This window comes from Chryseobacterium sp. OSA05B (assembly GCF_019970065.1).
In the GTDB taxonomy this organism is placed as follows: Bacteria; Bacteroidota; Bacteroidia; order Flavobacteriales; family Weeksellaceae; genus Chryseobacterium.
Map to the genome: position 1 here is coordinate 1 of NZ_JAHXYH010000002.1, position 115343 is coordinate 115343.

General features: G+C 37.9%; 111 protein-coding genes and 3 tRNA genes (1 of these 114 running past the window's edge). 48 read left to right on the top strand and 66 right to left on the bottom strand.

Features of this window, described 5'->3' with window-relative positions:
• Window positions 1–370 precede the first annotated feature (370 nt).
• From LC419_RS07310 to LC419_RS07320, 3 genes are all read right to left on the bottom strand, one after another.
• On the bottom strand, window positions 371–3364 hold the full coding sequence (locus LC419_RS07310) for a zinc-dependent metalloprotease (protein ID WP_223606739.1): 2994 nt from the start codon (window positions 3362–3364) through the stop codon (window positions 371–373).
• Window positions 3365–3491: 127 nt separating this feature from the next.
• A complete protein-coding gene (locus tag LC419_RS07315) occupies window positions 3492–5120 on the bottom strand; it encodes an acyl-CoA carboxylase subunit beta (protein ID WP_223606740.1) in 1629 nt (542 codons plus the stop codon).
• 304 nt (window positions 5121–5424) lie between these two features.
• Window positions 5425–5952: a GNAT family N-acetyltransferase gene (locus LC419_RS07320; protein ID WP_223607583.1), complete on the bottom strand. Its 528-nt coding sequence runs from the start codon at window positions 5950–5952 to the stop codon at window positions 5425–5427.
• Window positions 5953–6206: 254 nt separating this feature from the next.
• On the opposite strand from LC419_RS07320, the gene LC419_RS07325 reads away from it, so the two are divergent.
• From LC419_RS07325 to LC419_RS07335, 3 genes are read left to right on the top strand one after another with little or no spacing between them, the layout of a single operon-like run.
• Complete coding sequence (locus tag LC419_RS07325) at window positions 6207–7094, top strand: DMT family transporter (RefSeq protein WP_223606741.1); 888 nt, start codon at window positions 6207–6209, stop codon at window positions 7092–7094.
• A gap of 12 nt (window positions 7095–7106) precedes the next feature.
• Window positions 7107–8189 (top strand): PorV/PorQ family protein, encoded by a 1083-nt coding sequence (locus LC419_RS07330; protein ID WP_223606742.1) that lies wholly within the window; start codon window positions 7107–7109, stop codon window positions 8187–8189.
• Between the two features lie 23 nt (window positions 8190–8212).
• Entirely contained in the window at window positions 8213–8965 is a 753-nt protein-coding gene (locus tag LC419_RS07335; protein ID WP_223606743.1) for a hypothetical protein, read from the top strand.
• 52 nt (window positions 8966–9017) lie between these two features.
• On the opposite strand, the gene uvrC is transcribed toward LC419_RS07335, so the two are convergent.
• Window positions 9018–10817 (bottom strand): excinuclease ABC subunit UvrC, encoded by a 1800-nt coding sequence (uvrC, locus tag LC419_RS07340; RefSeq protein WP_223606744.1) that lies wholly within the window; start codon window positions 10815–10817, stop codon window positions 9018–9020.
• A 261-nt stretch (window positions 10818–11078) separates the two neighbouring features.
• The gene (locus tag LC419_RS07345) at window positions 11079–11840 is read right to left on the bottom strand and encodes a hypothetical protein (RefSeq protein WP_223606745.1); all 762 of its coding nucleotides are present in this window, start codon (window positions 11838–11840) and stop codon (window positions 11079–11081) included.
• Between the two features lie 138 nt (window positions 11841–11978).
• Between LC419_RS07345 and hutH the strand changes: the two genes are divergently transcribed.
• The 4 genes from hutH to LC419_RS07365 all read left to right on the top strand — a co-directional run bounded on the left by hutH (window position 11979) and on the right by LC419_RS07365 (window position 16097).
• Window positions 11979–13469, top strand: coding sequence for a histidine ammonia-lyase (hutH, locus tag LC419_RS07350; protein ID WP_223606746.1), 1491 nt, complete (start codon window positions 11979–11981; stop codon window positions 13467–13469).
• Window positions 13470–13481: 12 nt separating this feature from the next.
• Window positions 13482–13943 carry a DUF2059 domain-containing protein gene (locus tag LC419_RS07355; protein ID WP_223606747.1) on the top strand — a complete coding sequence of 154 codons (462 nt, stop codon included), beginning with the start codon at window positions 13482–13484 and terminating at the stop codon, window positions 13941–13943.
• A gap of 96 nt (window positions 13944–14039) precedes the next feature.
• Window positions 14040–14486: a GNAT family N-acetyltransferase gene (locus LC419_RS07360; protein WP_223606748.1), complete on the top strand. Its 447-nt coding sequence runs from the start codon at window positions 14040–14042 to the stop codon at window positions 14484–14486.
• Window positions 14487–14603: 117 nt separating this feature from the next.
• On the top strand, window positions 14604–16097 hold the full coding sequence (locus LC419_RS07365; protein ID WP_223606749.1) for a S8 family serine peptidase: 1494 nt from the start codon (window positions 14604–14606) through the stop codon (window positions 16095–16097).
• Between the two features lie 91 nt (window positions 16098–16188).
• On the opposite strand, the gene LC419_RS07370 is transcribed toward LC419_RS07365, so the two are convergent.
• The 3 genes from LC419_RS07370 to LC419_RS07380 form a co-directional block, all read right to left on the bottom strand.
• Window positions 16189–17358, bottom strand: a complete 1170-nt coding sequence (locus tag LC419_RS07370; protein WP_223606750.1) for a carboxypeptidase-like regulatory domain-containing protein — start codon at window positions 17356–17358, stop codon at window positions 16189–16191.
• A 52-nt stretch (window positions 17359–17410) separates the two neighbouring features.
• Window positions 17411–18238, bottom strand: a complete 828-nt coding sequence (ygiD, locus tag LC419_RS07375) for a 4,5-DOPA dioxygenase extradiol (protein WP_223606751.1) — start codon at window positions 18236–18238, stop codon at window positions 17411–17413.
• 162 nt (window positions 18239–18400) lie between these two features.
• Window positions 18401–18913, bottom strand: coding sequence for a YceI family protein (locus LC419_RS07380; protein ID WP_223606752.1), 513 nt, complete (start codon window positions 18911–18913; stop codon window positions 18401–18403).
• 511 nt (window positions 18914–19424) lie between these two features.
• Here LC419_RS07380 and LC419_RS07385 point away from each other — a divergent pair.
• Entirely contained in the window at window positions 19425–21566 is a 2142-nt protein-coding gene (locus LC419_RS07385; RefSeq protein WP_223606753.1) for a S9 family peptidase, read from the top strand.
• A 77-nt stretch (window positions 21567–21643) separates the two neighbouring features.
• Here the strand turns inward: LC419_RS07385 and LC419_RS07390 are convergent, their stop codons facing one another.
• On the bottom strand, window positions 21644–22450 hold the full coding sequence (locus tag LC419_RS07390; RefSeq protein ID WP_223606754.1) for a hypothetical protein: 807 nt from the start codon (window positions 22448–22450) through the stop codon (window positions 21644–21646).
• 107 nt (window positions 22451–22557) lie between these two features.
• Between LC419_RS07390 and LC419_RS07395 the strand changes: the two genes are divergently transcribed.
• A complete protein-coding gene (locus LC419_RS07395) occupies window positions 22558–23583 on the top strand; it encodes an LLM class flavin-dependent oxidoreductase (RefSeq protein ID WP_223606755.1) in 1026 nt (341 codons plus the stop codon).
• A 51-nt stretch (window positions 23584–23634) separates the two neighbouring features.
• On the opposite strand, the gene LC419_RS07400 is transcribed toward LC419_RS07395, so the two are convergent.
• The 3 genes from LC419_RS07400 to LC419_RS07410 form a co-directional block, all read right to left on the bottom strand.
• Window positions 23635–26670, bottom strand: coding sequence for an AAA family ATPase (locus LC419_RS07400; RefSeq protein ID WP_223606756.1), 3036 nt, complete (start codon window positions 26668–26670; stop codon window positions 23635–23637).
• A 3-nt stretch (window positions 26671–26673) separates the two neighbouring features.
• Window positions 26674–27879 (bottom strand): exonuclease subunit SbcD, encoded by a 1206-nt coding sequence (locus LC419_RS07405; RefSeq protein ID WP_223606757.1) that lies wholly within the window; start codon window positions 27877–27879, stop codon window positions 26674–26676.
• Window positions 27880–28078: 199 nt separating this feature from the next.
• Window positions 28079–28231, bottom strand: coding sequence for a hypothetical protein (locus LC419_RS07410; protein ID WP_223606758.1), 153 nt, complete (start codon window positions 28229–28231; stop codon window positions 28079–28081).
• Window positions 28232–28350: 119 nt separating this feature from the next.
• Between LC419_RS07410 and LC419_RS07415 the strand changes: the two genes are divergently transcribed.
• A complete protein-coding gene (locus LC419_RS07415) occupies window positions 28351–28602 on the top strand; it encodes a VF530 family DNA-binding protein (protein WP_223606759.1) in 252 nt (83 codons plus the stop codon).
• 115 nt (window positions 28603–28717) lie between these two features.
• On the top strand, window positions 28718–29218 hold the full coding sequence (locus tag LC419_RS07420) for a peptidylprolyl isomerase (RefSeq protein ID WP_072925123.1): 501 nt from the start codon (window positions 28718–28720) through the stop codon (window positions 29216–29218).
• A 42-nt stretch (window positions 29219–29260) separates the two neighbouring features.
• Here LC419_RS07420 and LC419_RS07425 read toward each other — a convergent pair whose 3' ends face one another.
• Both LC419_RS07425 and LC419_RS07430 read right to left on the bottom strand, forming a co-directional pair.
• Window positions 29261–29638 (bottom strand): YchJ family protein, encoded by a 378-nt coding sequence (locus LC419_RS07425; RefSeq protein ID WP_223606760.1) that lies wholly within the window; start codon window positions 29636–29638, stop codon window positions 29261–29263.
• A gap of 212 nt (window positions 29639–29850) precedes the next feature.
• Window positions 29851–31992, bottom strand: a complete 2142-nt coding sequence (locus LC419_RS07430) for a M3 family metallopeptidase (RefSeq protein WP_223606761.1) — start codon at window positions 31990–31992, stop codon at window positions 29851–29853.
• Window positions 31993–32051: 59 nt separating this feature from the next.
• Here LC419_RS07430 and LC419_RS07435 point away from each other — a divergent pair, with 59 nt between their 5' ends.
• Window positions 32052–32879, top strand: coding sequence for a head GIN domain-containing protein (locus LC419_RS07435; RefSeq protein WP_223606762.1), 828 nt, complete (start codon window positions 32052–32054; stop codon window positions 32877–32879).
• A 1-nt stretch (window position 32880) separates the two neighbouring features.
• Here LC419_RS07435 and LC419_RS07440 read toward each other — a convergent pair whose 3' ends face one another.
• The 5 genes from LC419_RS07440 to LC419_RS07460 all read right to left on the bottom strand — a co-directional run bounded on the left by LC419_RS07440 (window position 32881) and on the right by LC419_RS07460 (window position 37318).
• The gene (locus LC419_RS07440) at window positions 32881–34767 is read right to left on the bottom strand and encodes a monovalent cation:proton antiporter-2 (CPA2) family protein (RefSeq protein ID WP_223606763.1); all 1887 of its coding nucleotides are present in this window, start codon (window positions 34765–34767) and stop codon (window positions 32881–32883) included.
• A gap of 3 nt (window positions 34768–34770) precedes the next feature.
• Complete coding sequence (locus LC419_RS07445; protein WP_223606764.1) at window positions 34771–35292, bottom strand: NAD(P)H-dependent oxidoreductase; 522 nt, start codon at window positions 35290–35292, stop codon at window positions 34771–34773.
• A 193-nt stretch (window positions 35293–35485) separates the two neighbouring features.
• Entirely contained in the window at window positions 35486–36304 is an 819-nt protein-coding gene (locus LC419_RS07450; RefSeq protein WP_223606765.1) for a YgcG family protein, read from the bottom strand.
• Window positions 36285–36713 (bottom strand): TPM domain-containing protein, encoded by a 429-nt coding sequence (locus tag LC419_RS07455; protein WP_175548923.1) that lies wholly within the window; start codon window positions 36711–36713, stop codon window positions 36285–36287. Before LC419_RS07455 ends, LC419_RS07450 begins: the two co-directional genes overlap by 20 nt.
• A complete protein-coding gene (locus LC419_RS07460; protein ID WP_223606766.1) occupies window positions 36713–37318 on the bottom strand; it encodes a LemA family protein in 606 nt (201 codons plus the stop codon). The genes LC419_RS07455 and LC419_RS07460 overlap by 1 nt, the downstream gene beginning before the upstream one ends.
• A gap of 73 nt (window positions 37319–37391) precedes the next feature.
• Here LC419_RS07460 and LC419_RS07465 point away from each other — a divergent pair, with 73 nt between their 5' ends.
• Window positions 37392–37886, top strand: a complete 495-nt coding sequence (locus tag LC419_RS07465; RefSeq protein WP_223606767.1) for a dihydrofolate reductase — start codon at window positions 37392–37394, stop codon at window positions 37884–37886.
• Window positions 37887–37961: 75 nt separating this feature from the next.
• Window positions 37962–38531, top strand: a complete 570-nt coding sequence (locus LC419_RS07470; protein ID WP_090027270.1) for a hypothetical protein — start codon at window positions 37962–37964, stop codon at window positions 38529–38531.
• A 67-nt stretch (window positions 38532–38598) separates the two neighbouring features.
• Here LC419_RS07470 and LC419_RS07475 read toward each other — a convergent pair whose 3' ends face one another.
• From LC419_RS07475 to LC419_RS07490, 4 genes are all read right to left on the bottom strand, one after another.
• Window positions 38599–39231, bottom strand: coding sequence for a trimeric intracellular cation channel family protein (locus tag LC419_RS07475; RefSeq protein WP_223606768.1), 633 nt, complete (start codon window positions 39229–39231; stop codon window positions 38599–38601).
• A gap of 50 nt (window positions 39232–39281) precedes the next feature.
• A complete protein-coding gene (locus LC419_RS07480; protein ID WP_223607584.1) occupies window positions 39282–39536 on the bottom strand; it encodes a four helix bundle protein in 255 nt (84 codons plus the stop codon).
• 134 nt (window positions 39537–39670) lie between these two features.
• Window positions 39671–40135: a pantetheine-phosphate adenylyltransferase gene (coaD, locus tag LC419_RS07485; RefSeq protein ID WP_223606769.1), complete on the bottom strand. Its 465-nt coding sequence runs from the start codon at window positions 40133–40135 to the stop codon at window positions 39671–39673.
• Window positions 40136–40270: 135 nt separating this feature from the next.
• A complete protein-coding gene (locus tag LC419_RS07490) occupies window positions 40271–41254 on the bottom strand; it encodes a D-alanine--D-alanine ligase (RefSeq protein ID WP_223606770.1) in 984 nt (327 codons plus the stop codon).
• Between the two features lie 155 nt (window positions 41255–41409).
• Here LC419_RS07490 and LC419_RS07495 point away from each other — a divergent pair, with 155 nt between their 5' ends.
• The 5 genes from LC419_RS07495 to murI all read left to right on the top strand — a co-directional run bounded on the left by LC419_RS07495 (window position 41410) and on the right by murI (window position 46876).
• Window positions 41410–42504: a PASTA domain-containing protein gene (locus LC419_RS07495; protein WP_223606771.1), complete on the top strand. Its 1095-nt coding sequence runs from the start codon at window positions 41410–41412 to the stop codon at window positions 42502–42504.
• Window positions 42505–42577: 73 nt separating this feature from the next.
• Window positions 42578–43651, top strand: coding sequence for an RluA family pseudouridine synthase (locus LC419_RS07500; protein WP_223606772.1), 1074 nt, complete (start codon window positions 42578–42580; stop codon window positions 43649–43651).
• A 51-nt stretch (window positions 43652–43702) separates the two neighbouring features.
• Window positions 43703–44653, top strand: a complete 951-nt coding sequence (locus LC419_RS07505) for a PorP/SprF family type IX secretion system membrane protein (RefSeq protein ID WP_223606773.1) — start codon at window positions 43703–43705, stop codon at window positions 44651–44653.
• A 51-nt stretch (window positions 44654–44704) separates the two neighbouring features.
• Window positions 44705–45829, top strand: coding sequence for a radical SAM family heme chaperone HemW (gene hemW, locus LC419_RS07510; RefSeq protein ID WP_223606774.1), 1125 nt, complete (start codon window positions 44705–44707; stop codon window positions 45827–45829).
• 216 nt (window positions 45830–46045) lie between these two features.
• Complete coding sequence (murI, locus tag LC419_RS07515; protein ID WP_047454678.1) at window positions 46046–46876, top strand: glutamate racemase; 831 nt, start codon at window positions 46046–46048, stop codon at window positions 46874–46876.
• A gap of 58 nt (window positions 46877–46934) precedes the next feature.
• Here murI and LC419_RS07520 read toward each other — a convergent pair whose 3' ends face one another.
• Window positions 46935–47534 (bottom strand): nitroreductase family protein, encoded by a 600-nt coding sequence (locus LC419_RS07520; protein WP_223606775.1) that lies wholly within the window; start codon window positions 47532–47534, stop codon window positions 46935–46937.
• Window positions 47535–47620: 86 nt separating this feature from the next.
• On the opposite strand from LC419_RS07520, the gene LC419_RS07525 reads away from it, so the two are divergent.
• Window positions 47621–47971, top strand: coding sequence for a helix-turn-helix domain-containing protein (locus LC419_RS07525; RefSeq protein WP_223606776.1), 351 nt, complete (start codon window positions 47621–47623; stop codon window positions 47969–47971).
• Here LC419_RS07525 and LC419_RS07530 read toward each other — a convergent pair.
• Complete coding sequence (locus LC419_RS07530) at window positions 47968–48540, bottom strand: RsmD family RNA methyltransferase (RefSeq protein WP_223606777.1); 573 nt, start codon at window positions 48538–48540, stop codon at window positions 47968–47970. The genes LC419_RS07525 and LC419_RS07530 overlap by 4 nt on opposite strands.
• 118 nt (window positions 48541–48658) lie before the next feature.
• Between LC419_RS07530 and LC419_RS07535 the strand changes: the two genes are divergently transcribed.
• Window positions 48659–49897, top strand: a complete 1239-nt coding sequence (locus LC419_RS07535; RefSeq protein WP_223606778.1) for an outer membrane beta-barrel protein — start codon at window positions 48659–48661, stop codon at window positions 49895–49897.
• 56 nt (window positions 49898–49953) lie between these two features.
• Here the strand turns inward: LC419_RS07535 and LC419_RS07540 are convergent, their stop codons facing one another.
• Genes LC419_RS07540 through LC419_RS07550 form a run of 3 tightly spaced genes read right to left on the bottom strand, consistent with a single transcriptional unit; the run spans window position 49954 to window position 51713 of the window.
• On the bottom strand, window positions 49954–50670 hold the full coding sequence (locus LC419_RS07540) for a DUF3822 family protein (protein ID WP_223606779.1): 717 nt from the start codon (window positions 50668–50670) through the stop codon (window positions 49954–49956).
• Window positions 50671–50688: 18 nt separating this feature from the next.
• Entirely contained in the window at window positions 50689–51183 is a 495-nt protein-coding gene (locus LC419_RS07545; RefSeq protein ID WP_223607585.1) for a Smr/MutS family protein, read from the bottom strand.
• A gap of 32 nt (window positions 51184–51215) precedes the next feature.
• Window positions 51216–51713: a metallophosphoesterase gene (locus tag LC419_RS07550; protein ID WP_223606780.1), complete on the bottom strand. Its 498-nt coding sequence runs from the start codon at window positions 51711–51713 to the stop codon at window positions 51216–51218.
• Window positions 51714–51848: 135 nt separating this feature from the next.
• Here LC419_RS07550 and LC419_RS07555 point away from each other — a divergent pair, with 135 nt between their 5' ends.
• On the top strand, window positions 51849–53390 hold the full coding sequence (locus tag LC419_RS07555) for a serine hydrolase (RefSeq protein ID WP_223606781.1): 1542 nt from the start codon (window positions 51849–51851) through the stop codon (window positions 53388–53390).
• Between the two features lie 261 nt (window positions 53391–53651).
• On the opposite strand, the gene LC419_RS07560 is transcribed toward LC419_RS07555, so the two are convergent.
• From LC419_RS07560 to LC419_RS07575, 3 genes are all read right to left on the bottom strand, one after another.
• Complete coding sequence (locus LC419_RS07560) at window positions 53652–54704, bottom strand: T9SS type A sorting domain-containing protein (RefSeq protein WP_223606782.1); 1053 nt, start codon at window positions 54702–54704, stop codon at window positions 53652–53654.
• A 295-nt stretch (window positions 54705–54999) separates the two neighbouring features.
• Complete coding sequence (locus tag LC419_RS24125; protein ID WP_262901700.1) at window positions 55000–55881, bottom strand: archaemetzincin; 882 nt, start codon at window positions 55879–55881, stop codon at window positions 55000–55002.
• A complete protein-coding gene (locus LC419_RS07575; protein WP_223606783.1) occupies window positions 55862–56338 on the bottom strand; it encodes a histidine phosphatase family protein in 477 nt (158 codons plus the stop codon). The genes LC419_RS24125 and LC419_RS07575 overlap by 20 nt, the downstream gene beginning before the upstream one ends.
• A 115-nt stretch (window positions 56339–56453) precedes the next feature.
• On the opposite strand from LC419_RS07575, the gene ruvX reads away from it, so the two are divergent.
• The 6 genes from ruvX to LC419_RS07605 all read left to right on the top strand — a co-directional run bounded on the left by ruvX (window position 56454) and on the right by LC419_RS07605 (window position 60938).
• The gene (gene ruvX, locus LC419_RS07580) at window positions 56454–56870 is read left to right on the top strand and encodes a Holliday junction resolvase RuvX (RefSeq protein ID WP_223606784.1); all 417 of its coding nucleotides are present in this window, start codon (window positions 56454–56456) and stop codon (window positions 56868–56870) included.
• On the top strand, window positions 56867–57439 hold the full coding sequence (def, locus tag LC419_RS07585) for a peptide deformylase (protein WP_223606785.1): 573 nt from the start codon (window positions 56867–56869) through the stop codon (window positions 57437–57439). The genes ruvX and def overlap by 4 nt, the downstream gene beginning before the upstream one ends.
• 79 nt (window positions 57440–57518) lie before the next feature.
• Window positions 57519–58076, top strand: coding sequence for a DUF5606 domain-containing protein (locus LC419_RS07590; RefSeq protein ID WP_223606786.1), 558 nt, complete (start codon window positions 57519–57521; stop codon window positions 58074–58076).
• Between the two features lie 123 nt (window positions 58077–58199).
• The gene (gene mazG / locus LC419_RS07595) at window positions 58200–58967 is read left to right on the top strand and encodes a nucleoside triphosphate pyrophosphohydrolase (protein ID WP_223606787.1); all 768 of its coding nucleotides are present in this window, start codon (window positions 58200–58202) and stop codon (window positions 58965–58967) included.
• A gap of 1 nt (window position 58968) precedes the next feature.
• Entirely contained in the window at window positions 58969–60051 is a 1083-nt protein-coding gene (locus LC419_RS07600; protein WP_223606788.1) for an FUSC family protein, read from the top strand.
• A 2-nt stretch (window positions 60052–60053) separates the two neighbouring features.
• Window positions 60054–60938, top strand: coding sequence for a hypothetical protein (locus LC419_RS07605; protein WP_223606789.1), 885 nt, complete (start codon window positions 60054–60056; stop codon window positions 60936–60938).
• A gap of 28 nt (window positions 60939–60966) precedes the next feature.
• Here the strand turns inward: LC419_RS07605 and LC419_RS07610 are convergent, their stop codons facing one another.
• Together LC419_RS07610 and LC419_RS07615 are read right to left on the bottom strand one after the other, a co-directional pair.
• Entirely contained in the window at window positions 60967–61686 is a 720-nt protein-coding gene (locus LC419_RS07610; RefSeq protein WP_223606790.1) for a hypothetical protein, read from the bottom strand.
• Window positions 61687–61968: 282 nt separating this feature from the next.
• Window positions 61969–65682: a BamA/TamA family outer membrane protein gene (locus LC419_RS07615; RefSeq protein WP_223606791.1), complete on the bottom strand. Its 3714-nt coding sequence runs from the start codon at window positions 65680–65682 to the stop codon at window positions 61969–61971.
• Between the two features lie 26 nt (window positions 65683–65708).
• Here LC419_RS07615 and LC419_RS07620 point away from each other — a divergent pair, with 26 nt between their 5' ends.
• Both LC419_RS07620 and LC419_RS07625 read left to right on the top strand, forming a co-directional pair.
• On the top strand, window positions 65709–66896 hold the full coding sequence (locus tag LC419_RS07620) for a Pycsar system effector family protein (protein WP_223606792.1): 1188 nt from the start codon (window positions 65709–65711) through the stop codon (window positions 66894–66896).
• Between the two features lie 18 nt (window positions 66897–66914).
• A complete protein-coding gene (locus LC419_RS07625; RefSeq protein ID WP_223606793.1) occupies window positions 66915–67838 on the top strand; it encodes a bestrophin family protein in 924 nt (307 codons plus the stop codon).
• Window positions 67839–67924: 86 nt separating this feature from the next.
• Here LC419_RS07625 and LC419_RS07630 read toward each other — a convergent pair whose 3' ends face one another.
• The 19 genes from LC419_RS07630 to LC419_RS07720 form a co-directional block, all read right to left on the bottom strand.
• Window positions 67925–70189 (bottom strand): GAF domain-containing protein, encoded by a 2265-nt coding sequence (locus tag LC419_RS07630; RefSeq protein ID WP_223606794.1) that lies wholly within the window; start codon window positions 70187–70189, stop codon window positions 67925–67927.
• Window positions 70190–70382: 193 nt separating this feature from the next.
• Window positions 70383–70634: a hypothetical protein gene (locus tag LC419_RS07635; RefSeq protein WP_223606795.1), complete on the bottom strand. Its 252-nt coding sequence runs from the start codon at window positions 70632–70634 to the stop codon at window positions 70383–70385.
• Between the two features lie 172 nt (window positions 70635–70806).
• Window positions 70807–72192: an NADH-quinone oxidoreductase subunit N gene (locus tag LC419_RS07640; protein ID WP_223606796.1), complete on the bottom strand. Its 1386-nt coding sequence runs from the start codon at window positions 72190–72192 to the stop codon at window positions 70807–70809.
• A 99-nt stretch (window positions 72193–72291) separates the two neighbouring features.
• Window positions 72292–73785 carry a NuoM family protein gene (locus LC419_RS07645; protein WP_223606797.1) on the bottom strand — a complete coding sequence of 498 codons (1494 nt, stop codon included), beginning with the start codon at window positions 73783–73785 and terminating at the stop codon, window positions 72292–72294.
• Window positions 73785–75698, bottom strand: coding sequence for an NADH-quinone oxidoreductase subunit L (gene nuoL / locus LC419_RS07650; protein WP_223606798.1), 1914 nt, complete (start codon window positions 75696–75698; stop codon window positions 73785–73787). The genes LC419_RS07645 and nuoL overlap by 1 nt, the downstream gene beginning before the upstream one ends.
• Before the next feature lie 3 nt (window positions 75699–75701).
• Window positions 75702–76031, bottom strand: a complete 330-nt coding sequence (nuoK, locus tag LC419_RS07655; RefSeq protein ID WP_034730724.1) for an NADH-quinone oxidoreductase subunit NuoK — start codon at window positions 76029–76031, stop codon at window positions 75702–75704.
• 4 nt (window positions 76032–76035) lie between these two features.
• Entirely contained in the window at window positions 76036–76533 is a 498-nt protein-coding gene (locus LC419_RS07660) for an NADH-quinone oxidoreductase subunit J (protein ID WP_034703568.1), read from the bottom strand.
• Window positions 76533–77090: an NADH-quinone oxidoreductase subunit I gene (locus tag LC419_RS07665; protein ID WP_034703566.1), complete on the bottom strand. Its 558-nt coding sequence runs from the start codon at window positions 77088–77090 to the stop codon at window positions 76533–76535. The genes LC419_RS07660 and LC419_RS07665 overlap by 1 nt, the downstream gene beginning before the upstream one ends.
• 110 nt (window positions 77091–77200) lie before the next feature.
• On the bottom strand, window positions 77201–78265 hold the full coding sequence (gene nuoH / locus LC419_RS07670) for an NADH-quinone oxidoreductase subunit NuoH (RefSeq protein WP_223606799.1): 1065 nt from the start codon (window positions 78263–78265) through the stop codon (window positions 77201–77203).
• Window positions 78266–78357: 92 nt separating this feature from the next.
• Window positions 78358–79356: a 2Fe-2S iron-sulfur cluster-binding protein gene (locus tag LC419_RS07675; protein WP_034730719.1), complete on the bottom strand. Its 999-nt coding sequence runs from the start codon at window positions 79354–79356 to the stop codon at window positions 78358–78360.
• Between the two features lie 43 nt (window positions 79357–79399).
• Complete coding sequence (locus LC419_RS07680; protein ID WP_223606800.1) at window positions 79400–80281, bottom strand: hypothetical protein; 882 nt, start codon at window positions 80279–80281, stop codon at window positions 79400–79402.
• A 5-nt stretch (window positions 80282–80286) separates the two neighbouring features.
• Window positions 80287–81645, bottom strand: a complete 1359-nt coding sequence (nuoF, locus tag LC419_RS07685) for an NADH-quinone oxidoreductase subunit NuoF (protein WP_223606801.1) — start codon at window positions 81643–81645, stop codon at window positions 80287–80289.
• Window positions 81646–81749: 104 nt separating this feature from the next.
• Window positions 81750–82259: an NAD(P)H-dependent oxidoreductase subunit E gene (nuoE, locus tag LC419_RS07690; protein ID WP_034703555.1), complete on the bottom strand. Its 510-nt coding sequence runs from the start codon at window positions 82257–82259 to the stop codon at window positions 81750–81752.
• Window positions 82260–82388: 129 nt separating this feature from the next.
• Window positions 82389–83612, bottom strand: a complete 1224-nt coding sequence (nuoD, locus tag LC419_RS07695; protein WP_223606802.1) for an NADH dehydrogenase (quinone) subunit D — start codon at window positions 83610–83612, stop codon at window positions 82389–82391.
• Between the two features lie 60 nt (window positions 83613–83672).
• Entirely contained in the window at window positions 83673–84167 is a 495-nt protein-coding gene (locus tag LC419_RS07700; RefSeq protein ID WP_223606803.1) for an NADH-quinone oxidoreductase subunit C, read from the bottom strand.
• 5 nt (window positions 84168–84172) lie between these two features.
• Window positions 84173–84733, bottom strand: coding sequence for an NADH-quinone oxidoreductase subunit B (locus tag LC419_RS07705; RefSeq protein WP_047454729.1), 561 nt, complete (start codon window positions 84731–84733; stop codon window positions 84173–84175).
• Between the two features lie 95 nt (window positions 84734–84828).
• A complete protein-coding gene (locus LC419_RS07710) occupies window positions 84829–85200 on the bottom strand; it encodes an NADH-quinone oxidoreductase subunit A (RefSeq protein WP_034730696.1) in 372 nt (123 codons plus the stop codon).
• Window positions 85201–85321: 121 nt separating this feature from the next.
• Complete coding sequence (locus LC419_RS07715) at window positions 85322–85498, bottom strand: hypothetical protein (protein ID WP_223606804.1); 177 nt, start codon at window positions 85496–85498, stop codon at window positions 85322–85324.
• A gap of 132 nt (window positions 85499–85630) precedes the next feature.
• Complete coding sequence (locus LC419_RS07720) at window positions 85631–86764, bottom strand: GNAT family N-acetyltransferase (RefSeq protein ID WP_223606805.1); 1134 nt, start codon at window positions 86762–86764, stop codon at window positions 85631–85633.
• A 104-nt stretch (window positions 86765–86868) separates the two neighbouring features.
• Here LC419_RS07720 and LC419_RS07725 point away from each other — a divergent pair, with 104 nt between their 5' ends.
• Window positions 86869–87579 carry a zinc metallopeptidase gene (locus tag LC419_RS07725; protein WP_047454732.1) on the top strand — a complete coding sequence of 237 codons (711 nt, stop codon included), beginning with the start codon at window positions 86869–86871 and terminating at the stop codon, window positions 87577–87579.
• Here LC419_RS07725 and LC419_RS07730 read toward each other — a convergent pair.
• The 8 genes from LC419_RS07730 to rbfA form a co-directional block, all read right to left on the bottom strand.
• Complete coding sequence (locus LC419_RS07730; protein WP_223606806.1) at window positions 87576–88178, bottom strand: YigZ family protein; 603 nt, start codon at window positions 88176–88178, stop codon at window positions 87576–87578. The two genes, LC419_RS07725 and LC419_RS07730, sit on opposite strands and share 4 nt — an antisense overlap.
• A 483-nt stretch (window positions 88179–88661) precedes the next feature.
• Complete coding sequence (locus LC419_RS07735) at window positions 88662–88850, bottom strand: hypothetical protein (RefSeq protein WP_223606807.1); 189 nt, start codon at window positions 88848–88850, stop codon at window positions 88662–88664.
• Between the two features lie 166 nt (window positions 88851–89016).
• On the bottom strand, window positions 89017–90045 hold the full coding sequence (ribD, locus tag LC419_RS07740) for a bifunctional diaminohydroxyphosphoribosylaminopyrimidine deaminase/5-amino-6-(5-phosphoribosylamino)uracil reductase RibD (RefSeq protein WP_223606808.1): 1029 nt from the start codon (window positions 90043–90045) through the stop codon (window positions 89017–89019).
• 63 nt (window positions 90046–90108) lie between these two features.
• Window positions 90109–91914: a DUF349 domain-containing protein gene (locus LC419_RS07745; RefSeq protein WP_223606809.1), complete on the bottom strand. Its 1806-nt coding sequence runs from the start codon at window positions 91912–91914 to the stop codon at window positions 90109–90111.
• A gap of 76 nt (window positions 91915–91990) precedes the next feature.
• Window positions 91991–92728, bottom strand: a complete 738-nt coding sequence (locus LC419_RS07750; RefSeq protein ID WP_223606810.1) for a shikimate dehydrogenase — start codon at window positions 92726–92728, stop codon at window positions 91991–91993.
• Window positions 92729–92789: 61 nt separating this feature from the next.
• Window positions 92790–94580, bottom strand: coding sequence for an endonuclease (locus tag LC419_RS07755; RefSeq protein ID WP_223606811.1), 1791 nt, complete (start codon window positions 94578–94580; stop codon window positions 92790–92792).
• Window positions 94581–94650: 70 nt separating this feature from the next.
• Entirely contained in the window at window positions 94651–95856 is a 1206-nt protein-coding gene (locus LC419_RS07760) for an ABC transporter permease (RefSeq protein ID WP_223606812.1), read from the bottom strand.
• A 4-nt stretch (window positions 95857–95860) separates the two neighbouring features.
• On the bottom strand, window positions 95861–96220 hold the full coding sequence (gene rbfA, locus LC419_RS07765) for a 30S ribosome-binding factor RbfA (protein WP_111960081.1): 360 nt from the start codon (window positions 96218–96220) through the stop codon (window positions 95861–95863).
• 95 nt (window positions 96221–96315) lie between these two features.
• Between rbfA and mce the strand changes: the two genes are divergently transcribed.
• Window positions 96316–96714 carry a methylmalonyl-CoA epimerase gene (gene mce, locus LC419_RS07770; RefSeq protein WP_223606813.1) on the top strand — a complete coding sequence of 133 codons (399 nt, stop codon included), beginning with the start codon at window positions 96316–96318 and terminating at the stop codon, window positions 96712–96714.
• A 62-nt stretch (window positions 96715–96776) separates the two neighbouring features.
• A tRNA-Ile gene (locus LC419_RS07775) sits at window positions 96777–96850 on the top strand.
• Window positions 96851–96922: 72 nt separating this feature from the next.
• Here LC419_RS07775 and LC419_RS07780 read toward each other — a convergent pair.
• Window positions 96923–97204, bottom strand: a complete 282-nt coding sequence (locus LC419_RS07780; protein ID WP_223606814.1) for a hypothetical protein — start codon at window positions 97202–97204, stop codon at window positions 96923–96925.
• A gap of 49 nt (window positions 97205–97253) precedes the next feature.
• On the opposite strand from LC419_RS07780, the gene LC419_RS07785 reads away from it, so the two are divergent.
• The 5 genes from LC419_RS07785 to LC419_RS07805 all read left to right on the top strand — a co-directional run bounded on the left by LC419_RS07785 (window position 97254) and on the right by LC419_RS07805 (window position 102051).
• Window positions 97254–97568: a hypothetical protein gene (locus LC419_RS07785; protein WP_223606815.1), complete on the top strand. Its 315-nt coding sequence runs from the start codon at window positions 97254–97256 to the stop codon at window positions 97566–97568.
• 210 nt (window positions 97569–97778) lie between these two features.
• Entirely contained in the window at window positions 97779–99227 is a 1449-nt protein-coding gene (locus tag LC419_RS07790; protein ID WP_223606816.1) for a hypothetical protein, read from the top strand.
• Between the two features lie 34 nt (window positions 99228–99261).
• Window positions 99262–100461, top strand: coding sequence for a JAB-like toxin 1 domain-containing protein (locus tag LC419_RS07795; RefSeq protein WP_223606817.1), 1200 nt, complete (start codon window positions 99262–99264; stop codon window positions 100459–100461).
• A gap of 1 nt (window position 100462) precedes the next feature.
• A complete protein-coding gene (locus tag LC419_RS07800; protein ID WP_223606818.1) occupies window positions 100463–100990 on the top strand; it encodes a hypothetical protein in 528 nt (175 codons plus the stop codon).
• Window positions 100990–102051: a hypothetical protein gene (locus tag LC419_RS07805; protein ID WP_223606819.1), complete on the top strand. Its 1062-nt coding sequence runs from the start codon at window positions 100990–100992 to the stop codon at window positions 102049–102051. The genes LC419_RS07800 and LC419_RS07805 overlap by 1 nt, the downstream gene beginning before the upstream one ends.
• Window positions 102052–102438: 387 nt before the next feature.
• Here the strand turns inward: LC419_RS07805 and LC419_RS07810 are convergent, their stop codons facing one another.
• The 4 genes from LC419_RS07810 to LC419_RS07825 all read right to left on the bottom strand — a co-directional run bounded on the left by LC419_RS07810 (window position 102439) and on the right by LC419_RS07825 (window position 106947).
• Entirely contained in the window at window positions 102439–102765 is a 327-nt protein-coding gene (locus tag LC419_RS07810; RefSeq protein WP_223606820.1) for a hypothetical protein, read from the bottom strand.
• A 38-nt stretch (window positions 102766–102803) separates the two neighbouring features.
• The gene (locus LC419_RS07815) at window positions 102804–104270 is read right to left on the bottom strand and encodes a T9SS type A sorting domain-containing protein (protein WP_223606821.1); all 1467 of its coding nucleotides are present in this window, start codon (window positions 104268–104270) and stop codon (window positions 102804–102806) included.
• Between the two features lie 107 nt (window positions 104271–104377).
• Window positions 104378–104524, bottom strand: coding sequence for a hypothetical protein (locus LC419_RS07820; RefSeq protein WP_223606822.1), 147 nt, complete (start codon window positions 104522–104524; stop codon window positions 104378–104380).
• Window positions 104525–104805: 281 nt separating this feature from the next.
• Window positions 104806–106947 carry an outer membrane beta-barrel protein gene (locus LC419_RS07825; protein ID WP_223606823.1) on the bottom strand — a complete coding sequence of 714 codons (2142 nt, stop codon included), beginning with the start codon at window positions 106945–106947 and terminating at the stop codon, window positions 104806–104808.
• 268 nt (window positions 106948–107215) lie between these two features.
• On the opposite strand from LC419_RS07825, the gene LC419_RS07830 reads away from it, so the two are divergent.
• The gene (locus LC419_RS07830) at window positions 107216–108262 is read left to right on the top strand and encodes an MBL fold metallo-hydrolase (RefSeq protein WP_223606824.1); all 1047 of its coding nucleotides are present in this window, start codon (window positions 107216–107218) and stop codon (window positions 108260–108262) included.
• Between the two features lie 116 nt (window positions 108263–108378).
• Here LC419_RS07830 and LC419_RS07835 read toward each other — a convergent pair whose 3' ends face one another.
• On the bottom strand, window positions 108379–109230 hold the full coding sequence (locus LC419_RS07835; protein WP_223606825.1) for a DUF4822 domain-containing protein: 852 nt from the start codon (window positions 109228–109230) through the stop codon (window positions 108379–108381).
• 178 nt (window positions 109231–109408) lie between these two features.
• Between LC419_RS07835 and LC419_RS07840 the strand changes: the two genes are divergently transcribed.
• The 9 genes from LC419_RS07840 to LC419_RS07880 form a co-directional block, all read left to right on the top strand.
• Entirely contained in the window at window positions 109409–110122 is a 714-nt protein-coding gene (locus tag LC419_RS07840; RefSeq protein WP_223606826.1) for a DUF434 domain-containing protein, read from the top strand.
• 2 nt (window positions 110123–110124) lie between these two features.
• Window positions 110125–110775 carry a hypothetical protein gene (locus LC419_RS07845; RefSeq protein ID WP_223606827.1) on the top strand — a complete coding sequence of 217 codons (651 nt, stop codon included), beginning with the start codon at window positions 110125–110127 and terminating at the stop codon, window positions 110773–110775.
• A gap of 69 nt (window positions 110776–110844) precedes the next feature.
• The gene (locus LC419_RS07850) at window positions 110845–112209 is read left to right on the top strand and encodes an SDR family NAD(P)-dependent oxidoreductase (protein WP_223606828.1); all 1365 of its coding nucleotides are present in this window, start codon (window positions 110845–110847) and stop codon (window positions 112207–112209) included.
• A gap of 5 nt (window positions 112210–112214) precedes the next feature.
• Window positions 112215–112284: transfer RNA gene (locus tag LC419_RS07855), tRNA-Ala, on the top strand.
• Window positions 112285–112398: 114 nt separating this feature from the next.
• Window positions 112399–112824 carry a hypothetical protein gene (locus LC419_RS07860; RefSeq protein ID WP_223606829.1) on the top strand — a complete coding sequence of 142 codons (426 nt, stop codon included), beginning with the start codon at window positions 112399–112401 and terminating at the stop codon, window positions 112822–112824.
• The gene (locus LC419_RS07865) at window positions 112811–114727 is read left to right on the top strand and encodes a hypothetical protein (RefSeq protein WP_223606830.1); all 1917 of its coding nucleotides are present in this window, start codon (window positions 112811–112813) and stop codon (window positions 114725–114727) included. Before LC419_RS07860 ends, LC419_RS07865 begins: the two co-directional genes overlap by 14 nt.
• A 131-nt stretch (window positions 114728–114858) precedes the next feature.
• Window positions 114859–114927: transfer RNA gene (locus LC419_RS07870), tRNA-Ser, on the top strand.
• A 20-nt stretch (window positions 114928–114947) separates the two neighbouring features.
• Entirely contained in the window at window positions 114948–115280 is a 333-nt protein-coding gene (locus tag LC419_RS07875) for a hypothetical protein (RefSeq protein ID WP_223606831.1), read from the top strand.
• Window positions 115264–115343, top strand: partial view of a TatD family hydrolase gene (locus tag LC419_RS07880; RefSeq protein WP_223606832.1) — the 5' end (the start) only. 706 nt of this gene lie beyond the right edge of the window; only the first 80 of its 786 coding nucleotides appear in the window; its start codon is at window positions 115264–115266; its stop codon lies off the right edge, out of view. Before LC419_RS07875 ends, LC419_RS07880 begins: the two co-directional genes overlap by 17 nt.

Genomic DNA, 115343 nt, shown 5'->3' on the forward strand with positions numbered 1-115343 from the left:
TGATAAAAGATCAATGATGGCTTATCAATCATCAATCATCAATTATAAATCATGATTGATCAGTAATGAGTAATGTGGATCAAGACCTTCCAGTCAATACATCAGCGATCAATCATCTTTTATCAATCATCATCTATCTTTAAATAAGCCATAAGCAGAGTAAATAATACTATTCTCATATCTGATCTTCTATATATTTAATAGGAGAGTGCTTTAAGGTTTTAGCCAAACTTATGTTATTATAAGGAACCAAAGATTTTAAACTGTAAAGATCGTTAACTATTGTCCACTCTTATCCATCACAATTTAATATACAGAACAAAAAAGATGGCCTTTCGACCATCTTTTGTTATTGTATTTAGAAATAATATTATTTTTTAATAACAGGTGTTGTAAAAATCAAACCTTCCTTATCGAAAAGTCTCAGTACATAAGAACCTGCCGAATATTCGGAGAAATTGATATTTCCAGAATATTTTTTTCTTCCGGTCATATTTCTTCCCGACATATCATAGAGTTCATAATGGGTAACCTGTCTGTCTGTAATCACTGAAAGGATATCTCTCACCGGATTAGGGACGATTTTAATATCACTAATATTCTGATATTCTTTTGTACCTAAACTTGAAGTAAGTGTTAATACTCTAGAATTTTTACTTTCATTTAAGCAGATATTTAAAGCAATAAGCTCACTGACACTTTTTCCGACGAAACTTGATACATTAGCCGCACTGTTATAAGAAATACCTTTTACGGTATATGTGCCTGCCGGAAGAGAAGTAAAGTTGGCTGTAGGGCTCACGGCCTGAATTTTACCTGTCGAATTGTTGATCGCTACAAATGTATAACTGTACCCAGCCGGTGTTGCAGAAGTTTCATATAGACTTCCAGGACCGGAAGCCGTAAGGGTATAGCTGGTTGCATTGGCAGGATTTGAAAAGTTTGAAATCACAAAGTAATAATCAACTCCTTCATTTAATACCACAGCTTTAGCAGTTCCGGTAGATGTATAATTTGTACCGTTATAATACGCATTTGATGTTAAGAAATTAGCCAATGTTGCAGGACTTCCTGAATGTACGGAAGTAATCAGAAATCCTGATGATTTGGAGAAAACATAAGAACCGCTTTCTGTAACTCTGAATTTAAAGGTATTGGTTACAGAATTGCTGCTTGCAGAAACAGGGGCTGTCATTCCGGAATTGCTGTAAACAATAACGTTATTTGTACTGGTCCCTACATTATATACGAAGGTTTTAGAAGTATAGGCTGCCTCTGCCACTGGAGGAGCAGTCATATTAAGATTGGCTGCAGGGCTGCCGGAAACCGCTGTAGCTGCAGCCTGTGGTGTAATATAGGTAGAATAAGCCGCACAGTCTGATGTTATGGTGAAATTATTATCAGAGACATCAAAGAATTCTGCATAAGGATTGATAACTCCTACTACTTTCACTCTTGCTTTATCTGTAGAAGGGATATATGGAATAGTAGCTGTATAACTGCCATTATTCAGAACATTGGATGCTAGAGTATAAGGGAATGAGATTCCACCGTCGATAGATAGTAAAATATCAACATTACTCTTAATTGTATTGGTATTATTCACATCCCAGGTAACATTCACATTAGTATTGGCAGCTACCGAAATACTAGTAGCATTCGGATATGAAACCGTTAACGGTCCATTGTTACTCACAGTTACAACGATTTCATCAGAATCCAGCCCTCCGTTTGTCACATTATTATCTCTTACGGTAAAACGGAATTTCATATTTCTGGCTACCAGAGGTAAAGCTTCAGCATCATTGGTAGGTGGATTGTTTTGATTATTAAGGACAAACTGCATCTTAGGAAAATATCTTTCTGTAGTTGAGATGCTTTGTTCAGAACGGAACAAAGGTGCAGTCGTACTGTTTACAGCAGTATAACCTCCTGTTCCGGTAATGGTGGATCCGAATGCTCCTTTATCATTAGCTGTGGCTATATCAGCCTGTTCCCAGGTATATGAAAGATTGCTGTCATTCGGGTCAGTAGCAATTCCTTTTAGCTTGAATGGGGTGTTTTTTGGAATGGTAATATCTACTCCTGCATTGGTAGAAGGAGCCTGGTTGGCACTGGCTACAATGGTGTAGCAGTTGGCCGGTGATTGCAGATAAGCAAGCATTTGATCTAAACTTCTTGCATTAAAATAATTTAAATTATTATTACCTGTATTGGTCTGATTATTTGGAGTTGAACAGTTGGTAGAATATCCCATAATCGTTGATCCGCCACCGGGTTCAATGGCGGCACCTGCATTCCAACCGCTTGTACAAAATGTAGGACTACTGGCACTTCCTCCAACCGCATTATAGGTATGTCCTGCGGAGAACTGATGACCCATTTCATGCGCAATTAATCCTGCAACAACACCTTTAGGCATGGTGAGTGCCCATTGGCTCCAAGCTCTTGATTTTGAAGTATTGTTACATGGCTGTGGGCCAGCCTGGCCCTGTGCTCCGCCACTGCTTAAAATATTGAATGTATGCCCTATATCATATTTATTATAAACCAACGTCGTGTTGGTATTTAAAGTGTTAAAACCTGTTTGAGAATTAGCTGCACTGGCAAAAGAAGGATCCACAGTGAATGGATCAGTGGCAGGATCAGTAAATATCAGGGTTTTATTAGTAGTATCAGCGATAAGACCAAACGTTACGGAAACTTCTGATTCATAAATCTTATTGATCAGGTTCACCATATTGACCGCTTCAGCCAATGCATCATCCGTATTTCCGGCAAAAGCCTGCGTAAATTCACCGGTAGTAGCTACGGCCAGCCTGAATTTTCTGATCTGGTTTCCAAATGGAAAGTTGGCCGCTGATTTTGAGGTTAAGGATTGTTTAACGATCGCTAACTCCTTAATTATATCATTTTCTTCCACTCCGCAGGTAAATCTTTCGTCAAACTTTGAGAAAGCATTGTAAATCCTGTACTGGCCGGGAGATGTTTTGTAGCGCTCTACAATAAAATAGCCTTCATCATTTTTAATAATGGCATTAAAGTGATCTTTAAAAACAGACAGTTTCAAAGATGAACCCCGATCTTCACTCACACCATCAAAAGTAAGAATTGAATTAAGTCTCTCTTCTGTAAGGCTGTTCTCGCTTAAATTAAATTTAATACTTTTTCCGTTTTCCGAAGGAATGGTGATCCAGACCTTTGAAATTTTTTCTTTTTTTAACCGGCTTTCTCTAAACTGGCTTTCGAATTTTTGAAAATCGAAAGGGAATTCACTACCTGGTAATGAGGCTTCTTTTGAAATATTTTGTCCCCAGAAAAAAGTATAAATGATTAATAAAATAAAAGTTAATTTATATCTCATAATAAAGTGATTTTATTTATAAAGTTAATAAATAAAAAGAAACGACAATATGAATTATTTATCATATTGCCGCTTTATTGATGTTTATCAAAAAAATAAACTTAATTTTAATATATCGTGAATATTTTTATACTTGAATAACTCCTAGGTTAAATTTTTCCGTAATTGGGGAGTGGTTTGCGGCTTCAATACCCATGGAAATCCATTTTCTTGTATCAGTAGGGTTAATAATAGCATCCGTCCAAAGCCTTGCTGCGGCATAAGTAGCTTCAGTCTGCTTTTGGTATCTTTTGGTGATGGTATCTAGAATTTCATTATGTTCTTCTTCAGTGATCATCTTACCTTGCTTCTTTAAAGTAGATTCCTGAATCTGTACCAAAACTTTGGCTGCCTGAGATCCTCCCATTACAGCCAGATCAGCCCAAGGCCACGCCACGATCAGTCTCGGATCGTAAGCTTTACCACACATGGCATAATTTCCTGCTCCGTAAGAATTTCCTGTAATGATCGTGAATTTTGGAACTACCGAATTGGAAACGGCATTCACCATTTTAGCACCATCTTTAATAATACCTCCATGCTCAGATTTCGAACCTACCATAAATCCTGTAACATCCTGAAGGAAAACCAAAGGAATCTTTCTCTGATTACAGTTAGCGATAAACCTTGTTGATTTATCAGCAGAGTCTGAATAAATGACACCTCCAAACTGCATTTCACCTTTTCCGCTTTTAACAAGTTTTCTCTGATTCGCTACGATTCCTACGGACCAGCCATCAATTCTAGCTGTAGCACAAATGATGCTTTTCCCGTAATCAGGTTTGTATTCTTCGTATTCTGAATTATCCACTAAACATTTAATGATCTCGTAAGTGTCATACTGTTCCGCTCTTGAAACTGGAACGATGCCGAAAATATTATCGGGATTTTCTTTTGGAGGAAAGCTTTCTATTCTGTCGAATCCGGCCTTTTCAGTACTTCCAAGAGATTTCATGATATTTTTGATTCGGTCTAAAGCATCTTTGTCATCTTTAGCCTTATAATCCGTCACTCCTGAAATAGAGCAGTGCGTGGTAGCTCCACCCAAAGTTTCATTATCAATACTTTCACCGATGGCTGCTTTTACAAGGTAACTTCCGGCAAGGAAAATAGAACCCGTTTTATCCACAATCATCGCTTCATCACTCATAATAGGAAGATAAGCTCCTCCCGCTACACAGCTTCCCATCACTGCAGAGATCTGAATGATTCCCATCGAACTCATTTTGGCATTATTTCTGAAAATTCGTCCGAAATGCTCTTTATCAGGGAAGATTTCATCCTGCATAGGAAGGTACACTCCTGCAGAGTCTACAAGATAGATAATTGGAAGTTTGTTTTCCATCGCGATTTCCTGTGCTCTCAGGTTTTTCTTTCCGGTAATCGGGAACCATGCACCTGCTTTTACAGAAGCATCATTCGCTACCACCAGACATTGTCTACCCGAAACATATCCCATCACGACTACAACTCCTCCGCTAGGACATCCGCCATGCTCTTTATACATTTCATAGCCAGCAAATGCACCGATTTCTATGGAATCCGAACCTTTGTCGAGAAGATATTCAACTCTTTCTCTTGCTGTCATTTTTCCTTCGTCACGAAGCTTTTGAAGCCTCTTTTCACCGCCTCCTTTTTTTATTTCAGCGAGCAATTGATTAAGATCGGATAATTTTAATCGGTTTTGATCTTCCCGTTTGTTGAATTCAAGGTCCATAAAATTTCAATTTTTTACGCCTAAAGATACTATTTTTATAACGAATACACACCGAAGTAAAACAAGTGTTTAATATATTGGTTCTCAGAAATTTGTGAAATTTTTAACAAAAATTTATTTTTAAATTACTTATATTTTCTATAACTTTACTTCAGAGTTAAGGGGATAATATTCCCTGCTAAATACTCTAAGTTCCTAGTTTATTTTTTTAATAGTTTATTATTTGAAGGCCCTGAACGTTGAACAAATTTTCAGGGTTTTTTTATGCTCATACAATTAATAATCGAAAAGCGATATCGGAACATTAAATTGAATAATATTTTCTGTATTCTACAATATCGAGAAATGAGGATTGGCCTTTATTTTTCCGGTATTTTTTATAAGGTATAAAACCTAATTTTTCCGGTATTTTTCTACTGGCTATATTTCCCTTATCAACCGGATAGCGTATATATTTAAAAGTAAAGTTATTTTCTAAAAATTCAATCAGGCTCATTATTATTTCAGTTCCCAGCCCAATACCCTGCACGCTTTTTTTCAGCCATAACCCCAATTCCACAGATTCTGATGTTATATGATGGATACCACAGCAACCTATAAAATTATTTTCAGAGTCAATTGCAACCATTACCAAGTCGGTATTGTCTGACAGTGTTTTTTTTGATTCTTCCACGAAGCTTAGAATATCATTTCTATCACCTTCAGGGTTGAAAGGCATATATCTAGTAATTTCTGCAGTGAAGTGGGTGTTGATATCGTCAACATATGATTCTTCTACTGGTTTTAACAGTAGTCGATCTGTTTTAATTCTAATATCCCTATTTAATATCATTTTCAAATTTATAATTCTTTTATTGAGTGCAGGAAATCATGTGCATTGTCCTGTGAAACAACAGTTGCTTTTGTTTGATATGAAATTTTAATTTCAATATTTTATATTTTTAGGTGATTATGATCGATTGTTTAGGAAAAATAAGGTGAATATGCATTAATTATTTTTTTATTAAAGTAAAATTTATATTTTTTATGAGATTTGTAAAAGCCTATTTGTAAATTTGCCTGTTAAAAATTTACAGAAGTTAGGATATGCAAAAATTAGCACTTTTCAGGTTGCATTTGATTGTTTTTTTGTGGGGGTTTACTGCAATTTTAGGAAAACTGATTCATGCCAATGCTCAGATCCTCGTATTTTACAGGATGCTTTTTGCTGCTATATTCCTTTTTATATTTATTAGAATTTACAAAAAAGAGAGCATAAAAGTATCGAAGAAGATCTTTTTTCAGCTAGCCGGTATTGGCTGTGCTATGGCTCTCCATTGGTATTGTTTTTTTTATTCCATTAAAGTATCGAATGTTTCCATTGCATTGAGCTGCCTGTCACTTTCTACTTTATTTGCTTCCATATTAGAACCCATTATTTTTAAAAGAAAGATCGATATTTCGGAAGTTGTCATGGGCGTAGTGATTGTTGCCTGTATTTTACTGATCTTTAAAACAGAGTTTCATTTTAAGGAAGGAATCATCTATGGGGTTCTCTGTGCGATATTCGGAACTATTTTCTCTGTTTTTAACGGGAAGATGTTTGGAAAAACGAGTTCCGGAAATATTATATTTTATGAAATCTTCTGCGGATGGTTGGTTCTTGCTCTATTTTATATGGCGACAGGACAGATTTTTCAGATGAATGAAATAAACTACAGAGATCTGGCGTTAATATGCTTGTTAGCCAGTGTTTTTACAGCTTTTCCAATGCTGGAATCTGTAAACCTGATGAAATATATTTCACCGTTTACCTTAATTTTAACAGTTAATTTAGAACCAGTTTACGGAATTATACTAGCTTTTTTTATCTTTGGGGAATCAGAAGAAATGAGCCCTGTATTTTATGGAGCTTCAGGCGTTATGATACTGGCAATCATTGTCAATGGATTGATGAAATCCAGGAAAACAAAAAAACAAAAAAACTTTAACTAGCATCAAATTTATATGATGAAGAAATATTTTTTACTTGCATTTTCACTGCTGTTTGGGCTCTCTCAATCTCAGATCATAAGAAAATACTCCAATGAATTTTTAAATATCGGAGCTGGAGCAAGAGGACTGGCCATGGGTGGAGCTGTAATTTCCAATCAGGACGATGTATATGCCCCGATGTGGAACCCCGCAGGTTTAATGGCTATCGAAAGAGACTGGCAGGGCGCAGCAATGCACGCAGAATATTTCGAATCTATTGCCAAATATGATTATCTGGCTTACGCAAAAGTACTGGAAGAAGGTGTATTCGGGGTTTCTATAGTAAGATTGGGGGTAGACAATATCCTGAACACTACACAAATGATCGATGCAGAAGGGAATATTGACTATGACAAGATCACCAAATTTTCCCAGTCTGACTACGCAGCTATTCTTTCCTATGCTTTTCATCCTGCCGGAAATCCTAAACTGGATGTAGGGGTGAATGCCAAAATTGTTTACAGAAATGTAGGAAAATTTGCCAGCGGTTATGGTTTCGGTTTTGACGTGGGGGCTATTTATAAAGCAGATAATGGTTGGAAATTTGGAGGGATGTTGCGTGATGCAACGACTACTGTCAACTTCTGGAGCATCAACCAGGGGGAACTTTCTACTATTGTAAATGGTGAAGAATTTAACCCGGCTCCAAAAGATAAAATGGAGCTTACCATGCCTAAACTGAATGTGGGGGCAAGTAAAGTATTCAATATCAACAGCAGTCTGTATGTATTACCGGAAGCAGGGATCAATGTCGATTTCGCGAAAACGGCAGCGCTGGTTTCTACAGATTTTGCCAGCCTTACGCCTTATGCGGGTGCTGAACTTGGCTATCAGAAAATGATTTTCGTAAGACTTGGGGTAAACAGATTCCAGTCTATTACAGATATTGAGGACCTAAAGAGAAAAGTTTCTTTCCAGCCGAGCGCAGGTATCGGGATAAAATACAGAGGGCTTACACTGGATTATGCCATCACCAATTCAGGTATAGGAGGATCTAATTTCTATTCTAATTTTTTCTCTCTTAAACTGGATATGGGGCAGTTTAGAAATGATTAACTTTGACATGTAATTTAAAAGCAATGAAAAAAATATCAGTAATAGCGTCTTTTTTTTTAGTAACTGCTGTTTTTGGACAGAAAGTTTCTGATTATAAATATATTTCCGTTCCGGAAAAACTCAAAGATTTCGATAAAGATTCCTATGGACTTGAAACCTCTCTGGCAAAAGGATTGACGGGTAAAAAATATACAGTGGTACAAGGAATAAAGGAATGGCCGTCCGATGCCAGAGAAAATCCTTGTCATGTTTTATATGCCAATCTTTTAGACAACAGTAACTTTTTAAAAAACAGGGTACTGATTGAAGTGAAAGACTGTAATGAGAAAACTGTTTTTTCTTCCAAAGGATCTTCCAATATTAAAGATTTTAAGGAGGGATTTCAGGATGCTCTTAAACAGGCTCTTATAGCAGTTCCTGTTTCTTATCCTACAGAAAAAGTTCAGACTGTAAAAGCAGAACCTGCAGTTACTGAAGCGATCAGTAAAAATGATGCACCTTCTTCTTCACCTATTTCAGAAAATAAATCCGGAAAATATTCAAACGGGAAGTGGAACCTTCAGAAAATTCAGGTAGACAATAATCAGTTTATCCTGGCAGACAGTGGAAGTTCTGTGCCATTTGCTGTTTTCAAAGCTTCTTCAAAGAAAGATGTCTTCAGAGTAAAGCTTGCAGACGGAACTTATACCATCGGATATGTTGAAAATGGTAATATCATCATTGATATGCCACAATCTAACGGTGAGTTTTCTAAAGAAGTATTTTCGTCAAAATAAGAATACGCTATCAATAATATACAATCCTTAATTCCACGAATTAGGGATTTTTTTATTGGTCAGCACTATTGAAATACTCCCAGATCACCTTCGCCTTACTTTTCCCCAGAATCTCCTCCAACGTTTCCATACTCGATTCCCGGATGCGTTTAACAGATTTTAATTTAGAAAGCAGCAATTCAATAGTTTTTTCACCCACACCAGGAATCTCTTCCAGTTCAGATTTTATCGTAGAATTTTTTCTTCTCGTTCTGTGGTGCTTTACTCCGAAACGGTGAGCTTCATCCCTTACGCGCTGAAGAATTTTCAATGTTTCCGATTTTTTATCCAGATACAACGGAATAGAATCTTCAGGAAAGAAAATTTCTTCAAGTCTTTTCGCGATACCCACAATCGTAATTTTGCCGTAGAGTCCTAATAGTCTCAAACTTTTTACAGCAGAGGAAAGTTGTCCTTTTCCACCATCTATAAGGATCAGCTGCGGAAGGTCTTCCCCTTCATCCAGCAGTCTTTTGTAGCGGCGGTAAATCACTTCTTCCATGGTAGCAAAGTCATTGGCTCCTTCTACCGTTTTCGGATGGAAAATTCTGTAATCAGCTTTGCTTGGCTTTCCGTCTTTAAATACGACACACGCAGAAACAGGATTTGTTCCCTGAATATTGGAGTTGTCAAAACCTTCAATATGTCTCGGTTCTACCGGCATTCTCAGCAGTTTTTGCATTTCAGCCATAATCCTGTTGGTATGTCTTTCCGGATCTACGATCTGTACCTGCTTCAGTTTTTCCAAACGGTATTCCTTAGCATTTTTCTCGGAAAGTTCCACAATCCTTTTTTTATCGCCTACTTTAGGAACAATCAGTTTCACATTCGGGATCTCCACAGAAAGATGGAATGGCAACAGGACCTCCTTAGAATCGGAACTGAACTTCTGGCGGATCTCGATCAGGGCTTCTTCCATAATATCTTCATCCGTTTCCTCAAGGATTTTTTTGATTTCTGTGGTAAAACTCTGGATGATATTTCCGTTCCGGATTTTAAAGAAATTCACATAAGCAGCCGTTTCATCGCTGGTCATTCCAAAAACATCCACATCATCAATATTAGGATTTACAACCGTATTTTTAGCCTGATAATCTTCTAAAATATCCAACCTTTCTTTGATGATCTGTGCCTCTTCAAACTTCAGATTTTCTGCATGTTTCATCATCTGATTGATCAGATATTCCCTGGCTTTCCGGAAATCTCCTTTGATAATTCCCCGGATAGCATCGATCTTTTCATCATAATCCTCTTTACTTTCCAGATCTTCGCAAGGGCCTTCACAGTTTTTGATATGATATTCCAGACAGACTTTATATTTTCCTTCGTTTATTTTAGCGGGTGAAAGATTCAGATTACAGGTCCTGAGCTTATAAATATGCTTGATGGTATCCAGCAGAATCTTTGCAGGACGCACTTTCGCGTAAGGACCATAATATTCGGATCCGTCTTTGATCACATTTCTGGTCAGGAAAATCCTTGGAAAGTTCTCGTTTTTAATACAGATCCATGGATAGGTTTTGTCATCCTTCAACAAGACATTGTAAAAAGGACGGTGTTCCTTGATCAGATTGTTTTCCAGTAATAGAGCGTCATATTCGCTGTTAACGATGGTGGTTTCCAAGCGTACTATCTTTCCTACCATTATTTTGATACGGTAGCCAGGAAGATTTTTGTTGAAGTAGGAGAGAACCCTTTTCTTTAAGTGTTTGGCCTTTCCTACATACAGCAATTGGTCGTTTTTATCATAATAACGATAAACGCCTGGTTCTGATGGTAAAGTTTTAAGCTGTAATTCTAAAGAAGGATTCATATAACAAAATTACGGAATCCATCCGGGATTTAAAAGAACAAAAAAACTGCAGAATGTTCTGCAGTTTTATGATGTATGTTAAAATCAGGTTTGGGTTTGAGGATCAGAGCGTTTTAGTATTGGGCCTTCTGATATATGCAGTCTCACATATGCACAAAAGATTCACCACTCACTTGCGAAGCAAAATTCACTATTCACTCTACCTTGGCACTTTGTTCTCTGCTTTTGATGCTTATCCCAAATTCGGATTAAAATTAAATTCTATGTATGGCTCATATCCGTATATTGATAGACTAAGAAGCTGAAATAATCCCACTCTACAGAGTTTTTAGGATATTTTTTCATAAATTCAGGATTGTCTCCGAACAGGAAATCATAGTTGTCTTCAAAATCATCTTTGTGAAGCCACATTACTTTATCCCCTTTCTTCACATAATAAGATTTGATCACACCACCACCAAATGCCGGAGCTCCTGCAAAACCGGTTGTAGCGGTAGTACTTGCGAACGGATCGTAATAAACAGAAATAATCTCATTAAATTCAGGATTGATGACCTGCATTAAAAAAGCTTTGCTTTCTTTTTTGTTTTTTAACGAAACAGTCTGATTTTCAAAACGGATCGCTTCGTCCGTAGTAGATTTACTGTACTTTTTAGTGCTGTAATTTCTCATATTCGAAATGAAACTGGCCGCCTTCATCGATTTTTCAGTCTCAGTGGCGTACAAATACATTTCGGCGATGTCTGCAGCAGCAAACTTCACAGGTTTTTTGGTATCCACATCCTCGATCGTGATAGAAAGGATCTGGCCTCTTTGTTTTTCCCAGGACTTACTGTAGCCCTGATGTTCAGTGTTATCCTTTAATATGATAGTGGAAACTTTTTTGTCTGATGCCGTATTGAAACCTTCGTTAAATAAATACCGATTCATTTCTTTTCTCTCTTCTTTGGAATATTTTACCTTCTGTGCGAAAGTTGAAGTACCTGCTAAACATAAAGTAAGCAGTAAAGTGGTAAGTTTCATAAGTTATTGGTAATTGTTTTTTTATTTTGGCGGTAAAAATAACAAATTAAATGACGTATCGGTAGAAAAAATATAAGACCGTAAAATTTAGCTTTTACAATTATCGCTAAATGCGTAATTTTAAGGAAATTTTTAGAAATGATATACGGTGTAGATGTTTTCACTTTCCATGATGTTCTGGAAATCTGTAAAAAACCAAATAAAGCTAAGCTTAATAAAGTAGCCAAAGAACAGATCCTAAAATCTCAGAAAAACGTTCAGAAAATAGTAGAATCCGATAGATGTGTCTATGGGATCAATACAGGCTTTGGGCCCCTTTGCGATACTAAAATATCTGCTGACGAAACTGCTCAGCTGCAGTACAACCTTATTATTTCCCATGCAGTAGGTGTAGGAAAGCCTATCAATAAGGAATTTTCCAAAATTATGATCATTGCAAAAGTTCATGCATTGTCTAAAGGTTTTTCGGGAGTTTCTCTTGAAGTGATCGAAAGACTGATCCTGATGCTTGAAAAAGATATTATCCCGGTGGTGCCTGAGCAGGGCTCTGTAGGGGCATCCGGAGATTTAGCACCTCTGGCTCACCTTGTACTTCCATTGCTTGGATTAGGACAGGTTTGGGAAGGAGATGAGATTTTCGAAACCATGGAAGTTTTAGAAAGGCATGATCTTGAACCATTGGTATTAGGCCCGAAAGAAGGTTTGGGACTGATCAACGGAACCCAGTTTATTCTGGCTCATGCTATTAAAGGTTTGGAGAAATTTGAATATCTACTGAACCTGGCTGATATGACTGCGGCTATGAGTATTGAAGCATACAGAGGTTCTGAAAGTCCGTTCAAAAAAGAACTTCACGAGATCAGACCTTTCGAGGGAAGCAAAAAAGTGGCGGCAAGAATGGTGAAGTTTTTAAAAGGTTCTGAAAACATGAAAGCGCATGAGGAATGCGAAAGAGTTCAGGATCCTTATTCCATGAGATGTGTTCCTCAGGTGCACGGTGCCAGCAGAAATGCTTTTGAACATCTTAAACTAATGGCTGAAACAGAACTGAATTCGGTAACAGACAACCCTATCGTTCTAAGTGCTGAAGAATCTATTTCCGGAGGAAACTTCCACGGACAGCTGATGGCACTTCCTTTAGATTATGCTACACTGGCTGCTGCTGAATTAGGAAATATTTCAGACAGAAGAAGCTATTTATTACTAGAAGGAAAATACGGACTTCCAAGATTATTGACAGAAAGCTCAGGACTGAATTCAGGATTTATGATCCCTCAGTATACTTCTGCAGCTTTGGTGACGGAAAATAAAACGTTATGTTTCCCGGCATCAGCTGATTCTATTCCTACAAGCTTAGGTCAGGAAGACCACGTTTCTATGGGAAGTATTTCCGGTAGAAAATTCAATCAGGTTTTAGGAAATCTGGTGAATATCTTATCTGTGGAATTGATGTTTGCAGCCCAGGGATTAGAATTCAGAAGACCTTCCAAATGTTCGAAGATCATCGAAGAAAACTTTACCATCATCCGTTCTAAAGTAAAGAAACTGGAAGATGACAGACTGATAGGAAAAGATATGCTGGCTATTGCAGAGCTGATCAACGAAAGAAAATTTAAGGTTGAAGTTTAACAGTAAGCAGAAATGAAAAAACTAATCACCATTGTAAGCCTTTTTTCAGGTACATTTGCTTTTTCCCAGGCTTCAGAAGCTAAAGTTAGGGAACTTATTAAAGTGATGGGTGCAGATAAAATGGCCATCTCCGGAATGCAGCACCAAGTGCAGGAGATTAAAAAAAGCTCTCCCGATATTTCCGATGAGTTTTTTAATGAATTTATGGCAGAAGTAACAACAGAAAGAATAACTGAATTGTATATTCCGATATATTCTAAATATTATTCAGAATCAGAAGTCGATGATCTGATCAGATTCTATAAGTCACCCGTTGGGCAAAAGACTATTTCTGTTTTACCGGCCATTATGAAAGAAAGCATAGAAGCAGGACAAAAAATGGGAAGAGAAATAGGGCTCAAAGTGAAAGAAAAACTTGATAAAAAAGCAGGGTATCAAAATCCGCCACCACCGATGCCTAAAAAAAATAAGTAAAACAAATAAATCCCAAGCTTCCTCTCACCGGGGAAGCTTTTGTATTATACCCCATTTTTAAATCCTTAAATCAATTAAATTTTTAAATCAAGAAAAATGACCATCACCAGAACAGATTCTTCCCACAAAGATTTTCAAAATTTAGTCCAACTTCTCGATGCCGATCTGGCCATCCGTAACGGAGATGATCATCCATTCTATGATCAGTTCAATAAAATTGACAGCATCAAAAACTGTATTGTCATCTACATTGATGAAAAACCTGCCGCGTGTGGAGCTTTCAAGAAATTTTCTGAAGACACCGTTGAGATCAAAAGAATGTATACCCATCCGGATTTTAGAAAAAGAGGTCTGGCCACAGCTATTGTGGAGGAACTGGAATCCTGGGCTAAAGAATCAGGCTACGCAAAAGCAGTTTTAGAGAGTTCCCTTGAGCAGAATGAAGCCCTTTCTGTTTACGAGAAAAGTGGATATTGCAGAATTCCTAACTACGGACAGTATATAGGTATTGATAAAAGCGTTTGTTATGAGAAAATATTGTAAAATTTTCAAAGGGTATTGATAAGGATTCATATTCTTGTAATAGTAAATTCATTTTTTCTGAGCTTTTAATTCTCATCAAAGTGTTATATTGTGGTTCCAAACCATACAATTAAAACTATGAGAAAAAGTGTATTTTACCTACTGGCACTGTTTTTTGTCATGAATTCATGTACCCGTGACGAACTTCAAAACGAAAATCCTAAAATTGAAAACATTCAGAAAGATCCTTTAACGGGAAAGCAGATCAACGCTGAAATTAACAGCTCGATCAAAAATACCGGGACATTCAACTGGAAAAATGCTTCAGATCATTTGCTTTGGAGTGCCATTTTCAGGGGAAACAGAATGGTGTCCATCGGATTCGGATCTTCAAAGGATGATTTTGACAGAAGCCTTTCCACAGACAGCAAAACTATGGAAGCTGAAGTTTTAGACGTGATCAAAAAGTACGAAAATGTTTCACAGGAGAGATTTCTGCTTGCTTCAGATCAATATCTTAACCAAATAGATGTGATCGTAGAAAAAGAGGAAACCATTACAGCTCTGAGAAAAATGAAAACCATACGGTATGTAGAACCGGGAGACTATCATTATTTTGAGATCGAAAATGGTCTTAATCCCAATGCAAAATCCAGTGGCTCCTCATCAGGATGCGGCTTTGAATCTACTGCTTTAAGTGCTGCAGATTATACGACTACAACTCCAAATGCTAAAGTTCCGTGGGCTTTTACACAGCACAATATTCCTAACGCATGGAGCTACAGTACAGGAGCAGGAGTTACCATAGGACTTATCGATACAGGAGTTTCACCGGAACAGACGTTGTTGGGAAGCAGTTTTAATACGGGAGCTTCTTCCGGTAGAACGATCAACAAGTTCGGATCCTATGTGAACGGATCTACTACAGACGGGCCGACTGACCAATGCGGTCACGGAACAAAAATGGCTTCCGTAATGGCAGCCCCGAAAAATAATGTAGGACTTCCTGTAGGTGTGGCGTATAATGCCAATCTGATCACTTACCGCGCTGCTTCCAATGTGGTATTGGAAACTTCCAGCGAGCAGAACGGAGTGAAAACAGCATTTACGGATCTTGCCAATAATACCAGCGTGAAGATTATTTCAATGTCAATGGGACATATTTTCTCTGTCGGAAAAATTGAAGACGGAGTGAAATACGCATATTCCAAAGGAAAACTGATCTTCTGCGCAGGAGGAACTTCTACCAGCTTTACTAATTTTGTTGGGGTTATTTTCCCGGCAAGTATGTCCGAAACACAGGCGGTAACCGGTGTAAAAGAAGGAACTTCCAACCAGAAATGCGATGTCTGCCATTCCGGAAGTCAGATCGATTTTACTTTCCAGATGGAAAGAGCGAATGGAAATACCGTTCCTGTTTTAAGTTATTATAACAATCAGTCTGATTATGTTGGCGGTTCATCAGTGGCAACAGCAGCTACGGCAGGCATTGCAGCTCTTGTGTGGTCTAAAAATCCATCATGGACCAGAGATCAGGTGCTGAATAAAATGAGACAGTCCGCTACCTATTATCCTACCGTGAATTCAAGCTACGGCTATGGAAATATCAATGTTCTGAAAGCGGTACAATAAAGTATGAATTATAAGTTATGAGTTATGAGTTATGAGATTTATGCCTTAAACATCCAGGCTATCTCTTAATAAAAATATCAAAGGGAATATCTCAGTCTCCCAGCTGATAATCTAACGGAAGCAGGTTTTCAATTTTATTTTTTGTAAAATCGCCTTCGTTGATAAGCAGGTCCGGATTGGTGATATTCCCTTCTTTTGTAACCTCAAATATTTCACCTTCAGGATGCAGATAGGAGGAGAGTGTCTTGGGTAATTTGCTTTTCACAAATTCCTTTCCCTTAATTTCGTAGAGGTACTTTTTATAATTCACCTGAAGCATATCCTTAAAACTGAACAGAACTTTCCCTTCTTTTCTTGCGACGTAGGCAGAATCAGGGATGAGCGTTTTTACAATAGCCAATGCATACGGTCTCTGGGTGTTTTTTCTTTGGGAAATTTCGCTGATATTTTCAGGGATCTTGACTAATTCAGTGTTTTTTGCCATTGTTCTGAAGTCTTCCAATGCCTGTAATTCTTCTTTTGTAGGGTATTGCGGATTGGGAACTTTTACAACATGATTCACAATGAACTTTTCTTCAGAGATCTTATTGTCGTAGATGCTTCTGAAAAAATGAAGCAGACTTCCGTCGTAAGCATTCATCCGGTTAAGTTTGATTTTACCCGTGCTTTTTGTTTCCTTGAAAAAGCTTGTTCCTGAATAATTGACCGTGCGGGTATTAAAGTCTGAGGAATAGTTGATAAGATTGTACTGGATCTCGTAGCCCAGATTTTTATTTTCAATGATTAATGTATTCGGAGCTTTTACTTTCAGGAATTTATTCTTCTTATCGTAGGAAAATTTCAGGGATTTTTGGTTCTTGATCGTTACATGCTCACGGTCACTGCCGATGAAAGTTTCCAGAAAATAATTGATATAACTTCTGTAAGCCTCGGAAGTATAAGGAACCAGCCTGATTTCCTCAATAGCGTTGGTTTTAGTCAAAACTACTTTCAGATTTTTATTGATAACTTCTGATACAGCTGTGGTAAAGGTTTCAAAATCGTCTTTCTGAAAAACAACATTTCCCAAATTCGCGGAAGAGATACTGAGGCTGAATGTGCCGTCTTCTTTCGAAACCGTTCCTGTTTTGGTTCCGTCAATATAAATATTGACACCGGGGATGAGATTACCGGTATCACTGACTACCCGGCCTTTAATGACCTGACCGTTTACAAAATACAAAGGGAGTATCAATAAAAATAGGAATATCGTTTTTTTCATGGGAAACAATATTACTAAATTTCTAGTGATAAAAAAAGACTCTTAAAGCAGTTTATCCTATCCTCATACTCGTCATGCTTAAAGACCCACCAATGAGTTCATCATTAAATAAAGACAGGTCTTCAGATGTATCTTTTAAACCTAATGAATAGATTAACGGAAGGTAATGATCAGGTGTAGGAACTGCATACTGAAGGAATGTTCCCTGTTTCTGATAGTCTATGATATTCTGAAAATTTCCGTCCAGAAGCCAGTTATTGGTCTTTTCTCTTGCTTCTACAGCCCAATCCCAGCCGGCACCTACTGTATCAATGTTTTTCCAGTCGATCAGACGAAGGTTGTGAACAATATTTCCGCTTCCGATGATCAGAATCCCTTTTTCCCGAAGCTTATTCAGCTTTTGGGCCAGATCAAAATGATATTGCGGAGGTTTTGTATAATCGATGCTCAGCTGGATCACCGGAATATCAGCATTGGGGTACATATGTTTAATCACCGACCATGCGCCGTGATCAAGTCCCCAGTTGTGATCTTCCTCCACCAAAGCCGGAGCTAAAAGTTCAACTGTTTCTTTTGCCAGTTCCGGGCTTCCCGGAGCAGGATACTGCACATCAAACAAAGCTTTCGGAAAACCGCCGAAATCGTGGATGGTTCTTGGCATATCCATCGCAGTAACATATGTTCCCTGCGTATACCAGTGGGCAGAAATACACAGAATAGCATTAGGTTTTGGAATCTCCTGTGCCGCTTTTCTGAATCCCCGGACAAACTGGTTGTCTTCAATAGCGTTCATCGGCGAACCGTGCCCGAGAAATAATACGGGCATTCTTTGGGTATTTCCAAAATGGTCGCTGATGTTCTGCAGATCGTTGAGGTTCATAATAAGGTTGTAATTAGAAAAAGGCTCAAGGCTTTTAGAAAAATCCCTGAACCTTTTTATGTTATAAATTGGATAATTTTTATTTAAATAAGATTGCATCCTATTTTGGGCTAAGTCGCCACTTCGTGGCTCCCTATTTTAAACTAAAAATCCGTTTTTTTGTTATGCTTGTTTTACAAACTGTAATTCTCCGGCGATTTTTACTTCTTCACTTACCATTACGCCGCCTGCTTCAAGAGCTGCGTTCCAGTTCAGTCCAAAATCTTTTCTGTTGATCTTTCCTTCAAAAGAAAAACCAGCTTTTGTATTTCCCCAAGGGTCAACATTGATTCCGCCGAAGTCTACGTCTAAAGTGATGGGTTTTGTAACACCGTTTACGGTAAGGTTTCCAGTTATTTTATCATTTAAAGCCTGAGATTCAAATGTGATAGACGGATATTCTTCCGCATTGAAAAACTCAGCAGATTTTAAGTGATTATCTCTGTCTGTATTATTGGTGAATACAGAATCAGTTTGGATGGTAGCTGTTGTTTTAGCGTTGGTGAATGTATCATCGTCAGCTTCAATCTCTGCATTGAACGTTCTGAAGTTTCCTTTGATGTTAGAAATCATCATGTGTTTTACTTTGAAAGTAATTTCACTATGCGTTGGGTCTAGGTTCCATTTTGTTGCCATTGTATTGTATTTTTTGTTTGTTATTGATACTGCAAATGTAGGACAGAGAACGTATACGGGTCATTGATTTAGGATAAGAAATAAGAGTAGTGCTATTTTTGAGTGTGAAATGTCAATTTTGCTTCGCAAGTCAGTGGTCAATTTTGAGGCGGATAAATTCACAATTGACAATTCACCTTTGACTCAATATTTCTTGTGAAGTGTCAATTTTGCTTCGCAAGTCAGTGGTCAATTTTGAGGCGGATAAATTCACAATTGACAATTCACCTTTGACTCAATATTTCTTGTGAAGTGTCAATTTTGCTTTGCAAGTCAATAGTGAATTATGGATGCTGGTAAAATTCACAATTCACCATTGACAATTCACATTAATTTCACCCTAATTCTTCCTCCCATTAAGTTAAGAATTTATTTTTATCAATACATTAATCCTGTTTTATGAATGTTTTAATTTAACATTTATTAACGGATGACTTTTATTTCTTATTTTTGAGGGATTCAATTTTATACAATGAAATTACATAAATTTTCTTTATTGATGCTGGTTTTGGGTAGTTCTGCATTAGCTCAGACCCAAAAATTCACCATGGCGGAGGCAGTAAACGGATTGAGAACGAATCTTGCCGTGAAAAATATCTCTCAGTTTTCATGGGCTGCAGATGGTAAATCTTACATTCACGCTGTAAAAGGCGGCTATCTGATCACCGATCTTAAGACGAATAAGCAGGATACTTTAGTATCTCTGACTCAACTCAACAAATCGTTCTCTGATGCTAAACTGAAAGCGGTTCCGCAAATTAAATTTACAAACGGTTCAAACGGTTATTTCAGTGCCAATGACAAAATGGTCTGGATCGAAAAATCTGGAAACGATTGGAAAGTGAAAACATCAGCTGCCGTTGAAGGAAATGCTTCCAATGTAAAAATGTTTGGAGATAATCAGACTTTTGCTTTTACAGTAAAGAACAATTTATTTGTCAACAAAAACGGAAAAACAATTGCTGTTACCAACGATTCTGATGAAAATATCATCAACGGTGGGGCAACAGTTCACAGAAATGAATTCGGAATCGACACAGGAATTTTCCCGGCTCCCAATTCTGAAGCGGTAGCATTCTACAGAATGGATCAGACAATGGTGGCAGATTATCCGATCATCGATTGGTCTGTAACACCAGCCGTTAACCATAACATTAAATATCCGATGGCAGGGCAGAAGTCTCACGAAGTCACTTTGGGTGTTTATAATATCAAGAATCAATCAACGACTTTCCTTAAAATCGAAGGGGAAAAAGATCAGTACCTGACAGCCGTTACCTGGAGCCCGGATTCAAAATACATTTTTGTAGGCGTTCTGAACCGCGGACAGAATCATGTAAAAATGAACCAGTACGATGCTGCTACAGGAAATTTTATAAAAACTTTATTTGAAGAAACCAGCGACAAATATGTTGAGCCTCAGCACGCGCTTACGTTCTTCCCGAATTCCAATACAGACTTCATCTGGCAGAGTCAGAGAACCGGATACAATCACCTGTTCCACTACAGCCTTGAAAAAGGACTGGTTTCGCAAATTACAAAAGGAGATTGGCTGGTTACTGATATTTTAGGTTTTAACGAAAAGAAAAAGGAGATCTATTTCACTTCTACGAAGGAAACTCCTACAGAGAAACATCTATATAAGATCAACTGGACCAACTTCAAAATGCAGCGTCTGGATGATGCAGCCGGTGTACACACAGGAGTTTTAAGCAGTGACGGAAATTATCTGTATGACACTTACAGTAATGCAGGTACCCCAAGATCTATAAATATTATCAATACCAGTACGGCAAAATCTACGAATATCCTTACGGCAGAAAATACATTGAAAAATTATCAGCGACCTGAAATTAAAAATATAGAATTGAAAGCTGATGACGGAACACCGCTTTATGGAAAGATCATTCTTCCAACAGATTTTGATGCCAGCAAAAAATATCCGGTGATTGTTTATCTGTACAACGGACCACACCTTCAGCTGGTGACCAATACGTTCCCCGCATCCGGAAACCTTTGGTACGAATATATGGCTCAAAACGGATACATTATTTTCACCATGGACGGAAGAGGTTCTGCCAACCGTGGAATGAAGTTTGAGCAGGCTGTGTTCAGAAACCTGGGAACCACAGAAATGAATGACCAGATGAAAGGAGTGGACTATCTAAAATCTCTTCCTTATGTAGATGCTCAGAAAATGGGAATCCATGGATGGAGCTTTGGTGGCTTTATGACGACAAGTTTCATGCTTCGCAAGCCGGATGTATTTAAAGTAGGTGTTGCTGGAGGACCGGTAATCGACTGGAAAATGTACGAAATCATGTACGGAGAAAGATATATGGATACGCCACAGGAAAATCCTCAGGGATATGCAGCAGCGAATCTTCTGGATAAAGTTCAGAACCTGAAAGGAAAATTACTGATGATCCACGGTGCTCAGGATGATGTGGTGGTATGGCAGCATTCCATTAAATTTATCAAATCTGCAGTAGACAATGGAGTTCAGCTGGATTACTTTACCTATCCGGGACATCCGCACAATGTGATTGGAAAAGACAGGGTTCACCTGATGCAGAAAGTGACGGATTACTTTGATCAGTATCTGAAGAAATAATAGAAAAATCCAGCCGAAAGGCTGGGTTTTTTATTTTGATAGTACATTGAATTTTGATTTCTCGCAGATGCGACGGATTAATCATAAAATTCTTTTGTCACATAAGTGCCATTATTGATTCTTTTCAGTTCTTTTAATATATAATACCGATGTAGGAAACCTGTAAGCACAACGATCTTTTTACCAGGATGGGTTGCTGCAATTTTGGAAATGTTTTTAGCCATCGTCTGGTTTCGGAGGTCCCAGAATCCGGACATTAATTTAAAACCGTCTCTGTAGCTGATCTTTTCACCGTTTGGTTTTACAACGAATCTTTTCGTAAATTCAGATCTTGCTTCAATGATCTTTAAAAGCTCGGAATACTGGGCATTCTGTCTTTTTCCTGAGATCTCGTCGGTACTGGCATTATTAAAATTTTCCGGGGATAATTCTGCAATCTTCATCAGATCTTTTGTGAGATTGGTGAAGTTTTCATAGATCTTCATTTCGGAAGAGGTCAGTTTTTTTGCTTTATAAAGACTGTCAATCAGCATCACCGATAAATTATCCGTAGGAACCATTCCTCTGTCTTTTCTGTACTGATTCCTTCCTTCAAAATCAAAAGGGAATCTTAATGTTTTAGGGTATTTTTTCAGATAAGCATTACTTGCTTTGATCTCGTTTTCTGTAATCTTAATGCCGTTTTCGTAGTCTTTCATTCCCTGGGTGTCCACTTCATGAAGGATGATATCCGGTTTTACTTTATCAAGGATGTCGAAGAGTATTTTAGGATGATAATTGGGTACACTGTCATGAATGTTGCCGATGACATAGATTTCAGTCTTGCTTTGTGAAAAAAAGAAGCCGGTAAGGAGAAGTAAGAAGGCTGTTAACGTGTGTTTCATTTTTATCATGATAGAAAGGGCTAAATATAGGTAAAATCCGTTCTTAACAAACATCAATGTTTTTGCCCTTTTTCATCCGTAATTTTGTGTATCTAAAATCTAAAAATATGGAATTAGGAATAGGAATGTTTGGGGATCTGGCTTTTGATCAGGCTACCGGAAAATATAGAAATGCAGGCGTGAAGATCCGTGAAATACTGGATCAGGTTAAATTAATGGATGAGGTGGGGATTGATGTTTTTGCGATGGGAGAGCATCACCGTCCGGATTATGCAGTTTCGTCACCGGAAATGGTACTGGCTGCCGCAGCGAGTATCACCAAAAATATAAAGCTGGCAAGCGGGGTTACGGTTTTAAGTTCTTCAGAGCCTGTGAAAGTATATGAAGATTTCTCAACTTTAGATCTGATCTCAGACGGAAGAGCTGAAATATTTGTCGGAAGAGGAAGTTTTATTGAGTCGTTTCCGTTGTATGGTTATTCACTCAATGATTATGAAGAACTTTTTGACGAAAAATTAGAATTGCTTTTAAAAATCAACTCAGAAGAAAATGTAACCTGGTCAGGAAAACTTCGTGCACCGATGCAGAATCAAACGGTGTATCCGAGAGCGAAAAACGACGGAAAACTTTCGATCTGGAGAGCAGTAGGCGGAACTCCGCAATCTGTTTTAAGTGCAGCAAAATTAGGAATGCCATTGGTAGTCGCCATCATCGGAGGAATGCCGGTGCAGTTTAAAAATCTGGTTGAATTTTACAAGCAGGAATATCAGAAAGCGGGACATGACGTCTCCAAAATGCAAATCGCGATTCATTCACATACGTTCGTAAGTAATGATCAGGCTGTAGTGGACGGATATTTCAATACCTATAAATCTCAGATGGACAGAATCGGGGCCACCAGAGGCTGGGCTCCTTATACGAAAATGCAGTATGACGGCGGAAGAGCAAAAGAAGGCGCTCTGTTCATCGGAAGTCCTGCACAGGTAGCGGATAAAATTACCTACATGAAAGAGATTTTCGGAATCACCAGATTCATCGGGCATATGGATATCGGTGATCCTGCTCACGATATCATGATGAAATCTATTGAACTGTTCGGGGATGAAGTAAAACCGGCTGTTCAGGATCTATAAAATGAAACCTCTGCTATAAGTCAGCAGAGGTTTTTTATTGTCGTTTAAAATTTATACAATTTCAATCAGGCTTCCCCTTTCTTCATCCTTCACGATATTGAGAGCGGTTGGAATCTTTTCTTTAAGCTCTTCCACATGGGAGATAATTCCTACAATTCTGTTTTCTTTCATCAGATTCGTGAGAGTTTCAAAAACTATATTGACGGATTCCGTATCCTGCGTTCCGAAACCTTCATCTATAAAAAAGAAATTTTTGTCAGCCTTCGCATGGGACTGAACACTTTCCGCCAAAGCTAGAGCCAGACTCAATGAAACCTGAAATGCCTGTCCCCCGGAAAGAGTTTTTACGCTTCTGCTTCTGCCTTCATTCAGATAATCGATGATTTCAAAATCATTGCTGTCATTCAATTGAAGACTCAGCTGATTTCTTGTCATTCTGTGGAAACGGATATTCGCATGATCACACAATTGTCTTAGATAAATAGAGGAAACATACTGTACAAAACCGGCTCCTTTGAACAGGTTCATCATCAGTTTTAAATTTTCAGAGCGCTTCTGAAGGCTCGTGAGATTCTTCAACAGATCTTCTTTCTTCCGGAATTCCTTTTCCAGTCTTTCAATTTCGGCCCTGATTTTTACAACAGCATCATTCATCTGTTTCAAATCAGTCTGAGCTTCAGTGAACTGTTTTTCAGCCAGAGAAAACTGCTCATCATTGAAGGAAAGGTCTTTCAGTTTTAATTCCAGACCTTCAATGACTTTCTTTAAAGTTTCATAATCGATTTTAAATTTTTGAATTTGAGCTCTGGCTTCCTGGATATTGATTTCCTGACGTAAAATATGCTCTGCTTCTTTAAAATCTGCAAAATTCTGTTCCGCTAGTGCTAAAATGATTGCTTCCTTATTTTCCGATATTTCTTTTTCAAGCTCCGTTATCTGTTTTTCAAATTGAGTGACGATCGTTTTTTGTTCTGCCAGTTTAGGAGCAAGTATTTTTTCCTGTTGCGATGCTTTCTGGTAATTTTGTTCTGTCTCAGTATTGAACTGTAATAGCTTGCGATAAGCATTTTCAACCTCTGCTACGGATTTTTGTTCATAGCTTTTCCAATCCAGTGTCTTCAAATTGGAACGGCTGATATTGATCTGTTCCTGTTTCGCAGCTTCTTCCAGTCTGAAAGTTTCCAGAGCGTTTCTGTATTTATCCAGGGTCTTAGTTTCTCTTTCCAGAGTTTCCCTTTCCAAAGCAATTTGCTGGGCGTTTTCCTCCATCTTCTTTTCGATGGCAAAAGAATCTAACCGTTTTTTTTCAAATTCATCTTCATGATCCGGACTGAATGATGTCCAGACGAAATGTTGAAGATGTAGGTCAATATCTTTCTGAATTTCAAGCAATGCTTTCTGCTCATTGGCCAGCTGCTCTTCAAATATTTTTTTTCGGGCTAATATTTTTTCAATTTCAGTTTCCTGTGTCTGATTCTTTAAGATCTCCTGTTCTGCAGAATGAATATTCTCCTGGATTTCCTGCAGTTCAGTATGTACATCTTGAATTTCTACAATATGCGGATGTTCCGAAGAACCACAAAGCGGGCAGGCTTCACCGTCATGAAGTTCGCTGGCAAAACGCGACAGCTCCTTTTGGATTTTTAAGTGATCCTGTTTTTGTGAAAGCTCCTTTTTCTTTTTTTCCAACACTTCCTTTTTACTTCTGAAATCTTCCTTAAAATTTTCATGGTAAGAAAAATGCTTGAGTTCCTCAGAAATTTCTCTGATCTGTTTCTGCTGGTTTTCAATTTTACCGATCTGCTCCTGCCTGGATTTTTTGAAGTTTTTCTGCTGAACAAACCAGTTTCCAACAGCTGAAAGTACAGCCGAATCCAGTTTCTGTTCCTTCAGAATTTCTGCATCTTTGGAAAGGGAATCGATCTTTTTCTGAATACTGTTTCTGTTTTCTTCTACTTCTTTTACTTTTTCGGATCCTTTTTGTGTTCTGTCTTTAAGTGCTTTGATTTCATTGGAAAAGGTCAGAATTTTTACAATCAGATTCAGGTCGTTTTCCTGAGCTCTAGACTGTTCCAATGCTTTAAACTGCGGTTCAAGCACATTGAGTTGTTCTGTAATTGCTTTAAAATCCTTCTCAATTTCCTGTAAAGTTTTTACCTGAAGCTCTCTTTCAGTCTGTTTGGCTTCCACTTCTTTGGAAAGCTTATTTTTTTCATTAATTAAAGGATTGAATATCCGGAACACGCGGTCATAAAGCTCTGTTTTCACCTCCAAAGCATCCATTTGGGGTTTGCGTTCGGATAGCTTATTAAAGTTTTCTCTGTTTTGTTTTAAACTTTCAAAATCTGTTTTTAAATTTTTCAGCTGTTGATAGGCTGTTGAAATCTCTTCAAACTTTTTATTGGATTCTTCGAACTTTTTCTGTTCCTCTACCAGAAGCTCTTTCTGAAGCTGAATGTTTTCTTCGTTGATTTCTTCAAAACCTTTTAACTGACCTTCCAGCTGATCCAGTTCAGACCTGTTTTTCCCGTATAGAGCAGATGCATTATTCTGAAGATCATAGCGCTGAAGGTTAAAAATATCCTTCATCATATTGGTTCGTTCTGCAGCACCCAATTCCAGAAACTCTTTGAACTGGCCCTGCGGAATAATGATGGTCCGTTTGAAATACGAATAACTCAGGCCAATAATAGCTTCCGCATTAGAATGATCCAGAGGAATCCATTTACCACCAATATGCTCATAAAATGTAACCGAATAAGGTTTTACATCTTCAAATTTTTTCGAATTTCGTCTGAAATCTCGGGTTGCCCGGAACAGTTTATTCTCATAATTGATAAAATCAAACTCGATATAAGAACTGTTTGACTTTAAATTCATCATGTTATATGCCCTTTTATCGCGCATATTCAGACGCTCCGTCTCACCATAAAGAGCAAACGAAATAGCCTCAAGCACCGATGATTTCCCTGAACCTACAGCCCCGAAAATACCAAATAACCCTGCATCGGTAAGGTTTTTAAAATCTATGGTCTGGCGTTCCTGATAAGAATATAAACCTTCGATCGTTAATTGAACAGGTATCATGGCTTAGGTATTTAAAATTTCGTTAAACAAATTCATCAGTTCTTCATTGGCTTGCTGGCCACCATTTTTAGATTTAAAATAATCTCTGAACAAAGGCTCTATATCCTGATTCAGATTAATTTCCATATTTTCCTGTTCGGTAAGTCCTTTGCTTTTAACTTTTGGAATCAGGTGAACGATGCCGTTGTGGGATTGATGGATCATTCTCCGTTCATCAGCGGTTAAAAAGGTTTCACTTTCCAGGGTCAGCTCAATGAATGTATAAGGATTTTCAGCCAGCCACTGAACGGTATCTTCAACGGAAGTAAAGGTCTTTCTGACCAATTTTCTTCCACTTTTAAGAGGTTTCTTTATGAATGATACAGGTTGCCCCGGTTCCGCTTCAATGATTGAAACATATTTCGTCTGTCCGGCTTCACTAAAACTGTAGCAGAGTGGCGAAGATGAATAGACAACAGGCTTTTCCTGAGTTCCGATATTTTGAAAGGCGTGTAAATGACCCAATGCCGTATATTGAATCTGATCCGGAATACTATCCGAAAAGATGAGGTCTGCATTTCCTATCTTAATAGGTTTCTCACCTTCCGGTTCTTCTAATATTTCAGCTCCTCTTTTGTTCATGTACAAATGAGCGGTCAGAAGGTTGACTCCGGAAATATCGCAAAACTGATCTGCCAGTTCTTTCCAGGTTTCGGATAGGACCTTATTAATTTCTTCTTCCTTATTCTCCCCGAAATATTCTTTCAAACGGACTTCATTGGCATAAGGCGTATGTAAAATCCGCACCGGAAAATCTATGTTTACAAGGGCAAGTTCTATAAAGCCCTCTTTTGAATTGATGATTTTGAAATATTCAGTCCCAAAAGGAAGAATTTCTGCTTTAGGATGACCAATTAAAATAATTCCGCATTCCCGTGCCAGAGGATCCGGCGCATTGATCAGATTGGGAGAATCGTGATTTCCTGAAATAGCAATAACAGGGCGTTTTCCATTTTGAGATAAACGCTTCAGTGTTTTATAAAACAGTTCAGCAGCCTCTACACCAGGCGTAAAATTATCAAATAGATCGCCGGCAACGAGAATAAGATCAACGTCTTCTTCATCAGCAGTAGTGATGATCTCTTCCATTGCTGAAATCTGTTCTTCCAGACGGGAAAACCGGTCCAGTCGTTTTCCCAGATGCCAATCGGCGGTGTGGAGGATTTTCATGAAAATTCTATTATGTTTTTAAAGTAAATATGAAATGTAATTTTAAAGATAGGGATTACCTGATTGATCAAAACAAGTTTTGTTGGTAATTCACGACCAATTACATTTAGGAAAAATAACCTTGTATGTAGCAAAAGACAATTGGCAGCTTCTGACCTAACGGATTTCAAAATCGTCAGGTTTTAAATAGTAATGATTATTAAAGTTTGCTATCGGCTTCTCTTGCTTTAAAATCTTCTCGAATCTGTTTTAATCGTGCTTTTCTTTCTACTTCAGCATTTTGTATTTTACGTTTTTTCTGATCAATTTTCTTTTTATGTTTTTGACGGTTTGCCTCGTTATTTTTGCTCATATTTATTTTCGGAATGAATCGTTTTTAGGTAAAAATACACTCATCAAAAATACTAAAGATTGGGAGTTTAAACAATTTTAGTCGCTAAGTCGGATAAAATATTTTAATTTTACTGCGTTATGGAAGAAAAATCAAAAGATCCTTTGCACGGAAAAAGACTCGATGCCATTCTTGAAGAACTGGTAGAATACTATGAAGGATTCGAGAAACTTGGCGAGCAGATCAATATCAAGTGCTTTACAGATAATCCGAGCATCAACTCTTCTCTGAAATTTTTAAGAAAAACAGATTGGGCGAGGACGAAAGTAGAAAGTCTGTACCTCTTTGTTTTGAGACAGAAAAAACGAAACGAAACGAAAAACGGAAAGTAAAAAAAGAGGCTGTTTTGAGATTTTTGTTTTAACAGGTTTTAAATAGTCAATCATTTCAAAAATAGTATATTTGTGCCGTTAATCGTGAAAAACATCACGAAAAAAAAGATAAAATATGACAATTGAAACCAACCATGTTGTAGCAGTAAGCTACATACTTCACACGATCGAAGAAGATGGAAGTAAAATTCTTGTAGAAGAAACAACAGCAGAAAATCCACTTACATTTTTATATGGTGTAGGAATGATGATTCCAAAATTTGAACAAAATATTCTTGGCCTTAAAGCAGGAGATAAAGCAGCTTTCGTTATTCAGCCGGAAGAAGCTTACGGAGAACAGGATCCGAACTCTATCACGCAGTTGCCCATCGATATGTTTCAGGAATCAGGAGTTCCTCCAATAGGAGCTATCTTACCTTTATCTGATGGTCAGGGAAATAATTTCCAGGCATTTGTAGTAGAGGTGACACCTGAAGCAGTAATTGCTGACCTTAACCATCCAATGGCTGGGAAAGTTTTAGATTTCCAGGTGGAAATTGTAAACACACGTCCTGCAACAGAAGAAGAATTGACGCACGGTCACGCTCATGGAATTGACGGAACTGACGCTCACTAAACTATAAGAAATGTCCGGAAAAAATTTCGGACATTTTTTTCTCTATTCTAAAAATTCTCCACTCACATAAAACCATCGGTTTTGAATCATTTTGAATTTTGATAATTCGTGATGGAGTTGCTTCTTTCCTTCCTCATCCGTATAGAAAGCTTTAAATTCAACTTTACTGATAGAAGGCTTATCTATAATTTCCAGTTTTGTCCACTCATTAATTTCTCCCCATTCCTGCAGATCTTCTGTATTGTGGTATTTCCTTTTTGCAGGATAGGTAGTTTCCATCAGGTATTTTCCGTTCGGAATCGCGAATGCAGAAAAACGGGAACGCATCAGGGCTTCCGCAGTAGGTGCATTCTTTTCTCCGGTGTGGTACGGCTTGCAGCATTCTTCATAAGATTTTCCTGAACAGCAGGGACAGTCCATATTCTAATTTTTTTTGAACCACAAAAATATAAATTTTAACAATAGGAACGGGCTTTAGCCCGTGGCATAAGGAACCTCTCAAAAAGCTCAAGCCATTATATTCAATAGGAATGGGTTTTAACCCATTTAACGGAAACATTCAACCATTTCCATGGCTTTAGCCAAAACGTATAAAAAAAAGAAGCACCCAATCGGATGCTTCTCTGTAAAATTTATTTTATAAAACCTCTGTTTCTCAATAAAGGTTTGATATCCGGATCATGTCCCGTAAAATCTCTGAAAGCCTGATTCAGGTCTACAGAATTTCCTACAGAAAGAATATATTTTCTGAAACGGTCACCGTTTTCTCTGGTCAGACCGCCATTGCTTTTAATCCATTCCCATGCATCGTTGTCAAGGGTTTCAGACCATAAATAAGCATAATAGCCCGCTGAATATCCACCGCCCCAGATGTGCGCAAAATAAGGCGTGTGATATCTTGGAGGTACGGTAGCTAGAGTAAATCCGTGGCTTGCCAATGACTGTTTTTCAAAATCAAGAACAGGAATGAGCTGGCTTTCATTTGTAACGGTATGCCAATCCATATCAAGAGCTGCTGCAGAAACAAGTTCTGTCGTCATATACCCTTGGTTGAATGTCGCTGCCTTTTTAATTTTCTCAACTAAAGTCTGAGGAATCGGCTGCTTTGTTTCGTAGTGAATCGCATAATTTTTAAGAACCACAGGATCTAAAGCCCAGTGCTCATTGATCTGCGAAGGGAATTCCACAAAGTCTCTCGGAACACTCGTTCCTGAAAGAGATGGATATTTCTGGCTGGCAAACATTCCGTGGATGGAGTGTCCAAATTCATGGAACATTGTAGAAACGTCATCATAGCTGATCAGAGAAGGTTTTCCCGGAGCCGGTTTCTGATAATTATAGCAGTTGACAATCACAGGTTTTGTTCCTAAAAGATAAGACTGCTCAACAAAATTACTCATCCATGCACCACCGTTTTTAGAATCTCTGGTATAGAAATCAAGATAATAGATCGCGATAGATTTTCCATCATGGTCAAAAACCTCGTACGTTACTACATCTGGGTGATAAACCGGAAGATCGGTTCTCTTTTTGAAAGTAAGTCCGTAGAACTTTTCAGCGGCATAGAAAACACCTTTTTCCAGAACAGTAGTCACTTCAAAGTAAGGTTTGATCTGGTTTTCATCAAGGTCATATTTTGCTTTTCTTACCTGCTCTGCGTAGAAGTTCCAGTCCCATGGTTCCACTTTGAAGCCACCTTTCTGCTGATCGATAAGGTCTTGAATATCTTTTGCTTCACGTCTTGCCGTTTCCACAGCAGGAGTCGCGATCTGGTTCATTAACTTGGTGGCTGCCTCAGGCGTTTTAGCCATCTGGTCCTGAAGTTTCCATTCAGCGAAACTTTTCTTTCCAAGGATCTGAGCTTTTTTAAGTCTTAATTTAGCCAGCTTTTCAATGGTTTCACGGGTATCATTTCCGTCGCCTTTTTCAGCTCTTAACCATGAAGCTTTGAATAATTTTTCTCTGGTAGCCCTGTTTTTCAGATTCTGAAGAAGTGGCTGCTGGGTCGTATTTTGAAGAGCAAGAAGATATTTTCCCGGTTGTCCTGCAGTTTTAGCATCCGTTGCTGCTGCTTCGATCTCATCAGCTGAAAGTCCGTCAAGTTCTTTGGCATCAGAGAAAAACACACCTCCCTGTTTTCTGGCTTCCAATAATTTATTGGCATATTGTGTAGAAAGTGATGCCAGTTCCTGATTGATCTGCTTTAATTTTTCTTTATCCGCTGCAGAAAGATTCGCTCCTGCAATCTCAAAATTTTGTTTGTAAAACTGTACAAGTCTTTTTCCTTCGGAGTCTAAACCGTCTTCTTTAATGGACTTGATTCTTTTATATAAATTTTCATTCAGGTACATTTTATCGGAATGTGCTGCAAAAATAGGAGCAAATTCTTCATCTAAAGCCTGAAGGGTAGGGTTGGTATTCGCGCTTGTAAGATTGGAAAATACAATAGTGGCTCTTTTTAAAACTTCACCGCTTTTTTCAAGGGCTACAATGGTGTTTTCAAAAGTAGGAGCTTCCGGATTGTTGGCGATTTTAAGGATCTCAGCATCGTGCTGTTTCAGTCCAAAATCGAAAGCAGGTTTGAAATGTTCATTTTTAATTTTATCGAATTCCGGAGCTTCATACTGAAGCTTGCTTTTCTTCATAAAAGGGTTTGAAGATAAGGATGGATCGGTAACAGGAATCTCCTGTTGAGTATCGGTTTTCTTCATTGTAGTACAAGATTGGTTAAATGCCAGCGCAGAAATTAACAATACCGATGAAATATTTTTCATAAATTAGTTGTTATTAAAGTATAAAGATATTAAAAACTTAATTTATAAACGCAGTAAACATGAAATCAACAACTCTTTTTATGCTGTCAGCCTTCGCGCTGATGACCTCTTGCAATGAAAATCATAATAAAAGAAACAATGATAATGACAATAATGGTAACGGGTGGGTAGACAAAGTAATCGACAAGGACAACGGCCCGGTTAAAGAAAAAACATTCAACGGAGACTTTGACGAAATAGAAGTTTCCCAGGCGATCGATGCTGAAGTGATCAAGGCTGATGCAGAGAAAGTGGTTATTTCCGCACCCGAAAATATCATCAACGAAATTCTTGTGGACAACGATGGCGGAAAGCTTCATATCCATTATAAAAAAGGAATCAGAGTGATGAACAGCCACAATGTAAAGGCTAAGATTTACACAAAAGATTTCTCAAAACTTACAGCCAATTCTGCAGCAAGTATAAGCATCAAAGATAAATTTACACAAGATAAAGTAAGCATTGACATCTCCAGTGCAGCCAGCGTTTCCGGAGATCTTGAAGCCAATGATTTCGATATCTCAGCAGGAAGCAGCAGCAGTTATAAAGGAAAAGTATGGGCGGTGGATCTTGATATTGAAGCATCTTCAGCGGCAAGTCTTGATATTTCCGGGAAAAGTAAAAATGCGGACATCACTTCTTCATCAGGAAGCAGTATTTCAGCCAAGGATCTTATTGCAGATAATGTAAAAGCAGATGCATCCAGTGGAGCGAGCCTTCAGATAAGTGCTGTGAATTCAGTGAATGCCGAAGCTTCTTCAGGAGGAAGCGTAGATGTCTCTAAAAAAGGAGAACTTAAAAATGTAACCAAACAGGAAAGCAGTGGCGGAAGCGTCAGTATTCAATAAATCAATTGGGAGTTTCCTCGTCATTATCATCATCTACTGACGAGGAACCTTCCCAGTTTCTATTATCAAAATTAAGATTGTCATAAGCTAATAATTCCTCCTCACGCTGGAGGATTTCTTTTGTGGTGAATGATAGGATTTCATCATCGTCCTTTGCCTTGGACAGTCTCCGGATGGATGCCTTGTCTATAGCCATAAATCTTTGTCCCAGACGTCTTGCAGCATATTTCCTCATCCCGGTTTCATGAAGAAGGTCTACCGCCATATCCACGGCGGTTCCCAATGTTTCACGATAAATGTTTTCAATGCCGTTATTCAAATAGTCATACGCATCGATCCTGTTTTTGGCTCTCACAAAAATTTTAACCTTCGGATAATGTTCACGTACAAGATCAGCAATGAATTTATTGTCATCCCGGTCATCAAGACACAAAACTAAAATTTCCGCATCTTCAATGCCGGCAGCCCTTAAAGTGGGAATTCTTGTGGCGTCTCCATAATATACTTTAAAACCGTGGCTTCTCAGAAGTTTCACCCGGTCAGAATCCCTGTCCAGAACGGTTGCTGATATTTTATTTGCCTTTAAAAGACGGCCTACCGTACTGCCAAAGTGCCCGAAACCGACAATAATAATCTTCTTCTGGCTTACATCATTGTCCAGGATATTGAAATCGTTCTCTTCATCAGGAATCTCTTTGATGAATTTAGGCGTAATGAATTTATCGTTAATAATCAGAAGGATAGGGGTGATGCACATAGTGATTGCTGTAACGGCCATCATTTGCGCATTGAGTTCAGGGCTTAGCAGATAAAGATCCGAGGCGTAATTGATCAGTACAAAAGCAAATTCCCCTACCTGAGAAAGAGCAAAGGCGTAAAATAAGCTCTGCGGTGTATCGATTTTAAAAAACTTCCCAATCGCATAAAGAACCAAAAATTTTACAGTCAATACCGCAAAAACAGTAGAGAAAATAAAAACAGGATCCTGCTGAATAATATTAAAATTGATGGTAGACCCAACGCTCACAAAGAATACTGCCAAAAGCAGCCCTTTAAAAGGATTGATCTGCGCTTCCAGCTCATGCCGGAATTCACTGTTGGCAAGCATGACACCGGCAAGGAAAGCTCCCAATGCCGGAGAAAGCCCAATCGCAGCCATAAGCTCTGAAACCCCGATCACGAGGAATAGGGAGGAAGCGGTAAGCAATTCCGTCATTCCAGACTTTGAAACATATCGTAAGAAAGGAACGAATACATATCTCCCCAGAAGAATCAAAATAGCAACCCCCAGAATTACGGTTCCGGCCTGCAGCCATTCCGGAAGTTTCTGGATGATGATTTGGATTTCGTTATCGTGATGACTTGCTTTATAATTAGCAATAAGCGGGAGGATAGCCAGGATAGGGATCACCGCAATATCCTGAAACAGAAGGGTAGAGAATGAGGCTTCTCCAGCCATTGTTTTAAAATTATTTTTTTCCTGGAGGGTCTGCAGTACGATTGCGGTAGAAGAAAGCGCAAAACACATTGCAATGGCAATAGCTTTGTCTATCCTCCATCCCGCACTGATGAAAACGAGAAACAGCAGTGAAATAGAAAGCAGCATCTGCGTAAGCCCAAGACCCATTATTTTTTTACGCATTTCCCAGAATTTCCGGGGTTCCAGTTCCAGTCCCACTAAAAAAAGCAGCATAATCACTCCAAATTCACTGGCGTGCATGATATCATTGACATCTTTTCCGGTAAGACGCAGAACATAAGGGCCGATAATGATTCCTCCCAAAATATACCCGATCACTGAGCTTAACCCAAATTTTCTCGCCAGCGGAACCATAATAATGGCTACGCCTAAGAAAAGTAATGTATTCATTGCTAAGCTCGACTCCATATGCTATTGATTGAGAAGTTCTGTAAATTCTTTTTTATGTAAAATAATGTCTTTTTTGCTCAGTTTATTGGCCTCGTAAACGATCTTGATATGTTTGATATCTGCTTTGAAAACCTTTAAGGATACGATCAGTCCACTGATGAGCTCTTCTACCATGTATTGGTATGTTCCTGTTTTAGTGAACGATCTCTCTTTTCCGCCGGTGGTGATCAGAATGTAGATCTCTTTCCCTTCCAGAGGATTGGTTTCGCCTTCCCTGAGCCAGTCTCTGTCGAAAACTTCATCAATCCATAATCTCAATAAAGGAGGCATTCCAAACCAGATCAGCGGAAACTGAAAAATAAAACGGTCATAATTTCTTAACCTTTTTCTCTCCCTGAATGCCGCGATATGAAAATCCGGATATTCTTCGTAAAGATCTCTGAGGGTAAAATGCTGGTGACGAACATAGAAATTAAAAAGCTCTACGTTCGAATTGGAGTGCTCTAAATAGGGATGTGCAAAAACTACCAGCGTCTTCTTCATAAACCTGTTTTCAGTAAATATAATGAAAAAAAAATAGTTAAAAGACGGTTTTTAAGTGGTTTTGTTAATTTTTTAATATGTAAAGTTGAATTTAGTATTAAAATAAGATAAATAAATGGTGGTATTTTAGCATATTAAATAAAAAATCGGGCCATGAGCCCGATTATATTGAATTTAGTTGAGTTATTTTCGATTACCATCCGCCCGAAGCACCACCACCTCCGAAGCTTCCTCCGCCGCCAAAGCCGCCGAATCCACCTCCGCCGCCACCGGAACTTCCACCACCAAAGCCTCCGCCTCCTCCGAAGCTGCCAGGGAACGGGAAGAATCCGCCTGGATAATTTCTGCGTCCTCTTCTTGTGATGATCACATCGTCGTCGTCATTATTGCCGCCACCACGTCCTCCGCCTCTCCCTCCGAAGAGAAAGGCCAGAATGATAAAGATGACAAATGCGATCAGAATGATTTTAAAAGCACTTCCATTGCCTGAAGGCGCTGAAGTTTCCGTAGGTTTGAATTTCCCTTGAACGGCCTCCATAATGGCTGAGGTACCGCGGTTGATACCTTCGTACCATTGTCCCTGCCTAAAATTGGGAGTGACAATATAATCAAGAATTTGTCCCGCCACAGAAGCGGTAAGGTACTGTTCTACGGCTCGTCCTTGCTGGATAGACATAGTTCTGTCTTCTGTTGCAATAAGGAAAACGACCCCATTATCCACCCCTTTTTTTCCGATTTTCCATTGCTCACCGAACATGGTCGCAAGAAAATTGACGTCTTCTCCTTTGGTAGAACGAATAATGATCACTTCAATTTCCGTAGAAGTAGAATCTGCAAACTTGATCAGTTTGTTGTTCAGCTCATCTTTTTGCTGCTGCGTCAACAGTCCTGCTTCGTCAAACACAGGATACAGGACCGCAGGTTTTTGCGGAATCGTGTATTGTGCTGATACAAAAGTGTAAAAGCAGAAGAGTAGAAATGAAAATACAGGTTTAAGAGAACGTAATTTCATTAGAGAGCTGATTGGGATTTTTTCCCTGAACAGGAAAATATTTTTTTAATTCAAGACCGGTCTCCAGGATGCCGCTTTTTAAAGCTTTATAATAATTTCCTTTAGCAAATTCAGCAGTAATATAGTCGTGGAGATGATCCCAATACGACTGGTGTACTTTATCATGGATTCCGATATCACCGATGATGGTCAGATATTTCTGTTCGAAATTCACATGAAAAAGCACAGCATTTCTGTCGGCAGTTTTATTCATACAGAGTTCTTTGAAAACTTCAAATGCAGTCTGTGCATTTTGGGTTTCGGTGTTCGAGTCAATATGGATACGGATCTCGCCTGTAGAATGTTCTTCTGCAGATTGTATGGCCTCCACAAGGGAAGTAATTTGCTGATTTGTCAGAAAGCGGCTCATTATTTAAATACTTCAGGCGCTTTTTGTGCACCGGCTTCAGCCTTGAAGAATGGTTTTTCTTTAAAGTTGGTAAAGTTCGCCAGAATATTGTTCGGGAACGTTTTGATCGTTGTATTGTAATCTTTGGCAGCGTCATTATAATAAACCGTTTCGGTTCTGATGCTGTTTTCTATCGCTGTAAACTCTCTCTGGAAGTTGATGTACTGCTGATCCGCTTTTAAGTTCGGATAAGATTCCACCACAGCCATTAATCTGCTTAATGCTCCGGAAAGTTCTCCCTGTGCAGCCTGGAATTTCGCCAGATCAGCTTCTGTCATATTAGAAGGGTCGATTTGAATGGAAGTCGCTTTAGAACGTGCTTCAACCACTTTCGTTAATGTTTCCTGTTCAAATTTTGAATACGATTTAACGGTTCTTTCCAGGTTCGGAATAAGGTTAGCCCTTTTCTGATATACCGTTTCGATATTAGACCATTTGGAATTTACGTTCTGTTCTTTCGAAACAAAATTATTATAACCGTTTTTCCCCCAGAAGAATAATACTCCTACAATGATTAGCAGAGCAATACCGATAGTTCCTGCACTCAGGCAGCCTTTATTTTTCATAGTTTATTTTTTTTAATTTTTTGTGCTAATCAAATATACAAATTATGTGCTAATTTTGTAAAAAATTATTAGAATGACAACAATAGTGGTGGCTATGGGTGAGAAGAACGAGATCGGTTTTGAAAACAAACTGCTGTGGCATCTTCCGAAAGACCTGAAACACTTTAAAGATATAACTTCCGGGCATCCTATTATTATGGGAAGAAAGACCTATGAAAGTATAGGAAAACCTTTGCCGAACCGTACGAATATTGTGATTTCCAGAAAGAAAAACTGGTTTGAAGAAGGGATTCTGATCGTGGGAAGTATTAAAGAAGCCGTAAAGTTTGCTAAGAAAATCGATGAAAATGTATTCATCATTGGTGGCGGAAATATCTATGAACAGACCATGGAGATTGTGGATAAGCTGGAAGTGACTTTAGTGAAAGCTGATCTTGAAGCAGATACATTCTTTCCAAAAATCAATCCGAAAGTCTGGAAAAAAACTGAAGAAGTTTTTCATGAAAAAGACGAAAAGAATGAATATGATTTCTTCTTTCAGACGTATGAGCGAATCAAGACAGAATAGTTATGAAAATTCTAACTTGTAACTTCTAGCTTCTAACCTCTAAATTTTCTATCTTTGCACTCTTAAAATTGAATAATGAATAAGTACATAAAAATTGTAATTGCAGCAGTTCTTATCCTTTTAGGACTTTATATGATGATTTTCACAAGAAGTCTGGGCTGGGGGATTGTCGTATTCCTTCTTGCAGCACTGCCTATTATACTTTTCATCAAAAATGAATATATCCTTTTGGCCTTCTGGCAGCTGAGAAAACAGAATATGGAAAAAGCGGCACAGTGGTTAAACGGAATCACCAACTACAAGGCACAGCTTCATAAATCCCAGTATGGATATTTCCACTATTTACAGGGATTGACCCAAGCTCAGGAACATCCTGCGAAAGTGGAACCGTTGATGAAAAAAGCTTTGGAATACGGTCTGAATATGAAGCACGACAGAGCAATGGCAACATTGAATCTTGCGGCAGCAGCCATTTCTAAAGGAAGAAAACAGGAAGGGCAGAAGCTTCTGGATGAAGCTAAGAGATTAGACACGGCAGGAATGATGACCGATCAGATCAAAATGATGAAAGATCAGCTGAAAATGCCTTCTATGCAGAAACATATGCACAACCCGAATATGAGACAGAGAGGAAAATTCTTCTAAGAACACTATACAAAACGAAAAAGCACCTGATTCAGGTGCTTTTTTTATTTTAAATGAAATGTAGTCATCACATTTCTGAATTATGATCATATCCATAAAATTTAGGCATCTGCCAGTGGTATTTCACAGCAAGCGTTCTGATAGCTACAATCAGCAAGATGGTGAAGATCTGTATAAGTGTATAAGAAAGCGGAATAAACTTGGTCATCAGAAGAAACGCAGATCCTCCGACGATACATGCCGTAGCATAAATTTCTTTCCTGAAGATCAATGGAATTCTGTTCAGAAGGATGTCCCGGATAATTCCTCCGAAACAGCCGGTGATAGTTCCCAGTGCGATGCATATCAATGGATGAATTTCCGCATTGAGCCCTTTCTGAACTCCGATAATGGTAAATAGTCCCAATCCGAAGCTGTCAAAAATAAATAAGGTTACTTTGAAATTCTTTTCAATGGACTTGAAGATCATGGCAAAAATGCTGGTACACAGAATCAGTGCACAGGTTAAAAGGTCATGCATCCAGAACACAGGAATGTCCAGCAGGAGATCTCTTACAGTTCCTCCGCCTACAGAAGTGACGAATGCAATAATCAGTACCCCGAACGGATCAAGGCGCTTCTGCATCGCTGCAAAACTCCCCGACATCGCAAAGGAAATGGTTCCGAGTACCTCTATGGCAAAATTGAACTGTTCATGCATATATTGATGAGTAATAGGTAATGGGCAATGAGTAATAAAAATTATGCCATTTAAAGCTGGGATAATCTGAATTTATATTTAGTCATCACCTTTACAAGTTCTTCGCATTCTGATTTTAAAAGTATCATTTTTTCAGGACTTAGATATTCCAATTCTTCAATGATTTCAAGCCAAAGTTGAGTTTCATCAATTTCTTCCACAACAATGCAGAGTTTAGCAAATTTTTCTTTTTCAGATCTTGCTCTTGAAACAGCTCTGTAATTTGCAGCCACTGAAGAGGAAGATCTTATAATTTGCTTTCTTATGACCGAAACATCATCCGAATAAGGTAATTATGAGAGGGATTTGATCACAAGAATGGAAAAGTTTTTAGTTCTTTCCCGAAAAACCTGATTGTAATCCATATTTCCCAAATTACTCATTACCTATTACTCATTACTCATTTTTTTACCCTCACCGAGTCCGGTACCAGTAATTCATATTCTCCATCATGGTTGATGATCTCTCTTACAATGCTGCTGCTGATGAAAGATTTTCCGGATGAGGTTAACAGGAATACAGTTTCCAGTTTTTTGTGAGCCAGCGTTCTGTTGGTGTGGGCGATTGCTTTTTCAAATTCAAAGTCGGCAGGGTTTCTTAAGCCTCTGAGAATGTATTGTGCATCCTTTTCAAAGCAGTAATCTACCGTTAATCCTTCAAAAAAATCGACTTCCACGTTAGGAAATTCTGAGACGGAATTCTGAATAAACTCCATTCTTTTTTCCAGGGGAAACATATATTTTTTCTGGGAATTCTGCCCGATCGCAATAATCAGTTTGTCAAAAAGCGGAGCCGCTCTTTCAATAATATCATAATGTCCCAGGGTAATAGGATCAAATGATCCGGGGAAAACAGCAATTTTCATGTTTTACGTGTTATGATGAGTTACGGGGTACGAGTTAAGGGTTGGGTGGTGGGTTTCAGGTTGAGGTGGTTACCTATTTCTCCTGTTTTTAAAACCTCCATCCACTAACATCTAACCTCTGATTTCTAACTTCTATTATTTATTCAATGCTTTTTCTACTTCGTTCCCACAAAGATCCATGATGGAGATTCCATAATGTCTTGCCTGCTGGGGTAAGATGCTGGCAGGGGAAAATCCAGGATTGGTATTCATTTCCAGCATATAAGGAATGCCGTCCATAAGGATGAATTCACTTCTTGAAAAACCACTCATACCCAGGGAATTGTAAGCTCTTTTTGAAATTTCTTCTACTCTGATTCTGGTGGCATCATCAATTCTTGCAGGGGTAATTTCTTCTGAAGCACCTTCATATTTAGCTTCATAGTCAAAGAATTCGTTGGTAGGGACAATTTCTGTGATCCCCAAAACAAGGGTTTCACCTTTGTAGTCTATAACGCCTACAGAAACTTCCATCCCATCAAGGAAACTTTCGATCAGGATTTCATCGTCTTCTTTAAAAGCGATTTCCGTAGCTGCAATTAATTCTGATTTCTCCTTTACTTTTGAAATTCCTAAAGAAGATCCGGACTGATTCGGCTTAACGAAAACCGGAAGCCCAAGACTTTCAATGATTTCGTCTGTATTGATTTCTTCTCCTTTTCTTAAATAAATGCTCTTAGCAGAGGGAATCCCGTATTTTGACAGGACAGCCAATGTATCTTTTTTATTGAAGGTCAAAGCACTTTGGTAGAAATCACAGCCGGTATACTTCTGTCCGATAGCATCCCAATAGGCCTGAAGGATTCCGTTTTCACCCGGAGTTCCGTGGATAATGTTGAAACAGGCATCGAATTTCAGTTGTTCATTATTGTCTAATGTCACTGAAAAATCCCCTCGGTTGATTTCATATTTTTTATCGTTTTCCCCTAAAAAATACCATTCATCTTTTAGAATGACTACTTTATATACATCATATAGATTTCTGTCCAGAGAATCGTAGATCAACTGACCGCTTTTTAAGGAAACCACATATTCGTCTGAATAGCCTCCCATGACAACGGCAACACTTTTTTTGCTCATAACCATTATAGTATCAATTAAGGCAAATTTAATCATTTTATGTAATGCAATAAGGGAAATTCAGAAATTTTAAAATTGAAAATGAATTGTGTTAAATAAAAGCACATTTAAAATTATTAGCTATATTTGCCGTTATAATTAAAGTATTTTTAAGTATGCTTAAATCACTTTTCAATTGGAAAGTTTTACTGAATTTAGTAGTCGCCATCGGTGTTTTTGTGGGGTTGGTGTGGCTTACTTTCCGCTGGTTGGAATATCATACCAAGCACGGTCAGGAAATTCCTGTGCCTAATGTTATTAATAAATCGGTATACGATGCCGTAAAAATATTGGAGGATACCGGGCTTGAATATGAAGTAGACAGTGCAGAATATAACCCTAAATATAAACCTTTTCAGGTTTTAAAGATGCATCCTATATCCAGTTCCCGTGTAAAACCGGGATCGCTGGTAAGAATCGTTGTTAATCCAAGAACCTGGGCTCCTATTACAGTTCCGGATGTGATCAATAAGTATTCAGGACTTGCTTTCCAGAGATTGGATCAGGTAGGTCTGAAGATTGGCGATACCATCTACGAACCGAGTATTCAGAAAGATGCTCTTTTAAGAGTATTATATAAAGGTAACGCTGTGAATCCTGGATCACGTCTTCCTAGATTCTCCGTCATCGACGTTGTAGTGGGATCAGGACCTATGAGAAACATTTCTATTCCTAGCGTAGTGGGGCTTTCTGTAAAAGAGGCCAGAGCTGTGATTTTGAAAAGTATGTTTGAGATCGGTCTGGTAGAGCATGAAGATGGAAGCAAAGATGAATCTGATATTATCTATTATCAGGATCCGGCTTCAGGAGATGTAAGAGACCAGGGAATGCAGATCGACCTTTGGGCGAGTAAGAGAACACCTGCTGAGCTCCGAGCTAAAGTAGAACAGCTGAATGCTATTTACCGTATGAAGGTAGATACTTCACTGCCACCGGTGCATTATGACGAAGTTCCGAACCATCCGGAACCAAGCTATGATCCGCCTGCTGCAGTGCCTGTACCTAGAAAAGAAGTTCCTAAAGTTGAACCTGCTAAAACTGAACCTGCCAAAACCAGTGCAGCAACAGGAGCTAAACCAGCAGGAACCACGGCCGAAAAACCTAAGTCTACTGCAACCAGCAGTCAGGGTTCAGGAAATAAACCGGCTACCACCGGAGCTACCCAGCAACCGGCTCAAAAGCCAAAGGCTAAAAAAGTAGTAGTAGAATAATAACTAATTATTATATAAAATATAGGCTTCAACTGCAAAATGTTGGGGCCTTTTGCGTAAAAAAGATAAAATAATGGCAGAAGATAACGAAGACTTTTTAGATGAAGAATTATTAGAGTCCGACAGTCTCGAGAATATCGATATTGACGAGGAAAATAAAGGATTGTATGAGCATCTTAATATCAAAGTCGATAAAAACCAGGAGCCGTTAAGGATTGATAAGTTCTTATTAATATACAGACAAAACTCCTCAAGGAATAAAATTTCCCAGACCTGCAGAGCCGGAAATGTGGTTGTAAACGGAGCTCCGGTAAAACAAAACTACCGTGTGAAACCCGGTGACCAGGTTTCGGTGCTTCTTGCCCATCCGCCGAGAGAAAATGTGATTATTCCTCAGGATATCCCTGTGAATATCATCTACGAAGACGATGATTTGGTCGTGGTGGATAAAGAACCGGGAATGGTGGTACATCCGGGTCACGGAAACTGGGATAAGACTTTGGTGAATGCACTGGCCTTCCATTTTGAAAAGAAAGGGGAGAAATCCGATCTGGATCGGGTAGGACTTGTCCACAGAATTGATAAAGATACTTCCGGACTGCTGGTGATTGCAAAAAATGAATATGCGCTGAGCTTTTTAGCGAAACAGTTTTTTAACAGAACTACAAAAAGATTATACTGGGCTTTTGTCTGGGGAAATCCTCAGGAAGATGAAGGCACTATTAAGGGGCATATAGGCAGGCATCCTAAGAACAGAATGCAGATGTCCGTTTATGAAGACGGAAGCCATGGCAAGCATGCGGTGACACATTACAAGGTGTTGGAACGTTTCAGATATATGACCTGGGTAGAATGTAAGCTTGAAACAGGAAGAACGCACCAAATCCGTGCTCATTTCAAACATATCGGCCATACGCTGTTTAATGACGAAAGATATGAAGGTCATACGCCTCTCAGAGGATTGAATCTGCCTAAGTATAAGCAGTTTATAAAAAATGTTTTCGAAATTCTTCCAAGGCATGCACTCCATGCCCATACTTTAGGGTTTATACACCCAACTACGAAAAAGGAATTATATTTTGAGAGCCCAATGCCTAAAGATATGGCGGATGCTGTAAAAAAATGGAGAAATTATTTAGAAAACTAAAAATATATTGAGAATTTTTTTATATTTGTTGAATTGAAATCAAGATTTGTTATGAGAAAACTATATGCTATCGTATGTTTAGCTCTTTTGTCAAATGCATACAAAGCACAGGAATCACTACCATACTATCAGCAATATCTTTTGGATGGTGATTTTCTGTTCAACCCAGCTCAGTACGGAAAGACCGATTACGTACAGCTCAATGCTAATTACCACAAACAATTTGACAAGTTTAGCGATTCTCCAAATACGCAGTCTATAGGAATCAACGGGAACATCTTCGACAGAGTGGGAGCAGGGCTTTCTATTTTCAGAGACAGTAATGGACCTATTTCTGCAGGCGGTATTACAGCGGGAGCTTCATACTTTATTCCACTAAGCAGTGAAGGAGAAAGAAAAGACCAATTCTCTTTCGGTACTAGTGTTTCATTTTATAATATGAACTTTGACTATACTTCAGTGAATGTTGAAGATGGTTACGATCCATTGTTGATCGGAAAAGAAGGGAATATTTTTATGGCTTATGCCAACTTCGGTGCAGCAGCAACGTATAAAAATATCTTTGCAGGAGTTTCTGTAAATGATATCGCGTTAAGCAATGACAAGGCGATCGTAAACGGAATCGAGCCTTCACCAATTAAATTCTTCTTAAACTTAGGATATAACTGGCATTTTGCTGACAATATCTATGTAACGCCATCAGCGTTGATCAACCTGAATACGAATTCAACAAGAATGATCGACTATAACTTAATGGCGACTTTCTTTAATGACATCAATTCATTCTCTGCCGGTGTAAGCTACAGAACGGTACAGAACAGATTTGACAGCCAGCAATTACAGGTGGCACCGGTTGTTAAAGTAAGAATTAATAAATTAATGATTGGAGCAACTTACAACATCGGAATGTCTGATATCCAGACTTATGGTGGAAACAGCTTTATGCTGAGCTTAGGTTATAACTTCGATAACTTTATTAATCATAGAGGATATAGATATTAATCTGATTTAATTTAAATAAATTTGAGCTCTGAAATTTTCAGAGCTTTTTTTATGATATACATTCACATCCCGTTTTGCAGACAGAAATGCAGCTACTGTAATTTTCACTTTTCTACATCTTTGAACTTTAAGGATGAAATGATCAGTGCCATGAAGACCGAAATCAGGCTCAGAAAAGACGAACTGCAGAACAAAAACTTAAAGTCATTGTACTTTGGTGGCGGCACACCGTCTATTCTTTCAGCAGATGAGATCAGCTCAATGATCGATGAAGTACTGAAATATTTCAGTTTTGATCGTGATATTGAAATTACTTTAGAAGCCAATCCCGATGATCTGGATAAAAATTTTCTTCAACAGCTGGCAAAATCTCCGGTAAACAGGCTTTCTATTGGTACACAAAGTTTCTTTGATGAAGATTTGAGACTCATGAACCGCGCCCATAATGCTTCCGAAGCAGAAGGTTCTATCAAAAGAGCACAGGATTTTGGCTTTGAAAATCTAAGCATCGATCTGATTTATGGCTCACCAACCTCCAATCTGGAAATCTGGAAAGAGAATTTAAACAAAACGATAGCCCTTGAAGTTCCTCATATTTCATCTTATGCCCTGACAGTTGAACCGAAAACAGCTTTGGAAAACTGGATAGCAAAAGGAAAAATAGCCAGTCCGAAGGAAGAAGAACAGAATAGAGAGTTCTATTATCTGTCGGATTTCTTAAAAGACAACGGATTTGAGCATTATGAAGTTTCTAATTTCGCGAAACCTGGCTTCTACTCAAGACATAATTCTTCGTATTGGAAGTATAAAGAGTATCTTGGAATTGGTCCTTCCGCACATTCTTACAACGGATTTGATGTCAGAAGCTGGAATGTAGCCAATAACCAACAGTATATAAAAAAGCTTGATGGTGGAATTCTTGCCAAAGAAGAGGAAATACTTTCCCAAAATGACCAATTTAATGAAATGATCATGATCGGGCTAAGAACTATCTGGGGTGTAGATATTGAAAGCCTGAACAGTAAATTCAGCGAACAGACTCTTGAACATTTCCGACGTGAAATACAATCTAAAATAGAAGAAGGTATTCTGATTACAGAAAACAAACATCTTAAAATCCCGGAAAAACATTGGTTTATGGCGGATGGAATTGCTTCCGATCTGTTTATGGTGTAAGTAAATGATTCATAAAGATGCTTTTGGAACTCCATTTTTAAATGTTGATTTCAGAATAATAAGTATTGGTAATGTCATGCTGAGCGAAGTCGAAGCATAGTATCTTAAAGCAATATTGACTTAATGGTAATAAAATGACACCGTACAAATAAAGTCCGGAATCAGGAATACAGAAATCTAAAAATCTTCGTATTTTTGTGTAAAATTTCAGCTCACTTGAAAACTAAAAAACAAGATTATTCACATCTTTCACCAAGCCAGCCTATCGGTATTTTCGATAGTGGGGTGGGAGGACTTACCGTAGCCAAAGAAATCAAAAGACTTCTTCCTCATGAAGACCTGATTTATTTCGGAGATACCAAGCATCTTCCGTACGGTGAAAAATCCAAAGACGCCATCATTGAATATTCTACCAAGATCACCAATTTCCTTCTTCAGCAGAACTGTAAAGCTATTGTTATTGCCTGCAACACAGCTACTGCGAATGCTTTGAATGAAGTAATGCAATCGGTGAATGGTAAAGTTCCTGTAATTGATGTTATTAATCCGGTTGCTGAAAAAGTAGCCTATGAGATTCATAATAATGTAGGAGTAATTGCAACGAAAGCAACGGTGAATTCAGGGCTGTACAAGAAAAGCATCAGAAAGCAGAATAAATGGATTAAAGTAGATGAACTCGCTACACCTTTGCTGGTTCCTGCCATTGAAGAAGGATTCAAGAATCATCCGATCACACATGCAATCATCTATAATTATCTGAGCAATAAAAAGCTGAAAAATATTGAAACATTAATTCTTGGCTGTACCCATTATCCATTATTGATCGATGAAATCAAACAATATTACGGAAACAGAGTCCGCGTGATTGATTCTCCGAATATTGTCGCCAATCATCTGAAGATCATTCTGGATAAATATCATCTTCTGAATGATAATAATCCAAAACCGAACTATCATTTCTATCTTTCGGATCTGACGAAAAACTTTGAGAAGATCTCTAAAAAATTCTTCGGAAAGACCATAGATCTGGAATTGAAAGTACTATAATACAAAAAGCTGTTTCAGAAGAAACAGCTTTTATTTTTTTGTGGAAATATCAGAAATATTAAGATTCTAAAATCACCATTTCACGCTTCAGTCTTCTTTTCGGAGTTGTTGCCGGATGATTGCTGTCACTGTCCGCTCTTTCACCGATTGCAACGGCGAAAAGTGTTTCGTAAGAATCATTTTTCAGGATGGCATCATATTTTTCAGGCTCAATTCCTTCCATTGGAGTAGAATCAATTCCCATCGTTGCACATGCGGAAAGAAATACACCCAGAGATAGATAAACCTGATGTCCAAACCATGATCTGATGGCCTCTTCACCGTTGGGTTTTACCATGGTTCTGTAGTAATTCACGGAACCTTCAGGAAGATTTTCTTCGATCTGTTTTTCAAATTCTTCCGGATTTTTCATCATTTGGAATACAATTACATGACTGCTTTCCAATACTTTTTCTTTGTTAAAATAAGATGCTTTGGCCAGCTGTTCTTTCAATTCGGGCTTGTTCACGAAAATGAAATTCCAAGGCTGGCTGTTGATCGAAGATGGACTTAAATTAAGAATCTCTTTCAATTCTGCAATTTGTTCCGCACTTATTTTTCCCTGAGGATTATACTTTTTCACCGTATACCTCTTTTTCATTTGTTCTAAAAAATTCATAAATTATTGTACTATCATTTTTATAGTTACAAAAGTAATTTAAGTTTATTATCTTTGCAATAACGGTAAAAAATGATAGTATAAAAATGTATACGATAGATAACAAAGAATATCCTTGCTGCACCAGCGTTACGATGAAGTTTATAGGAGGAAAATGGAAAGCTGTAATTTTATTTCACCTGACGGACGGTGCCAAAAGATATAATGAATTAAGAAAATTAATTCCGACCATAACAGAAAGGACTTTAAGTCTGCAGCTGAAACAGCTTGAGGAAGATCATATAGTCAACAGAAAAGTATATACGAAAAAGCCACCTTTGATGGTAGAGTATACGTTGACGGATTTCGGGAAGACTTTGCTCCCGGTGATTGAAGCGATTACCCAATGGGGAATTGCTGCACCGGATCTTTCCGTAAAAAAAATAATCAGGAATTAAATTTCCTGATTATCTTCTTTATTTGCTTCGAAAAAACTGAAACTTACATTTCCGTATTTTCGGGTATCTACTAAATTGGGGTGCTCGAGTTTCATCCTACTCTGATGTTCTATGATCAGAACACCGTTCTCCTTCACATATTTATTGTTCAGAACTAAAGATAAAAGCTCGTAATATTTCTTCTCCTCCATTTCAAAAGGAGCGTCGGAAAATACGATCTCGAAACTTTTTTTATTTCTGAATTTTTTAAGCCAGTCGAAAACATCACCTCTCTGAACATTCACCTGCTGAGACATATCCAGCTCTGAAGCTGTAGAATTGATAAAACTTGTATGCTTCGGATTCAGTTCCACTGAAATGACATCCTGACATCCTCTGGAAGCAAATTCAAAGGTGATAGAACCAATGCCTGCAAAAAGATCAAGCACGGAGATAGACTGCATATCATACTTGTTTTCCAGGATGCTGAATAGCGCTTCCTTAGCAAAATCTGTTGTAGGTCTTACGTCAAAATTTTTAGGAGCGGCTATTTTTTTGGCTTTCCACTTGCCTGAGATTATTCTGTACATACTGAAAAATTATTAGGCAACGAAATTACTAAATGTTGGCTAATAAAAAGAATTTAGTCATAAAATATTCTGTAGTCGGATGATAATGGTTATTTTCGCGGTTGAAAAAATAATGATTATGAACAAACATTTATTGACATTCTTATTCGGTGTCATTTTATGCGTACAGTTATCAGCGCAAAACAACTTTGAAAAAGGATATGTTATTAATAATGATGGCAGCAAGGTTGAAGGACTGATAAAAAATATGGACTGGAACAGGTCTCCTTCTCAAATAGAATTTAAGCAGGATAACAGTGCATCTTCAAAACTATTAAGTGTTGATGTTATCAAGGAGTTTGAAGTAGAAGGAAAGGCAAAATATGTAAGATCTGAAGTGGATATTGATATGTCCAGTGATGATATCAATTCTTTGGACGATGATGAAAAGCCGTCATTTACTAAAAAGACCGCTTTTCTTAAGGTTATTGTTGAAGGAGAATATACCCTATACGGATACAGTAATGAAAATGTAAAACGTTTTTTCTATCAGCAAGAAGGTAAAACAGAACCGTTGGTTTTTAAACGCTATATGATCTCCGGGTCTAATGTTGCCAAAAACAATACATATATGAGGCAGCTGCAGGCTTTATCCAACTGTGAAAATATTAAAGCATCACAAATCTCCGGTCTTGAATACAGAGAAAGTGACCTTAAAGATATTTTTATCAAATTCAATACCTGTAAAAATGGGGACTATAAGAGTTTCGAGAAAAAAACTTCGAATAGCTTTTTTCATGTATCAGTAAGACCAGGGGTGAACTTTTCATCTTTAGACCTGACGAATGGAAAAGGAGCAGATATTTTCGGTTCTGATTTCGGAAGTCAGACGAATTTCAGAATTGGAGTAGAGCTTGAATATGTAATGCCATTTAACAACAACAAATGGGCAATCATATTAGAACCGACTTATCAGTACTTCAAAAAAACAGAAAAAGACGTTCCTACAACTACTATCTTAGGTGAAACTGTAGCTAACAGAGCCAGCATAAAATATTCTTCAATTGAAGTTCCGATCGGGGTGAGATACTATGCATTTTTAAATGAGAAATCGAAGTTTTTCTTCAATGCTTCATTTATTTTTGATGTGCCGGTAGGAGAATCTGAAGCGGTATTCGAAAGATATCAGTTTGCTGCTGAAAAAATAAAGATAGGATCATCCACCAATTTTGGATTTGGAGTAGGTTATAAATACAATGACAGATTCAGTGTAGAATTGAATATGCATACGAAGAGAAACTTGTTTGGAAGCGACAGCAGTGTCCGCACGGCAGATTACAAAAACTTCTCAGTTATATTAGGATATACACTATTCTAAGTAATATGAAATAATATAAAAAAGGTACTGTCTCAGACAGTACCTTTTTTATTTCGTTAGTTCAGTATAAAATTCTTGTTGGGAACATTGTCAAAAACAATTCTCATATTCTTGACGAACTTCTGAAGTTCGGAGATAAAGGTTTCATTTTCTGTAGTTTCACCATACGCGTAAAAGTTGGTTTCATTGATACCAAAGCCTATTTTACTCAGGGTAAACATCACGAAATAGAGAAAGTCTACTTCAGAATTCACATCCAGGTTATTGTATAAAATCACCTTCTTGTTATCGATGGCAAAAAACTCACACTGGTTGTGGTATAAATTGATATGAATCTCTTTATTGTTTTTATTATTGATGGAATTTAAAAACTTCTCTCCTGAAAAATTAAAATGAACCGGAACCGCCAGTTCTTTTATTTTCTTATAAAAGTTTTTTGGGAACGTATAATAAAACTGTACGCCGAATCTTTTGTTCACAGAAAGCATTAATTCTTCTTTTTCCTTATCTGCAGGAGCATTGAAGGCGATCAGTTCGAATCCTGCCTCATGCTCTGAAAATCCTTCCGGCATCAGTGTAAAATGATTCAGTGCAGAGATCACGTGGATCTCTTCAAACCTTTGCTTAAGAAGAATTTCATCAAGTTTATCCTCGATGAGATTTTCCGGTGTTTCTTCGGTAACGAAATAAGACTTTTCCTCCACAATGCTTTTGTTCTTTGCAATCTGGCAGATTAATCCGTCTTTGGTAAAAAGTAAATTAAGTGCGTTCATATTTCAATTGATGCAAATTTAGTGAAATTCTATCATAACGGCACCTGATTGATGGTGAAGTATTTCCTTATTATAAAAATCAATATCCGACTGGCTTTCCAAAACATCCATAACCATTCTCTGCAGGGTTCCGTCACCAATACCATGAACGATCTCTAACCTTTTCAGATTATGTTTTCTGCAGAAATTAAGAACTTCCATCAGTTTTGCCTTTTGAATGAAGAGCCTTTCGAAACTATCATAATCACTGGGGTTTTTAACCAGATGATGAAAGTGAAGATCCAGGACCATATGATTTTTCTGGTGTTTTTTGGAAACTACTTTCTTCGGTTCCGCTTTTTTGATGATCCGGATGTTTTCATAAAGGTCGGCGTTTTTTGGAACCAGCTTTTCTTTTGGATATTGATAGGTAAATCCATACTCATCTTTAAAAACAACAATATTGCCTTTTACGGAAGTGATTACCCCGCTTAAATCTTCATCTACTACAGAAACTTTGTCCCCGATTTTCATGTATTGTTCCTCTTCTTTTATTGTTTTCAAAATTAATTCTTCGGTCCCAGCTCAATGATCTCAAGATCCTTTATTTCTTGTCCTTCCACTACAAAACGCATCATCGTTCTCACCTTATGCCATCCCTGTTTTCCACAGGCTCCAGGATTCAGATGAAGAAGATTATTTTTTTTGTCAAACATAGCCTTCAAAATATGAGAATGTCCTGAAATAAATAATTTCGGGGCCTTCTCAGAGATTTCTTTGTTGGTCAGTGGTGTATATTTCCCGGGATAACCTCCGATATGGATCATCAGAACTTCAAGATCTTCACAGAAAAAACGGTTTACTTCAGGAAACTCAGCCCTGATCTTCGCGTTGTCTATATTTCCGTAAACTCCTTTTAAAGGCTTTATTTTTTCCAGTTCCTCGATAACCTCTATGCTTCCAAAATCTCCGCAATGCCAGATTTCATCGGCCTGAGACGCATATTCTAAGATACGGTCATCTATATAGGAATGAGAATCGGAAAGAAGGAGGATTTTTGTCATGAAGTTCTGAGATTTGTGCAAAGTTAGGAAAGATTTATTTTTTATTAAGATTTAGATTCCTTTTAAATAGACAAAGTTTTATAACGGAAGCCTGTATGACCTAATATTTACTAAATTTGAGAAAATTAAAAAAAAATGAAGCAGAAATTTTCTTTTTTACTTTTTCTCGCAGCGGTAGGGCTCTTCAATGCTCAGGTTGAAGAAAAAAAATTGGATGAACTGATCCAGAATACTTTGAAAACTTTCGACGTTCCGGGAATGTCTGTAGGGATTATAAAAGATGGAAAAGTAATCTATTCCAAAGGTTTCGGACAGCGTTCCTTAACCACCAAACAACCGATGGATGATAATACATTGGTTGGAATCGCTTCTAACTCAAAAGGTTTTACCTGTACTGCCCTGGCTATTTTAGCAGACGAAGGAAAACTGAACTGGGACGATAAAGTATCAAAATACATCCCTGAATTTCAGATGTACGATCCGTACGTTTCCCAAAATGTAACTATAAAAGATCTTATTACCCACAGAGCGGGCTTAGGTTTGGGACAGGGCGATCTGATGTTTTTTCCGGAAGGCGGAAATATGACCGTTAATGATATTATTCACAACGTCAGATATCTGAAGCCTGAAAATCCGTTCAGAACTAAGTTGGACTATAATAATGTCATGTTCATCGTCGCCGGAGAAGTCATTCACAGGATTTCCGGACTGAGCTGGGCAGAATTTATTGAGCAGAGAATTATGAAACCGGTAGGTATGACTTCAAGTTTTGGAAGCTACAACAGAGCCAAAGCAGTAGCCAATAAGATCGATGCACACGCCCCTGTAGATGGAAAAGCCATTGCCGTTCCTCACGACTGGAATGAAACCGGTAATGCTGCGGGTGGAATTATGAGTAACATCAAAGATATGACCACATGGGCAGATTGCCTTTTAAATAATTTTACAACAAAAGACGGTAAAAAGCTCGTTTCCGATAAAAATGTGCAGCAGTTATGGAGCTTACAGATCCCGGACAGAGTCGCTATGAAAAATCCTTATGACACCAGCTTTTATGGGTATGGATTGGGATGGTTCTTAAGTGATGTTAAAGGGCATAAACAGATTCAGCATACAGGAGGTCTTATCGGAACGGTTACCCAGTTTACTTTAATCCCCGATCTGAAATTAGGAATCGTAGTACTTACCAACCAACAGTCAGGAGCAGCGTTCAACTCTATTACGAATACGGTGAAAGATTCTTATCTTGGAGTGGCAGACAGAAACTGGCTGAAAACTTACGGGGAAAGAATGACGAAAGTCAATGCTGAGTATGATAAGCAGAAAAAAGAAGCCTTTGCTAAATCAGATGCCTTCAAAAAAGAAAAAAATATTCAGCCTAAAGCAGAGCAGTTCGTAGGAAAATACAATGACCAATGGTTTGGAGAGGTAGAAATTTCGCAACAAGGAAATACATACAGAATTTCATGTAAAAATTCTCCGCGTCTGAAAGGAGAATTACTTCCTTATTCCAATAATTCATTCATCATTAAATGGGATGACAGAAGCTATGATGCCGATGCCTATATTATTTTTGATTATGATGAAACCGGAAAAGCAGAATCCGCCAGATTAAAACCAATTTCAGATGTTACTGATTTCAGCTTCGACTTTGATGATTTGGATCTGAGAAGATAAATAAGATACACAGTTAATTATATAACTTAAAATATTCAATAGAAACGGGCTTTAGTCCGTTTTTTTATTAAACATTTGCAAATGGGCTTTAGCCAAATCAAAAAAGAGCTCCAACGAATATTGGAGCTCTTCTCTTCTGATTTATAGATGATCGGTTATTAGAAGGTCGAAGAGAGAAGTTATTAAGAGTCTAAATAATGACTATAAAAAATATTAAGTCTAATAGTAACTTCAAACCTCCCTCTTCTTGCTTCCAGCCCCTTAATCTTTAATAAACTTCTTAATAACATCCCCGATTTGAATGATATAAGCACCTTTGATTAACTTACTCACATCAATAGAATCCCGCTCTAATTTTCCTGAAAGCACAAGGTTTCCAACCATCCCATAGATTTTATAATCCTGTGACGGAGCATTCATAACCTTTAATGTTTCCTTAGCCGGATTCGGATAAATTAATGTTGTATGTTCACGGCTTTTATGATCTGAAACTGATAATGCAGCCAGATCTGCTTTTAACACAGAACCTGCAAAAAAGTCGGTTACATAGATCATATTGTCTTTGACAGCTAATCCGGAAGGATAATCAAATCCAGTGGACACAAGACCTGTGGACACGACAGGATTGGACTGAGTGACATTAATTTTGGAAACTTTAGAAGCACCTGCCTCACAGATAAACAGATCTTTTCCATGAAAAGCAAGACCTGACGGATAGCTTAATCCCTGTGCTATTGTGGTGGGACCGATTGATGTAGTCATATCGAATTTTGAAAGCTTTCCTTCAAACCGCTCTGTAAAATAAATGACATTATTAATAATTTCAATTTCAAAAGGAGATTTTGCAGGGATCACGTCGATCAACTGAGGATTAGCTTGGCTTACGTCTATTTTAGCAATTTTATTATCCCCTTCAAGAGCCATATAAAGTTCATTTCCTACGAATTCAAGACCAAGCGGACTGCTTATTCCCCCTAATATGACTTGTGGAGTTGGGTTAGCAGCAGTCAGATCAACTTTAGAAAGTCTACCCGCTCCGAATTCTGAAACGTATAGGATATTATCTTTTAAAGCAAGGCCATAAGGACGGTTCACTCCCGTTACCACGTCAATCGGCGCAGCGCTGGGATCATCAATATTTACCTTAACGACCTTATCCAGATAATAAATACCGATATACATCGTATTACCATTAATAACCATCGGATTGGGAGTTCCAAGATTCTCGATGAAGACATTGGCAGCAGCTTGTGAATACATTTTGTTTCCCGCTAAAAGCAGAACTAAAACTAAGAAATAAAGTTGTCTTTTCATTTTATTTTTATTTAGAATAATTAAATTTTAAACAAAAATACTTTATTAAAAATAAAATCCCCACGGGTCTGACAAATATCATGAACAAAGGATAATAAATCTTCCCGCAATAAAATGTAGAATTATAAAAGAAATTTTGCCTCTTATTTTAGATATAAAATATGTAATTTTTGAATGATTTTTAACAGAAAACCTTATCATTCAATAGGAACGGGCTTTAGCCCGTTTACACGTAAACAGATTGTAGAATCCGGCTTTAGCCAAAACCTATTAATGATATTTGTACGGAAAAAAATTATTTTAAAAGTTGAAGATCATGCTCCGCACGGGAAAGTTCAGGATTTAAATGCTGTTTTTCAAAGAAATGCTTTAGATCCGGAAGCCGTTTCTTAGGATCATACGGAATGCTTGAATTTAATTTTTGCTGACAGAGTGAGCATGCTCTTGCAAAGTGGAAATCAGTTTCCGTGAGCGAGTTGGTTCCGTTCATCACACAGTTCGCATTCAGACAATGGCTAAGTCCGAACATATGTCCGATTTCGTGAGAACTTATTTTGATCAACCTCTCAAGACTTTCATTAAAATTAGAATCCGTCAGGCCTCCGTTGGCAAATCTGTACATAGAAGTTACCCCCACACCGTCCTGATAAGATGCGATACCGAAAACATAATTCCATTCAGGTCTTGGAAAAAGGTCTTTTTCTGTGATTCCCATGAAGACCACAGCATCTTTAGGTTTTCGTTTGATAAGGATGCTGTCCAGAACGTAACCTGCCAGAATTTGCTCCTGACCGTCTTTAAAAATTCTTCTCGCTGTTTTTGGAAAAATGGTATTGGATAAAACGGGAAGAACTTTTGTTTGCAGCTGAAAATAGATACTTAAATACTCACGGGTAAGTTTTATTTCCTTTTTCTGTAATTCATTGAATTCTCCGATGGGTTGCAGATAAACTGTATTTTTCCCCGGTTCCGGTTTTATTTTCTTTAGCTTTTGAAAATCCTCAAAAGTCTGAAATTCTTCATCTCTTGAGTATCTCCAGTCTCCGGGTTTTGCTTTTGGCAGCTTAACATCATTGATAGTGATGGTTTCACTATAAGTCTTCTCCTTTTTGTGACATGAAAAAAAGAGGAGCGTAAGCAGATAAAAACAGATAAAATTATATTTTCCCGGGCTCATAAAAGAACAGGAGTCTCTTTTTGGCACCGTCAAATTCAGACCATGAATTGCAGTCTATTTCAAAACCGGCTACTCCGCAGGTCGGGAAGTGAAAAATATCTTCAGAGATGGAATTTGCAAAATTGGATATTCCGTTGTTATGAGAAAAAAGAGCTACAGAACTCACATTGTCATCCAGGTCGTAGATTACAGATTCGAAATTTCTTTCCGATGGATTGTAAAGTTGATCTTCAGTATCAACCTTAAGCTGATAGGTTTGATTAAAGATCTTACACGTATTCAGTGCGCGCACCGCCGGGCTCGAAACAAAATGATCAATAGAAATATTATTGCTTTTCATGAATCTGGACATGTTCATCGCATCTTTCAATCCTTTGTCTGCCAAAGGTCTGTCGAAGTCCTCCGTTTCTTCCGGCCAGTCGCTTTTTGCATGTCTTACGAGGATGAGTTTCTTCATATTATCGTTTTTTGGAAGATTAAAATTATAAAAAAAATAATGGAATAAAACATGATTTTTATAAAAAAGCTGCGTTATGAATAAAATCATTAAATTTTACTAAATTTGCACACTTATGGGACAGATCCTTGCAATAGACTACGGAAAGGCACGCTGCGGTATCGCTGCAACAGACGATATGCAGATTATTGCAAGCGGCCTGGATACTGTGGAAACACGGGTTTTGATGGAATTTTTGAAGAAATATTTCATCGAAAACAAAGTGGATGAAGTAGTAGTAGGACTTCCTACAGATTTAAAAGGGAATGTTTCCGAAGTGGAAACGGATATCTTAAAATTCATTGAAGGATTTCAGAAAGAATTTTCCGGTATCACGGTCCACCGTTTAGATGAACGATTTACCTCTAAAATGGCTTCTTTTTTTATTTCCCAAAGCGGAAAAAGCAAAAAAAAGAGACAGGAGAAGGGGTTAATAGATAAAGTAAGTGCAACTATCATACTGCAGAATTTTTTAGAACAAAGAATAAGATGATTTTACCGATAAGAGCTTTTGGGGATCCTGTTTTGAGAAAAGTAGGGAAAGATATAGACAAAGATTATCCCGGTTTACAGGAACTTATAGATAATATGTTTGAAACGATGTACAGTGCAAACGGCATAGGCCTTGCTGCACCGCAGATTGGGCTGGACTTACGCCTGTTCGTGATTGATGTGACTCCTCTTGCAGACGACGAAGATTACGAGGATATCAAAGATGAACTGGCTGATTTTAAGAAGGTTTTCATTAATGCAACGATTCTTGAGGAATCCGGTGAAGAATGGAAATTCAATGAAGGATGTCTTTCTATTCCGGATGTAAGAGAAGATGTAAAGAGAAAAGAAACGATCGTTATTGAATATTATGACGAAAATTTTGTGAAACATACAGAAACTTTTTCCGATATTAGAGCCCGCGTAATTCAGCATGAATATGATCACATTGAAGGCGTGCTGTTTACAGACCATTTGAGTGTATTGAAGAAAAAACTCGTAAAAGGTAAACTGACGAAAATCTCCCAGGGTGAGGTGAGTATCAGTTACAAAATGAGATTTCCAAAGTAATTTAAACAAGGATTAAAAAACAAAATAATAAAAAGCAAAAAGCCCCGCGCAGATTGCAGAATTTACAAAAAATAAAATTATGCTGTTAGAAAAAATAATTTCAATTTCCGGAAAGCCAGGACTTTTCAAATTAGTTTCTCAATTAAGAAACGGTTTCATCATTGAAGATGTTACTTCCAAGAAAAAAGTAAGCATTGGAAACTCAAGTCAGGTGAGTTTATTGGATAATATTGCGATGTTTACATTTGATAAAGAAGTTCCTTTGTTCGAAGTTTTTGAAAATATTGCTAAAAATTATGATTACAAAGAAACCATTAATCACAAATCTTCTGACGAAGTTCTGAAAGATTTCATGGCGGCATCTCTTCCTAATTATGATACAGAAAGAGTATATGCTTCAGATATCAAGAAATTGGCTCAGTGGTACAATCTTCTTCAGAAAGCAGGATACATTACTCCGGAAAGCTTCGTAAAAGCAGAACCTGAAACATTGGATGGGGTACAGGAAGAAATAAGCATTGACAAAGATGCTCCTAAAAAAGCAGCTCCAAAAGCTGAAAAACCTGCCGCTCCAAAAGTAAAAGCTACTTCGGCAGCAAAAGCAGCTCCAAAAAGTACACACACTAAAAAAGGATAATCTATCCCGAATTTAAAATATCAATCCCTGTCAGAAATTTCTGACAGGGATTTTTTATCACCAATTTAAAACGGCTTACTTAAAGATTTACCCTAAATTTGCATCACTTTGAATTCTCAATTTATGAATACCAGACAAGAAAAACTAGAAGCTTTCGGAAGATTATTAGATATCATGGATGATTTGCGTGAAAAATGTCCGTGGGATCAGAAGCAGACGCTGCAGTCGCTTCGTCATCTGACGCTGGAAGAAACTTATGAACTTTCGGATGCTATTTTGCAGGAAGATCTACAGGAAATCAAAAAAGAGTTGGGAGATGTTTTGCTGCATCTTGTTTTTTATTCTAAAATAGGATCAGAGAAAGAAAGCTTTGATATTGCAGATGTCATCAATTCTTTAAATGAAAAACTGATCTTCCGTCATCCTCATATTTATGGTGATACAGAAGTGAAAGACGAAGAAGAAGTGAAGCAGAACTGGGAAAAACTGAAACTTAAAGAAGGAAACAAGTCTATTTTGGGCGGTGTTCCAAAGAGTCTTCCAAGTTTGGTAAAAGCCTACAGGATTCAGGATAAAGTAAAAGGAATCGGTTTTGAGTTTCATGATGCGGAAGATGCCTGGAAAAAAGTGGATGAAGAGATCAAGGAATTTCACGAAGAAACTGATCCGGATAAAAAAGAGCTGGAGTTAGGAGATGTATTTTTCTCCCTGATCAATTATGCCAGAATATCAGGATTGAACCCGGATTCTGCACTGGAAAGAACCAATTTAAAATTCATCTCAAGGTTCCAGAAAATGGAAGTACTGGCAGAAGAATCTGATCTTAAGCTTTCCGACCTCTCTCTGGAGGAAATGGATGTGCTGTGGGAGAAAGCGAAACTGATGTCATAAAATGAAGGTACAGCGTCGCGTACACCACAGGTTCCAGTATTTGCTGGAGTTCAAAAAAACAGAAAGGAAATGGCACTTTCCGTTCCTCGCAGCACTTTGTATAGGAAGTTGCCTTTTCATCGGTTATTTTTTGGGAAAACCTAACTACGGCAGTTTGTCCAGTTTGGGCGCTCTGACGATTTTATATTTCACTTCAGCGCCCATTACACAAAGGATGGTGCATCTGGCGGTCTGTGCATTCGGGATGGTTTTTTCCTTTACGATCAGTCTGTTTTTCAGCTTTAATGCGTATGCAGCAGGTTTGTCTTTGGGAATTGTATCTTTTCTTGCGCACTTTATTACCTCGTATTTTAAAATTCCTCCACCCGGAAATTTTTTCTTTATTATGCTGGCAGCCATGGCCAGTACCTATCAGTTTGACCTTGAAATGATCCCCACACGGGTTGGGCTTGTAGCTATGGGAGCAATCTTATCCTGTACGCTGGCGTTTCTGTACTCTGTTTTTATCGAAAAAGGGGATGTTTTATCGATCCCTAGAAGGAGAAGGTTTAATAAAAGAAGATATACTAAATTTGTAGAAAGCAGTATTATCGGCTTCTTTATGATGTTAACCCTGATTGTGGGACATCTTCTGAAATTTGAAAACACCTACTGGATCTCCATTGCGGCGGTAGCCATTATTCAGGGCAGGAATTTTGAACATGTGCGTCAAAGAAATATGCACAGGATCCTGGGAACCTTTATTGGAATAGGTTTTGCATGGCTCATCCTGCTGTTTAATCCCGCAAAAATAGAAATGATTATCATTATTGCGATACTGCAGTTTATTATTGAATTGCTTATTGTAAGAAACTACGGTTTTGCTGTAATATTTATAACACCATTAACGATTCTTCTGACGGAAACCGGTAGCCTTGTTCATCATAATGTAGAAAACCTGATGCATGCAAGACTTCTGGATACTATTATCGGAAGTTTAATCGGGCTGACGGCTGGTTTTTTTCTTTACCATCAGCAGATTATTAATAACTTAGAGAAAAATATACGGTACTCGTATGTTCAGTTTAAAAAATTAAAAAAATAGCTATGTTGCGTATTCTTACCCTATCCGCTTTTTTATTGTGGAGTTGTAACCCTAAAGCTCAGGATACCCCTAAAACTGATGAATTGACAGTGGAATTTGCTCTGCCTAAAAAACTGAAAGAAGTTTCAGGAATTGTTTTGTCCCAAGATAAAAATACCATTTGGGCTATAGAAGACCAGGGTAATAAAAATGTCGTGTACGGTTTGGATAAACAGGGCAAGCTGGTAACGGATGTTCTGGTAGAAAATGCTGAAAACAATGACTGGGAAGATATTACAAAAGATGCTCAGGGAAATATTTACCTTGGAGATTTTGGAAATAATGACAATAACAGAAAGAATCTGGCTATTTTAAAGCTGGATTTGAAAGATGCCACCGAAAAAGCAACACAGGCCGTTCAGACCACAAAATTTCATTATGAAGGACAGACTGAATTTCCTCCCAAGAAGTCAAACCTGCTGTATGACTGCGAAGCTTTCGTAGAAATGAATGGAAACTTCTATCTTTTCACCAAGAACAGAAGCAAAGGTTTTGACGGAACTTTCCTGGTTTTCCAGGTTCCTAATAAAGAAGGGGATTTTGAAGCAAAATTAGTAGGGAAATTAAAGCTTGATGGGAAATACAGCGATGCTGCCATTACTTCGGCGGCCCTGAACAGTACTCAGGATAAAATCGTTCTGCTTACCCATAAAAATATTCATGTTCTTTCAGGATTTACGGCAGACAATTTCAATACGTCCAAAATTGAAAAAATATCTTTAAACCACAACTCCCAAAAAGAAGCAGTTGTTTTTCTTGATGATAAAACCTTGCTGATCGCTGATGAAAAGGATAAAGAGACGGGCGGAAATGTATATAGATTTGAACTTAACCCTCAAGCCAAATAGCGGCAAAAGGGTTAAACTCAAAAATGTCTTATGGAGTAAGATAAGAAATGTGAATATTCCCGGCAGATAATCTGAAATTTTGGGTATACACACAACGGACTCTGAAGGTATCATCCTTATTAAAATACGTAATAGACGACAGGTTATGATTCACCGCAAGGGTACGTTCGCCATGTCCTGTAGATATCGATGCCAGTGTTTCCGTTGCCGGAGAAACCTTCTGGATGGAAGATTTTGCTGTTCCGGCTGTATATCCGTTACCGTTTAAGCTCAGGTCATACGTAATATATGGCACAATGTTGTAATATCCCGGCTTTACAACGGTGAATACTCCTGTAGTGGAGTTGTACTTCAGGTAGGTATTATCCACTTTATTACTCACATTATAAACATAGCTTTTTGCATAGCTTTCATGCGTGCTTACGGGGTTGCTTCCCGTTCCTGTATAACTTCCGGAACTCGGGTTGGTGTCAGTCTTGTTGCCGACAAATACTACTTTTAAAAAATTCTGAGATTCAATAGTGCCCCAGGTAGGTGCGGTTCCGGCTCCGTTTGACATTAAAACTTCACCGCGGTTTCCCGAGTTTCCTCTGGTCTTGGCATTGCCCCCTACATTAAGGTCTTTGACCACCTGAAGGCTTCCGTTGACATGTAAAGTACTTTGTGGTGTTGGTGTTTCTATACCCACTTGTGCGTGTGCATTTAAAGACATGACAAATAATGCCATGTATAATAGCGTTTTTTTCATCCAATAGTTGTTTTTGTTGAAATAATTTAAAACAAATATAGATTCTTTTTAAATCATTGAATTTTTAAAAGATGTACAAACATATTGGGCTATGGGTGTAATGGTTTGAAGTCGTGGATGATATGAATTGGCTTTCCTAATCGTATTTACTTTATTCGTAATGATTTACAAATGAAAACAACGAATTTTTAAATTTAAATTAAATTAGAGTTAATAAATAAAATTCATCGTTCTGCATCATGAGACGCAGAATTTGTATTGAAAAATAGAAATCAGATTATTTTAAAAAGTCATCCCTACACCCGCAGAAATTCGGCCTCCATCCGAGCCGTGAAAATAATTCAATCTCGCGGAGAACATGTCTACAACGCTCATCCAGAAACCAGCTCCTACAGACTGATGCCACTTCGTAGAATCCTCATTGTCATTCCATACACGGCCGATATCATAGCCGATAAGAACCCCCATATTGGCAGGAATAATATTGTTTCTTACCCTTCCGAAATCCCAGCGGATCTCAGAATTGTTGGTAAAATAAGACTTTCCTGAGAACCTGTCATTTCTGAAAGCCCTCATTCCATTATTCCCACCGATGCTAGCTGCCTGGTAGAATTCAAAATTGTTATTGCTGATCCACATTGCATTACTGGAGTTCGCAAAAACAAAATTTCCTCTTTTGTCAAGTCGGTGATCTATGGTCAGTGTTCCATTCAGGGTAAAGAAATTCTTTTCGGTGTTGGCGAGATTGGTTTTCCAGTCTGCATTCACTAAGAATTCCAGGCCTAAAGTAGGAAAGGCATTATTATCTAAATTTTTAAAGCTGAATGTATAATTGGCTCCTGCAAATTGCTGGCTCTTGAAAACCTCAGGTCTTACGTCTGGAGACTGGTCTACAAAACGGTTTCCTTTCTGCTGAACCTTATTATCCTCAAAGGTCAGCTGGAACTGATGTTGAAGATTCATCCAGCTTTTTTTAGAGACAGACGGAGCAAAATTAAACTTGGAGATTCTCGCTCTGTTGTATTCCCTTTCCGTATTTTCTTTGTCGTATTTACTTTCATTAGACAGTCCGAAGAAGTTTTCAGCAAATCTCGGTGTCGTGTATGCGGCATCAAGATTGAAATCCCAACCCGATATGGCTTTTTTGAAGATTCCTTTATAAGCCACGTTGAATCCACCGGTTGCAGTATAAAAATTAGCCCTCAGACTATGTTTTTGGGTGTAAGGATCCCGGATGAAATTATTAACCGTATAATTAGCCAGAACACCTATGATCACCCCATCATCCGGGTTGTAATCCAAATTCGGATAACCGGCAAAGAAATTGTATTTCGGATGCTTGTAATTGTAGGTGTTGATATCGTAATCATCAGAAATGTTTTTCGTTCCGGAACCGTTGTACGTGTTTTTCTGAGATTTAAAGTCATAAATTTTCACGCTTTTTCCATCAGCGATATTGTATACATCGTGGTTATAGCCACCGACAAGTCTGATATTCATCTTTGGTCTTCCATCTCCTGAAACATCATAAATATCATCATCTTCCAGACCGTAGATCCAAAGTTCCTTCGTTTTCGAGTCATCATAGGTCTTCTCAAAAACCAATTCAGGATTTTCTTTATTCTTGTCTAATTTATACTGTTTTACCGTAACGGAATGACGGTCTTTGGTAATAACGAATTGGTCAGGATTCACCGTTCCTGCCAGAGAAACTTTTTCCTGCAGCACATCATAATACTGAGCCGCATAATCCTGCAGTTTTGTTTTTCTTATTTTTAATTTTCTCTGAATATCAGCAATAGTTTCATCCTTTACTTCTTTCGGAAGATTGGTGAAGGCATCGTCAATATCTACATCCGTAAGATGCTCCTGAATATACTTAGCCTGTGCGGTCCATTCCTCCTGAGTGGCGCCTTTTAAGAAGATAAGATCCATCGGATACGGCTCCATATTCATCCACTTCACATTTTTGATCTCTTCTTTAAAAGTTTTCATGTGACGGATGGCAGGAACATTCATAATAAGTTTGAAAGCAGCACCGTCATACTTACTGAAGGCCTGATCTCTGTCTTTCGGGATCGGTTTGTAAACCACTTTGTCACCGTCCTGATATTCTGCCCATTTCCACTGATCAGAATGTCTGTCCCAGTCGCCGATCAGCATATCAAAAAGTCTTGCTCTGATATACGATTCGCGGTCTACAGAATATTTATAATTTTTAGTGAAATTTTTCAGAACATCGTCTGTGGAAACAATGTTTTTGGCATTATCCAGTGAGGCTAACGTTTTAGGATCAGAAGAAAAACGTTCTTCGATCATGTACATTTCATCCCCGTAATTTTCATTGTATTCTCTTAAAGCATATTGCTTCGGAATGTAATATAATTTGGGGTTGCTGTGGAAAATATTCAGTTTATCCGCCATATTTCCTACTGAAAAAGGCGTAAACGGATGATTGGTTGTATAAAAATCAAGCAGGAACTTTTCAGGAAACGTATTGTTCAGCTCATTCCCGAAAGTGCTTTTTTTGAAAGCCATATTATTCAGGAAACGCACGGCACTCTTTTTTACACCACGCATTACAAATTCCTGTCCGTCCGCAGCCTTCAGTCTTAAACTGTTCGACTGGTTTCCGCCACCTTCTCTGAAAGGGGTAAATCCACCATTCAGGACAGCAAGATCTGCGGTAGGGGCGTCCACCGGAATTCCGTAATATTTTCTGTAATGTTCTCCCCAAAGCCAACGATAAACGCCTCCTTTTTGGGTAAGTTTTACAGGATAAACACTGGACTGAACTGTTCCCGGAAATGATGTTGGATAATTATTGACAAATACATCCGGTTTTGAAATCACCGAAATATGGGTAAGCTTTTTAAGATGATTATCTTTTGTAGAGAAATACTCTACGTCTGTGCTTTGATCTTTTCGGATATTAAGAACGGCAAAACCGCTGCCTCCGTAAGAAAAATCGGTCTTCTCAGCAATGGTGGAAGGATCTGTTTTAGAACCGGCACCGCTCACGATCTGTCTGATGTTTCTTTCTTCATGATACTGCAGGTTGTGATCGTGTCCGGAAACGAATATGATATTTTCTTTATCTTGAACGATACTTTTCAACCGGTTGGCCAGATCTGCATAATGCTGATTGTTGATATCTTCAAGACTTGCTCCCGAAGAACTTCTCAAAACGTTGATCACGCTGGCAACTACCGGAACCGGAATCTTGCTTTTCAAAGGATAAAGATGTGATTTCGCAGAATTGAATCCTGCGTGGGTACCACTGCTGATCACCGGGTGATGAAGGGCCACAATGATTCTTTTATCCTGATTTTTAGTCACCAGATCTTTAAACTCTGTGAAGAAGTCTTCACGGGTTTTGATGGTGCAGTTTTTATTGACGCCCGGATACTGATCCCAGTTGACCAATGCCCATTCGGTGTCTATAACGATAAGTTTAATGTCTTTTGACAAGTTGATATCATCGATACCACAGGAATTTTTAGGAAGGAACGCTTTTTTATCATTGAAGTAGGCTTTCACCAAGTCTTCCTGAGCTTTTAATCCGTCCAGGCCACTGTTCCAGTCATGATTTCCAGGAATAACGAGTGTTTTCCCTTTGAAATTTTTGGTGATGGCAAGCTGGTTTTCCAGTTTCTGTTTGGCCAGTGCATAGTCTTTGTCAGATTCCTTCGGTATTCCGTTGGGATAGATATTATCGCCAAGAAAGATCAGCATAGAGTTGCTGTCCGCAGAATCCAGTTTGTTTTTGAGTAAATTGAGGGTGTTTTGAGCCTGAGTATCGTCTGAGTTTCCGGCATCTCCAATCAGAAAAACTTTAAAATCAGTCTCAGATTTTATATCAGAATTTTTAACTTCAAATAAGTTTTTACCCTTTTTTACGTTATATGTTGCGCAGGAATACAGAACTCCTGCAGACAATACAGCTCGAAAGGCAATAGAAGTATTTTTTAAATGACTTTTAAAGGATAAATTCATAAATTTACATTAACAAAAATTCAGGAATGAGCATTTTACACAAAGCTAAAGATTATGTCGAAATCTTATTCAAAGATAGGTTATCTTCTGTATACTTTTACCATAATTTTATTCACACGACCTATACTGTCAATAAGGCCGAGGAGATCTTGCGAAATACGCCTGTATCCAAAGAAGACCAGGAAAAGGTTCTGCTGGCGCTGTGGTTCCATGATACCGGTTATATAGAATGTGCCCAGAATCATGAGGAAAGAGGAGTACAGATCCTTACCGATTTTCTGAAGCAGGAAAATTATCCTGAAACCTATATTGAAGATGTTTCTCAATTGATTCTGGCAACAAAGATCACTTATGAGCCACAGAATCTTTTGGAAAAAATTGTAAAAGATGCAGACTGCAGCCACTTTGCCAGCCACGATTACAATGATATTTCCGATGCACTGAGAAAAGAGTGGGAGCTTACCAATGTAAGATGCTTCTCCAATGAAGAATGGAATGCCGGAAATCTTGATATGCTGAAAAACAAGCATCATTATTACACCGAATACGCAAAGGAAAATTGGAATCCTCTGAAAAATAAAAATATCAAAAAGATCGAAAAGAAACTAGAAAAGGAGGAGGATAAGAAAGAGGACAAAGACAAAAAAGACAATTCGGAAAGTAAAAAAGAACCTAAGGAAGCAAAATCTGACCGCAGTGTAGATACGCTGTTCCGGGTAACTTTGAATAACCACACAAGACTGAGTGATATTGCAGACAGCAAGGCGAATATTCTTCTTTCCGTCAATGCCATCATTATTTCGGTTTGTCTATCTGTGTTGGTTCCCAAGCTGGATACGCCGAAGAATGCGCACTTGATCATTCCAAGTTTTGTCCTGTTACTTTCAAGTGTGTTGACGATCATTTTTGCGATCTTATCTACAAAACCGAATGTTACGAAAACCAGTTTTACAGCTCAGGATATCACGGAAAGGAAAGTGAATCTTCTGTTCTTCGGAAACTTTCACCAGATGATGTTCAACGACTATCACAATGCAATGAAAGACCTGATCAAAGACAGAGATTATATCTACGATTCTATGGTAAAAGACCTTTATTTCCTGGGAAAAGTTCTTGACAGAAAATACAAACTTTTATCGGTAACGTATAAGATATTTATGGCCGGAATTATTATTTCCGTGCTATCTTTCGGATATGCCTTTCTTTCTCTTTAATTAAAAAAATAAATACAGATGATTGTCAGACAGCGTGCCAATTGGCTGAAAATGTTGTTTATATGGAGAGGTTCCGTGTTGAAGAAAATAATAATTCAACTCAGTATTATTTTGCTGTTTTCGCTTTCTGTCTATTATTTAAAAGGGAAAGTTTTTGATTATAAAGTACATCTTAATCCTACCATTTTTACCCTGCTTGGCCTTGCACTGGCTATTTTCATGGGTTTCTGTAATTCCGCTAGCTATGACCGTTTCTGGGAAGGGCGTAAACTCTGGGGTTCACTTGTGATAGAAACGAGATCTTTTACAAGACAGATCCTTTCACTGGTGAATGATCCGTCTGTTACTGCGAAAGAAGAGAAAGAAAAAATCATCAAATTAATATCAGCATTCTGCTGGTCCTTAAATTATCAGTTAAGAGAGAAATCAGGGACAGAACATCTGACAAGGCTTCTTTCTCCCGAACAGGCAGAACAGCTGAAAGACAAAAAGTTTATTCCAAGCATTATTATCGGCTTTATTGCAGACTGGCTGAATGAGCAGCAACGGAAGGGAAATATAGACACCATCGTGATGACTTCCATGGACCATCAGCTGAATCAGTTTTCCAATATTTCAGGAGGATGTGAGAGAATTTTCAATACACCGCTGCCTTTTGCTTACAGTGTATTGCTTCACCGCACGGTTTATCTGTACTGTTTCTGGCTGCCTTTCGGGCTGGTGGATTCATTGGGTTGGATGATGCCGCTGATCGTTCTGCTGATCAGTTATACCTTCATTGCATTGGATGCCATTATCCAGGAGATTGGGGAGCCATTTGGAGAAGAGGAAAATGACCTGGCCCTGAACAGCATGTGCAGAACCATTGAATATTCTATTTTCGAGCAGGCCGGAATACCTCAGGGGGAGCTTAAAAAGCCTGATTCTTATTTTATAGATTGATGATTGATGAATGATGATTGAAGAATTGAAGATGGAGGCTTGAAAAGGGAGGTTCTGGAGGTTGAAAAACAAATTTAAGCCGGTTTTTATTGATTCTTTTCAATGCTTACTGATGAATTATCCAGAGAAATTCTCAGCGCCAGTAATCCCGTAATGCCCTGAAGATCTTCCACCTTCAGGAACTCCACGTCATTCTGAAGAATTCCTTTTTTCTGAAGTTTACTGATGTAGTCCAGATATTCTTTCTGGTTTTCCATACCGAAATATACGATGGTGATTTTTCCCGGACAGGTAATTCTTTCCGATGAATCTTTTACATGAGCTTTGTCCAGACGTTTTTTTACAATTTCATAATAAGAATTGTAGGCACCATCTACATCAAAACGCTTTTCATCCATTCTGAAGCGGATGTCTATTTTTTCATTGTAAACAAAAATAAGTGATGCAATATCCAGCTGGATCGGAAGATCTCTCTTGAAGTTGTGAAATTCACGCTCCATATTACAGATGGTCTTCAGCTGCCAGTACCTTAATTTATGAACTTCTTTTGAGGTATAAGTGAGTTCCGGAGCAATATTGTGTCCGATGTACAGATTGTGCTCCACACCGTCAGATTTAAACCTTTCAAAATAATGCGGGAAGATCTGCTGGGCCTTTACCTGACCTTCATCCAGCATATCAGCAAGTTTTCTGTTCACCAGTGTGATAGAATCATCCAGACTTTTTCTGTTGGCATAAAACAGGTCGGTTTGTGTAAAAACCTGCACAAAATAATCCTTGATCTTATTCTTAATTTGGGCATCCGTTTTCAGCTCCAGTTTTCCCTGAAGATAAGGATGGATTTCTTCTCTTAGGAATCTTTGAAAGCGCTGTTCCGTATCTGCTTTGATTTCGTTGTTCAGCTCATTCTCGAAAACATCCAGTGCCAAAAGATATTTCTCCGAATCCGAATTGATTATCGTGAAAATATCATGAAGACTTTCCAATTGCTGGTTGAGGTCTTCCAGCATCAGATTGAAACGTTTTTCAGAAGAAGAACGGATATCAGAAAAACCAAATAATGGCGTCAGGTTTTTAAAAGAAATCTGCTTCAGTGTATACATTTTCTTTCCGAGTGAAGCATTGAAATATTTCTCCGCTTCATTCCTGAATTTCCATACCACACTGTCGTGGATGGATGTATATTCACGCTGGATAATCGCTTCTATCTGGTAGTTTTTCTCAAAACTGAATCTGTTCAGGGAGAACAGAATCATATCGGTGAAAAACTCCATTTTTTTCAGCTTTAATCCGTTAAAACTATTGGCTTGCGGAGAGGTGAATTCCATGATGGCCAACAATTCATTATCCTTCATGATGGGAATCACCATAAAGCTGTTGATATTGTTATCCCTTAAAATACTGAAAGAGGGAAGTGATTTGATATCGTCATCCAGATTGCTGACATTGGAAATGACAATCGGTCTGGAGTTGTGGTTTAAATTTGTGAATGTATTCTTTCGGGTTTCCTCATCAAATGCATTGATCCAGAAATCCAGAACGTGATGGGTGAACACATTTTCGTAAATCGGCAATCTGCCCAGTTTCTGATCTTTTTTATCGAACAGCATCAATCCGAAATTGAGTTCCGGGACATCAAAATAAGACTTGAAAATTTCCACGAGGTTTTCGTCGGGACTTAAATCTTCCGGATCGATTTCTATCATACTCGATTTAAGATCTGATAAAGCTACCTCTGATGTACAATCTACCAGAGAAATGATGGTGAAACCTTTCAGAACCCATGATTTTGACGGGAAATATTTTTTCCACAGCTTGAAATCATCCAGATTTTCGAGCAGCATATCCAGTACATCATCCGTCGGAATTTTTGCCTCTTCGGTAGGGTAAATTTCTGTGAAATCTGAATTGACCGTAATCTTATAATGTTTCATGATTCCCAGCCTGTTGGGGATATCATAATAAAGAGGCATGGTACTTTTTATATCTCTTTTGAAATAACTCTGAAGAATGAGACAGCAGCAGAAGACGTAAAATTCATCGTCGCCGATATTTCTCAGCTCTATTTCAAAGTCCTTTCCGGCGTCTTTAAGGATATCTTTAAATCTTTCGGTATAGTTGAAAGTAGTTTTGGAAAGCGGAAAACTGGCCGCCTTAATTTCATTGCGTGTAAGACCGGTAGGGAAGAGATCTGCAAGCAGCTGCCTGATGAGGTCTTCATGTTTTTCGAGAAGTGCTTCATCCAGGAATCCGTCTCTGAGCTCAGGAAATTTTTTTGTCCTTTCAATTAAAGATTCAGCATAATTGACCCTGTACTCGAAACGGTCGTTGTACCGTATATGTTCAAGCACATCCAAATATTTTTTGAATGATATAAGAACCTGAAATGGAGCGTCTTTTTTGTAAAGATTGGCCAAGAGCTGAAATTTAAAGTAAAGTTATGAAAAAAACACCACTTGCAAATGGGCTTTGGATTGGTGAAAATGATCTTTTGGAACCGCTTTGTTTATTTTTCTTAAACAATAGGCAGAAATAGATAGAACATTATCTGTTGCCGCTTTTCTTTTTGAAAAATTCTGCAGTTTTATGAAAAAGATTAGGATAAAATTCTGATGTTCCGATCTTTAATTCTTTAGTGACCGGAAATAGAAATTTCATTAAAGGAACAGAAAATATGAGCGCAAAAGGGAGAACGAACATTCTGTAATTCGCAGTGTCCTTTTGGTCTTTATTGACGAAAAATACAAGGGCTGCGATGAGCAGGGCAGTAAGTAGGGTGATAAGGATTTTTTTCATGGTGATTAATAGGTACTCAAATTTAAGTGTTTTCAGGGAGATTTAAAATAATAATTCTGCATTTCATAATCATGTTATGTTGATAAAGTTTATTTCTAAGTTCTTTCCATTGTCTTTCACAAAAAAAAGCACAACTGAAAAGTTGTGCTTTGTATATTTTTACAGGAGAATCTTACAATCCGAACTGTCTTGCGAACAGATCCGGGAAAACTCCCAATGCGATAATAGATGCTATTACAAATACCGCTACGATATTGTAGGTAAGGGTTACTTTTTCTGAAGATTTGAATGTGGAATCTTTAAAGAAGAACATTGAAATAATCAGTCTCAGATAATAAGCAATAGATACTGCAGAACCCAGTACGGCTACCAATACCAAGAAAACACCATGCTTAGAATTCATTGCCTGGGAGAATAAAGCAAATTTCCCCATAAATCCAGCTGTAAGTGGAACCCCTGCCATTGAAAGCATAGAGATAGCCGCTACTGTAGCCAATAAAGGTTCTGATTTTGCCAATCCTTTGAATGCTCCGAAAGACGTTTCTCTCTTTAATTTCTCTACATAAATCAGGCACATGAAAACGCCTACTGTAGATAACGCGTAAGCGAATAGATAAAATGCCAGGTTATACGTAGAAAGGCTTGTCATTCCGAAGAATACCAATCCGATGTATCCAGCGTGAGATACAGAAGAGTAAGCCAGCATTCTTTTGGCATTCGTCTGGGCAAGACCCATTACGTTGGCTAAAAGCAATGTGATAATTAAGAATACTCCAAAAACATTAATCCATTGTTCCGTTACTCCTCCAAATCCGATGGTCATTAATCTGAATAAAGCAAAGAATCCTGAGATCTTTACCACACTCGCCATGAATGCCGTAATCAGTGAAGGAGAGCCTGCATATACATCAGGACTCCACATGTGGAAAGGGGCTAATGCTACCTTGAATGCCAAAGCACAAAGAATAAGCAGAACACCTAAAATGAACATAACGTCCTTCGGATTTTTAACTCCAAAATCCTGTATTTTATACAAGTCAAAGCTTCCGGTACTTCCGTAGATAAATGCGATCCCGAACAGTAAGAAACCTGTGGCGAACGCACCCATTAGGAAATATTTGATCGAAGCTTCGTTTGATCTTAAATCAGTTTTGTTGGCACCGGCCATTACATATAAAGGGATGGAAAGAATTTCTACTCCCAAGAAAAGAGTAACCAAATTCTGGAATCCGAAAAGGACGATCCCTCCGCATAATGCAAAAAGCATCAGTGCATATAATTCTGACTGGTGGCTTCTGTGATTGCTGAACGCAAAACCTCCCAGGAAGAATAACAATAAGGTTGTTACAATAGAAATTTTGGTGAATAACGCCGTATTTGCAGTGTACTCATACATATGTCTGTACTTTTCGAAGAAAGCACATTCAGGTAAGAAGCTTACATATAATGCGATGATCAATCCTAAAATCCCAATGTATCTTGCGAATTTTCCTTGTTCAAAAACTCCCGAAAATAACGCAATAACTGCCGTTAGGAAAACAATAATTAAAACACTCATAATATAGATTTGAGATGTGAGACATGAGAGCTGAGATACAATTTCTGATTTCTCATTTCCTAATCTCTTAATTTTTTAATTTTTAAATCTTTTAATCTTCTAATTAGCCATTGCTGTGTAAATAAACTTCAGCGAACTGCTCACCATATCGATCACCGGCTGTGGGAAAATCCCCAACAGGATCACGAAAACCGCTAAACTTGCCAATACAGAAAATTCAACAGCTGATAAATCTTTAGCTGTACTTAGAACGGCTTCGTCTCCTTCTCCGAACATTGCTTTTCCGTAGAATCTCAACAGGTAAACCGCACAAAGAATTACAGTAAGACCTGCAATCACTGCCGCCAGTCCGTTGAAATCATATACTGATTTCAGCAAGATAAATTCTCCGATGAATCCATTGGTTAATGGAACTCCCATTGAACCTAATATAATAATCAGGAACAACACGGCAAACTTAGGAGCCACTTTCGCTAAACCTCCCATTTGTCTGATGTCTCTTGATTTAAATCTCTTGTATAAAATATCACAACAGTAGAATAGTCCCACTACGTTGATACCGTGAGCAAATGTCTGTACCAATGCGCCTTCAGCTCCTTCAATATTGAATGTTCCTCTTAACGTGATCACTGCAGAAGAGAAAATCCCTGCCACCATTAATCCTACGTGAGAGAAAGAAGAATACGCGATGATTCTCTTCATATCGGTCTGGATGATCGCGATGAGAGCACCGTGAACAATTCCTACGATAGCCAAGATAATTACGATCTGTCCTGAAATTCCTGCAATAGGAAGCGGAGTGATCGGAAGCAAATAACGGATAACCCCATACACCGCCATCTTCAGCATGATCCCTGATAAAAGCATGGATCCCTGAGTAGGAGAGTAGGTATACGTATCAGGCTGCCACGTATGGAAAGGGAATACCGGTAATTTCACTGCAAATGCAAAGAAAATAAACCAGAATACCACCGTCTGCTGTACCTCATTAAGCTGAGCATTATATAAATCTGTTAAAGCGAATGATGCAGAGTGGTTGTACACATAGATCAATCCGGCTAACATGAATAACGACCCAACGAATGTATAAACGAAGAATTTCGTAGTGAATTCAAATCTTTTATTTTCCTGGCCCCAAAGTCCGGCGATAAACCAGATCGGAATCAGGGTTACTTCCCAGAAAATGTAGAACAACAGTCCGTCTAAAGAAGTGAACACCCCAACAAGACCGAACTGCATCAGCAGAATCAGGCCGTAGAATGTATTTCTGTAGCTTACATTTTCGTTAAACGAAGATAAAATAATGATGGGTGTTAAGATATTGGTCAACAGTAAAAGCAGCAGACTCATTCCGTCAATCCCGAAATGAAGCGAGCTTTTAATAAATTGTGACCAAGGGTAGTTGATCTCGTGCTGCAATACACTGTCTACCGTTGGATTAAAATCAAAATCCGCTACGATATAAAATGTAATAAGCATTTGGATCAAAGCTATTCCTAGCGCCAAATATTTGCTGGATTTATTTTTCCATGCAAAAACTAATCCCGAACCTACTAGAGGTAATAGTAATAATGTTAATAATAAACCAGACATTATTGTAATATAAAGTTAACAATCAGTATAATTCCCACTGCTAAAGACATGATAAGAATATAAGTCTCTACATTTCCGTTCTGGATACGCTTCATCGCTTTTCCGCTGTCTTCAGCGCCTTCGCCTACGAAGTCTACAAAACGGTCTAAGATCCCTTTATCAAACATCTTTCCTCCGCGTCCTAATCCTTCAACAGTTTTTACAATCAATGCATTGTAAAGTTCGTCTACATATAATTTCTTAGCAGAAAGTTTCTCCCATCCGGTATAGCTTTCTTCTGCCAGAGCCATTTTTTTCTTTTTCACGTAGGTATTTTTTACGATAAACCATACGGAGAAGAACATCAGCACTGTAGCGCCTAATAAGATCATTTCAGTCCCAAAAGGAACTCCCGAAAGAGTTGCTTCCATTTGTTTGTAGCTCTGCTCGGTAAGAACAGGCTTCAGCCATTCCATTAGTTTCGCATAATGACCGTGTCCGATGAAGTGAGGAAGGTTAATGAAACCTCCAAGCACAGAAAGGATAGCCAGCACGATTAACGGAAGGGTCATATTAGACGGGCTTTCGTGTAAGTGATGTTTCTGATCTTCCGTACCTCTGAATTCTCCGTGGAATGTCAGGTAGTACAGTCTGAACATATAGGTGGCAGTCATAGCCGCTAAAACAAATAAGATCACCCAGTACATTGGGTTTTTAGCGAATGCTGCTACTAAAATTTCGTCTTTTGAGATCATCCCTGATAATAAAGGGAAACCTGAGATCGCCAATGTTCCGATAAGGAAAGTAGCGTGGGTAATAGGAATGTATTTTTTCAGACCTCCCATGAAACGCATATCCTGCTCGTTGCTCATCGCGTGGATCACAGAACCTGCTCCCAGGAATAATAGTGCTTTGAAGAATGCGTGTGTCATTACGTGGAACATCGCTGTAGTATAAGCTCCCAATCCTAAAGCAATGAACATAAATCCAAGCTGTGAAACGGTAGAGTAGGCCAATACTTTTTTGATGTCGTTCTGACGAAGTGCATAGAATCCAGCCAAAGCAGCTGTTAAGAATCCGATGAATAAAATTCCTCCCTGAACCGTAGGTGCCAAAGTAAATAAGAAGTTTGATCTTACCACTAAATAGATACCTGCCGTTACCATCGTTGCCGCGTGGATCAACGCTGATACTGGAGTAGGACCGGCCATCGCATCCGGTAGCCATGTATATAAAGGAACCTGAGCAGATTTACCGGTAGCTCCGATAAATAAACTGGCCGTAATAAAGATAATTACTGTTCCGTCTAATTCAAATTTTGAAGAGTTTTGTGCTACGGTAAGGAAATCCACTGCATTGGTCTGAGCCGCGATCATGAAGATCCCGATCAGTAACGCAAGGTCACCAATTCTGTTCATGATGAAAGCTTTTCTTGCCGCTTTACCATATTCTTCGTTGGTATACCAGAATCCGATCAACAGGTAAGAACAAAGACCTACACCTTCCCATCCGATGAACAGGATCAGGTAGTTGCTTCCCATTACTAAAAGCAGCATCGAGAAGATGAAAAGATTCAGATAAGTAAAGAACTTATAGAAACCTTTGTCGTGGCTCATATATCCGATAGAATATAAATGGATCAGGGATCCGATACCTGTGATGATCATCACCATCATTAATGAAAGCTGATCAATCTGGAATCCGAAATTGATCTGAACCCCGTTTACTGTAAACCACTCGAAAGCTTTTACGATGACAGGCTGACTTTCAGAATCAAATTTCATGAAAAGACTTACCGCGATACAGAATGATCCGAAAACCATTGCTGTAGCCAGAGAGCCTACAAATATTTTTGGAAGATTTTTCCCGAATAAACCGTTAATAAGAAACCCTAATAGTGGTAAAAGTACTATTGCATACACTAAATTTTCCATTCCTTATCCTCTTAATTTATTAAATATACTTACATCCACAGAACGGGTATTTCTATATAGCATAGCAATAATTGCCAGACCTACCGCAACTTCAGCGGCGGCTACCACCATAATGAAGAAAACTAAAAGCTGTCCGTCTCCGTTTCCTTTATACGCTGAAAAAGCAGCCAATAAAAGGTTTACAGAATTCAGCATAAGCTCTACACAGCCCAAAATAACAATAGCGTTTTTTCTCAACAATACTCCCAATACTCCCAGACAGAACAATACTGATGAAAGCATGATGAAATAGTTAAGAGGGACGCTTTGTATAAATGTATTTACTTCTCCCATAATTTTATAAATCTTTTTTACCGATTAATACCGCACCTACAATACCTGCCAAAATAAGGATGGATGCAAGCTCAAACGGTAAAACATATTGATTAAACAAAAGTCTGCCCAGATTTTTCGTAAGACCTACACCCTTGTCTACATTTTCAACAACAATGTGATTGTCCTGAACGCCTCTGAATACGCCTAAAACTCCAATTAATAAAAGACCGGCCGTAAAAACTCCAACAAATTTTAAAGTATTGTTCTTCTTACTTTCGTCTTGTTTATTAAGGTTAAGCATCATCAGGATATAAAGGAATAATACCATGATGGCTCCTGCGTACACTATGATCTGAATGATTGCAAGGAACTGGGCATTCAGAAGAATGTACATTCCCGCAATTGAAAACATCGTAACAATTAATGACAAAATAGCATAGAGCGGATTTCTTGCAAATACAAAATACACTGCACTAGCTACTGCTAAAAACGCCACCAAGAAAAATAAAAACTGATCCATTATTTTACCGCATTTTTTTGTTTCTCGGATTGTCTTGTTGTAATGTCAATCCTTTCATTTATTTTTTCAACCAATTTGTCTTTTCCATAGATGAAAGATCCTCTGTTGGTTTCTACATCCACCAATCTGTCTGTAAGATAGATCGCAGATTTAGGACAGGCTTCTTCACACATCCCGCAGAAAATACATCTCAGCATATTGATTTCGTATACTGATGCATATTTTTCTTCTCTGTAAAGACCTTTTTCCTCCTTCGTTCTCTCTGAAGCCGTCATGGTGATGGCTTCTGCAGGACAGGCTACGGCACAAAGTCCACAGGCTGTACATCTTTCTCTGCCTTCTTCGTCTCTTTTCAGAACGTGCTGACCTCTCCAGATCGTGGTTCTGGGTTTCTGTACTTCCGGATATGAATATACTGCCGGAGCACCTTTTATCACGGTTCTTACAGCATGCTTAAAGGTAATCCCCATCCCTGTAAAAATAGCAGGAAGGTAGATTTTTTCAGCAAGGGTCATTTCTTTGTTGGAAACAACTTTTGATCTGTTTGTAAGTTTCATTTAATTATAGATGTTAGATGTTAGACGTTAGATGTTAAAAGATGGAAGTAGGTTTATTTGCCGCATCACCATATTATCACATCATCACATCATCTCATTTTCAAATTATTCTAGTTGGCAAATGCTAAAATTACAGCACCTGTAATCAATAGGTTTACTAATGCCATTGGGATAAGCGTTTTCCATCCTAAGTGCATCAATTGGTCATATCTAAATCTTGGAAGCGTCCATCTGATCCACATAAAGATCAGAATTCCGATTACCGTTTTCGTTAAAAATGCTACGATGCTCAGGATTCCGGCAGCGTTTTCACCCCAGTTCTGAGTAACCCATTCAATTCCAGGATAGTTGTAACCACCGAAGAAAAGAACGACCATGAAAGCATTGGAGATAAACATGTTCACATATTCACCGAACATATACAGTCCTAATTTCATTGAAGAATATTCCGTAGAATATCCTGTTACCAATTCAGATTCACACTCCGGTAAATCGAAAGGGTGCCTGTTCGTCTCTGCCAAAGCAGCTACAAAGAATACAAGGAAAGCGATTGGCTGATAGAAGATGTTCCAGTTCATACCGGAAACCCATGGAATAACTCCCCATAATTTTCCAGTCGTCTGACTTTCCGTAATTTCTTTTAAATCCAAACTTCCCGTCATCATAATGATAGAAAGTAATGCCAGTCCCATCGCCAATTCGTAAGAGATCATCTGTGAAGAAGCACGGATAGCACCTAATAATGAATATTTGTTATTCGAAGCCCAACCTCCGATCATGATTCCGTATACACCGATTGAGGCCATTCCGATGATGAAAAGTACCCCAACGTCGATGTTGGCAACCTGTAAATCAAAAGAAGTACCTGCAATATTTAAACTTTTACCCCAAGGAATAACCGCTCCTGTGATCAATGAAATAAACATAACCAATGCCGGTCCCAATACGAAAAGAAACTTTTCAGCATTGGCAGGGGTAAAGTCTTCTTTAAAGAAAAACTTTCCACCGTCGGCCAGTGGCTGCAGTAGTCCGAAAGGTCCGGCTCTGTTGGGACCAATTCTATCCTGCATGATAGAGGCAACTTTTCTTTCAGCCCAGGTAGAGTAGGCGGCTATCGTAAGAGACAGCAGGAAAAGTGCTAGTACAAGTATAAGTTTAAATGTTAGTAAATCCATTTTTTATTTAGATGTTAGATATTAGAAGTTAGATGTTGGAGGATAGAGATTAATCATCGTATCACCCCATCATCACATCAACTCATTATCAATTATTTTTCGTCTTTTTCACTGATTTCTTTTGCCATAGGATTGTCTAAAACTCTTAGCTCATCCTTAGGTTTTTCGTAGTGGTTCAATGAAATTACCGAGTGTCTGTCGATATGTCTAGGACCTTCAATATTCCAGTCTGAAAGTTCTTTTCTTTCGAAACGACAGGTATCACAGATGAATTCTTCCACTTCACCCCACTGATCTTTTCTGGCGGTAACTCTTACAATTTCGTCACCTTTCATCCAAACTACGGCTTTTCCTGAACATTTATCACATTTGCAGGTTGCATTCATTGGCTTTGTAAACCAAACTCTGCTTGCAAAACGGGAAGTTCTGTCTGTTAATGCACCTACCGGGCAAACATCGATAACATTTCCGATAAAGTCATTATCTAAAGCTTTATTTAAATAAGTAGAAATTTCAGCATGATCTCCTCTGAAAAGAATACCATGTTCTCTTTCACCTGTTAACTGATTGGCTGCCAGTACACATCTTGCACAAAGAATACAACGGTTCATATTCAACTTGATATTCGGACCAAGATCGTCTGCTTCGTAAGTATTTCTTTCAAATTCAGTTCTTGTCTCAAGGTTTCCGTGCTCGTAGCCAAGATCCTGAAGGTGGCATTCACCGGCCTGGTCGCACACAGGGCAGTCCAGAGGGTGGTTCACCAATAAGAATTCGGTAACGGCTTTTCTACCTTCCTGAGCTTTTTCAGAAGAAAGATTTTTCACTTCCATACCGTCCATTACGTTAGTTCTGCAACTAGCAACTAATTTAGGCATAGGGCGCGGATCTGCTTCAGATCCTTTCGAAACTTCGACTAAGCAAGTTCTACATCTCCCTCCACTGGTTTCCAATTTGCTGTAATAGCACATTGCAGGAGGTACAGATTTTCCACCGATTTGTCTGGCAGCTTCCAAAATAGAAGTCCCAGGCAAAACTTCAGTAGTCTGTCCGTCTATAGTTATTTTGAATTTTTTAACCTCTTCGCTCATATTCTATGCTTTCGCTTATGCTTTTAAGGCGTTAAGCTATATTTTAATTATACTTCTTCGTGTTAAATGTATACCCGACTCCTGCAAGGACCTGCCCGAAAACAAAATCCTGACGTGCTTTATCCGGCTTGTTATTCAATGTAGTCTTGATGTCCCACATATTGATATATCCGGCTTTAGCCTCTGCTCTGATCATCCAGTTTTTCCAGAAAACCATGTTAAGACTGGTTCTAAGGTCGGTTCCCATACCTGCAACGTGAAATCGGTCGCTTCTTTCATTTCCGAAAAGCTTGATATTACTTTTTGGAAACATCACCCCGATTCCCGCTCCATAAGACCATACTAAATCTATATTTTTTTTATGAATAAGATTTTTGTATTTCTCAATACCTAAATTTTCATAATTCAATCCGTCCGTATGCTCGAAAGTAAGGAACTGGCTGTCGGCTAAATTAACCTGTCCATTCTGTACCATTCCTGCATATTTTGGATCTGAAATAGTTCCTGAAAAATCAACCGTCTGGTCCTGTTTCATTACATATTTCATATGATCGATCCCTAAAACTATAGCCAGGTTATCTTTTATAAAATATCCCAGTCTGAAGTTATACTGTGTTACGGTAAACCAGCTTGGATCGATATAAACGATTCCGAACTTGGTAGGTTTATCTCTTGCCTGTACATTATTCAACTGAAAATCGTAACCGTTTCCTGTGAAATGGATATCAGAATTGCTGAAAGCGCCTCTGTTCCATCCGTAAAAAACAAATACCTGACCTTTTTTACTTAAGGGTAAGGGCTTTTCTTTCTTTTCAGCTTTGTATGGAGCTACCTCCAGTTTATATTCTTTGTCTAATGTATCTTTTTTAACTTGCCCGAAAGCAAAACCCGACACCATTAAGCCAGCAACTAATAACTTCTTCATTTCAGCTATGCATTTTTTTCAACAGCAGGAATAGGATCTGCATAATGTGCCAATCCATAATTTTGTGTCTGAGATAATTCAGGGTTTTTCACGTGCCATTCGAACTCGTCTCTGAAGTGACGGATCGCTGCTGCAACAGGCCAGGCCGCTGCATCTCCTAATGGGCAGATGGTATTTCCTTCAATTTTTCTCTGTATATCCCAAAGAAGGTCGATGTCTTCCATTTTTCCTTCTCCTTTTTCTATTTTCTTCAGGATTTTGTGCATCCATCCTGTTCCTTCACGGCAAGGCGTACACTGTCCACAGCTCTCGTGATGATAAAATCTCGCTAAAGTCATGGTATGTTCTACGATACACTGGTCTTCATCCAAAACAATGAAACCACCTGAACCCATCATGGTTCCGGTAGCGAAACCACCGTCTGCCAATGATTCATAGTTCATGTATCTTGGTTCTCCGTTTACCGTTCTTAATAATAAATTAGCAGGAACAATCGGTACTGAGCTTCCTCCAGGGATACAAGCTTTTAATTTTTTTCCGTCTTTAATTCCACCGCAGTATTCATCAGAATAAATGAATTCCTCAACCGTAATGGTCATATCGATTTCGTAAACTCCGGGTTTGTTGATATTTCCACAAGCCGAAATCAATTTTGTTCCTGTAGATCTTCCTACCCCGATTTTAGCATATTCAGCTCCAGTCATATCAATGATCGGAACGATAGCCGCGATAGATTCCACGTTGTTTACCACCGTTGGTCTTTCCCAAAGTCCTTTTACAGCCGGGAATGGTGGTTTTAGCCTTGGATTTCCTCTTTTCCCTTCAAGGGATTCAAGCAATGCAGTTTCTTCCCCGCAAATATAAGCTCCTCCTCCTCTCTGAACATAGATTTCCAGATCGTAACCTGTTCCAAGAATATTTTTACCTAAAAATCCTGCTGCTTTAGCTTCTTCAATGGCTTCTTCCAAAATATCCGGGATCCATGAGTATTCTCCACGGATGTAGATATAAGAAACGTTTGAACCTAAAGTAAACGATGAAATAAGCATCCCCTCGATCAGTAAATGAGGAAGAAATTCCATCAGATATCTGTCCTTGAAAGTTCCAGGCTCAGATTCATCGGCATTCACAACCAGGTGTCTTGGAACGCCTTCCGGTTTTGCCAGAAAGCTCCATTTCATCCCTGTTGGGAATCCTGCTCCACCACGTCCACGAAGTCCAGAAGCTTTTACTTCTTCAAGAATTTCGTCAGGTGTCATTTTCAAGGCTTTTTCAGCTGCGGTGTAACCTCCCTGTTTACGGTAAGTTTCAAAGTAGCGAATACCTTCTATATGTGCGTCTTTAAGTAAAAGTTTTTTACTCATTGTTTTGTTATGCTTTTAGCTGTAGGCTTATGGCTTCTAGCTTTTTATAATTATTTAAAAATTAACTGATTTTAAAATCCATAATTCAGGATTCAAAATCTTTATTAGTCCAAAGCAACCTGTCCCTGTCTGCAAAGATCAAGGATTTCGTCTACTTTTTCTATCGTTAAATTTTCATGAAAGAATTTCCCCAGCTGAAGCATCGGTGCGTATCCGCAAGCTCCAAGACATTCAGCAGGTTTTAGGGTAAACATTCCGTCTTCGGTAGTTTCTCCGTCCTTAATGTTCAGTTTGGTTCTGATATGATCAAGGATTTTTTCGCTTCCACAAACCATACAAGGTCCTGTTCTGCATACTTCCAAAACATATTTACCAACCGGCTTCATATTGAACATGGTATAAAAAGTAGCTACTTCATATACTTCAATTGGCTTAATACTTAATAATTCAGCAACATAATCCATCACAGGAACGTCTAACCATCCTCCGAATTCTTTCTGTGCTAAGTGAAGTACAGGAAGAAGAGCAGACTTTTGTCTTCCCTCAGGATATCTTGCGATAATTTTGTGTACCTGTTCTAAACTTTCCGGTTTAAAAGCTATTGTTTCGCTCATTTTTTATCTAAGATTAAAGAGTAAAGAACAAAGAAAAAAGATTCTGAAGTCCGTTATTCTAAATTCGTATTTATATTGGGTTGAAGAAAGTCTTTTATCTTTCTTCTTTTATCTTTTTTGTCTAATGTATTATGCGTCTAATTCTCCCGCAATAATATTCATACTACACATCGTAACGATTGCGTCTGAAATTACAGAACCTGTAATCATTTCAGGATAAGCCTGATAGTAGATGAAGCATGGTCTTCTGAAATGAAGTCTGTAAGGGGTTCTTCCTCCGTCGCTCACCAAATAAAATCCTAATTCTCCGTTTCCACCTTCTACAGCATGGTAAACTTCTCCTTTAGGTACTTCAGTTTCTCCCATAACGATCTTAAAATGGTAGATCAAAGCTTCCATTTTCTTGTAAACATCTGCCTTTTCAGGAAGATAGAAGTCAGGAACATCCGCGTGGAATGGCCCTTCAGGAAGATTTTCGTATGCTTGTTTGATGATTTTAAGTGATTCCCAGATTTCCTGCTGACGAACCATGAAACGGTCGTACGTATCACCTGCAGTTCCTACAGGAATGATAAAGTCGAAATCCTCGTAAGAAGAATAAGGCTGTGCAACTCTTACATCATAATCTACTCCTGCTGCACGTAAGTTCGGACCTGTAAAACCATAGCTTAATGCTCTTTCGGCAGAAATTGCTCCTGCACCGATGGTTCTGTCCATAAAGATTCTGTTTCTTTCCAGTAAAGTTCCGAATTCTTTGAATCTTGCCGGGAAAGTTTTTAAGAAATCCTGTAGTAACTCATGGAATTTCGGGGTGAAATCTCTTTCAAATCCTCCGATTCTTCCCATATTCGTCGTCATTCTCGCTCCGCAGATCTGCTCGTACATATCGTAAATACGCTCTCTTTCGATGAACATATAGGTAAGACCTGTAATCGCTCCAGCATCCATTCCGGTTACCCCGTTACAGATCAGGTGATCTCCGATTCTGGCTAATTCCATTAAAATAACACGCATATAATCTACACGCTTTGGAACTTCTATGCCGATCAGCTTTTCTACTGTCATATGCCAACCAAGGTTGTTGATAGGTGCTGAGCAGTAATTCATACGGTCGGTAAGCGTCGTGATCTGAGCATAATTTCTTCTTTCGGAAATTTTCTCAAATGCTCTGTGGATGTATCCTACCGTTTGCTCTGCGTGAAGGATTCTTTCTCCGTCCATCGTTAAGATATTCTGGAAAATCCCGTGGGTAGCAGGGTGGGTAGGTCCTAAATTGAGGGTGTACAGCTGCCCGTCAATCTGCTCCTTACTGTCGTACTGGTTAAGTATATTAGATAATGAGTTATCTTTCATAATGATTGCTTTAGCTATTTGCTTCCGGCTATTGGCTAGCTGCCATTGGCCATTCGCTTTTTATCTTCCGAACATATTATCGTCCTTATCTGTTCTTGTTCCATCTTCCAGACGGTATTCCTTCAACATGGGATGGTATCCGAGATCTTCCATATTCAGGATCGCTCTCAGGTCAGGATGTCCTTTGAATTTAATTCCATAGAAATCAAACGTTTCTCTTTCCATCCAGTTCGCTCCGGCAAATAATTCTACAAGAGAATCTACTTCAATATTTTCTCTGGACATGAAGATCTTCAGACGTAATCTGAAATTAGCCATCATATTATGCAGGTGATAGATGACACCAATCTCCTTTTCAGGAAACTCAGGGTAATGAATACCGCAGATATCAGTAAGGAAATTAAATTCCAGTGATGAATCTCTTAAATAATGAATGATTTTTTTGATGTCATCCTTCTTCACTTCAATCGTCAGCATTCCATAAGGTTCTGAACTTGAAATCACAGAATCCGGAAATTCTCTTGTAATGGCTTCTAGTACAAATTCGTTTGTCATTTCCCTTAGTTGCTTATGTTGTAAGAATCTAGTAATTTCTGGTATTCAGGCATATCTCTTCTTCTGATGCTTTCGCTTTCGCAAAGAGCCTGAACCTGCATTACGCCTTCAATGATCTGCTCCGGTCTTGGAGGACATCCCGGAACGTAAACGTCCACCGGAATAATTTTATCGATTCCCTGTAATACAGAGTACGTGTCAAAAATACCACCGCTGGATGCACAAGCACCAACAGCCACCACCCATTTCGGCTCAGCCATCTGAGTGTAAACTTCTTTTAGGACCGGTCCTAATTTTTTAGATATCGTTCCACAAACCATTAGCATATCTGCCTGTCTTGGAGAGAAAGAGTTTCTTTCCATACCAAATCTTGAAGCATCATACGTAGGGTTCAGGGTAGCCATAAACTCGATACCACAACAAGAGGTTGCAAATGGTAAAGGCCATAGAGAAAACTTTCTGGCCATCCCGATCACACTGCTCAGTTTCGTTGCGAAAAACCCTTCTCCTTCAAATCCTTCGGGAGCAGGTGCATCTGTTCTTATTACTGGTTTTTTATCTGACATTTTTATTAAATATTTAAAGATTCAAACATTTAAAAATTTAAAAACTGATCCATCTTTAAATTCGTTAAATACATTAAATCTTTTAATGTTAAAGTTTATTTATCCCAATCTAATGCACCGCGTTTCCAAACATAGAAAAACGCCATGAAGAAGATCGCGACGAAGGTAAGTACGGCCAGGAATCCTTCTACTCCGAATTCTCTGAAGTTAACCGCATATGGGTAAAAAAATACGATTTCAATATCGAATAGTACGAACAATACCGCAGTCAGGAAGTATTTAATAGAAAACGGTGTTCTCGCATTGCCTTCCACAGGAACTCCACATTCCCAGCTTTGGTTTTTTACAGAATTTCCTTTCTTCTGTTTCGGTCCCAGAAAATGGGCTCCAAGCAAAGAAACGGCTACAAATGCCACTGCTACACCTGCTTGAAGAAGGATTGGAATATAACTTTCAGGTAAATTCATTTTTGCATTATTATCTCAATTTGCAAATTTAGCGAATAAACAAGAAAGCATGAAATTAATAAGCCTAAAAGTGGGTTGAAAATAGGGAAAACCGGTAATTTAGAATCAATAAAAATAGTGTTTATTTCTTCATTTTTCTAAGCAGAGAATAGGCCATGAATGATATATATCCGAACAGAATACTGGCTAAGATTATGTTAACTACCGTGTTCATCCTGTCATCCTCGATCCGGAAAAAGAAGTTGTAGGCGATAAATGTTGCGATAAGAACGGCGAAAACAATGAGATGTGGTTTCATGGGGTAGGGATGCGTATTACGGGTTGTGAGGTACGGGGTTCATGTTGCAAGGTGAAAAATATGAGTTATTAGTTATTGGTTTGAAATAAGTCACTAATAACTCATCAACGATTACTCATTGCTCATTACTCATTACTCATTACTTATCATTAATGAGTAGGTTCTTCTTCTCTTGTGGTTCACCGGATTGTAGTCCTGCCACAGAACCTGAACACTTTTATTTTCTTCCAGTTCCGGGTTGGTTTCGGCAAAATCAATTCCCATACTGGTAAAACGCACGAAAATTTCTTTGAATATAATGGCGGTAACCCCACGTCTCTGGTACTCGGGATGAATTCCAATCAGATAGAAATTGGCGCGGTCGTTTTTCTTTCCAGCCTGTAAAAAGTGCCACCATCCGAAAGGAAACAGCTTTCCTTTAGATTTCTGCAGTGCCTTTGAATAAGAAGGCATAGTGATGGCAAATGAAACCAATTCGTTATTTTCATCTACAACACAGATAACGTAGTTTTTGTCTATAAACGGGAAATATTTTTCTCTGTAGGTCTGGATCTGCTCGTCTGAAATAGGCGTGTAGGTAGAAAGGTGTTTATAGGTTTCGTCAAGAAGCTTAAACATGGGCTCTACAAACGGAAGTATTTCCTGTTTTGACTTGAAGTTTAGAACCTTAAGTTTGTATTTCTGTGCGATCAGACCACTGAATTTCTCTACTTTTTCAGGAAGAACCTTCGGGAAATTCATTTCATATTCTACCCATTCTTTTTCTTTGGTCAAACCGAGGTCTTCCAGATGTTTGGGATAGTATTCATGATTGTAGATTCCGATCATGGTGGCTAATTTGTCAAATCCCATGGTTAGCATTCCTGCCTTATCAAGATTGGTAAAGCCCATCGGTCCTTCGATCTTGTCTATATGATGTTCTTTAGCGTAATCTATTGCTTTTTGGATCAGGGCTTTAGAAACTTCTTTGTCATCTATGAAATCGATCCATCCGAAACGAACCTTTTTAATACCCAGTTCCTTTTCCTCTTTGTTATTGATGATCACAGCAATTCTTCCAACCACTTTATTGTCTTTTAACGCCAGAAACTGTTTGGATTTTGAATAATGTAAAGCCGGATTTTCTTTGGCGTCCCAGATTTTAAATTCATCTTTGATAAAAGAAGGAACATAATACGGGTTGTTTTTATAAAGATCCATTGGAAACCTTACGAATTGTTTTAATTCACTTTGATTTTTTACTTCAATAACTGAAACTGCAGACATAATTAGTGGGTAATTAGAGGACAAATATAAATAATAAAATGTAATACTTTGGCACAGTTTTTACATCATTATGGTTAAAATTCAAACACAAAAATCTATATAAAATGACGGGTTATTATATCATTATCGGTATTTCAATGCTGGTGAGCTGGTGGGTTTCATCAAGGTTGAAGTCGAAATTTGAATATTATTCCAATGTACATCTGAGAAATGGTCTATCGGGAAAAGAAGTGGCAGAAAAAATGCTTAGAGATAACGGGATCAATGATGTACAGGTAATTTCAGTTCCCGGTCAGCTGACGGACCACTATAATCCGGCAGATAAAACAGTCAATCTTTCTGAAGGAGTCTATATGCAGAGAAACGCGGCTGCGGCTGCGGTGGCAGCTCATGAATGCGGTCATGCCGTACAGCATGCGGTAGGATATTCAATGCTGAATCTGCGTTCCAAACTGGTTCCTGTTGTTAATATAACATCTAATCTGATGCAGTTTGTCCTGCTTGCAGGTATCGGGATCATGGCGGCTACAAGGTCTATTGAAGATCCGAACGGAAATACAGCCGTTCTGGCCATAGGAGTAGCGATGTTTGCCATGACGACACTCTTCGCTTTTGTAACGCTTCCCGTTGAATATGATGCGAGCAACAGAGCGATGAAATGGCTTAAAGATACAGGGACGGTGACTCAGGAAGAATTCGTAGGCGTACAGGACAGTTTGAAATGGGCAGCAAGAACCTATGTGGTGGCAGCCATCGGATCGCTGGCACAGCTTCTTTACTGGGGATCTTTACTGCTTGGCGGAAGAAGAAATTAATCTTTAAATTCAAATGAAACATACTGCATCTCGGATAATTTGTCTGAGATGCTTTCTTTTTGGGCTAGTTTTAAAGACGCGGTCAGGATGCAGTTTTCATGAGCATCGAAATTCATAACCTTCGCATCAAATTTAGAAAGTAGGGTGAAGATGGTATTTTGCTGATTGAAGTTAAACTGAATTTCAATTTCTGCTTCAAGTTCCCTGGTGATGATATTCGCTTCTTCGAGGGTGATCTTTGCACATTCTTTATACGCTTTTACCAAACCGGAAACGCCAAGTTTTGTTCCGCCGTAGTAACGTACCGAAATCACAAGAACGTTGGTGATTTCATGAGCTAAAAGCTGATTGTAAATAGGAAGTCCTGCACTTCCTGAAGGCTCACCGTCATCGTTAGCCCGGTAATTTTCCCCTTCAAGTCCCATTCTGAAAGCGTAACAGTGGTGGGTTGCCTTCGGGTGTTCTGCTCTTACTTTTTCCAGTGCGTTTTTCAGCTCCTTTTCATTATTAACAGGAAATGCAAATCCGATGAATTTGCTTCCTTTTTCTTTTAATAAAGTGTTTTCTATGGGGTTTTCTATGGTTTTGTATTCGAACATACCGTTCTGTAACTTTTGGACTGCAAATTTACGGTTTATATATTGATAAAAAAAAGAGCGTTTCCGCTCCTTCTTATTTTAAATACATATGGTACCATTTGGTTTACAGACTTCACTGGCGTCCGTGGGAACGCATCTAAAGTAACCGGGTCTGCAAGGACAAAAGTAGGTGCCATTTGCTAAATAATAACATCCCTGGATTCCTCCCTGAACGGTCTTTAATTCTCTGATTGATAGTTTTCTTAAATTTTTCATGTAATATTGAATTTGATGGTTAGTTTAATAAAAAGATAAGGAATTAAATCCAATAAAAGTGAAAAGATAAAAAATATTTTTTTATGTTAAGTTTTGAATAATAGGTATTTAAGGTTGTTTTTGATTATTATATTGATATAAAAAAGTAATGTACATGCTGAAGAATCAATAAAGAAGCCGTCAAAATATTTGACAGCTCCTTACATTTTCTTAATTTATACTTAATGGCTAGATTCCATTTCCACAAAGATCCATTGGAATTAAGCACATATAACTTGTAGGACCACAAAAATCCTGAGGACATTTGTCTCTGCATCTTGTAGGTTCACCGTTAGGCAACTTGCAGTCTACAAATACCAGAGCGCCACCACTAACGCTTTTTAAGTCGGTTCTTGAAATTTTCTTTAAGTTTTTCATGTAATAATAATTTATATTTTAATTCACCATTAAGTTACTTAATTAGTTTCAGCTGAAAATGTGATTTTTAGAGAATTTTATTATGTTAAATTACTATTATAAAGATATTGATGATAGAATGTGTTATGAATGGCTTAAAATCATTTTCCATTGATATGGTGTTCATCTAAATGATCGGCTTATAAAATGAAAGGGTATTATCTCTTAAAGCTTTTATATCATTAGGTTTTACATTCATTATAGGAGCTTTCGTTCCGTTTTCCAGTTTTAATTCTTCGTTTTTAATGACAATCGCTTCATCCCAGAGATTTGCTTTAATGAACTGCAGTAGAGTATAGCTCCCGCCTTCTATAATGACGGATTGGATCTGTTCCTTATAGAGTGCAGTCATCAGATCAGGCAGGAAATTCTCTTTTCCAACTTTGATCAATTTGATATTGTTTTCTGTTCCTTCTTTTAAAGAATTGATGACCAACGTTTCGGCTTCGTCATTATACATTTTAAAATCTCGCGGAACTTTTAAATCGAAATCGATGAGAATTCTTACCGGATTTACGCCGTCAGCATTTCTTACCGTCAAACTGGGATTATCATTCAAAGCCGTCTGTGTTCCGACTAAAATGGCATGTTCATCAGCTCTTAATTGATGCACAAACTGGTTCACCAAAGAATTTGAAATGGCAGTAGGTTTAAAATCCTTATCTAAAAATCCGTCTCCGGATTCTGCCCATTTTAGAATGATGTAAGGTCTCTTTTTTTCGTGATAGGTAAAAAATCGCTTATTTAATTGAATGCATTCTTTTTCCAGTACTCCGGAAACGGCTTCTATTCCTGCATCCTGAATGATTTTCTTTCCTTTTCCGTTTACTTTATCATGAGAATCCATGGCACCGATTACTACCTTTTTAAAACCAAGTTCTTTAATTTTTAAGGCACAAGGAGGTGTTTTCCCATAATGAGCACACGGCTCCAGGGAGACATAGATCGTAGATTCCGGGATCAGGCTTTTATCCTCTACAGAATTGATGGCATTGATCTCAGCATGATTTTCGCCGGCTTTATGGTGATAGCCTTCCCCGATGATCTTTCCATTATGGACGATCACGCTGCCAACAAGAGGATTAGGATAGGTTTTGCCCAGTGCTTTTTGGGCGAGTTCAATGCATCTTTTGATATATAATTCGTCGTTGCTCATAGGGGTAAAAGAAAAAGCGAAGACAAATTTCTTTGCTTCGCCTTTATGATATTGTTTAATAGATTACTCTCCTGCAATGATACTGTGCAGATTTTGTCTTAAAGTTTCAAGATGTGCTTTCTTCTCGTCGATAGTATTGAAGGTATCTCTTAGAAGTGGATTTTCTTTTGATGGGTTTTTGAAGAATGACAGGTTGTTTTCCAGTTTTACAATTTCGCCTTCAAGGTCAGAGATCTGGCTCTTGATTTTTCTTGCTTTATCCGTAAGCTGGTTTTCTGTTAATCCTTCTTCTTTTAGTTCAAGCTCATTGATCTTATTCAGCTTCAGCTTTTCTCTCAATGTTCTGTTGAATTCGGTATTGATCGCGATTTTGTCTCTCGGTACTTTCCCGATATTGTTCCAGGCTGTTTTTATCGCTTCAATTTTTTCAATGCTGCCTTCGTCATTGGAAACTGTTTTCAGGTCTTCAAGAATTTCTTTTTTCTGTTTGTAATTCTCTTTCCAGTTATCGTTGGACGCATTGTTTTTCTCTCTGTAATTATTAAAGAACGTATTACATGCATCGCGGAATTCATCCCAGATTTTATTGGTCATGCTCTTTGGTACGTGCCCTATTTTTTTCCAGTCTTCCTGAAGCTTTTTGAATAACGGAACCGCAATGTCCCATTCTTCGTTGTTCATATTGTCCTGAGCAGTCTGGATCAGTTTTAATTTATCTTCCAGATTGGCCTGCTGAGAACCTTTCAGAGATTTATAGTAATTGTTCTTTGTGGTGTTAAAAGCTCTAAGCGTTGTTTTGAAATCATTCCAGTTCTGGTTGGACAGTTTTCTTGGAACGCTTCCTGTTTTTAAAAACTCGGTACGAAGGTCTTCCACTCTTTTGATGGAGTTCTGCCAGTAACCGTGGTTAGGCGTTTCAGAAGGTTCAGATAATTTTTTAATTTCTGCGATGATCTGGTTTTTCTTTTCAAGATTATCATTCTGTTCTCCTTCAATTGCGGCAGAAAGTTCAGATTTTCTTTCGTGAATCTTGTTGGAAATTTCTTTGAATTCTTCCCATGTTTTTTCACGGAATTCTTCAGCTACCGGTTCAGCTTCTTCCTTCCAGAGTTTGTGAAGGTATTGAAGCTCATTCAATGCCTTCTGAATCACTGGCTCGCTTTCCAGTTCTTTGGCGCGGGCAATGATGTGCTGTCTTTTCTCCAGGTTGTGGCTGAATTCCTGCTCTAAGAATTCTTTATTCAGATCCAGCATCTGATAAAACTGATTCAGGTGGTGGAAATAATTATTGTTAAGGATCTTAAATTCAGATTTTGCTACCTGTCCGGCTTTTGACCATTCTTCTTTGATCTCACGGATAGATTTGAAAAGGTTGGTTCCCGGCTCAGAATTGGTGTAAAGATTTTTAAGTCTCTCTATGATATTCTGACGGTGATCAAGATTTTTCTTTTGCTCTTCATCCTGAGATCTCTGGTAAGTGTCGTGCTTTTCTCTGAAAATATTGATCAGAGCAGAGAGTTTAGATTGGGAAGGGTGCTCATAGCTGAAATTTTCAGGAGCATTTCCACCTTCAGCATATTCATGCTTTTTGTCTTCCACCTCATCATGAATGTAATGACTTGCTTTTTCTTTTAACTGATTGAATCTTTTGAAATTTTCACCAGCATTGGCCGTGTTAATGATTTTTTCCATTTCTTTTAAAGCATCAGCCAGAGAAATATCATCAGTGTGATCCTCTTCAAGGTGTTCTACTTCATCATCATGAGCACTTTCACCATGAGGTACGGGCGTTTCTGACGTTTCCTCCTGAGATACTTCGTTAGGAATTTTATTTTCTTCGTTTTCAGAAAGATTGTTTTCTGTAGTCATAGCAAATCTTTTATGTGAGTGGCGTTAATATCCTTTTGATATATAGCTGTAAAGCCAATTAAGGTACTAATTTAGGTTATTTTTTTTGAAAATTCCAAATTTCCCAAGCTTTTTCTGCTTGCTGTTCAAGCATGTAATACCCGTTCACCGTTTTGGCTCCTTTTTCGGATGCTTTAATGATGAATTGAGTATAGTTCGGGTTGTAAATGAGGTCGATGATCAGATGTTCCGAAGTGATTCCTTCAAAAGGAAATTCCAGGCAGTCTTCCACATTCGGGAATGTGCCTACCGGAGTACACTGGATGATGATTTTATGGTCTCGAACCGTCTCGCTGTCGAGGTTTTCAAAATTGATTTCAGAATTTCTGGAAACGGTGATGGCTGGAATTCCGTGTTTATCCATTACATATTTTACCGCTTTTGCAGCGCCTCCGTTTCCGAGAATCAATGCTTTGTCCTGATAGGCTTTCTTATGGAGCAAAAGTGTTTTTTCAAAACCGAAAGCATCCGTATTGTAGCCGATTTTTTTACCGTCTCTGATCAAAACACAGTTCACAGCACCAATTTTTTCAGCTTCATCGCTGAGCCCGTCAAGATAATCAACAATCTTTTCCTTATATGGGATGGTGACATTGAATCCTAAAAGTTCCGGATCGGTAAGGAGATTCTCTACTTCATCAATTTCATTCAAATCAAAAATATCGTAGGTAAAGTCTTTCAGCATCAGCTTCTGGAACTTGTCTTCAAAGAATTTTTTAGAAAAGGAGTAGGAAATGTTTTTTCCTATTAATCCTAATTTTTTATTGGAATCCATACATCAAAAATAAAAAAAAGACCGAATAAATCGGTCTGTGTAGTCAAATATTTTTTAAGGTTTATTCTACAATGAATTTTGTAGAGAAACTGTCTGTTTTCAGGATATAATTTCCTTTGGTAAGTCCTTTAAGGTTGATCTTATTAGAGTTTTTGAAAGGATTTTCAATCACTTCAATAAGTTTTCCGGAAAGGTCATAGATCTGAGCTTTTGAAATTTTGCTTAAGTTTTCACCTTTTACAAATAATTCATTGTTTTTTACCGGGTTAGGGTAGATCGTGAATTCAGATTTGTCTTTTTTCACATCTGAAGTACCCAGGACACTGTAGCAGGTCCATGTAAGGTCATCCAATGCGACTCTGTTTCCGCTGGAGGATACAGGATTAACAATTTTAATCACTACGTTTCCACTGACATTAATATTATTGATGTTCAATGTAGATACTGATTTATCTGCTGTATAAGCTATAGTACCAACCTGTACATCATTGATTAATACATTAAGGGTCCCTGCTGTACTCCCGTACTTAAGTTGGGTTTTTATTTCTAAGTTCTGGATACCTCCTGTAATGGTAGAGCTTGTAAGATTACCATTTCTGATGGTAATGGCTTTTCCGTTAATAGTTTCGTCAGTTCTTGCGAAAGTAGCGGTCCATGTGATATTGTTATTGGTCCATGTTCTTGTGTCGTAGCTTGAAGCCGATCCTGGAATCATTTCGAAATTTTCTGTTCCGCAACTTGTGTTTCCTGGCTGTCCTGCCAATGTTGTTTCTGTTGCTATATTGCTCTGAGGAGAAGGGTTTCCTGCTGCATCTTTGGCAATTACATAGAATGTATAAGTAGTAGAAGGTGCCAGTCCCTGAACCGTTGCTGTCGTTCCTGAAACGGTCGTTTTCAAAACTCCGTTGGCATATACCTCATAAACTGCTACACCAATATTGTCCGTAGCAGCTGTCCAGCTTAGAGAGATGGTATTGGATGTAGGATTTGAAGCAGTAAGGTTAGTCGCAGCTGTTGGAGCTTGTGTATCTACAACAGGTGTTCCCCAGATCTGGTTAACGTAAGCCGGGTTGTCGATAAAAGGATTTCTGTTTCCCTGATAGGTATAAGATGCATTGTTTCTTGCTACTTCTTCAGCAGATACTGGATCCATTGTATGCCAGGCTAAAAGCTGATTAAGTTCCCATTGCTGAAGTCCCGGATATGTACTTCCTCCAAGCATATTTCCGGTACTGAAACCAGGAAGTTCAACCTCATATCTTGTTACAAAGTAAAAGATCATTCTGGCTACATCACCTTTGAATGCGTCAATTGGTTCAAATACAGTTCCACCATATCCTGCAGATACAGAGTTTCCAAGTTTAGATCCGTTATCGGAAGTAAAAGAAGGAGTTCCTACTTTTCCAAAAGGGAAATTAGATCTCATTCCATTTACTTTTCCGTCTGTTGGGCGGATGAAGTGAATGTCTGAAACCATTGGGCTTTGTTCGTTGAAAAAACTTTGAGGTACAATGTGTTCTCTGTTGTAACAATCTCCTTCGCTATTGTATTGTCCACATTGATTCGTTACTAATGTATAGGTATACGGATCCGGTCCGGTAGGGTTTTCAGAATAGATATCTAAAATCTTTCCATCGTTTTCGTAAAAGTAGTCACGGTCTGTAGTGGCATAACCTGTCCATAGGCCGTTGTAGCCTTTGTCCTGATGCCCCTGCTTGATAATACCTCTAAGTGCAGTCTTAAGAGGTGCTAGGGTTAAACCGGCCGCGGCATCGTAATAACCGGCAGGTGCCTGTGCTGATACAATGATAATTGTAAAACTCAGCAAAAAAAAGGATAAAATTCGTTTCATTTAAAAAAAATTGGGCCGTAAAGGTACAAAAAATTGAAAATGAAGTATATTTTATTTTAAATCTAGTGTATTAACTTTTAGTAATATAGTCTTTGCTGATCTTAGAAAAGAACCATGAAATAATGATCCCGAACAGGGAAGCCGTGAAGGCTACGATAAGATAATTTTTTCCGACAATCTTTACAGGGAAAGGAAGAATTTCATTAGCTCTGAAGAATTCCGTATAAAGCTGGAAATAGCAAAGTAGGGTTCCCATAATTAATCCTGAGATCACACCTGAAATTACAATAAGAAGTCCGGTGTAGAAATACGTCATTCTTAAATGGCTTATCGGGAAGCCTAATGAAATAAGGGATCTTGACTGTTCTTTTTTGTCAAGCTGGAGAATAATGATGGCTCCAGCCAAATTAAAGGTGGTAATGAAGATCACCAGTGCAAAAATCAGATAGATGAACATTTTTTCTGTATTGATCATCTTCCAGAAGGCTGCATTTTCTTCCTCTTTGGTTTTTATCTCAATATTTTTTCCCAGTGAATTAAGAAGACTCTGTTTTACCACATCTGCATTTTCCGGATTCTTTAATTTAATAACGATCTGGTACGCTGATTTCTTTGGTAAACTAAGCAGTTCTTCAGTCAATTCAATAGGGGCAATGATATAACTGTCCAACTGATCTTTCCCTGGAAAAACGCCCGTAACAAGAAAATCTCTCTTATTATAGATGTCTTCTTCCTTATTAATGATACCGGTTCCTGGCTTAGGCATGAATATCGTGGCATAATTACTCGTGGAGTCAATGGGAATGGACAGCCTGTTATGCAGGTTGGTTTCCATCAATACTTCATTGGAATATTTGAAACTTGGATACGTTCCGTAGAATACGTCTTTATCAATAGGATTAACCCTTGTATAAGCAGAATCTACACCTCTTAAATAAGCGATATCACCTTTGCCTTTATAGTTGACATAGACTTTTTCCTCAATGACACGGGAAAAACTGCTGATGGCTTTGTTGTTGTTTAAAACAGAAGTGACCTTATCCAGATCTTTCACCGTTTTCCCTGAAGCACTTTTCAGGGTCAGGTCTGCGTGAAGATTGGAGATCAGGTCTTTGTTCAGGGTTTCAAGCCCCGAAAATACTGAAATGATCACGAACATTGCAGTCACAGCAACCGTCATGGCACCTACCGAAAGCCAAGTAATGAACGTCACGGCGGTACTTCCTTTTTTTGCCAAAAGGTATCTGGATGCTATGTAAAATGCAATATTCTTCAAGATCTTATAAAACAGGATTGTCGCCTTCGCCTCTTAATTCTCTTTCCAATTTTTCAACGTCATCAAGAGCCGTGTCTAAATAAAAATTAAGTTGCGGAATGATACGTACCTGTTTTGCCATTTTCTGGCCGATAAAATTTCTGTACTGAGGTTTGTTTTCCTCGATTTCCTTCATCACCGCGGAACGGAATTCCTGCGGGAAAATGCTTAAATAAATTTTAGCGATACCCAGATCTGCCGATACTTTTACGTCTGAAACGGATACCAATATACTTTGCTTGCTTTCTGAAGCCTGTTTGCGGAAAAGCTCTGCGAAGTCTTCCTGGATGATCTGTGCTACTTTTCTTTGTCTGTTACTTTCCATAAGTTATGCAAATTTAGTACTTTTGTTTGAATTGATACCTTTGAAATTCAGCTCCGGTATCAAATTTACGATTTAATTATATTTATTAGTATTTTATGAAGCTAGAACATATCGGTATTGCCGTAAAATCTTTGGGAGTTTCTGATGAGCTTTTTGCCAAATTATTAGGAAAAGAATCCTACAAAAAAGAAAGTGTGGAAAGGGAAGGAGTGATCACTTCTTTTTACGGAACGGGAGAAAGCAAAATTGAATTGCTGGAGGCCAGTAACCCAGAAAGTCCGATCTCCAAATTTATTGATAAAAAGGGCGAAGGTATCCATCATCTGGCATTTGGCGTAGAAAATATCCTGGAAGAGGTTGAAAGATTAAAAAAAGAAGGATTCCAGTTTATCTCCGAAGAACCGAAAGAAGGTGCTGATAACAAATTAGTTGTCTTCCTGCACCCGAAATCCACGAATGGCGTACTGGTAGAACTTTGTCAAGAAAAGCAATAAAAAGTTTTGTAGTGAAGGAAATTTTGCTATTTTTGCAATCACAAAATTTAACCAAGTTTTGAGGTCCTATAGCTCAGTTGGTTAGAGCACCTGACTCATAATCAGGTGGTCCCTGGTTCGAGCCCAGGTGGGACCACTGAAAATCAGACACTTACAATAATGTATGTGTCTTTTTTTTATGTTGTTGCAAGATTGTTGCAAGAAGTTATTATTTATTTTTGTTTTTGTAGGAATTTAAGATTGAAGGGTTTTCGGTAACTGGAAAATCTTCAAAAATATCTATCAATAATTTTCCTAAATTTTCCTTTCCATGTTCATTTTTATGTTTAAAGTCCGGAAATTTGAATAATGAAGTTTTCCGTAGTATTCTATTTTTTTTATTCTTTGAATACTCATGAATTAATTTAAAAATATTTACATCTACTTTCAATTGGGCAGATATCGCTATAACTCCGGAAGCAGATAACCTGATAGATAATGCTGAGTTCATCTTGCAATATAATTTGAGTGACGAACAGATTGTAAAACTCAAGAAGATTATGAGTGATCCCAATCCGGACCCGCAAAACCTTTCAGGAAAACCATGTACTTCTGAAACCAAAGAATGCAAATGGTGTGGTAAGGAATTCTCTCTTGAAAGTGAATACTATTCATCCAAACAATTATTAAGTAATATTGTGGAACCGATTGAGGATCCTATAGAAGTAATCGGTTTATTTGTAAACCTTGGTCGTGTTGATCCAATCTTGTGTATTGAAAGTTATGAGACTGGAAATAAATATCAATGTATTGTTCTTGAAAAGAAAGATTTCTGTTCTTTAAAATGTGAAAAAGAATATCAAATTCATCGCTAAGTAGAAGGAAACATTCAATTGAAAGTGGAAAAATTTATATTCTGTCAAATTCCAATTAAGAAACACAAAATATTTTAAATTTATTTTTAACACGACAGATTTTGTCGTCTTGACATTCTAGTTTTGTGATATCAAAATGAGAAATTTACAGTTTCCCCCAGAGTTGGGAAATAAAAAAATATGTAAATTGTAACCCAAACACTTAATGCAGTGCAGAAAATTTATTTTAGTTCTATTCTCTTATCTTTAAGTCTATTAGGATTCTCACAGATTCCTAATTTACCAACAAGAGAACAGCCTAATCCTAATACTTTTCAGAATTATTCTGATAAGAATTTTGTCAGTCCTCAAAAGAACAAAAATATTCCGGCTCTCCCTTCGTCATTTTCAAACTCTAATGTTTCCAGAATACAACAACAAAATATGGCTATGGTACAGAATGACTTTAAGAGAGTTGAAGCAGAAGAAGGAGCAAGAAACCACCAGAGATATTCTAATGAAACTCAAGAACAAGAAGGAAAAACCTATCTTTTAAACTCATTGGCTGACAAAACGGGAGTAAAAGCTTACTACACAGCATTTAATAATCTTTCAAAATTTAATCCTGAAGATTATTCCATTGCGGATGCTGTTTTTATTGTTGAGAATGCCTATTACAATAATGATAAGAATTTTCAGAGTACATTCCAAAATGGTATTCAGAAAGCCATAAAGGTCATTCAGAGCCAAATCAAGAATAAAAATATTGATGAGGATGATAACAGTTCAAAGAATTTAGCCATATTCCAGTATTTTGCTGATGACACCAAACAAAATGGAAAAGTAGTGCATAAAGCTATGAAATATGACTTTGATGATTACATGGGAGTAAAAGACTACTCCAAAATGTTTGTTTCTAAACTCATGAAATCCAATACAGGGCAATGTCATTCAATGCCATTATTATATCTAATTCTAGCTGAACAAATTGGGGCTGAAGCCTTTTTGGTCTTGTCTCCGAATCATTCCTATATTAGATACATGGATGATACCGGAGAAATGCAGAGTTTAGAACTTACTAACGGAATGTTTTCAGCTAATTCTTTTGTCCTTAATTCCGGTTATATTAAATCTGAGGCATTACAGAACAAACTCTATATGCAGAATTTGGATAAGAAACAAGTATTATCCCAAACATTTGTTGATTTAGCAAGTGGTTATATTCATAAATTCGGATATGATGAATTTGTTGGACAGATTATAAATAAAGCATTGGAACTTAACCCTAATAACATCAATGCTACATTGTGGAAAAGTAATACCGATCAGATCCGTTTTCAGGAAGTTTGTAAAAGATTGGGAATTAATTATGAGGACAAGCAGGAATTACAAAACATTCGAAATTATCCCAATTTAGTAGGACAACTTCAGGAGATTAATAATGAATTTGATAAAATTGACAAATCAGGATTCAGCATAATGCCACAGGAAGATTATGAACAATGGTTAGGTTCATTGAGTAATGCAGAAAATAAACAAAAGAGTGAAGAAATTGCAGAACGTATGAGAATCATTAATACTCAGAAGCAAAAGGAAGCCCAACAGAAACAAAAATTAAAACCGAACACTCCTAAAAAGGAAACTCCCAAAGTTTATACGATTCCTAAAGCGTGGTTATAAGTAAAGTTGTAAATTTAAAAAGCATAATTGTTATATGAAAAAAATTATATTTCTTGGTTTTTTGACCTTAGCAGGTATAACACAGGCACAGGTTAAGAAAAATAAAGCAAAGATATCAGAAAAAGAATGGATAAATCCGCTCAAACTGACAAAGGAAGAAAGAAATCGTCCTTATATGAGTGAAGTTTTGAAAACAAGAGATCCGTTAACACCAGAGGAAGCAGAAAGAAGACGTAAAAATATTGAAGCAGGAAACCCATTTAAGAAGTATGGATACTATCCCAAAGTTGCTACATTAAGCAAAGGGAAATATCTGGAATTTCATGATAAAGACAGTATTGTTGTCATTGGTTCAGTAAAGTTCAACACAAAAACACAAAAGATTGTTGAAGTGATGGATATTGACTTAACGAACCCCGATGCACAACCTATTGGTGATACTCATGGTAGATGGATGTCTCCTGACCCTTTAAGTGAAGAATTTTCAAGCTGGTCACCATATAATTATGTATTTAATAATCCCATAAGTTATATAGACCCTGACGGAATGGCTCCTCTTACTGACTATAAGTTATTGAAAAATGGTGAGGTTCAACGTGTAAATCCACTGGATGGCAGTGAAAAAGATAAATCTGATACACTCTTTGCAACAGATAGCAGAGGAAATGTAGATAAAAGTAAAAGTGTAACTGTGGCAAAAGATAAACCAAGTGACGGTTCTGTTATTAGTGGATTAAGTGAAGGAGGGGAACTAACTCCTAAAATATTAGGGCAATCTACAACTCCATATTTTTCAGAGGGTTTTACTCAAAACCTTAATGATGCTTTTAATGTTTATAATTTTTTAGATAATAATACTAATAGCGGAGTTGAATTTTCTTTAGCAAATTATAACGTTAATGGGCAGGATAATTTTCAAATTGCAACGATGCATGATATTGATGGTTCAAGAATATTTTCTAATAAATTTTCCCAAGATAATTTGGCTTGGTCGCTTCACAATCACGATGGAAAAATTGGTTTAGATTATAAAAACATTGGTAACCAATGGCATGCTGATAAGTCGACAATGTATGGGATTTTTAGAAGTAACCAAAGTAAAGGATTAGGAGATCCAAGATTTTTTACAGTTAATGATAACAATAGAATGATAGAAATTTCAAGAACAGGACCAAATACTAAACAAACGTATCCTTTTAATGTTCAATTTTTAAAAAATCTAAAAAGGAAATAAAATGAAAAGATTCTTATTAATTATAATTGCTAATTTATTTCTAATTTCTTGCAATAAAAATAAAGAAGTTAGCTCAAATCAATCTAATCCTTTTCAAAAAGAATTGATACACTCAATAGATTATGTCTTGGATTCAACCTATTGCAGAGGAGGAAAGGATAGAATGTTGCAAGTAAGGTATCAAAAATATGACAATAAAGATTTTATACAAGTAGCTTCTGTGTACGATTACAGTATCGATTCACTTTTTCATTGCACTGAGTATAAAAGCAATCTTGTTGTATTTTATAACAAAGAATATTTTGAAAATAAAATTAACCATAACAGTATAGAAAAAGATACAGTTTTGAAAAAATATGAAAATTTTAATAATAAATACAGTGGTGGGGTAATTTCTGAAAAAAGATGTTTTGAAATCTTTCAAATTCAAGGCAATAATTTTTTAAAAACTTCACATGACTCTTTTTACTATAATAATCTTTTTGCTGATCCGCCAATGTTAGAACCAGCTCCACCACCATCAAAATGATGAAAAAAATATTTATACTTACAATCTTATTAATTTTATCTACTTTATCAAAAGCACAAGAAAATAAATTTTACACTGATGCTTACGAGACATTGGATAATATGCTTACTGACAGACAGCCTTACAGCTTCAAAACTGCCGTTTTTAGTATTGAGAATGCATATTCTCAAGGGAAATTAGATACAGAGGAATTAAACCGTAAAATTATCTTTCTAACAAAGTTTTGTAATCAGCTTGTTGCTAACAGAAAATTACAATATATCGAGAAAGATGAAGCAACGGTAAATAAGTATGCTTCAATTTACACGGTTATGTGCCAAGCTACTCCTGTAATTGTTGGAAAGGATACACTGAAATACAAACCTTTCACCTATGATTTTGAAGACGTATTTGGGCATAGAGAATTATCTAATCTGTTTGTGTCAAAACTCTTAAATACACAGAAAGGGAATTGTAATTCTATGCCTTACCTGTACAAAATTATTGCTGAAGAATTAGGAGTAAGTGCAAACTTAGCCCTTGCACCCAATCATGTTTACATCAAACATAATATTAAATCGATTGGCTGGTTTAATACTGAATTAACAAGCGGTATTTTCCCACAGGATTCTTGGTTAATGGCTTCGGGATACATCCATTTAGATGCCATCCAAAATGGTGTTTTCATGAAGGCACTGAACAACAAAGAAAGTCTTGCATTGCTGTTAATTGATTTAGCAAATGCTTATGAAAGAAGTTATCCAGAAAATGATGGAAGCTTTGCTCTGAAATGTGCGGAAAGAGCAATAGACGTTCATCCTTATTTAGCAAATGCTTTGATATTACAGGCTGAAATACATAAGAAACAGTTTCAAAAACTAATGACAGAACAGAACACTAAAGATGTTCAGGCTACATTAACTAATCCTAAGGCAAAGGAATTGTTCGATTTGATGAATAAGGAATATGCACATATCCACAAAATCGGTTACCGCAGCATGCCTGAAAATATGTATTTAGACTGGCTGGTATCTTTGAGAAAAGAAAGAGAGAAATATGAGGATAAAAGATTGTTCAAATAATTAAATGAACTTTCATCAAGATAACGCTTTACAAATTCTGGAGTTATTTTTTTGTGTAGAAATTTTGCACTTCATATGATTAAGATATAAATAAAAGGGTGTCTATTGACACCCTTTTATTTTCTGTTTCATTCTTTTAATAACAATTGAAGTATTTTTTCATCTAAATCCGGAAGTACAGAAATTAACAAGATTAGATTTTTAGAAATAAAAACATTATAAATATTTATATCTTTTTTAATATTATATATTTCATTGGTTTCCAGTGTATATTCATTTACTTTAAATTTCGTTTTCAAACTATCCAAAAGAAAATATTCTTGGGAATAAATGTAACATGGAATAAATAGTAGTATTGATAAGATTGCCTTCATTTTATTGTATTTATTATGGACATTTTGTTCCTTTATGTTTTCCAAGCATTGTATCTCTTTCATTTTTATTTAGCTTAATTTCTTCCGGTGTCATTGTGGTTATTCCAGCTTTAGCCATGGCCTTAATTATTTCTGGTGGAAGGCTGGGATTATAAGCAGACAAGATATTTTGTAGTGTTGTCAAAAACGCACCTAATTGTTGATGCTCATCTATAAAGGTATATCTAGAGTTTCGGGATGCGGGATCTGGGTTTCGTATTTCTGAAACCTGATGTCTGATGTCTGATGTCTGATGTCTGATGTTTAAAATCTCATATCTATCCCAAAATTCACCATTCACATTTCTAAATCTTCAAGTCTTATACCTGAAATGATGTCTTATTCCTTGATAAACTTAGCCGTAATCACTTCCTTCGAAGTTTCCAGCTTAAGAATATAATTTCCCGAAGTCAGGGCATCCACATTGATGAAATTATTTTTTACAGGAGTTACAGAATGCATGATTCTTTCCCCGTTCATATCATAGATTTCAAATCCGTTGACCGGATCATTGGATGTGAATTGCAGATTGTTTCCGACTGGGTTGGGATAAATTTTCACCTTGTCGCTGCTTTTTTCCGAATCTGTTGTTGCCAAATTGCTTGAAGAAAAGAAATATTTCCGCGCAGTCCCCACATATTTTGTCTGAGCTCCGTACCAAATAGAATAGATGCCAATCAATACAATGGAATTCCCGTATAATTCAAAACCTTTATTATAGACATAGGAGCTTCCGGTACCAATGATTGGGGTAATAATTTTTCCATCCATCCCGAAAGATGTGTCCAGTTCTCCATTAGCCTTCATTCTTAAGGCATACATCGTGTGATTACCTGTTCCTCCGATAATGTACGAATTATCCGGCATACGTTTTACTTCTACAGGATCGGAATTTGACTGTATCGGCAGTACAAATGCTCCTCCGTTTTTGTAGGAAGGATCTAAAGTTCCGTTGGGAAGAAGGCGGTAGGCGATCAGGCCAAAGCAGTTGTTTCCATTGCAGAAACTTCCTGAAGTAAAGCCCTGTATTTTTCCGTCTTCCAGAAGTTCGAGACGGGTATAATCACCTACATACTCTCCGGCAGGACGTGTGAAATGTCCGTTTGTTCCGAAGGTAGTCACCAGGTTTCCCGCAGCATCAAACTTTGAAACAAGCAGGTAGCGGTTGTTTTGTGCGATCTGGTGTTTTCCTCCGATAAAGATTTCGTTGTTGGCATTTACCTTCACTTGTCTGTACAGGTAAGTTGAGCCTAAGGCGATCTCCCCGTTATTGGCAAATGCAGTATCCACAAGACCATTGGGAAGCAGGCGGACTAAGAAGTGATTATTACTGGCCTTTCTAATAACATAAATTTTCCCATCGGGATCAATATGCATATCCAGGTAGTCCCCGGATTGGTTATAGGTGGTAAAGCCGCTTACAGAATTTCCGTTTTCGTCTATCTTTAAGATCTGCCCGCCCGTACTGCCGTCCAGCACAATATAATTACCGTCTCCGGCAGGTTTTACCATATTATAGGAATGGGCAGGAGAGATCAGTTTATATCCCATCCCATTATTGAAAGTGGGATCTAAAAGTCCATTTGCCGTAAAACGTGCATAAAAACTGGCGCCCACTGCCAGAATCTTTCCGTCCGGAAGTTGGGTCGTGTCATGGATTTGAAGACCGCCACTTGGCTGGCCATTGGTATAAAATGCAAAAATGGAATAGCCGTTGTTTTGCCCGTAGTTGGGATCTAACAAATTTTCCTGAGCGGAAAAAGTAGATAAACAGGATAATCCTAGAAATAAGAGAATTTTTTTCATGGTTTTTGTTAAAGGCCCAAATATATGATTTTAAAGGCTCTGCAACAAAAAAGCTTCCGGTGGTTCAGAAGCTTGAATGTAAATCAATAGATCAAATTATTTTCGGCTTATTGGCAGTAAGCGGAATCTATATGACGGCAGACTCCGTCAGCACAACAGAATTTTATATTGCAATACCGCTGTTCATTACAATACGAAAGACCTCCTTTGATCGTTTTTAAATGGTCTCTTGAGATTTTCTTTAAATTTTTCATAATATTTTAGTTTATAATTAATCACTAATGTATGAATAATTTAAATATGATGTATATTTTTATGAAAGTGTTCTATTCACTTCCGGTTTTTTAGTCTCATCCGGAATGATTAAAAAAATAGTGTTCAATGAATCAGATCATGTTTTTTTTGTTTGAATAGTGAGGAATAATTTTCCTTACAGCCCAAAAACAAAAACAGTAAAAACCCTTAGATTTTTACTGTTTGAATTATTTTTTGTCTGAACTGTATTTTCAGGACTGATCAAGGGCAAATCATTATTTTATTTTCCGCCGCCGCTGTTTTTCTCAACATCCGTCTTCGTGTTTCCTTTTACCTTCTGGTTTCCAAAACGTTTCACGAACGACAGTGAAAATCCGTACCAGTCTGACCTCATCGAAGATCTGAAGGTACCATCCTGACTGTAAGTGGTATTGTCGAAAATAGGTCTGCTGAAAATATTCATTAGCTGAAGACTGACTTCCATCTGTGTTTTAGGGAATATTTTGGTGGCTGAGATGTTATGGAAAATATTCGTTTTATTCGCGTATGAATTTCCGTTATTTTGGTTAGAAAGCTCGGCCCACAGACTCAGATTGATGTTTTTATTAAACAGATTCGTGTAGGATAAATTGGCTGAAGCTCCCATATAGCTTATATAATCTTTACCTTTAAGATCATTCACCTGGTTGAAATCATGGTTATCGATATAATACCATCCAACGCCGACATTCACATTCAGCTTATTTTTCAGGAAAGTCTGGTTGGTATTCGCAAAAAGGTAATACTTCTGAACTTTTCCGTTGAAATTATCCGGAAGGGTTACTGTTCTTCCATCTTCTTCAGCAAATGAGGTCCAGTAATCCTTATCGGTATACATATATCTTGCAGAAATAAAGTACTTTTTAAGAATTCCCAGTTTCATATAGACTCTGTGGCTCGGGTTCGGTTCCAGCTCCATGTTTCCGCGGGAGAATGTTCCGTCGTTCGTAGGAACAAGAAAAGGATTGAATTCTGAATACCATGGACGCCATAGATTACGGTTGTACGTCAGGGTCAGATCATATTTATCTGAAAAAGAATATTTCAACAATAAATTGGGAAGTAAGGTACTGTAGGAATCCTTTCGGTTTTTCCCGGATACATCCTCTCTCATTTTATAATCGATATGCTCATAACGGACTCCGACTCTTGTTTCCAGCTTTTCGAAGAAGGTTTTGCTGTAGTTCGCATACAGGGAATTGATATTATCTTCGTAATGAAAAATATCATTCGTACGGAGATTATCTGCATTATTTCCTGAAAGCGTATTCGGGATTACATTATTATTAAAATCCATTTTTCCGCCCACTTCAAAGCTGCCGCCTTTTCCAAGAGGCTGGGTATAATCCACTTTGATATAATAGTTTCTGGTCTGCTCATGGGAATTGATTCCCAGCTGATTGACTTTAGGTATATTGTTGTATGTCTTTAAAAATTCATTGAGATTCTCCTGAGAATTGTAATTGGAACCTAAGTTAATATCCAGAATCCTGTTTTTCTCCTTGTCATAATATTTATAAAAAACATTCGTGCCCAGCGTACGGTAGCGTCCCGTTACATCCTGATCCTGATGATAAGATTCAAATGGCTGATCATTCTTGGTTCTGAAAAGATCTGCATCAGAATTGGAAGAATTTTTACTTTGATAATATTCCAGAATAAGACCTATATTGTTTTTATCATTCAATTCATATTCAGATGTAGAAGACATGGACGGGCTTCTGCCTTTCCCCAAGGTTTCATTTGTAATATTCGTAATATCATTATCTTTATATAAACTATTCACACTGGTGTTTCTCTGAAAATAGGTATTGTCGCTATAACTTCCGATCAGCGTCTGCGTGAAATTTTTCTTGTGATAATTGAGGTTAATATTCGTATACTGAGAATTTTTGGCATTTTGTCTGTTATTGAAAGTCACACTGCCTTTCATTCCTTCGTCATCCCTTCTTTTAAGAACAATATTAATGACCGATCCTGCCGTTTCATAGCGCGATGACGGACTTGTGATCACTTCAATTTTCATCAGGTTATCCGCAGGAATGGTTTTCAGATATTCTTTCAATTCCTTACCGGTAAATACAGATTTTCTGTCGTTGATATATACCGTCACGGATTCTCCTTCTGCTTTCACTGCATCATTATTGTCGATGCTTACCAAAGGGGTCATTCTCAAAACATCCCAAGTGGTATTTCCTGCCAGAATAGAGCTGTTGGATACATTAAAAACCGTTCTGTCCGCTTTAGATTCCACAGTAGGTTTTCTTGCGGTTATTGTAACGCCTTCAATCTGGTTTTCTTTCTGTTTAATGGTGTCGTTTTTAGCCTGTGAAAGGACTAAAGAGGACATCAATAAAGCTGCCGAACATATAATTATCTTCATTCAAAGTGATATTTCACCAATAAGACACTTATTAGTGGATGTTTGTTACATCAATCTGAAAAAATAAATAAAAAATAAATAAGCGAAGACAAATAAGTTAATGCTTCTGTAGGATAAACCTATGCATAAAATCTATGTTTCATCTTTGAAAAATAAAGTAAACGGTCTCCTTTATTCGTTGATGTGTTTACATAAGCCATCTAATCCTTATATTTATTATTCTGATTTAATCGTTCATGATCAAGATTCAGAAAAAAACAACAACGGAATGAATTTAAAGAAGCAAATGGGACAGTTTCCCAATGAAAAAAGAAAAACCTATTTCAGTACACTGCCGAATTATACCAACGGAAAATTTCAGAATATCCTTCCTACGCCGGCTTTACTGGAAGGGGAAAGCATGACCAAATTACTCCTGCAGACCCTGTGCAAAATAGAAAATGTAACCCCAAAATCCCCGATTCCGTTTGTCACCACAGACCTGAAAAACCTGAAGCCGGAAGACAATGTTCTGGTATGGTTCGGGCACAGCTCTTATTTTATTCAAATTGATGGTAAAAAGTTTCTGGTAGATCCGGTGTTCAGTGGAAACGCTTCTCCGATGCCCGGCTCTATCAAAGCATTTCCGGGGTCAGATCATTACAAACCTGAAGATATGCCAGCGATTGATGTACTCCTGATTTCCCACGACCATTGGGATCATCTGGATTATCCAACTGTTCAGGCGCTGAAAGATAAAGTAGGCCAGGTAATTTGCGGATTAGGAACTGGACAGCATTTTGAATACTGGGGCTGGGATTCTGAGAAAGTAATTGAAAAAAACTGGTGGGAAAGCATTGACATGTCGGATGGTTTTAGGATTATACTGACTCCTGCAAGACATTTTTCAGGAAGACTTCTGAACAGAAATATTTCCCTCTGGACTTCCTTTGTGCTTCAAACTCCATCTAAAAAAATGTTTCTGGGTGGCGACAGCGGTTACGGAAATCATTTTACAGAGATAGGAGATAAGTACGGACCTTTTGATCTTGCCGTAATGGAATGCGGGCAGTACAATGAAAAATGGCCTTACATCCATAGCCTTCCTGAACAGATTATTACAGAGGTACAGGAACTGAAAGCTGAAAACTTCATCCCAGTTCATAATTCAAAATTCAAGCTGGCCCAGCATCCCTGGTTTGAACCTTTGGAGCTTGTTTCAAAATATGCGGAAGAAAACAATATCCCGGTTACTCATCCAATGATTGGTGAAAAAGTAAATCTGCACCAGCTGGGAGAAGTACCCTGGAAAAAATGGTGGGAAGATTTGATGTAAGAAAGCAATTCCAGTCCAACGATTTATTGAATGTCATACAGCTATACTATTAAAAGGACTCCTGCGGCCCGAAGGGCCGCAGGAGTCCATCCATAATCAACTAACTTAAAAAATATCTATGGTTCCTTATGATCTACTTTGGTATGGATGATATCGTAGTAGACAGAAGAGTTTCCTGCATCAGGAGTGATTCTGTAGGTAAATTCAGAACTGTTCAGCGTAAGAATATCAACGGTTCTGGTGAAAAGTACATTTCCGTTCGCGTCCAGAGCGGTGATTGTTCTCTTTTTTCCGTCCGGAGAAATAGACCATGTTCCGTGAGATCTCAGCACATTGTTCAGCCCGTAAATCGTAAAAGTACCGTTCGCTTTAAAATAAGAATATCCAACAAACCCCGAAACACTTGGATCCGTTAAGGCTACCGGATTTCCACTGCTGTTTTTAGCTCCTGTAGTTTCCCATGGGGTAGAAGCTAAAGTAAGCTGGCCATTGGCTGGTTCGGCATGAGCCGTTTTGGTATGGACAATATCGTAATAAACAGAAGGATCACTTGGGTTGGTGTGAATTCTGTATGTGAATTCATTGTTGTTCAACACCAGAATATCCACAGAACGGGTAAAGATGGTCGTCCCGTCTGGGTTCAATGCTGTAATGACTCTGGTTTTTCCCAGTGGATCTACAGACCATGTTCCTCTGGATCTTAAAACGTCATTTAATCCGTAAATCACAAAATTTCCATCGGCTTTAAAGTAAGCAAAACCCGCAAATCCGTTTACGCTCGCGTCGTTGAGGTTCACAGGCTGACCGTTCTTGTCTCTTGCAGCCGTAGTTTCCCAGGGAGTAGAAGAAAGCATCTGAGAGGGAGTGATCTGTTCCATGACCATATCGTCGTTATCGGAACATGATACAAAAGTTGCAGACAGAAGCATTGCTGTGAACAGGTAACATAATTTTTTCAAGGTATTCATAATCGATATTTTTATTCTCTGCAAACATATTCCTTATGAAAATCAAAACGTTGTACGAAATATCTCTTTTGTTGTAAAATGTATAACTCCACCTTTCAGATGTTGATAAATTAACAGATAACAGAGGTTCAGAAACAGATTCCTGTAATTATATCCGCTTAAAAAACTATTTTTGAGTATGAATAACAGAAACCGCGGGAAAAATACGGGTGATGATGTGATTTTCGGTTCCCAAAAACAAATTGATAAGCTGAAAATGGCTGTTCAGGACATGCTGTATTTATTGAGCAGAGATTACGCAGAGAAAGCTTCCTCTGAACTCGTAGGAAACCGGTACAAGCTGAAAACACGGCAGATTCAGGCATTGCGCGGTGCTTCTGCTTCTGAACAGCAGATAGAAAATAGAAAAGATAAACAGCTGGAAGTTTCGGGTCTGAAAAACAAAATCCTTTATCTTGACGGTTTCAATGTATTGATTTTAATGGAAAGTTTACTGTCCGGTGCTTATGTTTTTGAAGGAGCAGACGGATGTTTCCGTGATCTTTCAGGCGTTCATGGAACGTATAAAAGAGTCAACCAAACCCAAAGAGCGGTAGAACTGGTGGCTGCATTTTTTCAAAAAGCTGAGGTACAGAAGCTCGTCTGGGTTTTTGACAAACCGGTTTCCAACAGTGGAAGGATTAAACAGATTGTCCTTGATTTTGCAGAAGAAAACAAACTGAACTGGGAAGCAGAACTGGAATTCAATCCGGATAAGTTTTTAGCAGAAAATTCAGAAATTGCCGTGTCTTCAGATGCATGGATCCTGGATAACTGTCAGCAATGGTTCAATCTCATTGCACATCTCATCACAGAAGAAAAACTGGAGGCCAATCTGATCAAAATGGTTTGAGAATGAATTTGTTTACACCTTATATTCCATTAATTTCAACATCCTGGAAAGAAAAATACCAGGCCATTCTTGCTGAAGAACATGTGCAGGCGATGGAAAGCAATATCAGAAAATTTCAGGATAACATGCTGGAATTCGAGCTTCCGTATTTTAATGAAGAAATTAAAACCGACAGACCTGAAAGTTTTGAACTGTTTATCGATATATTCCAAAGCAATGAATCTGATGAGGTCAAAGCATCTCAACTTGAAAATATTCCTTTTGAGCACTGGCTGAATATTCTGGGCCAGCGTCTGACTTCTGCCAGCATCCGGGATGAAAATGCTGTTCCGCCATTAAAAGAAATGTTAATCGAAGCCTGCATAAAACCCTTTAACAGTGAAATTACCATTGCACAGAGAGCCTGTGAAAAGCATATCGGAAGAATGAATGATCGGTTTTGGGGTGAAATCAAGGGAAATAATGTGCAGAAACAGGAAAAAGTTATGGAAAAGATCAGTTATATTCTGGACAACAGAACCTGGTGGAATGTTTTCTATCATTACAAACATGAACTTGTTTTTGAAGTCAGGGAAAAAGAAGGTCACGGAATCCGGTGGAGCCATGGCGGGAAACAGCTGATCGGTTTTCTTGAAAAATTTCTCAACGAATAACGGATAAAATTTCAGTGCGTAAAAAGATTGCGTACTGCGCAGATAATTTTGCCTATATAAACTGAAGCTATGGAATTTTCAGATCAAAAATTTTCGCAAAACGAATGGGAAACATGTCTCAAGGTACTGGATGCCTTGAAAGACGATCCATTCCTTAATCCTGACAATAAGATATTTTCGGGATTAATCACGAAAATTCATAAGAATGCGAAAAAGCAGAACCGCCAGGAAAATTATTCCAGGATGAAATCTCATGATCTAGCGGTGAGTGCTGATGCTGTATTAATGCAAAAGGCATTGGAAGGAGCTTCAGCTTTCTATGATGAAGAAAAAGAAGATACGAAACTCACTCCGCTTCAGATTCCCAAAAACTGCTACTGCTGTAACCAGAGCTATCAGTATGCCCATTCTTTTTACACAAGACTTTGCCCGAAGTGTGCTGCAGAAAATTATGAAAAACGTTTTGAAACAGCAGATCTCAAAGGAAGAAATGTGATCCTGACGGGAGGAAGAGTAAAAGTAGGATGGGCCACCGCACTGAAGCTGTTGAGAAATGGGGCCAATTTGGTTTTGACAACCCGTTTTCCTGCACTGGCGCTGGAAATGATGCGGCAGGAAGCAGATTATGAAGACTGGAAAGAAAGACTTTGGATATACGGACTGGATTTGAGAAATCTGAAGGCAATACAGGATTTTATAGACTTTTATAAAACCCGTTTTGATACATTGGATATCCTGATCAATAATGCTGCTCAAACTATAAAATATCCTGATGAATACTATCTTCCTATTATCAATCGTGAAAGAGAAAAGTTAGTTGAATTTAAAAATATTCAGAATCTTTTTCCCAATCAGACGGAAATTTCAAGCGAAATCGCAAAACTTGAATATGCTCAGAACGATGAAACTCCGGTGGCGCTTACCCGTTTCGGACAGCCTGTGGATAACAGAGAAAAAACGAGCTGGAATTCTACACTTGAAGAAGTTTCCATGTATGAACTGGTAGAGGTGAATCTGATTAATCATATCGCACCTTATTTTCTGATCAAAGAACTGAAACCTTTGATGAAAAACTCAGCATTTCAGGCGAAATTTATCATCAATGTGACCTCTTCTGAAGGTATTTTCAGCTACGATAATAAAACAGTATTTCATCCGCACACGAATATGACAAAGGCGGCCCTGAATATGATGACGCTTACCTCAGCAAGAGAATTTGAAAACGATCAGATTTATATGAGTGCAGTGGATGTAGGGTGGATTTCTACAGGTGCGAAAGAAAGTCTTCGAAAGAAACAGTTTGAGCAGGGATATATTCCGCCACTGGATTCTGTAGACGGAGCTGCGCGAATTTTGCACCCGGTCATTGAAGGTATAAAAGGAAATTATTACAGCGGAGTACTGCTGAAAAATTATAAAATAAATGCCTGGTAAAAGGAGAAACGTTAGCTCAATGGAAGAGCGCTGGTTCGGCAAGTCAGAGGCGCAGGTTCGAATCCTGCCGTTTCACAGAGAATAATAAGGAAAGAAATAGTTTAACCCGGAAAAAACCAGCTTCTAAGAAGCGAATTATCGGTTCGAATCCGATTTTCTTTCTGTTTTTTACCATTAAAAATAAAAGCCATGTTGAAAAAGATATTTGATTTTTTTAGAGAAAACGGTCCTGTTGAAGAAATAACAGTTTTTCCTGTCAATCAGGAAAGTACACTTCATTTTGAAGAAAATATTGATATGCCCGAATCATCTGAAATTAATCCTTATATAAGAAAAAGTTCAGAGGCAAGAGAAAAAATCAACAATTTAGAAGAATACACCAAAACTTATAAAGAATACTGTCTGGAAAAGACAAGCAACCAGCATACCCTGAAAGCACCCGGATATAAGATCCTTGAAAAAGATGGCAGTACGGAAACTTTTAGAATCTATGGTGATGGCTTTATTTTTCACGGTGAACACAAAATCCTTCGCATAGAAAGTGACTATTTTGTGAAGTACATTCAGCAGGAATACAACCCAATAACCCAACTGACAGAAAATGCATACGACTGATCCCATGACAAGATATAAAGTATTCTCCGTGGAAGACCTTCCGGAGACGGCTTTTGATGACCCTGTGACCGTAGAAATATATGGCAGAAACATCACATGGGATATTGAAGAACTGAACGGAACCCTGATTCTGCGTGGGGAAGGATGTCACTTTCCGAATCTGAGAACAATCAAAGGATCTCTGTCAGTAGATGCGGCAGACTGCTCTCTTCCCAATCTTAAGACGCTGGAAGAGAATTTTACCCTTCACTGTTTTGCCCAGATCTGGGAGCTGGAAACAGTAAAAGGTCATTTCAAATGCATCATAGATTTTGATTTTAAAAATCTGGCCACGATAGGAGGAAATATTTCCCTTAAAAAAGCCAATGTCATCGCAAGAGGTAAAAAACTGGTGCAGTCCAGAATTGTCATCCCGATTAATCATCAGTATGAAGTGGAATTTCTTCCGAAGGAAGGTATTTTTAATGTTGATATTTTCGGTAACGATATTATTATTCCGCACTATGAAATCCGTGGAAGAATCAATGTTTATGGTAAAAATGTATCTTTTCCCTACCTTGAATTTCTTCAGGGGCAGATCAATATGGAATGCCGTGACAAAACTGGGCATTATTTTACGCACGATTTTCCGGAACTGAAAAAAATAGTCGGACACCTCAGATTTGAAAAGACAAAAGCTTCTTTTCCTGTGCTTCAGGAAATCACGGGAAACATTCTATTGGAACAGGGTTGTTATGCAGATTTTCCATTGCTGGAGACTTCAGGCAGCATTTCTGTTAACCGTAATTCAGGCGTAAGGTTTCCATTATTGAGAAATGTGAACGGAAATATTCAGAATCAGGGGGAAACCTGTCATTTTATAGCTTTGGAAAAAGTAAAAGGAACGTATAAAACCCACCAGACGATTGCCACTAAAATTCAGGAAGTCGGGGATCTGGAGATGCATACTTCTTTAGAATTTGACCATCTTAAGAGAATCAATGGAAGGCTGACCAATGCATTTAAAGTTAATTTTAAATCTCTGGAGTATATTAATTTTTTCGGTGATGAGAGACAGAATGGTTCCCGTCTTCCGGCATTGAAGCAAATTAATTTCTATCTGTACCAGAAAGACGATCATTTTGAACATCTGGCTAAAAATATTTATTTTAACATCAATGACAGAATGTATCTTTCCAAGGATAAACTGATTCTTTCCGGAGCGTCTTTCAACTATGCGGTTCATCAGCAAAATTACACGATTCGGAAACTGGTTTCTATCCTGAAGCTGCGTCACAGCAGTTTTCAGAACTTTATGACGAGAGAATATGAACGCCAGTGGACGAGGTTTGAAACTCCGTTTTTTACCAAAATTCTGGAAAAAATAGAAAAACTCTGGAATGGGGTGGAAACCATACAATTTGAAGAATTCTTCGAATCCACGGACAGAAATCTGCGTCTCTTCTGTTTCAATTATATTGGAGTAGGAAATCTGATGAAGCGTCTGGAAGCAGAAAAGATCACTGAAGAAGAAGTGGAACTGAATTACAATGAATACGACCAAAACGGAAATAAAACCCAGATCCGAAGAATCAACCGTTATGAAGTGTATAAAATTGAAAATAAAAAATTAGGAATTTACACATGGCGTGAAACAGATCAGTATTCCTACGCCGTAAAATGCTGGTGCCCTTCCACAGAAAAGGAACACTGGCTTTGGATAGAACAGGAATATAAAGGAAATGCGCTCACTGCCATCGCATCTACGTTCAGAATACACGAAAACATTATTCCACACATCAAATGTCTGAAAAGACAGGGCGATCTTCTGATTTGTGAACTGGAAAGGGAAATTACACCACGAGGTTTTCCCAGAGCACTGACAGCATCAGAATATTTCAGTCTGCTGGAGGTGGAAGCATAAATAAAGAAACAGTAGTTTAACTGGAAAAACATTCCCTTCACCGGAAGGTTGCAGGTTCGGGCCCTGTCTGTTTCTATTTTAAAAACTAAAACAATGAAAAACATAGTAAACTCTTAAATTTCAAATAAACGGAGGCAATAGTTTAACGGAAAAACGCACACTGCTAATGTGATACGCGGGTTCGAATCCTGCTTGCCTCCCTTTTTAATGTGAATAAAAGATGAGAAATACTTATAATAAAGGAGATTTCAGAGCCGGAGAAGATGGGAAAATCTCTCAGGAACTTAGAAAATATGGCAATAAAAAATGGCGAAGGACAGCAAAAGCAGTTATCAAAGATCAGCTAAGTGACACCTTTACATGTAAAAAAGGCAGAAAAACCAGACACAAAATAATCCGGGTGAAAATAACGAAAGAATTCAACGGAGTAAAGCGTTCGGATTTCAGAGGATTTTATTCTGAAAAAGAATTCAAAAACGTTTTGAAAGGACCCAACATTGTTAGATATTTTATAAACAAAGACAAAACAAAAAAAAATGAATATATACATTGATATTGGCATTAACCTGACCAATAAACAGTTCTATAATGAACACGAAGAAATTATCAACCGCGC

Excerpts from the sequence above, each read along its gene's own strand:
- LC419_RS07310 (WP_223606739.1), bottom strand. The coding sequence starts at position 3,364 with ATGAGATATAAATTAACTTTTATTTTATTAATCATTTATACTTTTTTC.
- LC419_RS07315 (WP_223606740.1), bottom strand. The coding sequence starts at position 5,120 with ATGGACCTTGAATTCAACAAACGGGAAGATCAAAACCGATTAAAATTA.
- LC419_RS07320 (WP_223607583.1), bottom strand. The coding sequence starts at position 5,952 with ATGATATTAAATAGGGATATTAGAATTAAAACAGATCGACTACTGTTA.
- LC419_RS07325 (WP_223606741.1), top strand. The coding sequence starts at position 6,207 with ATGCAAAAATTAGCACTTTTCAGGTTGCATTTGATTGTTTTTTTGTGG.
- LC419_RS07330 (WP_223606742.1), top strand. The coding sequence starts at position 7,107 with ATGATGAAGAAATATTTTTTACTTGCATTTTCACTGCTGTTTGGGCTC.
- LC419_RS07335 (WP_223606743.1), top strand. The coding sequence starts at position 8,213 with ATGAAAAAAATATCAGTAATAGCGTCTTTTTTTTTAGTAACTGCTGTT.
- uvrC (WP_223606744.1), bottom strand. The coding sequence starts at position 10,817 with ATGAATCCTTCTTTAGAATTACAGCTTAAAACTTTACCATCAGAACCA.
- LC419_RS07345 (WP_223606745.1), bottom strand. The coding sequence starts at position 11,840 with ATGAAACTTACCACTTTACTGCTTACTTTATGTTTAGCAGGTACTTCA.
- hutH (WP_223606746.1), top strand. The coding sequence starts at position 11,979 with ATGATATACGGTGTAGATGTTTTCACTTTCCATGATGTTCTGGAAATC.
- LC419_RS07355 (WP_223606747.1), top strand. The coding sequence starts at position 13,482 with ATGAAAAAACTAATCACCATTGTAAGCCTTTTTTCAGGTACATTTGCT.
- LC419_RS07360 (WP_223606748.1), top strand. The coding sequence starts at position 14,040 with ATGACCATCACCAGAACAGATTCTTCCCACAAAGATTTTCAAAATTTA.
- LC419_RS07365 (WP_223606749.1), top strand. The coding sequence starts at position 14,604 with ATGAGAAAAAGTGTATTTTACCTACTGGCACTGTTTTTTGTCATGAAT.
- LC419_RS07370 (WP_223606750.1), bottom strand. The coding sequence starts at position 17,358 with ATGAAAAAAACGATATTCCTATTTTTATTGATACTCCCTTTGTATTTT.
- ygiD (WP_223606751.1), bottom strand. The coding sequence starts at position 18,238 with ATGAACCTCAACGATCTGCAGAACATCAGCGACCATTTTGGAAATACC.
- LC419_RS07380 (WP_223606752.1), bottom strand. The coding sequence starts at position 18,913 with ATGGCAACAAAATGGAACCTAGACCCAACGCATAGTGAAATTACTTTC.
- LC419_RS07385 (WP_223606753.1), top strand. The coding sequence starts at position 19,425 with ATGAAATTACATAAATTTTCTTTATTGATGCTGGTTTTGGGTAGTTCT.
- LC419_RS07390 (WP_223606754.1), bottom strand. The coding sequence starts at position 22,450 with ATGAAACACACGTTAACAGCCTTCTTACTTCTCCTTACCGGCTTCTTT.
- LC419_RS07395 (WP_223606755.1), top strand. The coding sequence starts at position 22,558 with ATGGAATTAGGAATAGGAATGTTTGGGGATCTGGCTTTTGATCAGGCT.
- LC419_RS07400 (WP_223606756.1), bottom strand. The coding sequence starts at position 26,670 with ATGATACCTGTTCAATTAACGATCGAAGGTTTATATTCTTATCAGGAA.
- LC419_RS07405 (WP_223606757.1), bottom strand. The coding sequence starts at position 27,879 with ATGAAAATCCTCCACACCGCCGATTGGCATCTGGGAAAACGACTGGAC.
- LC419_RS07410 (WP_223606758.1), bottom strand. The coding sequence starts at position 28,231 with ATGAGCAAAAATAACGAGGCAAACCGTCAAAAACATAAAAAGAAAATT.
- LC419_RS07415 (WP_223606759.1), top strand. The coding sequence starts at position 28,351 with ATGGAAGAAAAATCAAAAGATCCTTTGCACGGAAAAAGACTCGATGCC.
- LC419_RS07420 (WP_072925123.1), top strand. The coding sequence starts at position 28,718 with ATGACAATTGAAACCAACCATGTTGTAGCAGTAAGCTACATACTTCAC.
- LC419_RS07425 (WP_223606760.1), bottom strand. The coding sequence starts at position 29,638 with ATGGACTGTCCCTGCTGTTCAGGAAAATCTTATGAAGAATGCTGCAAG.
- LC419_RS07430 (WP_223606761.1), bottom strand. The coding sequence starts at position 31,992 with ATGAAAAATATTTCATCGGTATTGTTAATTTCTGCGCTGGCATTTAAC.
- LC419_RS07435 (WP_223606762.1), top strand. The coding sequence starts at position 32,052 with ATGAAATCAACAACTCTTTTTATGCTGTCAGCCTTCGCGCTGATGACC.
- LC419_RS07440 (WP_223606763.1), bottom strand. The coding sequence starts at position 34,767 with ATGGAGTCGAGCTTAGCAATGAATACATTACTTTTCTTAGGCGTAGCC.
- LC419_RS07445 (WP_223606764.1), bottom strand. The coding sequence starts at position 35,292 with ATGAAGAAGACGCTGGTAGTTTTTGCACATCCCTATTTAGAGCACTCC.
- LC419_RS07450 (WP_223606765.1), bottom strand. The coding sequence starts at position 36,304 with ATGAAATTACGTTCTCTTAAACCTGTATTTTCATTTCTACTCTTCTGC.
- LC419_RS07455 (WP_175548923.1), bottom strand. The coding sequence starts at position 36,713 with ATGAGCCGCTTTCTGACAAATCAGCAAATTACTTCCCTTGTGGAGGCC.
- LC419_RS07460 (WP_223606766.1), bottom strand. The coding sequence starts at position 37,318 with ATGAAAAATAAAGGCTGCCTGAGTGCAGGAACTATCGGTATTGCTCTG.
- LC419_RS07465 (WP_223606767.1), top strand. The coding sequence starts at position 37,392 with ATGACAACAATAGTGGTGGCTATGGGTGAGAAGAACGAGATCGGTTTT.
- LC419_RS07470 (WP_090027270.1), top strand. The coding sequence starts at position 37,962 with ATGAATAAGTACATAAAAATTGTAATTGCAGCAGTTCTTATCCTTTTA.
- LC419_RS07475 (WP_223606768.1), bottom strand. The coding sequence starts at position 39,231 with ATGCATGAACAGTTCAATTTTGCCATAGAGGTACTCGGAACCATTTCC.
- coaD (WP_223606769.1), bottom strand. The coding sequence starts at position 40,135 with ATGAAAATTGCTGTTTTCCCCGGATCATTTGATCCTATTACCCTGGGA.
- LC419_RS07490 (WP_223606770.1), bottom strand. The coding sequence starts at position 41,254 with ATGAGCAAAAAAAGTGTTGCCGTTGTCATGGGAGGCTATTCAGACGAA.
- LC419_RS07495 (WP_223606771.1), top strand. The coding sequence starts at position 41,410 with ATGCTTAAATCACTTTTCAATTGGAAAGTTTTACTGAATTTAGTAGTC.
- LC419_RS07500 (WP_223606772.1), top strand. The coding sequence starts at position 42,578 with ATGGCAGAAGATAACGAAGACTTTTTAGATGAAGAATTATTAGAGTCC.
- LC419_RS07505 (WP_223606773.1), top strand. The coding sequence starts at position 43,703 with ATGAGAAAACTATATGCTATCGTATGTTTAGCTCTTTTGTCAAATGCA.
- hemW (WP_223606774.1), top strand. The coding sequence starts at position 44,705 with ATGATATACATTCACATCCCGTTTTGCAGACAGAAATGCAGCTACTGT.
- LC419_RS07520 (WP_223606775.1), bottom strand. The coding sequence starts at position 47,534 with ATGAATTTTTTAGAACAAATGAAAAAGAGGTATACGGTGAAAAAGTAT.
- LC419_RS07525 (WP_223606776.1), top strand. The coding sequence starts at position 47,621 with ATGTATACGATAGATAACAAAGAATATCCTTGCTGCACCAGCGTTACG.
- LC419_RS07530 (WP_223606777.1), bottom strand. The coding sequence starts at position 48,540 with ATGTACAGAATAATCTCAGGCAAGTGGAAAGCCAAAAAAATAGCCGCT.
- LC419_RS07535 (WP_223606778.1), top strand. The coding sequence starts at position 48,659 with ATGAACAAACATTTATTGACATTCTTATTCGGTGTCATTTTATGCGTA.
- LC419_RS07540 (WP_223606779.1), bottom strand. The coding sequence starts at position 50,670 with ATGAACGCACTTAATTTACTTTTTACCAAAGACGGATTAATCTGCCAG.
- LC419_RS07545 (WP_223607585.1), bottom strand. The coding sequence starts at position 51,183 with ATGAAAATCGGGGACAAAGTTTCTGTAGTAGATGAAGATTTAAGCGGG.
- LC419_RS07550 (WP_223606780.1), bottom strand. The coding sequence starts at position 51,713 with ATGACAAAAATCCTCCTTCTTTCCGATTCTCATTCCTATATAGATGAC.
- LC419_RS07555 (WP_223606781.1), top strand. The coding sequence starts at position 51,849 with ATGAAGCAGAAATTTTCTTTTTTACTTTTTCTCGCAGCGGTAGGGCTC.
- LC419_RS07560 (WP_223606782.1), bottom strand. The coding sequence starts at position 54,704 with ATGAAAAGACAACTTTATTTCTTAGTTTTAGTTCTGCTTTTAGCGGGA.
- LC419_RS24125 (WP_262901700.1), bottom strand. The coding sequence starts at position 55,881 with ATGAGCCCGGGAAAATATAATTTTATCTGTTTTTATCTGCTTACGCTC.
- LC419_RS07575 (WP_223606783.1), bottom strand. The coding sequence starts at position 56,338 with ATGAAGAAACTCATCCTCGTAAGACATGCAAAAAGCGACTGGCCGGAA.
- ruvX (WP_223606784.1), top strand. The coding sequence starts at position 56,454 with ATGGGACAGATCCTTGCAATAGACTACGGAAAGGCACGCTGCGGTATC.
- def (WP_223606785.1), top strand. The coding sequence starts at position 56,867 with ATGATTTTACCGATAAGAGCTTTTGGGGATCCTGTTTTGAGAAAAGTA.
- LC419_RS07590 (WP_223606786.1), top strand. The coding sequence starts at position 57,519 with ATGCTGTTAGAAAAAATAATTTCAATTTCCGGAAAGCCAGGACTTTTC.
- mazG (WP_223606787.1), top strand. The coding sequence starts at position 58,200 with ATGAATACCAGACAAGAAAAACTAGAAGCTTTCGGAAGATTATTAGAT.
- LC419_RS07600 (WP_223606788.1), top strand. The coding sequence starts at position 58,969 with ATGAAGGTACAGCGTCGCGTACACCACAGGTTCCAGTATTTGCTGGAG.
- LC419_RS07605 (WP_223606789.1), top strand. The coding sequence starts at position 60,054 with ATGTTGCGTATTCTTACCCTATCCGCTTTTTTATTGTGGAGTTGTAAC.
- LC419_RS07610 (WP_223606790.1), bottom strand. The coding sequence starts at position 61,686 with ATGAAAAAAACGCTATTATACATGGCATTATTTGTCATGTCTTTAAAT.
- LC419_RS07615 (WP_223606791.1), bottom strand. The coding sequence starts at position 65,682 with ATGAATTTATCCTTTAAAAGTCATTTAAAAAATACTTCTATTGCCTTT.
- LC419_RS07620 (WP_223606792.1), top strand. The coding sequence starts at position 65,709 with ATGAGCATTTTACACAAAGCTAAAGATTATGTCGAAATCTTATTCAAA.
- LC419_RS07625 (WP_223606793.1), top strand. The coding sequence starts at position 66,915 with ATGATTGTCAGACAGCGTGCCAATTGGCTGAAAATGTTGTTTATATGG.
- LC419_RS07635 (WP_223606795.1), bottom strand. The coding sequence starts at position 70,634 with ATGAAAAAAATCCTTATCACCCTACTTACTGCCCTGCTCATCGCAGCC.
- LC419_RS07640 (WP_223606796.1), bottom strand. The coding sequence starts at position 72,192 with ATGAGTGTTTTAATTATTGTTTTCCTAACGGCAGTTATTGCGTTATTT.
- LC419_RS07645 (WP_223606797.1), bottom strand. The coding sequence starts at position 73,785 with ATGTCTGGTTTATTATTAACATTATTACTATTACCTCTAGTAGGTTCG.
- nuoL (WP_223606798.1), bottom strand. The coding sequence starts at position 75,698 with ATGGAAAATTTAGTGTATGCAATAGTACTTTTACCACTATTAGGGTTT.
- nuoK (WP_034730724.1), bottom strand. The coding sequence starts at position 76,031 with ATGGGAGAAGTAAATACATTTATACAAAGCGTCCCTCTTAACTATTTC.
- LC419_RS07660 (WP_034703568.1), bottom strand. The coding sequence starts at position 76,533 with ATGGATCAGTTTTTATTTTTCTTGGTGGCGTTTTTAGCAGTAGCTAGT.
- LC419_RS07665 (WP_034703566.1), bottom strand. The coding sequence starts at position 77,090 with ATGAAACTTACAAACAGATCAAAAGTTGTTTCCAACAAAGAAATGACC.
- nuoH (WP_223606799.1), bottom strand. The coding sequence starts at position 78,265 with ATGGATTTACTAACATTTAAACTTATACTTGTACTAGCACTTTTCCTG.
- LC419_RS07675 (WP_034730719.1), bottom strand. The coding sequence starts at position 79,356 with ATGAGCGAAGAGGTTAAAAAATTCAAAATAACTATAGACGGACAGACT.
- LC419_RS07680 (WP_223606800.1), bottom strand. The coding sequence starts at position 80,281 with ATGAAGAAGTTATTAGTTGCTGGCTTAATGGTGTCGGGTTTTGCTTTC.
- nuoF (WP_223606801.1), bottom strand. The coding sequence starts at position 81,645 with ATGAGTAAAAAACTTTTACTTAAAGACGCACATATAGAAGGTATTCGC.
- nuoE (WP_034703555.1), bottom strand. The coding sequence starts at position 82,259 with ATGAGCGAAACAATAGCTTTTAAACCGGAAAGTTTAGAACAGGTACAC.
- nuoD (WP_223606802.1), bottom strand. The coding sequence starts at position 83,612 with ATGAAAGATAACTCATTATCTAATATACTTAACCAGTACGACAGTAAG.
- LC419_RS07700 (WP_223606803.1), bottom strand. The coding sequence starts at position 84,167 with ATGACAAACGAATTTGTACTAGAAGCCATTACAAGAGAATTTCCGGAT.
- LC419_RS07705 (WP_047454729.1), bottom strand. The coding sequence starts at position 84,733 with ATGTCAGATAAAAAACCAGTAATAAGAACAGATGCACCTGCTCCCGAA.
- LC419_RS07710 (WP_034730696.1), bottom strand. The coding sequence starts at position 85,200 with ATGAATTTACCTGAAAGTTATATTCCAATCCTTCTTCAAGCAGGTGTA.
- LC419_RS07715 (WP_223606804.1), bottom strand. The coding sequence starts at position 85,498 with ATGAAACCACATCTCATTGTTTTCGCCGTTCTTATCGCAACATTTATC.
- LC419_RS07720 (WP_223606805.1), bottom strand. The coding sequence starts at position 86,764 with ATGTCTGCAGTTTCAGTTATTGAAGTAAAAAATCAAAGTGAATTAAAA.
- LC419_RS07725 (WP_047454732.1), top strand. The coding sequence starts at position 86,869 with ATGACGGGTTATTATATCATTATCGGTATTTCAATGCTGGTGAGCTGG.
- LC419_RS07730 (WP_223606806.1), bottom strand. The coding sequence starts at position 88,178 with ATGTTCGAATACAAAACCATAGAAAACCCCATAGAAAACACTTTATTA.
- LC419_RS07735 (WP_223606807.1), bottom strand. The coding sequence starts at position 88,850 with ATGAAAAACTTAAAGAAAATTTCAAGAACCGACTTAAAAAGCGTTAGT.
- ribD (WP_223606808.1), bottom strand. The coding sequence starts at position 90,045 with ATGAGCAACGACGAATTATATATCAAAAGATGCATTGAACTCGCCCAA.
- LC419_RS07745 (WP_223606809.1), bottom strand. The coding sequence starts at position 91,914 with ATGACTACAGAAAACAATCTTTCTGAAAACGAAGAAAATAAAATTCCT.
- LC419_RS07750 (WP_223606810.1), bottom strand. The coding sequence starts at position 92,728 with ATGGATTCCAATAAAAAATTAGGATTAATAGGAAAAAACATTTCCTAC.
- LC419_RS07755 (WP_223606811.1), bottom strand. The coding sequence starts at position 94,580 with ATGAAACGAATTTTATCCTTTTTTTTGCTGAGTTTTACAATTATCATT.
- rbfA (WP_111960081.1), bottom strand. The coding sequence starts at position 96,220 with ATGGAAAGTAACAGACAAAGAAAAGTAGCACAGATCATCCAGGAAGAC.
- mce (WP_223606813.1), top strand. The coding sequence starts at position 96,316 with ATGAAGCTAGAACATATCGGTATTGCCGTAAAATCTTTGGGAGTTTCT.
- LC419_RS07780 (WP_223606814.1), bottom strand. The coding sequence starts at position 97,204 with ATGAACTCAGCATTATCTATCAGGTTATCTGCTTCCGGAGTTATAGCG.
- LC419_RS07785 (WP_223606815.1), top strand. The coding sequence starts at position 97,254 with ATGAGTGATCCCAATCCGGACCCGCAAAACCTTTCAGGAAAACCATGT.
- LC419_RS07795 (WP_223606817.1), top strand. The coding sequence starts at position 99,262 with ATGAAAAAAATTATATTTCTTGGTTTTTTGACCTTAGCAGGTATAACA.
- LC419_RS07800 (WP_223606818.1), top strand. The coding sequence starts at position 100,463 with ATGAAAAGATTCTTATTAATTATAATTGCTAATTTATTTCTAATTTCT.
- LC419_RS07805 (WP_223606819.1), top strand. The coding sequence starts at position 100,990 with ATGAAAAAAATATTTATACTTACAATCTTATTAATTTTATCTACTTTA.
- LC419_RS07815 (WP_223606821.1), bottom strand. The coding sequence starts at position 104,270 with ATGAAAAAAATTCTCTTATTTCTAGGATTATCCTGTTTATCTACTTTT.
- LC419_RS07820 (WP_223606822.1), bottom strand. The coding sequence starts at position 104,524 with ATGAAAAATTTAAAGAAAATCTCAAGAGACCATTTAAAAACGATCAAA.
- LC419_RS07825 (WP_223606823.1), bottom strand. The coding sequence starts at position 106,947 with ATGAAGATAATTATATGTTCGGCAGCTTTATTGATGTCCTCTTTAGTC.
- LC419_RS07830 (WP_223606824.1), top strand. The coding sequence starts at position 107,216 with ATGAATTTAAAGAAGCAAATGGGACAGTTTCCCAATGAAAAAAGAAAA.
- LC419_RS07835 (WP_223606825.1), bottom strand. The coding sequence starts at position 109,230 with ATGAATACCTTGAAAAAATTATGTTACCTGTTCACAGCAATGCTTCTG.
- LC419_RS07840 (WP_223606826.1), top strand. The coding sequence starts at position 109,409 with ATGAATAACAGAAACCGCGGGAAAAATACGGGTGATGATGTGATTTTC.
- LC419_RS07845 (WP_223606827.1), top strand. The coding sequence starts at position 110,125 with ATGAATTTGTTTACACCTTATATTCCATTAATTTCAACATCCTGGAAA.
- LC419_RS07850 (WP_223606828.1), top strand. The coding sequence starts at position 110,845 with ATGGAATTTTCAGATCAAAAATTTTCGCAAAACGAATGGGAAACATGT.
- LC419_RS07860 (WP_223606829.1), top strand. The coding sequence starts at position 112,399 with ATGTTGAAAAAGATATTTGATTTTTTTAGAGAAAACGGTCCTGTTGAA.
- LC419_RS07865 (WP_223606830.1), top strand. The coding sequence starts at position 112,811 with ATGCATACGACTGATCCCATGACAAGATATAAAGTATTCTCCGTGGAA.
- LC419_RS07875 (WP_223606831.1), top strand. The coding sequence starts at position 114,948 with ATGAGAAATACTTATAATAAAGGAGATTTCAGAGCCGGAGAAGATGGG.